Annotated in this window: 101 protein-coding genes, 1 tRNA gene and 1 riboswitch (2 of these 103 cut by a window edge); of the genes, 45 read left to right on the top strand and 57 right to left on the bottom strand. The window is 71.8% G+C overall.

The window, feature by feature from the left end:
- Positions 1-561: the beginning of a DUF885 domain-containing protein gene (locus UK12_RS02125; protein WP_045298760.1), read on the bottom strand. Its footprint begins 1152 nt before the window's first position; the window shows 561 of its 1713 coding nt (coding positions 1-561); it begins with the start codon at positions 559-561; its stop codon lies beyond the left edge, outside the window.
- A 30-nt stretch (positions 562-591) separates the two neighbouring features.
- Positions 592-969 (bottom strand): rhomboid-like protein, encoded by a 378-nt coding sequence (locus UK12_RS02120; RefSeq protein WP_197084472.1) that lies wholly within the window; start codon positions 967-969, stop codon positions 592-594.
- On the opposite strand from UK12_RS02120, the gene UK12_RS02115 reads away from it, so the two are divergent.
- Complete coding sequence (locus tag UK12_RS02115) at positions 968-1765, top strand: TetR/AcrR family transcriptional regulator (RefSeq protein WP_082119227.1); 798 nt, start codon at positions 968-970, stop codon at positions 1763-1765. The genes UK12_RS02120 and UK12_RS02115 overlap by 2 nt on opposite strands.
- 93 nt (positions 1766-1858) lie before the next feature.
- Here UK12_RS02115 and UK12_RS02110 read toward each other — a convergent pair whose 3' ends face one another.
- The 6 genes from UK12_RS02110 to UK12_RS02085 form a co-directional block, all read right to left on the bottom strand.
- The gene (locus UK12_RS02110) at positions 1859-2710 is read right to left on the bottom strand and encodes a fumarylacetoacetate hydrolase family protein (protein WP_045298756.1); all 852 of its coding nucleotides are present in this window, start codon (positions 2708-2710) and stop codon (positions 1859-1861) included.
- Between the two features lie 232 nt (positions 2711-2942).
- Entirely contained in the window at positions 2943-3185 is a 243-nt protein-coding gene (locus UK12_RS02105) for a DUF6745 domain-containing protein (protein ID WP_331386629.1), read from the bottom strand.
- A 26-nt stretch (positions 3186-3211) separates the two neighbouring features.
- Entirely contained in the window at positions 3212-3361 is a 150-nt protein-coding gene (locus tag UK12_RS39315; protein ID WP_156178487.1) for a hypothetical protein, read from the bottom strand.
- Positions 3362-3925: 564 nt separating this feature from the next.
- Positions 3926-5050, bottom strand: a complete 1125-nt coding sequence (locus tag UK12_RS02095; RefSeq protein WP_082119226.1) for a serine/threonine-protein kinase — start codon at positions 5048-5050, stop codon at positions 3926-3928.
- A gap of 151 nt (positions 5051-5201) precedes the next feature.
- Positions 5202-5630: an SRPBCC family protein gene (locus UK12_RS02090; protein WP_045298750.1), complete on the bottom strand. Its 429-nt coding sequence runs from the start codon at positions 5628-5630 to the stop codon at positions 5202-5204.
- A gap of 123 nt (positions 5631-5753) precedes the next feature.
- Entirely contained in the window at positions 5754-5936 is a 183-nt protein-coding gene (locus UK12_RS02085; protein WP_045298748.1) for a hypothetical protein, read from the bottom strand.
- A gap of 314 nt (positions 5937-6250) precedes the next feature.
- Here UK12_RS02085 and UK12_RS40835 point away from each other — a divergent pair, with 314 nt between their 5' ends.
- The 3 genes from UK12_RS40835 (at position 6251) to UK12_RS02070 (ending at position 10852) form a co-directional block, all read left to right on the top strand.
- Positions 6251-6871: a hypothetical protein gene (locus UK12_RS40835; RefSeq protein ID WP_197084471.1), complete on the top strand. Its 621-nt coding sequence runs from the start codon at positions 6251-6253 to the stop codon at positions 6869-6871.
- 221 nt (positions 6872-7092) lie between these two features.
- A complete protein-coding gene (locus UK12_RS02075; protein WP_045298746.1) occupies positions 7093-9390 on the top strand; it encodes an FdhF/YdeP family oxidoreductase in 2298 nt (765 codons plus the stop codon).
- Between the two features lie 85 nt (positions 9391-9475).
- A complete protein-coding gene (locus UK12_RS02070) occupies positions 9476-10852 on the top strand; it encodes an ion channel protein (protein ID WP_197084470.1) in 1377 nt (458 codons plus the stop codon).
- Between the two features lie 7 nt (positions 10853-10859).
- On the opposite strand, the gene UK12_RS02065 is transcribed toward UK12_RS02070, so the two are convergent.
- Positions 10860-12293 carry a C40 family peptidase gene (locus UK12_RS02065; RefSeq protein WP_052681360.1) on the bottom strand — a complete coding sequence of 478 codons (1434 nt, stop codon included), beginning with the start codon at positions 12291-12293 and terminating at the stop codon, positions 10860-10862.
- Between the two features lie 344 nt (positions 12294-12637).
- Here UK12_RS02065 and UK12_RS02060 point away from each other — a divergent pair, with 344 nt between their 5' ends.
- Positions 12638-13846 (top strand): inorganic phosphate transporter, encoded by a 1209-nt coding sequence (locus UK12_RS02060; protein WP_045298744.1) that lies wholly within the window; start codon positions 12638-12640, stop codon positions 13844-13846.
- A 19-nt stretch (positions 13847-13865) separates the two neighbouring features.
- Entirely contained in the window at positions 13866-14114 is a 249-nt protein-coding gene (locus UK12_RS02055) for a hypothetical protein (RefSeq protein WP_197084469.1), read from the top strand.
- Between the two features lie 140 nt (positions 14115-14254).
- Here UK12_RS02055 and UK12_RS02050 read toward each other — a convergent pair whose 3' ends face one another.
- Positions 14255-15820, bottom strand: a complete 1566-nt coding sequence (locus UK12_RS02050) for an MDR family MFS transporter (protein ID WP_045298742.1) — start codon at positions 15818-15820, stop codon at positions 14255-14257.
- Between the two features lie 138 nt (positions 15821-15958).
- Positions 15959-16420: a MarR family winged helix-turn-helix transcriptional regulator gene (locus UK12_RS02045; RefSeq protein ID WP_045298740.1), complete on the bottom strand. Its 462-nt coding sequence runs from the start codon at positions 16418-16420 to the stop codon at positions 15959-15961.
- Positions 16421-16525: 105 nt separating this feature from the next.
- On the opposite strand from UK12_RS02045, the gene UK12_RS02040 reads away from it, so the two are divergent.
- Complete coding sequence (locus tag UK12_RS02040) at positions 16526-17554, top strand: ABC transporter permease (RefSeq protein ID WP_045298737.1); 1029 nt, start codon at positions 16526-16528, stop codon at positions 17552-17554.
- 100 nt (positions 17555-17654) lie between these two features.
- On the opposite strand, the gene UK12_RS02035 is transcribed toward UK12_RS02040, so the two are convergent.
- From UK12_RS02035 to UK12_RS02015, 5 genes are all read right to left on the bottom strand, one after another.
- Positions 17655-18905, bottom strand: a complete 1251-nt coding sequence (locus UK12_RS02035) for an ROK family transcriptional regulator (protein WP_045298734.1) — start codon at positions 18903-18905, stop codon at positions 17655-17657.
- A gap of 140 nt (positions 18906-19045) precedes the next feature.
- The gene (locus tag UK12_RS02030; RefSeq protein ID WP_045298732.1) at positions 19046-19570 is read right to left on the bottom strand and encodes a GtrA family protein; all 525 of its coding nucleotides are present in this window, start codon (positions 19568-19570) and stop codon (positions 19046-19048) included.
- 97 nt (positions 19571-19667) lie between these two features.
- Positions 19668-21113: a hypothetical protein gene (locus tag UK12_RS02025; RefSeq protein WP_045298730.1), complete on the bottom strand. Its 1446-nt coding sequence runs from the start codon at positions 21111-21113 to the stop codon at positions 19668-19670.
- A gap of 410 nt (positions 21114-21523) precedes the next feature.
- Positions 21524-23920, bottom strand: coding sequence for an endopeptidase La (gene lon, locus UK12_RS02020; RefSeq protein WP_045298728.1), 2397 nt, complete (start codon positions 23918-23920; stop codon positions 21524-21526).
- A gap of 311 nt (positions 23921-24231) precedes the next feature.
- Complete coding sequence (locus UK12_RS02015) at positions 24232-24969, bottom strand: rhomboid-like protein (protein ID WP_052681359.1); 738 nt, start codon at positions 24967-24969, stop codon at positions 24232-24234.
- Between the two features lie 580 nt (positions 24970-25549).
- Here UK12_RS02015 and UK12_RS02010 point away from each other — a divergent pair.
- The 6 genes from UK12_RS02010 to UK12_RS01985 all read left to right on the top strand — a co-directional run bounded on the left by UK12_RS02010 (position 25550) and on the right by UK12_RS01985 (position 34028).
- Complete coding sequence (locus UK12_RS02010; RefSeq protein ID WP_197084468.1) at positions 25550-26227, top strand: response regulator transcription factor; 678 nt, start codon at positions 25550-25552, stop codon at positions 26225-26227.
- 67 nt (positions 26228-26294) lie between these two features.
- Complete coding sequence (locus UK12_RS02005) at positions 26295-27497, top strand: sensor histidine kinase (protein WP_082119225.1); 1203 nt, start codon at positions 26295-26297, stop codon at positions 27495-27497.
- Positions 27498-27850: 353 nt separating this feature from the next.
- Positions 27851-31594, top strand: a complete 3744-nt coding sequence (locus tag UK12_RS02000) for a multifunctional oxoglutarate decarboxylase/oxoglutarate dehydrogenase thiamine pyrophosphate-binding subunit/dihydrolipoyllysine-residue succinyltransferase subunit (RefSeq protein ID WP_045298726.1) — start codon at positions 27851-27853, stop codon at positions 31592-31594.
- A gap of 108 nt (positions 31595-31702) precedes the next feature.
- Positions 31703-31882 (top strand): DUF6104 family protein, encoded by a 180-nt coding sequence (locus tag UK12_RS01995; RefSeq protein WP_030267971.1) that lies wholly within the window; start codon positions 31703-31705, stop codon positions 31880-31882.
- Positions 31883-32086: 204 nt separating this feature from the next.
- Positions 32087-32977, top strand: coding sequence for a DUF4097 family beta strand repeat-containing protein (locus UK12_RS01990; protein ID WP_045298720.1), 891 nt, complete (start codon positions 32087-32089; stop codon positions 32975-32977).
- Between the two features lies 1 nt (position 32978).
- Positions 32979-34028 (top strand): PadR family transcriptional regulator, encoded by a 1050-nt coding sequence (locus UK12_RS01985; protein ID WP_045298719.1) that lies wholly within the window; start codon positions 32979-32981, stop codon positions 34026-34028.
- Between the two features lie 72 nt (positions 34029-34100).
- Here the strand turns inward: UK12_RS01985 and UK12_RS01980 are convergent, their stop codons facing one another.
- The gene (locus UK12_RS01980) at positions 34101-35063 is read right to left on the bottom strand and encodes a zinc-binding dehydrogenase (protein WP_045298718.1); all 963 of its coding nucleotides are present in this window, start codon (positions 35061-35063) and stop codon (positions 34101-34103) included.
- A gap of 273 nt (positions 35064-35336) precedes the next feature.
- Entirely contained in the window at positions 35337-36449 is a 1113-nt protein-coding gene (locus UK12_RS01975; protein ID WP_197084487.1) for an NAD(P)-dependent malic enzyme, read from the bottom strand.
- A gap of 765 nt (positions 36450-37214) precedes the next feature.
- Here UK12_RS01975 and UK12_RS01970 point away from each other — a divergent pair.
- The 5 genes from UK12_RS01970 (at position 37215) to UK12_RS42915 (ending at position 41932) form a co-directional block, all read left to right on the top strand.
- Positions 37215-38135, top strand: coding sequence for an ABC transporter substrate-binding protein (locus tag UK12_RS01970; RefSeq protein ID WP_045298715.1), 921 nt, complete (start codon positions 37215-37217; stop codon positions 38133-38135).
- A gap of 358 nt (positions 38136-38493) precedes the next feature.
- Positions 38494-39426 (top strand): ABC transporter substrate-binding protein, encoded by a 933-nt coding sequence (locus tag UK12_RS01965; RefSeq protein WP_045298713.1) that lies wholly within the window; start codon positions 38494-38496, stop codon positions 39424-39426.
- 35 nt (positions 39427-39461) lie between these two features.
- Positions 39462-40436 carry an amino acid ABC transporter permease gene (locus UK12_RS01960; protein ID WP_045298711.1) on the top strand — a complete coding sequence of 325 codons (975 nt, stop codon included), beginning with the start codon at positions 39462-39464 and terminating at the stop codon, positions 40434-40436.
- A complete protein-coding gene (locus tag UK12_RS01955) occupies positions 40433-41224 on the top strand; it encodes an amino acid ABC transporter ATP-binding protein (protein ID WP_269431983.1) in 792 nt (263 codons plus the stop codon). The genes UK12_RS01960 and UK12_RS01955 overlap by 4 nt, the downstream gene beginning before the upstream one ends.
- Before the next feature lie 111 nt (positions 41225-41335).
- Positions 41336-41932, top strand: coding sequence for a CGNR zinc finger domain-containing protein (locus tag UK12_RS42915; RefSeq protein WP_045298709.1), 597 nt, complete (start codon positions 41336-41338; stop codon positions 41930-41932).
- On the opposite strand, the gene sodX is transcribed toward UK12_RS42915, so the two are convergent.
- Positions 41916-42374, bottom strand: a complete 459-nt coding sequence (gene sodX / locus UK12_RS01945; RefSeq protein ID WP_063838197.1) for a nickel-type superoxide dismutase maturation protease — start codon at positions 42372-42374, stop codon at positions 41916-41918. The genes UK12_RS42915 and sodX overlap by 17 nt on opposite strands.
- A gap of 193 nt (positions 42375-42567) precedes the next feature.
- Between sodX and sodN the strand changes: the two genes are divergently transcribed.
- The 4 genes from sodN (at position 42568) to UK12_RS01925 (ending at position 45407) form a co-directional block, all read left to right on the top strand.
- On the top strand, positions 42568-42966 hold the full coding sequence (sodN, locus tag UK12_RS01940) for a superoxide dismutase, Ni (RefSeq protein ID WP_045298706.1): 399 nt from the start codon (positions 42568-42570) through the stop codon (positions 42964-42966).
- A gap of 135 nt (positions 42967-43101) precedes the next feature.
- Positions 43102-43575, top strand: a complete 474-nt coding sequence (locus UK12_RS01935; RefSeq protein ID WP_045298704.1) for a GNAT family N-acetyltransferase — start codon at positions 43102-43104, stop codon at positions 43573-43575.
- Between the two features lie 230 nt (positions 43576-43805).
- Positions 43806-44219 carry an anti-sigma regulatory factor gene (locus UK12_RS01930; protein WP_045298702.1) on the top strand — a complete coding sequence of 138 codons (414 nt, stop codon included), beginning with the start codon at positions 43806-43808 and terminating at the stop codon, positions 44217-44219.
- 108 nt (positions 44220-44327) lie between these two features.
- Positions 44328-45407: an RNA polymerase sigma factor SigF gene (locus UK12_RS01925; RefSeq protein ID WP_231590996.1), complete on the top strand. Its 1080-nt coding sequence runs from the start codon at positions 44328-44330 to the stop codon at positions 45405-45407.
- Positions 45408-45467: 60 nt separating this feature from the next.
- On the opposite strand, the gene UK12_RS01920 is transcribed toward UK12_RS01925, so the two are convergent.
- Positions 45468-45899 carry a hypothetical protein gene (locus UK12_RS01920; protein WP_045298700.1) on the bottom strand — a complete coding sequence of 144 codons (432 nt, stop codon included), beginning with the start codon at positions 45897-45899 and terminating at the stop codon, positions 45468-45470.
- Between the two features lie 51 nt (positions 45900-45950).
- Here UK12_RS01920 and UK12_RS01915 point away from each other — a divergent pair, with 51 nt between their 5' ends.
- Complete coding sequence (locus UK12_RS01915) at positions 45951-46922, top strand: diacylglycerol/lipid kinase family protein (protein ID WP_045298698.1); 972 nt, start codon at positions 45951-45953, stop codon at positions 46920-46922.
- 362 nt (positions 46923-47284) lie between these two features.
- On the top strand, positions 47285-47536 hold the full coding sequence (locus UK12_RS01910; protein ID WP_014138019.1) for a WhiB family transcriptional regulator: 252 nt from the start codon (positions 47285-47287) through the stop codon (positions 47534-47536).
- 368 nt (positions 47537-47904) lie between these two features.
- Here the strand turns inward: UK12_RS01910 and UK12_RS01905 are convergent, their stop codons facing one another.
- From UK12_RS01905 to UK12_RS01875, 7 genes are all read right to left on the bottom strand, one after another.
- Positions 47905-49422: a PAS domain-containing sensor histidine kinase gene (locus UK12_RS01905; RefSeq protein ID WP_045298695.1), complete on the bottom strand. Its 1518-nt coding sequence runs from the start codon at positions 49420-49422 to the stop codon at positions 47905-47907.
- A 445-nt stretch (positions 49423-49867) separates the two neighbouring features.
- The gene (locus UK12_RS01900) at positions 49868-50926 is read right to left on the bottom strand and encodes an SIS domain-containing protein (RefSeq protein ID WP_045298693.1); all 1059 of its coding nucleotides are present in this window, start codon (positions 50924-50926) and stop codon (positions 49868-49870) included.
- 181 nt (positions 50927-51107) lie between these two features.
- Entirely contained in the window at positions 51108-52412 is a 1305-nt protein-coding gene (locus UK12_RS01895; RefSeq protein WP_045298691.1) for an extracellular solute-binding protein, read from the bottom strand.
- 279 nt (positions 52413-52691) lie between these two features.
- Entirely contained in the window at positions 52692-54224 is a 1533-nt protein-coding gene (locus UK12_RS01890) for a glycoside hydrolase family 3 protein (protein ID WP_231590995.1), read from the bottom strand.
- A 2-nt stretch (positions 54225-54226) separates the two neighbouring features.
- On the bottom strand, positions 54227-55066 hold the full coding sequence (locus UK12_RS01885; RefSeq protein ID WP_045298689.1) for a carbohydrate ABC transporter permease: 840 nt from the start codon (positions 55064-55066) through the stop codon (positions 54227-54229).
- The gene (locus UK12_RS01880) at positions 55063-56082 is read right to left on the bottom strand and encodes a carbohydrate ABC transporter permease (RefSeq protein ID WP_045298687.1); all 1020 of its coding nucleotides are present in this window, start codon (positions 56080-56082) and stop codon (positions 55063-55065) included. Before UK12_RS01880 ends, UK12_RS01885 begins: the two co-directional genes overlap by 4 nt.
- An 89-nt stretch (positions 56083-56171) precedes the next feature.
- A complete protein-coding gene (locus UK12_RS01875) occupies positions 56172-57446 on the bottom strand; it encodes an extracellular solute-binding protein (RefSeq protein ID WP_045298685.1) in 1275 nt (424 codons plus the stop codon).
- Between the two features lie 337 nt (positions 57447-57783).
- Between UK12_RS01875 and UK12_RS01870 the strand changes: the two genes are divergently transcribed.
- The 4 genes from UK12_RS01870 to UK12_RS01855 all read left to right on the top strand — a co-directional run bounded on the left by UK12_RS01870 (position 57784) and on the right by UK12_RS01855 (position 61720).
- A complete protein-coding gene (locus UK12_RS01870) occupies positions 57784-58575 on the top strand; it encodes a GntR family transcriptional regulator (protein WP_063838196.1) in 792 nt (263 codons plus the stop codon).
- Positions 58576-58876: 301 nt separating this feature from the next.
- Positions 58877-59170 carry a DUF3311 domain-containing protein gene (locus UK12_RS01865; RefSeq protein ID WP_045298684.1) on the top strand — a complete coding sequence of 98 codons (294 nt, stop codon included), beginning with the start codon at positions 58877-58879 and terminating at the stop codon, positions 59168-59170.
- The gene (gene mctP / locus UK12_RS01860; protein WP_197084467.1) at positions 59167-60798 is read left to right on the top strand and encodes a monocarboxylate uptake permease MctP; all 1632 of its coding nucleotides are present in this window, start codon (positions 59167-59169) and stop codon (positions 60796-60798) included. Before UK12_RS01865 ends, mctP begins: the two co-directional genes overlap by 4 nt.
- A 178-nt stretch (positions 60799-60976) precedes the next feature.
- Positions 60977-61720, top strand: a complete 744-nt coding sequence (locus UK12_RS01855) for a histidine phosphatase family protein (RefSeq protein ID WP_045298682.1) — start codon at positions 60977-60979, stop codon at positions 61718-61720.
- A gap of 60 nt (positions 61721-61780) precedes the next feature.
- On the opposite strand, the gene UK12_RS01850 is transcribed toward UK12_RS01855, so the two are convergent.
- Entirely contained in the window at positions 61781-62758 is a 978-nt protein-coding gene (locus UK12_RS01850) for a helix-turn-helix domain-containing protein (RefSeq protein WP_045298680.1), read from the bottom strand.
- A 351-nt stretch (positions 62759-63109) separates the two neighbouring features.
- On the opposite strand from UK12_RS01850, the gene UK12_RS01845 reads away from it, so the two are divergent.
- The 3 genes from UK12_RS01845 to UK12_RS01835 all read left to right on the top strand — a co-directional run bounded on the left by UK12_RS01845 (position 63110) and on the right by UK12_RS01835 (position 67436).
- Positions 63110-63604 (top strand): GNAT family N-acetyltransferase, encoded by a 495-nt coding sequence (locus UK12_RS01845; RefSeq protein ID WP_045298678.1) that lies wholly within the window; start codon positions 63110-63112, stop codon positions 63602-63604.
- 82 nt (positions 63605-63686) lie between these two features.
- Positions 63687-63816: riboswitch (cobalamin riboswitch) on the top strand.
- Positions 63817-64002: 186 nt separating this feature from the next.
- Positions 64003-66411 (top strand): ribonucleoside-diphosphate reductase subunit alpha, encoded by a 2409-nt coding sequence (locus UK12_RS01840; protein WP_045298676.1) that lies wholly within the window; start codon positions 64003-64005, stop codon positions 66409-66411.
- A complete protein-coding gene (locus UK12_RS01835; RefSeq protein ID WP_231590994.1) occupies positions 66408-67436 on the top strand; it encodes a ribonucleotide-diphosphate reductase subunit beta in 1029 nt (342 codons plus the stop codon). The genes UK12_RS01840 and UK12_RS01835 overlap by 4 nt, the downstream gene beginning before the upstream one ends.
- A gap of 115 nt (positions 67437-67551) precedes the next feature.
- Here UK12_RS01835 and def read toward each other — a convergent pair whose 3' ends face one another.
- The 8 genes from def to UK12_RS01795 all read right to left on the bottom strand — a co-directional run bounded on the left by def (position 67552) and on the right by UK12_RS01795 (position 75678).
- Positions 67552-68193, bottom strand: coding sequence for a peptide deformylase (def, locus tag UK12_RS01830; RefSeq protein ID WP_045298674.1), 642 nt, complete (start codon positions 68191-68193; stop codon positions 67552-67554).
- 122 nt (positions 68194-68315) lie between these two features.
- On the bottom strand, positions 68316-69296 hold the full coding sequence (locus tag UK12_RS01825; protein WP_045298672.1) for a tetratricopeptide repeat protein: 981 nt from the start codon (positions 69294-69296) through the stop codon (positions 68316-68318).
- Positions 69297-69622: 326 nt separating this feature from the next.
- Entirely contained in the window at positions 69623-71020 is a 1398-nt protein-coding gene (locus UK12_RS01820) for an HD-GYP domain-containing protein (RefSeq protein ID WP_197084466.1), read from the bottom strand.
- Positions 71021-71078: 58 nt separating this feature from the next.
- Complete coding sequence (locus UK12_RS01815; protein ID WP_197084465.1) at positions 71079-72671, bottom strand: HD-GYP domain-containing protein; 1593 nt, start codon at positions 72669-72671, stop codon at positions 71079-71081.
- 211 nt (positions 72672-72882) lie between these two features.
- Positions 72883-73230, bottom strand: coding sequence for a mycothiol system anti-sigma-R factor (rsrA, locus tag UK12_RS01810; protein WP_045298670.1), 348 nt, complete (start codon positions 73228-73230; stop codon positions 72883-72885).
- Entirely contained in the window at positions 73227-73877 is a 651-nt protein-coding gene (locus UK12_RS01805; protein ID WP_197084482.1) for a sigma-70 family RNA polymerase sigma factor, read from the bottom strand. The genes rsrA and UK12_RS01805 overlap by 4 nt, the downstream gene beginning before the upstream one ends.
- Positions 73878-74197: 320 nt before the next feature.
- The gene (locus UK12_RS01800; protein WP_045298669.1) at positions 74198-74833 is read right to left on the bottom strand and encodes an alpha/beta hydrolase family protein; all 636 of its coding nucleotides are present in this window, start codon (positions 74831-74833) and stop codon (positions 74198-74200) included.
- 89 nt (positions 74834-74922) lie between these two features.
- On the bottom strand, positions 74923-75678 hold the full coding sequence (locus UK12_RS01795; RefSeq protein WP_045298667.1) for an SOS response-associated peptidase: 756 nt from the start codon (positions 75676-75678) through the stop codon (positions 74923-74925).
- A 145-nt stretch (positions 75679-75823) separates the two neighbouring features.
- On the opposite strand from UK12_RS01795, the gene UK12_RS01790 reads away from it, so the two are divergent.
- The 5 genes from UK12_RS01790 to hisN all read left to right on the top strand — a co-directional run bounded on the left by UK12_RS01790 (position 75824) and on the right by hisN (position 80383).
- A complete protein-coding gene (locus UK12_RS01790; protein WP_045298666.1) occupies positions 75824-76528 on the top strand; it encodes a M50 family metallopeptidase in 705 nt (234 codons plus the stop codon).
- A 138-nt stretch (positions 76529-76666) separates the two neighbouring features.
- Positions 76667-77986: a 3-phosphoshikimate 1-carboxyvinyltransferase gene (gene aroA / locus UK12_RS01785; protein WP_045298664.1), complete on the top strand. Its 1320-nt coding sequence runs from the start codon at positions 76667-76669 to the stop codon at positions 77984-77986.
- A gap of 14 nt (positions 77987-78000) precedes the next feature.
- Positions 78001-79056: a ribosome small subunit-dependent GTPase A gene (rsgA, locus tag UK12_RS01780; RefSeq protein ID WP_045298662.1), complete on the top strand. Its 1056-nt coding sequence runs from the start codon at positions 78001-78003 to the stop codon at positions 79054-79056.
- A 148-nt stretch (positions 79057-79204) separates the two neighbouring features.
- Positions 79205-79528, top strand: coding sequence for a DMT family transporter (locus UK12_RS01775; protein ID WP_045298660.1), 324 nt, complete (start codon positions 79205-79207; stop codon positions 79526-79528).
- 57 nt (positions 79529-79585) lie between these two features.
- Positions 79586-80383, top strand: coding sequence for a histidinol-phosphatase (gene hisN, locus UK12_RS01770; RefSeq protein WP_045298658.1), 798 nt, complete (start codon positions 79586-79588; stop codon positions 80381-80383).
- Positions 80384-80463: 80 nt separating this feature from the next.
- Here hisN and UK12_RS01765 read toward each other — a convergent pair whose 3' ends face one another.
- Positions 80464-81942: a catalase gene (locus tag UK12_RS01765; protein WP_045298656.1), complete on the bottom strand. Its 1479-nt coding sequence runs from the start codon at positions 81940-81942 to the stop codon at positions 80464-80466.
- A gap of 104 nt (positions 81943-82046) precedes the next feature.
- Between UK12_RS01765 and UK12_RS01760 the strand changes: the two genes are divergently transcribed.
- The gene (locus UK12_RS01760) at positions 82047-82463 is read left to right on the top strand and encodes a Fur family transcriptional regulator (RefSeq protein WP_045298654.1); all 417 of its coding nucleotides are present in this window, start codon (positions 82047-82049) and stop codon (positions 82461-82463) included.
- A 203-nt stretch (positions 82464-82666) separates the two neighbouring features.
- Here UK12_RS01760 and UK12_RS01755 read toward each other — a convergent pair whose 3' ends face one another.
- From UK12_RS01755 to UK12_RS01745, 3 genes are all read right to left on the bottom strand, one after another.
- Positions 82667-84667: a tetratricopeptide repeat protein gene (locus UK12_RS01755; protein ID WP_197084464.1), complete on the bottom strand. Its 2001-nt coding sequence runs from the start codon at positions 84665-84667 to the stop codon at positions 82667-82669.
- 336 nt (positions 84668-85003) lie between these two features.
- Positions 85004-85077: transfer RNA gene (locus UK12_RS01750), tRNA-Met, on the bottom strand.
- A 58-nt stretch (positions 85078-85135) separates the two neighbouring features.
- Positions 85136-88075, bottom strand: a complete 2940-nt coding sequence (locus UK12_RS01745) for a UPF0182 family membrane protein (RefSeq protein WP_045298889.1) — start codon at positions 88073-88075, stop codon at positions 85136-85138.
- Between the two features lie 162 nt (positions 88076-88237).
- On the opposite strand from UK12_RS01745, the gene UK12_RS01740 reads away from it, so the two are divergent.
- Positions 88238-88801 carry a PPA1309 family protein gene (locus tag UK12_RS01740; protein WP_045298652.1) on the top strand — a complete coding sequence of 188 codons (564 nt, stop codon included), beginning with the start codon at positions 88238-88240 and terminating at the stop codon, positions 88799-88801.
- Between the two features lie 24 nt (positions 88802-88825).
- Here UK12_RS01740 and UK12_RS01735 read toward each other — a convergent pair whose 3' ends face one another.
- The 4 genes from UK12_RS01735 to UK12_RS01720 form a co-directional block, all read right to left on the bottom strand.
- The gene (locus UK12_RS01735) at positions 88826-89908 is read right to left on the bottom strand and encodes a YlbL family protein (RefSeq protein ID WP_045298650.1); all 1083 of its coding nucleotides are present in this window, start codon (positions 89906-89908) and stop codon (positions 88826-88828) included.
- A gap of 42 nt (positions 89909-89950) precedes the next feature.
- Positions 89951-90133 (bottom strand): hypothetical protein, encoded by a 183-nt coding sequence (locus UK12_RS01730; RefSeq protein ID WP_045298648.1) that lies wholly within the window; start codon positions 90131-90133, stop codon positions 89951-89953.
- A gap of 169 nt (positions 90134-90302) precedes the next feature.
- Positions 90303-90743, bottom strand: coding sequence for a molybdenum cofactor biosynthesis protein MoaE (locus UK12_RS01725; protein WP_045298887.1), 441 nt, complete (start codon positions 90741-90743; stop codon positions 90303-90305).
- Between the two features lie 154 nt (positions 90744-90897).
- Positions 90898-91941 (bottom strand): NAD-dependent epimerase/dehydratase family protein, encoded by a 1044-nt coding sequence (locus UK12_RS01720; RefSeq protein WP_231590993.1) that lies wholly within the window; start codon positions 91939-91941, stop codon positions 90898-90900.
- 297 nt (positions 91942-92238) lie between these two features.
- Here UK12_RS01720 and UK12_RS01715 point away from each other — a divergent pair, with 297 nt between their 5' ends.
- Both UK12_RS01715 and UK12_RS01710 read left to right on the top strand, forming a co-directional pair.
- Positions 92239-93828 (top strand): zinc-dependent metalloprotease, encoded by a 1590-nt coding sequence (locus UK12_RS01715; protein ID WP_045298646.1) that lies wholly within the window; start codon positions 92239-92241, stop codon positions 93826-93828.
- On the top strand, positions 93825-94412 hold the full coding sequence (locus UK12_RS01710) for an NUDIX hydrolase (protein ID WP_045298644.1): 588 nt from the start codon (positions 93825-93827) through the stop codon (positions 94410-94412). Before UK12_RS01715 ends, UK12_RS01710 begins: the two co-directional genes overlap by 4 nt.
- Positions 94413-94470: 58 nt before the next feature.
- Here UK12_RS01710 and UK12_RS01705 read toward each other — a convergent pair whose 3' ends face one another.
- Positions 94471-95235 (bottom strand): M48 metallopeptidase family protein, encoded by a 765-nt coding sequence (locus UK12_RS01705; RefSeq protein WP_231590992.1) that lies wholly within the window; start codon positions 95233-95235, stop codon positions 94471-94473.
- A gap of 308 nt (positions 95236-95543) precedes the next feature.
- Here UK12_RS01705 and UK12_RS01700 point away from each other — a divergent pair, with 308 nt between their 5' ends.
- Together UK12_RS01700 and UK12_RS01695 are read left to right on the top strand one after the other, a co-directional pair.
- Entirely contained in the window at positions 95544-96677 is a 1134-nt protein-coding gene (locus UK12_RS01700) for a ThiF family adenylyltransferase (protein ID WP_197084462.1), read from the top strand.
- Positions 96678-96942: 265 nt separating this feature from the next.
- Positions 96943-98328, top strand: coding sequence for an ABC1 kinase family protein (locus UK12_RS01695; protein ID WP_045298640.1), 1386 nt, complete (start codon positions 96943-96945; stop codon positions 98326-98328).
- A 125-nt stretch (positions 98329-98453) separates the two neighbouring features.
- On the opposite strand, the gene UK12_RS40825 is transcribed toward UK12_RS01695, so the two are convergent.
- The 4 genes from UK12_RS40825 to UK12_RS01675 all read right to left on the bottom strand — a co-directional run bounded on the left by UK12_RS40825 (position 98454) and on the right by UK12_RS01675 (position 102349).
- Entirely contained in the window at positions 98454-98852 is a 399-nt protein-coding gene (locus tag UK12_RS40825) for a hypothetical protein (RefSeq protein WP_197084461.1), read from the bottom strand.
- Entirely contained in the window at positions 98849-99124 is a 276-nt protein-coding gene (locus tag UK12_RS01685; RefSeq protein WP_082119234.1) for a WhiB family transcriptional regulator, read from the bottom strand. The genes UK12_RS40825 and UK12_RS01685 overlap by 4 nt, the downstream gene beginning before the upstream one ends.
- A 256-nt stretch (positions 99125-99380) precedes the next feature.
- Positions 99381-99833: a hypothetical protein gene (locus UK12_RS01680; protein WP_045298638.1), complete on the bottom strand. Its 453-nt coding sequence runs from the start codon at positions 99831-99833 to the stop codon at positions 99381-99383.
- Between the two features lie 251 nt (positions 99834-100084).
- Complete coding sequence (locus UK12_RS01675; RefSeq protein WP_197084460.1) at positions 100085-102349, bottom strand: ATP-dependent DNA helicase UvrD2; 2265 nt, start codon at positions 102347-102349, stop codon at positions 100085-100087.
- A gap of 192 nt (positions 102350-102541) precedes the next feature.
- Between UK12_RS01675 and UK12_RS01670 the strand changes: the two genes are divergently transcribed.
- Positions 102542-102799, top strand: coding sequence for a mycoredoxin (locus UK12_RS01670; RefSeq protein ID WP_045298637.1), 258 nt, complete (start codon positions 102542-102544; stop codon positions 102797-102799).
- On the opposite strand, the gene UK12_RS01665 is transcribed toward UK12_RS01670, so the two are convergent.
- The gene (locus tag UK12_RS01665) at positions 102772-103653 is read right to left on the bottom strand and encodes a GntR family transcriptional regulator (RefSeq protein WP_045298635.1); all 882 of its coding nucleotides are present in this window, start codon (positions 103651-103653) and stop codon (positions 102772-102774) included. The two genes, UK12_RS01670 and UK12_RS01665, sit on opposite strands and share 28 nt — an antisense overlap.
- Positions 103654-103819: 166 nt before the next feature.
- On the opposite strand from UK12_RS01665, the gene UK12_RS01660 reads away from it, so the two are divergent.
- Positions 103820-104308 carry an ATP-binding protein gene (locus UK12_RS01660; RefSeq protein ID WP_052681346.1) on the top strand — a complete coding sequence of 163 codons (489 nt, stop codon included), beginning with the start codon at positions 103820-103822 and terminating at the stop codon, positions 104306-104308.
- Between the two features lie 138 nt (positions 104309-104446).
- Here the strand turns inward: UK12_RS01660 and nudC are convergent, their stop codons facing one another.
- From nudC to UK12_RS01640, 4 genes are all read right to left on the bottom strand, one after another.
- Positions 104447-105370: an NAD(+) diphosphatase gene (gene nudC, locus UK12_RS01655; protein ID WP_231591003.1), complete on the bottom strand. Its 924-nt coding sequence runs from the start codon at positions 105368-105370 to the stop codon at positions 104447-104449.
- A gap of 66 nt (positions 105371-105436) precedes the next feature.
- Positions 105437-106837, bottom strand: coding sequence for a dipeptidase (locus UK12_RS01650; RefSeq protein WP_045298632.1), 1401 nt, complete (start codon positions 106835-106837; stop codon positions 105437-105439).
- A 154-nt stretch (positions 106838-106991) separates the two neighbouring features.
- Positions 106992-107771 carry an ABC transporter ATP-binding protein gene (locus UK12_RS01645; protein WP_231590991.1) on the bottom strand — a complete coding sequence of 260 codons (780 nt, stop codon included), beginning with the start codon at positions 107769-107771 and terminating at the stop codon, positions 106992-106994.
- A gap of 32 nt (positions 107772-107803) precedes the next feature.
- On the bottom strand, positions 107804-108409 hold the full coding sequence (locus UK12_RS01640) for a PadR family transcriptional regulator (RefSeq protein ID WP_045298630.1): 606 nt from the start codon (positions 108407-108409) through the stop codon (positions 107804-107806).
- A gap of 61 nt (positions 108410-108470) precedes the next feature.
- Between UK12_RS01640 and UK12_RS01635 the strand changes: the two genes are divergently transcribed.
- Positions 108471-109493 carry an endonuclease/exonuclease/phosphatase family protein gene (locus UK12_RS01635; RefSeq protein ID WP_045298628.1) on the top strand — a complete coding sequence of 341 codons (1023 nt, stop codon included), beginning with the start codon at positions 108471-108473 and terminating at the stop codon, positions 109491-109493.
- 140 nt (positions 109494-109633) lie between these two features.
- On the opposite strand, the gene UK12_RS01630 is transcribed toward UK12_RS01635, so the two are convergent.
- The 3 genes from UK12_RS01630 to UK12_RS01620 all read right to left on the bottom strand — a co-directional run.
- Positions 109634-110827: a PP2C family protein-serine/threonine phosphatase gene (locus UK12_RS01630; protein WP_052681345.1), complete on the bottom strand. Its 1194-nt coding sequence runs from the start codon at positions 110825-110827 to the stop codon at positions 109634-109636.
- A gap of 190 nt (positions 110828-111017) precedes the next feature.
- Positions 111018-114218 carry an ATP-dependent DNA helicase gene (locus UK12_RS01625; protein ID WP_045298626.1) on the bottom strand — a complete coding sequence of 1067 codons (3201 nt, stop codon included), beginning with the start codon at positions 114216-114218 and terminating at the stop codon, positions 111018-111020.
- A gap of 258 nt (positions 114219-114476) precedes the next feature.
- Positions 114477-115343 carry the end of an ATP-dependent helicase gene (locus UK12_RS01620; RefSeq protein WP_197084459.1) on the bottom strand. The gene runs 2619 nt beyond the window's last position, so the window shows 867 of its 3486 coding nt (coding positions 2620-3486); its start codon lies off the right edge, out of view; it ends in the stop codon at positions 114477-114479.

Below are 115343 nucleotides of genomic sequence, written 5' to 3'. Positions count from 1 at the left end.
GCCGGGGACCTCGCCCTCCAGCCACTCGGCGATCTGGCCGATCACGGTGGTGACCTGGCGCGGGCCCGCCAGCAGGCCGCGCTCGATGCCCTCCGCGAGCAGGTCGCGGTACTGCCGGAGCGCGGCCGGGACCCGGGCCAGGCGACGGCCGATGACCGCCCACTGCTCGTCGGTGTCGGTGCTCATCAGGGTGAAGACCTCGCGCACGTTGTGCAGCGGCGAGCCGAGGTTGCGGACCGCGCGGAAGTTCTCGCCCGCGTCGTGGACGGCCAGTTCGGCCGTGAGCCGCTCGCGCAGCAGCCGGGCGCAGCGGCGCTCGGCCTCGTCCGGGTCGGTGTCCGCCGCCTCGACGGCGTCCAGCTGTGCGAGGGTGCGGCGGGCGAGGTCGGCCAGCTCCTGGTGGCCGGCCGGGGAGAGGTCGGGGAGCCGGTCGTCCTCGGGGTTGATCCCGAGGTACACCGCGGTCAGCGGGTCGAGCTCGGCGAGCGCGTGGACATAGGCGTCGGCGATGCGGCGGGGGGTGGTGCCGTCTGCGTGCGCGTTGATCAGTTCTTCAACCATTCGGCCATCTTTTCGCAGCAGAGCCGGTTTTCAAGAGCCTTTTGAACGATCGTTGGCCAGCGGACTCCGGGCCCTGTGCCACCGGGTCCGCCAGAGGTCGGCGGGATCCCAGGTCGGCCGGCCGTCCGCGAAGCCGTAGAAGCCGAGACCGATCAGGACCGCACAGAAGTGGCCGAGATCGGTGAAGGTGTGCGAACGGATCAGTGGTAGCAGGTAGAAGAGGAGCAGTCCGCCCGCGTACGCCCAGCGCCAGCGCCCCGCGAACCGGTAGGTGAGCACGCCCTCCACCCCCGCCAGCGCGTACGACACACCGACGTCCGAGCGGTCCCTGCCGCACCACCACCGCCGGAAGACGGGGCGTTCCGGCCAGGAGTCGAATGGCAGGACGGCCATTACGCTGACGCGCATGGCTACCAGCTCAGCGATCACCCCCGGGGCCGGGGCTCCGCGCTCCGCACACCCGGCGAGCGGCACAGCGACTCCCCCGGCGGGTGAGCCCCGGGCCCGGCGCTCCGGGTACCGGAGGCTGACGGTGCAGCAGCGGCGGGAGCAACTGATCGCCGTGGCCCTGGAGTTGTTCAGCACCCGGGCGCCCGAGGAGGTGAGCCTGGACGACGTGGCCGAGGCCGCCGAGGCGTCCCGTCCGCTGGTCTACCGGTACTTCGCGGGCGGCAAGCAGCAGTTGTACGAGGCCGCGCTGCGCAGTGCGGCCGAGGAGCTGACCGGCCGGCTCTCGGTGCCGGTCGCCGGCACGCCCACCGAACAGCTCTCCGCCGTGCTGAACCGGTACTTCGGCTTCGTGGCCGAGCACCACGCCGGCTACGCCGCGCTGCTGCGCGGCGGTTCGGTGGCGGAGACGGCGCGGACCTCGGCGATCGTGGACGAGGTCCGGCGGGCGGCGCTCCGGCGGACCCTGCGCTACCTCGGTCTGCGGGAGGCGGGGCCGAGGCTGACGCTGCTGGTGCGCGCGTGGATCTCGGTGGTGGAGGCGTCCGCGCTGAGCTGGCTGGACGAGGGGCGGCAGATCCCGCAGGACTCGCTCTGCGCCTGGCTGGTGGACGAGTTCGTGGCGATGAGCGCGGCGACGGCCCGGCACGACCGGCAGACCGCCCAGGTGCTGGCGGGGCTGCTGGCGCTGGAGGCGGCGGACGGTCCCGCGGCGGTGCTGGTGGCGCAGTTGCGCGGACTGCGAGTGGGCCGGTAGCGGCCCGGATACCGGCGGGGCTCCCGACCCCCGTGCCAAGGGTCGGGCGTGCCGCCTGAGTTGCGCGCCGGGTCGTGGGCGCGCGCCGAGCGACTACGCCTTGCCGAGTACCTGGCGCTGTCGGCCCAGGCCCTCGACTTCGAGCTCGACCACGTCGGCCGGGCGCAGGAAGGGCGTGCCCGGGTGGCCGAGGGTGACGCCCGCCGGAGTACCGGTGATGATCACGTCACCGGGCTCCAGCACCATGAACTGGCTGACGTAGTGGACGATCTCCAGCACCGGGAAGATCATCTCCGCGGTGCTGCCGTCCTGCCGCAGCTGCCCGTTGACCCAGAGTCTGAGGCCGAGCTTCTGCGGGTCGTCGACCTCGTCGGCGGTGACCAGCCACGGCCCGAGCGGGGTGAAGGTCTCGGCCGACTTGCCCTTGTCCCACTGGCCGCCGCGCTCGTTCTGGAACGAGCGCTCGGTGACGTCGTTGACCGTCGCGTACCCCGCGATCACGGCCGCCGCCTCCGACCGGCTCTCCAGGTAGCGGGCGGTACGGCCGATCACGATCGCGAGCTCGACCTCGTAGTCGGTCTTCTCGCTGCCGCGCGGCACCAGGACCTCGTCGTTCGGGCCGACGACGGTGCAGCTCGGCTTGAGGAAGATCACCGGCTCGGCCGGTTCCTGCGCGCCCGCCTCGGCAGCGTGGCAGGAGTAGTTGAGCCCGATCCCGACCACCTTGCCGGGCCGGACGACCGGGGCGCCGACCCGCAGGCCGTCGATCCGCGCCACCGGCAGCTCGCCGGCCGAGACGGCCCGGTCCAGCTCGGCCGGGTCCAGCGCGGCGAGGAACGCCCCGTCGATGTCGGAGGTCCGTCCCGCGAGGTCGTACGCGGCGCCGTCACGGCCCAGTACCACCGGGCGCTCGGCGCCCGGCGGGCCCACACGGAGGAGCTTCATTGCCCATCACCACCTGGTTCGTCGCATGCCAGCGGGGAGGTCGCAGACCTCTCCCGTCATATGCATCCGAGGTATATCAACGGCAGTCGGCTGCGAACCAGGGGTGGCAGGTCGGCGAATTCCTATCAATCCGCCCAAGCCGCCGAGCTGACGAATCAGGTGCCCATACGCTTGACAGGGCGGCCGGACCGTGTACCGGCCGGTGGGTGGCCGGGTACCGGGCGGCCTCGGCTCAGGTCTCCCGCTGCGGGTGGTAGTCGGCCTCGTTGACGCCGAAGGTCCAGGCGACACCGGCACGGGCCGTCCGGGTGCCCGGCGGGACGCGCAGCCAGTACGTACGGAAGGTGCCGTCCGGCTCGGCGGTCGAGTTCACCACCTCGACCATGACCACCGGCTCGTCGTCCGGCACCGGGCTGACGCCCACCGCACCACCCCGTCCCCGCCAAGGTCTCCGGGCGGTCCGGCAAGTCTTCAGTCGGCTCCGCTCAGAGCAGCGGGGAATCAGGCTGCCGCCTTCTCGGCCGGGCGCACGCGCACCGAGTGCGAGCGACCCGCCATGCTGAAGCTCGGCTCCGACCGCCCGTCCCGTTCCAGGAAATCGATCACGAGAATCGCCGAGGAGCCGCCCTCAGCTGGCTTGACGTCGCCCACGGCTGGGCCCTCGACGCCGGATCGGCCGACATGGCGTCATGGCTGACTCGCGTGCGCTCCTACTACGCGCTCAACCACGGCGACCCGGTACGAGCCTTGCGAACCGCCGAGGCAGCCCAACGAGCCCCTGGCGACCTGACACCAGGAGCAGCCTCCATTGCCGCACACGCCGCCGCGATGGCCGCCGCAGCCGTTGGGGAGCGGGGCCGGGCCCGCAGGCTCGGAGAACAGTCGTACGAACTAGCCCTGCAAGCCCCAGAGCCGGACGACCGCCCCGGTTGGCTCTACTGGCTCGACCCTGTGCGCGCCAAGCTGATCTTGGTGAAGTCGCCTACGCTGCGCGGGATTGGCCAACAGCGGTCGATGCCCTCCAGCAGGGGCGGGCTCAGCTCCAAGGCTTCCCGCGTGATCAGGCGTTCCATCTCTCGCGGCTACAGGACGCCCAGCGCCGCATGTGATCGGCATCGGCAGGTGGAGACCCTGCCGCTCTACGACGTGTTCGCCGGCGGAATCCTCGAACGCATCCCCCGCCACTGGCCCTGAACGCTGTCCGGCCGGGCCCGGTCAGCCGCGCTCGAAGCGGGCGAGGTCGCGGGCGGCCGCCTCCGCCAGGGGGCCGTCGGGGGCGGCGGCCCGGATCTCCGTGAGCAGTCCGACGGCCTCGGCCGTTTGGCCGTCCCGGGCCAGCCAGAGCGCCAGGTCGTGGCCGGTGCGCAGGGTACGCGGGTCACTCGGACCGCACTCACGGGTGAACTCGACGACCAGCGGCCGCAGTTCACGGACCGCCGCGGCCGGGTCGCCGTCCGCGCCGAGTGCCCAGGCCGCGTCGGCGCGGGCCTTGAGCTCCCGCCACCGGCCGGGCCGGATCCCGTCGAGCCGGCGCCGTACCTCGGCGGCGTCCGCCGGGCGGTCCCCGGGGTCCTTGGCCAGCAGGTCGAGGATCAGCCGCTCCAGGTCGACCGGCAGCAGCGGTGCCAGGCCGCGCGGCGCGTCGGGCTCCCGTTCGAGGTGGCAGTACATCATCCCGTACGCGTCCTCGGCCTGGAACGGCGTCCTGCCGGTGCAGAGTTCGTAGAGCACGCAGCCGACGGCGTACAGGTCGGAGCGGCCCCCGCTGTCCTCGCCGCGCCAGCGTTCGGGGGCCAGGTAGTGCGGGCTGCCGATGACCGTGCCGGTACTGGTCAGGCCGGTGCTCCGGCTCTCCAGCCGGGCGATGCCGAAGTCCAGGACGCGGACCTCCCCGGCATCGGTGATCATGATGTTCTCGGGCTTGATGTCCCGGTGGACCACTCCGGCCCGGTGGGCGGCGTCGAGTGCGTCGCAGAGCTGGCCGACCCAGCCCAGGGCGGTGTCCGGCTCGGGCCGGCCGGCTTTGAGTACGGCGGCGAGCGAGCGGCCGGTGATCAGCTCCATCACCATGTAGGGCTCGGGCGGCGCCTTGGGGAAGTCGTACAGGGCCACGATGTTGCGGTGGTTGAGCTTGGCCGCCGCGATCGCCTCACCCCGGAAGCGCGCCAGATCGCGCGGCTCGGCCGCGTACTGGTCCGCCAGCAGCTTGACCGCGACCTCGCGTTCCAGCTGCTGGTCCAGCGCGCGGAAGACCACCCCGAAGCCTCCCCGGCCCAGCTCTCCGATCAGCTGGTACCGCCCGTCCAGCACGTCCCCGGCCCGCATTGCGCCCCCGCCCATGCCCGTGTCCCAAGTGCCGCCGAATCGAACAGAGTTCAGACTATCGGCGGCACCCGGGACCACAAGGCCGGATGCCGGTCCGTGACCGGACGCACCGGGCCCGGCCGGGCGCGGGAGCGGACCTCGGGGGCCGGAAGACGGCCTCCGGGGGCTACTGCCGCTTCTCCAGCAGATCCTTGAACTTCTCCAGGTCGGCCCGGACCGTCTCCTCGATCGCGTGGACCTGGGCGAACCCCTTCGGGCCGCCGAAGGCCGCACGCACCGCCTCCGGGTCGTACTCCAGCCGGACCTGCAGCTGGGTGTGCTCGTCGTCCAGCGGGTTGACGGCGAAGGCGCACTTCAGCTCAGGGCTGTCCACCGTCCAGTCCATCACCTGGCCGTTGCCGCGATCGGCGAGCCGGGTCTCGAACGCCTGCTCGCCGTCGCCGATCCTGATATCGAGATGCGCTCGGCTGCTGCCGTGCGCGGCGGCAGCCCTCACCCCGTCCACGAACATGGGGTACTCGTCGATGCGGTGCAGCTGCGCCCAGACCTCCTGCGCGGGGACATCGACGTTGATCTGTTCTTCGAGCCTGCTCATCGGAAGCCTCGCCTCCCGGCCCGGCCGCCCGGGCCATCGGTACTTCCAGCCTGCTCTGCCGCCCGCCACCCGGCAACCACCCGGCTCCTGGGGCTCGCCCGGTCACCCGGTGTTCGGCCCCGGTCACCCGGTCCCGGGCAGTCCGGGCGGGTTGGTCCCGGAGCTCCGGACGGCTTCGCCGTCCAGCCCCCAGCGCTTCAGCACCCGGCCGTACGTGCCGTCCTTGATCACCGCGTCGACGGCCGCGGCGAGCGCCCTGACCAGCCCGTTGTCCTTCCTGGTGGTGGCCGCGATCTTGCCGAGCACTCCCCTGGACGGACTTCCTCGCCCGCTACGACCGGCACGGCTGGTACGACCCCGAACTCGCCGACCTGATCGCCGAATCCGTCCCCGACCCGGCCGACCGGCTCGACTTCGAAGCCCTCGACCGCCCGCTGGCCCAACTCCGCTTCACCGACCCCGAGGAGCTCCAGCAGCACCTGCGCGACCACCTCACCGCCGACACCGGGCGCCGCGCCGACCCAGGCCACAGCGCCGACCTCGGCGCCTTCCTCGCCCTGCTCTCGCTCTTCGGCCAACTCCCCAGGCTGATGGCCTCCGGGCGGCTCACGGCCCGCTCGGTGGCCGACGAACTGGACGGCTGGTGGTCCGGGCTCTTCAACTTCCTCGCCTCGGGACCGCCCGGCTTCCGGCTGCGCCAGCTGCTCGCCCTCTCCGAGGCCGGCGTCCTGCGGCTCCTCGGCGCGGACCTCCGGGTCGAACTTGACGAGCCCACCGGCACCTTCCTCGCCACCAGCGCGACCGTCCCCGGCCACACCGTCCGGGCCACCGCCCTGATCGAGGGCTACCTGCCCAGACACGCGCTGGCCAGGACCGGCGACCCGATCCTGCGGGCCCTGCACCGCACCGGGCAGCTCCAGGAGGAGGTGGTGGCCCACGGCACCCACACCCACCGCTCCGGACTGCTCACCACCGCCCCCGGCGACGGCCGCATCCTCGACCCCGCCCTCGACGGCGCTCCCCACCCCCGCCGCACCGCCCTCGGCCCGCACACCAACGGCCGCGCCTACGCCGCCTTCGCCCGCCCCCATACCGACGCCCCCGCCTTCCGGCAGAACGACACGGCCGCCCGCGCCCTCCTGCGCTCCCTCTCTCGCGAGGAGCGGGCTGCGACCTCCCGGGGGCGCGAGGACCCGCGCGAAACGGAGGGCACCAACGCCGTACTGGCCCCCGGCCGCTGAGGCGCACCACCTCAGCGGGGATCTCGGGGTGCAGCTCGCCCCTGGATCCCGGCCGAACGCAGTCGCCTTCCGCCACGCGCAGTTCCCCGCGTCCCTGGGGTCACCCCCTACCTCACCGCGCTGCCCGCCGACCCGTCTCCCGGCCGGGCGCCGCAGATGCAAGGATTGCCGCCGGGCCCGGCAAGGGTGCGCGAGCCCTGGTGAGCAGGAGGTGGGCAGTCATGGCCAAGCAGGCCCCGCAGAGTGACCCGGTGCAGGACGCGCCACAGGTGACACCGCCGCAGCGCGCCGCCGCCGGCCTCCCCGCGATCGCCCACACCCTGCGGATGGCCGGACAGCAGATGAGCCCCGGCCGCACCCTCGCCACCCTGCGCAAGGTGAACCAGCCGGACGGCTTCGACTGCCCGGGCTGCGCCTGGCCCGAGCCGGGCAAGACGCACACCGCCGAGTTCTGCGAGAACGGTGCCAAGGCGGTCGCCGAGGAGGCCACCGAGCGCCGGATCACCGCCGACTTCTTCGCCGCGCACTCGATCACCGACCTGGCCGGGCGCTCCGGCTACTGGCTCGGCCAGCAGGGCCGCCTCACCCAGCCGATGCTGCTGGACGAGGGCGCCTCGCACTACGTCCCGGTCTCCTGGGACCGCGCCTTCGAGATCGTCGCCGACGAACTGAGGAGCCTGGACACTCCGGACGGGGCCGCCTTCTACACCTCCGGCCGGACCAGCAACGAGGCCGCCTTCGCGTACCAGCTGTTCGCCCGCCGGCTCGGCACCAACAACCTGCCCGACTGCTCCAACATGTGTCACGAGTCCTCCGGCTCGGCCCTCACCGAGACCCTGGGCGTGGGCAAGGGCAGCGTCAGCCTCAAGGACCTCTACCAGGCCGACCTGATCATCGTGGCCGGCCAGAACCCGGGCACCAACCACCCCCGGATGCTCTCCGCCCTGGAGCGCGCCAAGCGCGCGGGCGCGCGGATCGTCAGCGTCAACCCGCTGCCCGAGGCCGGTCTGGAGCGGTTCAAGAACCCGCAGAACGCCCGTGGCCTGGTCGGCCAGGGCACCAAGCTGACCGACCTCTTCCTGCAGATCCGGCTCGGCGGCGACCTCGCCCTGTTCCGCGCCCTGAACCAGATCCTGCTCGGTACCGAAGGCGCCGTCGACGAGGCGTTCATCGCCGAACACACCCTCGGCTTCGAGGAGTTCGCCGCCGAGGCCAAGACCACCGACCGCGCGGAGGTGGAGGCCGCGACCGGCCTGCCGTACGGGCAGATCGAGGAGCTGGCCCGGCTGGTGCTGGCCTCCGAGAAGATCATCGTCTGCTGGGCGATGGGCCTGACCCAGCACAAGCACTCCGTCCCGACCATCCGCGAGGTGGTCAACTTCCTGCTGCTGCGCGGCAACGTCGGCCGGCCGGGCGCCGGGGTCTGCCCGGTGCGCGGGCACAGCAACGTGCAGGGCGACCGGACCATGGGCATCTTCGAGCGGCCCAGCGCGGCCTTCCTGGACGCCCTCGGCAAGGAGTTCGCCTTCGAGCCTCCGCGCCACCACGGCTACGACGCGGTGGACACCATCAGGGCGATGCGCGACGGCCGGGTGCAGGTCTTCTTCGCGATGGGCGGCAACTTCGTCGCCGCCACGCCCGACACCGAGGTGACCGAGGCCGCGATGCGCCGCTGCCGGCTGACGGTGCACGTCTCCACCAAGCTCAACCGCTCGCACGTGGTGACCGGCGCCCGCGCGCTGATCCTGCCCACCCTCGGCCGGACCGACCGGGACCGCACGGCCAAGGGCGACCAGTTCGTCACCGTCGAGGACTCGATGGGCATGGTGCACTCCTCGCGTGGCGGACTCCGCCCGCCGGGCCCGGAGCTGCTCTCCGAGCCGGCCATCGTCTGCCGACTGGCCCGTGCCGCCCTCGGGCCCGAGGACCAGCTCCCCTGGGAGGACTTCGCGGTCGACTACGACACCATCCGGGACCGGATCGCCCGGGTCGTGCCGGGCTTCGAGGACTTCAACACCAGGGTCCGCCGCCCCGGCGGCTTCGCCCTCCCGCACGGGCCGCGCGACAGCCGCACCTTCCCGACCACCACCGGGAAGGCCAACTTCACCGTCAACGCGCTGACCGCCCCCGAGGTCCCGGCGGGCCGGCTGCTGCTCCAGACGCTGCGCTCGCACGACCAGTACAACACCACCGTCTACGGCCTCGACGACCGCTACCGGGGCATCACCGGCGGCCGCCGGGTGGTCCTGGTGAACCCCGCCGACGCCGACGCGCTCGGGCTGGTCGAGGGCTCGTACGTGGACCTGGTGAGCGAGTGGCAGGACGGCGTCGAACGCCGGGCGCCGCACTTCAAGGTGGTGCACTACCCGGTGGCCCGGGGCGGCGCGGCGGCGTACTACCCGGAGACCAACGTGCTGGTCCCGCTGGACTCGACCGCGGACATCAGCAACACGCCCACCTCCAAGGCCGTGGTGATCCGCTTCGAGGCCGACACCGCCCCCGACGGCGAGCACGGGTGACACTCCGTCGGACCTTTCGGATGAAATGTCGGATTCGCCACTAATCTGACACCCATCCGCATGGGACGACCCCGGAGGTACCGCCATGGCCGACGCAGTCCCGCACGACAGCGCCGGCCATGGCAACCCCGAAGCCCCCGACACTCCCAGCAGCCCCAGCGGCCCCGACCACCCCGACACCCCGACCGCCCCCGACGCGCCGGAGGGCCCCGACCGCCCGATGCGCCGCCCGGCGACCCCGGCGGGCCGGCTGATCCCGCTGATCGTCCCGGCGATCGCGGTCGGCATCGGCTCCGGCCTGCTTCTGCTCGCCCTCAACCGGGTCTCCGACCGGGTGAGCCGACTGCTCTGGAGCTCGATCCCGGGCGGCCTCGGCATCGACGGCTTCGGCCCGTGGTGGATCATCCTGGTCCTGACCGCCACCGGCGCCGCCGTCGGCCTGACGGTCTGGAAGGCGCCCGGCCACGCGGGCCCGGACCCGGCCACCACCGGCCTGGTCGACCCGCCGCAGCCGCCGTACGTCACCCCGGGCCTGGCCGTGGCCGCCGTGCTGGCACTGGCGGGCGGCGTCAGCCTCGGCCCGGAGAACCCGATCACGATGATCAACGTGGCGCTGGCCTACTGGCTCGGCCGCCGCTGGTGGCCCACCACCGGGCCCGATCTGTGGGCCGCCCTGGCGGTGGCCGGGACGGTCGGCGCGCTCTTCGGCTCACCGGTCGCCGCGGCGCTGATCCTCTCCGAACTGCCCGGCCCCGGCGCGCTCTGGGACCGGCTCTTCGCCCCGCTGATCGCCGCCGTCTCCGGCTCGCTCACCACCGACCTGATCGCCGGGAACGAGTTCCTGGTCAAGGTCCCCGGCTACCCCGGCGCCCGGCCGCTCGACCTGCTCTGGGCCCTGCTGATCGGTGCCCTCGGCGCGCTGCTCGGCCTGGCCGCCGTCCAGGCGTTCCCCGCCATCCACCGGGCGTTCCGGCAGATCGGGCACCCGGTGGCGATGCTGACGGCGGGCGGCCTGGTACTCGGCGTCCTCGGCGCGCTCGGCGGGGAGCTGACCCTCTTCAAGGGGCTGGCCCAGGCCAGGGAACTCGCCGCCGACTACACCGGCCACGGCTTCTGGGGCCTGCTGGGGCTCACGGCGGTCAGACTGGTCGCGCTGCTGATCGCGTCCGGCTCCGGCTTCCGGGGCGGCCGGATCTTCCCCGCGGTGTTCGTCGGAGTGGCGTTCGGCCTCGCGCTCAGCACACTCCTCCCCTCGGTACCGCCCGCGCTGGCGGTGGTCTGCGCGATCCTCGGCCTGCTGATGGCGACCACCCGGCAGGGCTGGCTCAGCCTGTTCACGGCAGCGGCGATCGTGCCCGACCTGGCCCTGCTGCCGATCCTCTGCGTGGCCGCGCTGCCCGCCTGGCTGCTGGTCACCGGCCGCCCCGAGCTGCAACTGGCACCCGAGGCGGCAGGCGACTGAGACCGCGTCAGCCCCGGTCCGAGGGGGACGGGGAGCCCGAGGACGAGAGGGAACCGGACGGCGAGGGCGACCCCGAACCGGACGGCGTGGCCGACGGCGTACCCGGCCCACCGGTCGACGGAGAGCCCGACGGCGTCGACGACGGGGTGCCGGACGGGCTGGTGGACGGGCTGGTGGACGGCGTGGCGGTCGGGCTCGGCGTGCCGGTCGGCGCCGGCTTCGGCAGGGTCGACGGCTTCGACGGCTTGATCGGGGTGACGTCGTTCGCCGACTGGGCGACGTCCGGCACCTTCCACGCCCCGCCCTGGTCGTCCGCCCCGGCCCCCGGGTCGGGCCGGACCGCGCCGAGGATCGGCATCATCCCGACCGGAGAGATCTTCACCACGGCACCGGTGTGCGGGGCCTGCACGACCAGCCCGCCGCCGATGTACATCGCGACATGGGTCGCCTCGGCGTGGTAGATCACCAGGTCGCCGGGCCGCAGCTGGTTCAGCGGCACGTGCTGGAGCTCCGCCCACTGCTCCTGGCTGGTCCGCGGGATCGGACGCCCCGCGTGCAGCCATGCCTGCGAGGTGAGCCCGGAGCAGTCGAACATCTCCGACCCCTCACCGCCCCACAGATAGTCCTTGCCGAGCTGCGCCAGCGCGTACGCGACCGCCTTGCGCCCGGCCGCCGAGGGAGTGCGCTCCCCCTTGCCGAGCGCCCCGGAGGCGAGGAACGCCAGCTGCGCCTCGTCGGCCTGCTGCTTCTCCAGCTGCTCCAGCTCGCTTCGCTGGGCGCCGGTGAGCGAGCCGACCATGTCCTCGACGGCCTGGAGCCGCTTGGCCGCCTCGTTCTTGGACTGCTCCTGCTGGGTGGCGAGCGCCTGGGCCTGCGCCTGGGCGGCCTGGGCCTGCTGCTGAAGCCCGGTCAGCTCGGCCCGGTCGGCCTTCAGCTTGTCCAGGAAGACCGACTGCGAGCGCCCGGCCGCCTGGAGCAGCTCGGCGATCACGACCGCCTCGTACGGGTCCTTGGCGAGCAGCAGGTCGGCGAACTCGGAGGCGTTGCCGTTGCGGTACTGGGCACCGGCGAGCTGGGCCGCGACATCCGTGCCGGCGTCGACGGCGGCCTGCTGGCGGGCCAGCCGGACACCCAGGTCCGCGAGGGCGGTTTGCTGCTGCTTGAGCCTGTCCACGCTGGTGTTGTAGGTCTCGGTGGCGGCCTCGGCCTCCGTGTAGAGCTGGTGCAGGCGCTGCAGCAGCGGGCCGAGGGTGGCCTTGGCGCTGGCGAGCGGGTCGGCACCGGGCGCGACGGTGATGGTGGGCTGGGGTTCCGGGGCCGCGTACGCCGTTCCGGCCAGGGGGAGCGCGAGAGCGGCCACCGCCAGCATCGCCCCGCACCGCAGCGCTGCACGTACCCACGGCTTGCCGCCGGTCGCCTCGACCCGCTGTGCAGCCCACATCGGCCGGCCCTCCCCCGTCCGGCCTCGCCGGACCTCTGTTACCCACGAGTTACCGGCTGATCCTGCCATGTCCGCGCCGTCACAGACAGAGGCGGCCCGTACGGGGCTGATGAATTTTCAGATCCGCTGTGAGCCCCGTCTCATGGGAAATCCGCCAAATCATCTGATCGTCGACAAATGACCACGTCAGCGGCGTGCGAGACACCCTCCGGTCGTCTACGCGCCACCCCCACGCCACCGTCCGAACCACGATTCCCGTCGTAGTTCACCTTCCGTTCATCAACCGTCCCTACCGTCCCCGGAGACAGCACTGTCAGGTCGACAACTACGACGATTGTTTGGGTATGGAACACATCACGTTCCTGGTGGCCGTTGTGATCATCACCGCGCTCGCCTTCGACTTCACCAACGGGTTCCACGACACCGCCAACGCGATGGCCACCTCCATCGCCACGGGAGCCCTCAAGCCCAAGGTCGCGGTCACCATCGCGGCAGTCCTCAACTTCGCGGGCGCGTTCCTGTCCGTGAAGGTCGCCTCCACCATCTCGGGCGGCATCGTCAACGAGAAGGCGGGCATCCAGCCGTCGATCATCTTCGCGGCGCTGGTGGGCGCCATCCTCTGGAACCTGCTGACCTGGCTGCGGGGCCTGCCCTCCAGCTCCTCGCACGCGCTGTACGGCGGTCTGATCGGCGCCACCGTCGTCGGTGTCGGCATGAACGGCGTGAACTTCGCGACCGTCCTGTCGAAGATCGTGATCCCGGCCGTCGCCTCCCCGATCGTCGCCGGCCTGGCCGCCTGGGGTGCCACCAAGCTGGCCTACCGGCTGACCCGCAACACCGACGAGAAGACCAGCGACAAGGGCTTCCGCAAGGGCCAGATGTTCTCGGCCTCGCTGATCTCGCTCGCGCACGGCACCAACGACGCCCAGAAGACCATGGGCATCATCACCCTGACCCTGGTCTCGGCCGGCGCCCTGCACAAGGGCGCGACTCCCCCCGTCTGGGTGATCGCCAGCGCCGGTGCGGCCATCGCGCTCGGCACCTACATGGGCGGCTGGCGGATCATCCGCAGCATGGGCTCGGGCCTGGCCGACATCCGGCCGCCGCAGGGGCTCTCCTCCGAGACCGCCGCTGCCACCGTCATCCTGACCTCCTCCTCGATGGGCTACGGCCTCTCCACCACCCAGGTCTGCTCCGGCGGCATCATGGGTGCCGGCCTCGGCGGCCGCAACCCCCGGCTGAACTGGGGCATGGCCCGTCGCATGGTCTACACCTGGGGCCTGACCCTGCCGGCCGCCGCGGTCGTCTCCGGTCTCGCCGCCCTGGTCGTGGACCAGGGCACCTGGGGTGTCGTGCTGGTCGGCGCGGCCCTGGTGGTCGGCTCGGGCGCGATGTACCTGGTCTCCCGCCGCCAGCCGGTGCACGCGGGCAACGTCAACGAGGTGACCCCCGTCGACGCCACGGTGGCCGCCGAGACCGTCGAGACCGTCGAGGTCACCCCGGCCGGCACCACCACCACCCCGACCGCCGCCTCGACCACCGTCGCAGCCTGAGCCCGGAAGGCAGTCACCCATGAGCATGAGCATCAAGTGGGCCGCCCTGGCCCAGACCGCAGGTGTCAGCTTCGCCGTCACCGTCGCCGTGGTCACGGTCTTCTCCGTCGGCGTCCTCGCCCTGTCCCGCCGCGAGGCGGCCCTGGAGGCCGGCCAGGACGGCGCCCCGGGCGCCGGCGCGGGCAAGGGCGGCCTGGCACTGGCCTCCGTCTGCTTCGCGGTCTGCGCGGCCGTGGTCCTGTACGGCCTGTCCCTGATCGCCGGTTGACCCCACCGCGCGACCGGCCACCGGTCGCGCACGCCGAAGGGCCCGGGCCGCTCACGCAGCGGCCCGGGCCCTTCGGTCGTATCCGGTTCCGGTTCTCAGCAGTCCTCGACCGTCGGCCCTCGTCCCCCGGGCCCTGACCCTCAGTCCTTGACGAGCTGAAGATCGGGCTGCTTGGCCGGGGCCTCCTCGTGGCCGCTCCGCAGCGGCACCTCGCGGATCAGCAGCACCACCAGGAACGCCAGCAGCGCGAACGGCGCGGCCACCAGGAAGACCTCGCCCACGCCGTGCCCGAAGGCGTCGGTGACCAGCGGCACCAGCGGCCTGGGCAGCTTGTGCAGGTCGGGGATCTCACCGCCGCCGGCCGCCGCTGCGGCCGCCGGGTCGATGTGCGCGGCGAGCAGGTTCCCGGTCAGGTAGTGGGTGACCCGGTTGGAGAGCAGCGCGCCGAGCGCGGTGACGCCCATCGCGCCGCCCATGGTACGGAAGAAGGTGACCGCCGAGCTGGCCGCGCCGAGCTCCTTGCGCGGGACCGTGTTCTGCACCGCCAGGACCAGGTTCTGCATGGTCAGACCGAGGCCGATGCCGGTCAGCGCCATGTAGAGCGCGAGCATCGGGTACGCGGTGTCGTCCCGGACGGTGCCGAGCAGTCCGAAGCCGACCGCGAGCAGGAAGGTGCCCGCGACCAGGAACGCCTTCCACTTGCCGTACTTGGTGATCAGCCGTCCGGCCACGGTGGAGGAGACCGCCAGGCCGAGGATCATCGGCAGGGTCATGATTCCGGCCATGGTCGGCGACTTCTCCCGGGCCAGCTGGAAGTACTGGCTCAGGAAGGTGGTGGCGCCGTACATCCCGATGCCGACCAGGGCGCTGGCGATGGCCGCGAGCGAGACGGTCCGGTAGCGGAACAGGCTCAGCGGGATGATCGGCTCGGCGGCCCGGCTCTCGACCAGGACGAAGAGCGCGGCCAGCAGCAGGCCGCCGGGGACCATGAGAGCGGTCTGCCAGGAGATCCAGGCGTAGTTCTGGCCGGCCAGGCTGATCCAGATCATCAGCATGCTGACGGCGGCGGCGATCAGCAGCGAGCCCAGGTAGTCGATCTTCACCTTGCGCCTGGTGACCGGCAGCTTCAGGGTCCGCTGCAGCACCAGGATGGCGACCAGCGAGAACGGGATGCCGACGTAGAAGCACCAGCGCCAGCCGAGCCAGCCGGTGTCCACGATGACGCCGCCGATCAGCGGGCCGCCGATGGTGGCCAGCGCGAAGACCGCGCCGAAGTAGCCGCTGTACCGGCCGCGCTCGCGCGGCGGGACCATCGAGGCCAGGCAGATTTGGGCGAGCGCCGTGACACCGCCCGCGCCGATGCCTTGGAGCACGCGGCAGGCGATCAGCTCGCTGGTGTTCTGCGAGAGCCCGGCCAGGGCGGAGGAGACGATGTAGATCACCAGGGCGACCTGCACCAGCAGCTTCTTGCTGACCAGGTCGGAGAGCTTGCCCCAGATCGGGGTCGAGGCGGTGAGCGAGAGCAGCGCCGCGGTGATCACCCAGGTGTACGCCGCCTGGCCGCCGTGCAGGTCGTTGAGGATCCGGGGCAGGGCGTTCGAGACCACGGTCGAGGAGAGCACCGCGACGAACAGACCGAGGAGCAGGCCGGACAGGGCTTCCAGTACTTGGCGATGGTTCATGGATTCGGTCGGTTCGGCGCTCATTCACGGCCCTTCGCTGAGATTTCGTTGCCTAAGGCAACCATAATCCCGGATGGTTGAATAAGGCAACCTTCTTCGGGGCAAAGTAAAGCCCGCCGGTCAGGGCGGGCAGGGTGCGAAGGGCGTCCAGCGTCCGGGGAGTCAGGCGTCGAGCGGCTCGCCGGTCAGGTCATTGAAGCGCCGGAGCAGCTCGCCGAACTGCTCCACGTCGGCCGTCTCCCAAGTCCCCAGCAGCGCCCTGAAGTTCGCCATCCGCTCATTCCTGGCCCGAAGGAACCGCCGCGCGCCGTCCTCGGTGAGCGAGACCAGCGAGGAGCGCCGGTCCAGCGGATCGACCTCGCGTGCCACCAGGCCGAGCCCCTCCAGCACCTTGATCTGACGACTGATCGTGGCCTTCCCCACACCGAAGTGCTGCCCGATGTCGGTCATCCGTACCCGGCCGGCGTTCTCGATGAAGCCCATCATGCTGTAGGCGACACCCTCCAGCCGCGGATGCACCCGCCGGGACATCTCCGCCACCCGGGCCCGGCCCCGCCGGAACAGCAGTGCGACCTCGCGCTCGACCGCCAGGAACGCCTCTTCGGCAGCCGCCTCGTCACTCATGGCGACCAGTATCCCGCAGGCCGGGCCGTCTCCCGCCCGGCAACTGTTTCATGATATGAAGTATCCGTTTTGCCCGTGTTTTCGATAATCAAGGGGAGAGAGTCGATGGCCGGCCCGGACCAAGGGTTCCTCGCAGAACTGAAGGACGCGGTGAAACCCCGCGCAGCGCTTCTGGTGATCGCCGTACTGCTGCTCCAGCTCGGCTTCATCACCTCGTACGTCGGCGCCCTGCACCACCCCGCACCGCACCGCCTGTCGATCGCCGTGGTCGCCCCGCCCCAGGTGAGCCCGAAACTGGTGGCCGGCCTCGAATCCGTCCCCAAGGACGCGGTCAAGGCCGTCCCGGCGGCGAGCCCGGAGGCGGCGACGGCGCAGCTCAAGGACCAGAGGATCTACGCGGCCCTGGTCTTCGACCCGAGCGGCACCGAGGACACCCTGCTGGTCGCCGGGGCCCGCGGCGCAGCGGCCGCCACCGCCGCCGAGCAGATCGTCACCGGTCTGGAGAAGACCCAGCACCGCACCCTGAAGGTCACCGACGTGGCACCGCTCGCGGCGGGCGACGCCAAGGGGCTCTCCTCCTTCTACCTGGTCATCGGCTGGTGTGTCGGCGGCTACCTGGTCGCCTCGATCCTCGGCATCAGCGCGGGCGCCCGGCCCGCCAACCGCCACCGGGCGCTGATCCGCCTCGGCGCCCTCGCGCTCTACTCGGTCGCGGCCGGGATCGGCGGCACGGTCATCGTCGGAGCGGCCCTGGACGCCCTGCCGGGATCCAGCTGGGGGCTGATCGGCCTCGGCAGCCTGGTGGTCTTCGCCGTCGGAGCGATCACCATGGCGCTGCAGTCGCTGTTCGACATCATCGGGATCGGGCTGGCGGTGCTGCTCTTCGTGGTGCTCGGCAACCCGAGTGCGGGCGGGGTCTACCCGCCGCCGCTGCTGCCCCCGTTCTGGCGGGCCATCGGCTCCTGGATCCCCAACGGCGCGGGCACGGACGCGGCCCGCTCGATCGCCTACTTCGGCGGCACCAACATCGGCACCCCGCTGCTGATCCTGGCCGCCTGGGCAGTGCTCGGCGTCGCGGTCACCTTCCTCGCGGTCATCCGCAAGCCCCGCTACGGCCGCGAGCTGGTGAACTGACCCGACCGCAGACCGCCGCCCCCTCCCCGCGCCCCACGGCGACCGCCTCAGCGCCGGGAGGGGGCGGCACCAGGTCGCCTTCCGTTCGAAGAGCTCCGCGCTACAGCCCCGGGGCGCCGATGGCCTGCCAGGCCGACTCGGTGGCGAAGCGGCCCGGGTCGGCGATGATGGCGCGGACGACTCCGGCGGCGGCGCCGAGCAGGGGCCCCCGGCGGCCGAGGCCGGAGGCGGCCAGCCAGTCGTCGGACCACGGGCGGACGGTCAGGCGGTTCGCCAGTTCGGCCCGCATGGGCGGGAGCAGCCACCGGGCCAGCTCCGCGTAGCCGCCGCCGAGCACGAGCTCCGCCGGGTCCAGCAGGTTGACCGCCCCGGCCGCCGCGATCCCGAGGGCCGAACCGACCACGGTCAGCGCCGTGAGCACGGCCGGATCCCCGGCCGCCGCCCGTTCGGCCAGCAGCGCGACCCAGTCGCCGCGGACGCCGTCCAGTCCGGCGGCCCGCAGCACCGCCGCCTGGCCCGCGTACTGCTCCAGACAGCCGCGCGCCCCGCACGCGCACTTCGGCCCGTCCGGCCGGACGGGTACGTGTCCCAGCTCGCCCGCGAAGCCCCGGGCGCCGCTCAGCAGCCGCCCGCCCAGCACGATGGCCGCGCCGATGCCCGCCTCGGCGGAGAGGTGGACGAAGTCGCCGCAGCGGCCGCCGAACCAGAGTTCGGCCAGCCCGCCGAGGTTGGCCTCGTTGTCGGCCTCGATCGGCAGTCCGGCCAGCTCGCCCGCCCCGGCGGCGCGCAGCGCGAGCCGGAGCTCGGCCACCGCGGGGACGCCGGTCCAGCCGAGGTTGGCGGCCCGCTCGACGATGCCGTCCGCGCCGCCGACCAGCCCGGGGACGGCGAGCCTGAGCCCGGCGGGGCGCAGCGCGGTGCCGTCGGCGGTGGCCCGCAGCAGTTCAGCGAGGTCGGCGAGGACGGCGGCGGACTCCCGGTCCCGGTTGCAGATCTCCATCCGCTGCCCGCCGCGGACCTCGCCGCGCAGGTCGACCAGGCAGACCGCGAGGTGTTCGACGCCGATCTCGGCCCCGAGGCCGCAGGGCCCTTCGGGGTTGAGGGCCAGTGCGGTGCCCGGGCGGCCGACCCGGCCGCTGGGCACGGCGGGGCCGGATTCGGTGAGGAGCCCGGCGGTGAGCAGCTCGTCGACCAGGGAGGAGACGGCGGTCCGGGTCAGGCCGGTGGCGGCGGCGACCTCGGCGCGGGAGCGCGGTCCGGACGCGATCTCGCCGAGGACGAGGCCCAGGTTGGCCCAGCGCATTCCCTGCTGACCGGCGGGTCCACCGCGCCGGCTGTCAGTCTCCCGCATGCCGCTGCCTTACTTCGTTACCGGCCGTAGCCATCCGACCGTCGAACATACGGTCGGACCTACGCAGCGTAACGGCGCTCACCGGCCGGATGCCCCGGACCCCCTCCCGGAGCGTAAAACGGCGGGTCGGCCGGCGGGTCTCAGACCCGCTCGGGCCGCGGCTCGGGCCGCCCCCCGGCGGCCGGCGGGCGCTCGGAGAGGAACACCCAGCGCTTCATCGCCCAGTACCGGAAGACCATCGCGAGTAGGGTTCCGACGATCATGCCGCTGAGGAAGTCGGCCACCTCCTGGGTGAAGGCGCTGACGTCCGGCTCGCGCAGGTCCAGCAGATAGCGGGAGACGGCCAGCGGGGCGTCGTTCACCAGGATCGCCAGTCCGCTGACCACGAAGAAGAGCACGGCCTCGCGGTGCGTGCCGTTGGTCCGGAAGGACCACTGCCGGTTGAGCACATAGGACACCAGGGTCGCGACCACGGTCGCGACGGTGAGCGAGGCCACCGGTTTGGCGTGCAGCACCGTGAGTTTCAGCCCGAAGTTGACGGCCATGGTGAGCACGAAGCAGGTGCCGCCCACCAGCAGGAACTTCACCAGCTTGCGGTGCTGCACCAGGAACGGGCGCAGTCGGGCCGGTACCAGGGCCAGGGCCCGCTGAGTAGGTGACGGCATTGCGGCAGTGTCGCACGCCGAGGTTTCCTGCCGGTACCGGGAAGACCCGCCCGGGGCATTACTCCCGGGTTCCCCTTGCGTGCCCCGGGCGGTCCCGCTACCGGCGCTGTCCGGCGGTGATCCGGAGCACGCCGGTGGTCGTCCCCTGGAGCACCACCCCGCCGGGCGCGATGCTGCCGACCATCTGCAGGGTGTCGGAGACGAAGCCCGCTCCGACGTACTTCGTGCGCACTGCGGCGCCGGTCTCCGGGTCCACCTCGGCGTAGTAGTACGGGTCCAGGATCGAGGTGGCGTCGGTGCCGGGGATCACGGGGTTGCGCAGGAAGGTGTGGATCAGGCCGTCTGCGGTGGAGAGCCGGGGGACCGCGGCCGAGCGGACCTTGGTGTCCCACTTCAGGTCGCAGCCGGAGCCGTCGGCCCGGACGTCCACCCGGCTCAGGCCGCCCTTGAAGTCGGCGGAGGCCGGCACGCTGTCGCCCGCGCCGTCCGGCAGCCTGGGGTACGGGTAGCCGTAGGTACTGGCGACGAACACCGAGTTCCCGGCGGCGATCGGAGAGTTCTCGCTGCCGCTGCCACCCGCCTTGAGCACCGGCACCGAGCAGACCTGCTCGCCGGTGGCGGCCCGGTAGACCAGCAGGTGCACGGTGGGTGCGGCGTTGTCCACCACCGTCAGGTAGTCGCTGCCGGTCCGCGGACCGAAGAAGGTCGGGGTGGAGCCGGTGCCCCAGCTGAGCTGCCCCGGCTTGCGACCCGGCCCGCGGTCGTACGCCTGGCGCCAGGCGATCTCGGGGGTGCCGTCGGCTCCTGCGGTGAGCAGGTAGGTGGCGTGGGTGGTGGAGACGGCGGTGCCGAGCGGGGCGGTGGAGATGCTGTTCGCGACCTTCTCCCCGGCCGGGAGGGCCAGGGTGCGGACGGCGCCGGTGCGGTCGTCGGCGGTGCCGACCACCCCGCCCGCGGTGGCGAACCAGACCCGGCCCTGCCAGTCCGGCGAGACCCCGGTGACCGAGTCACCGGCCTGGACGGCCCCGGCGAGCGGGAGCGAGCTGTCCAGGTACAGCTGCCAGCCGCCGGAGGCGGTGCGGCGGTGGGCGATCCGCAGCAGGGTGCGGTTGCCGTCCACTGCGACCAGGCGGTCCCGGTTGTCGAGGTAGGCGTAGACCCCGCCGAGCAACGAGCCCTTGGTGACCTGCAGTTCGGCCAGCGAGTCGCCGGTCGCCGGGTCGAGCAGGTGCACGGTCGGGGTCTGGCCGAAGATCGTGGTGCACAGGGCGACCGGGTAGCCGTCCGCACCGACCAGCACGGTCGGGCAGGCCGAGGCGAGTGCCGTCCGGCGCGAGTTGAGCGGACCGGCCGGAGGCCCCGGCAGCGGGGTGGCGTCGGAGGACCCGGTGTCGCCGTGCATGGTGGCGGTGCCGTCCGGGCCCGCGTACGGGCTGTGCGGCGGCAGCGGGCCGTACACGGTGGCGGCCTGCGCCGATGGGGTGCAGGTGATCAGGGCGGCTGCGGCGAGTACGGCAGCGCGGGAGGGCAGCGCGAAGCGCATGGAGGGTTCCCGTCGGTCGGAGGAGTGGAGGGCGCGTGGGACCGCACAGCGGTGCACTCCGCCCGGCGACGGGACTAGAAGGGGCCCGGCCGACGGCCGGGCGGGCGCACCGCGCTTCTCAGCGGGTGCGGTGACAGATCGCGGAACACGCGTACGCCAGGTCGACGTCCAGTCGACGGCTCAGGTACGCGTGACGATGCATGCCTGCCATCCTGACGGGCTGACAGCTTGTCTCACAAGGCCGTCTCACCCTGCGGGCACCAGGGTCTGACGCTCCGGCACAGTCTGCCGAATGCCACGTCAGAACCGGGCCGCCCGGGGGCGCGGGAACCGGGCGAGTCAGCCTCCCGTTCCCGCGCCCCGGACACCGCACGGGCGGCGTGCGTTCTCCGACTCGCGCCCCAGGGCGCCTACGCGGCGACGGCCAGGACCTCCGCCGGCTCCAGGGCCAGCCTCAGCACCTCGCGGACATCGGCCACCGGGTGGACGGTGAGCCGCTCCAGCACCTCGGCGGGGACGTCGTCCAAGTCGGGCTCGTTCCGCTTGGGGATGATCACGGCGGTGATCCCGGCGCGGTCGGCGGCGAGCAGCTTCTGCTTCACCCCGCCGATCGGCAGCACCCGGCCGGTCAGCGAGACCTCGCCCGTCATCGCCACGTCGGTGCGGACCTTGCGGCCGGAGAGCAGCGAGGCCAGTGCCGTGGTCATGGTGATACCGGCGCTCGGCCCGTCCTTGGGGACGGCGCCGGCCGGAACGTGCAGGTGCACGCCCCGGTCGCGCAGGTCGGTGACCGGCAGCTCCAGCTCGGCGCCGCGCGAGCGCAGGAAGGAGAGCGCGATGTGCGCGGACTCCTTCATCACGTCGCCCAGCTGACCGGTCAGGGTGAGACCGGTGCCGCCGGTCTCGGCGTCCGCCAGCGAGGCCTCGATGTAGAGGACGTCACCGCCGGCGCCCGTCACCGCGAGGCCGGTGGCCACCCCGGGGACGCCGGTGCGCCGCTCGGCGGGCTCCTGGGCGGACTCGGGGGTGTGGTGCGGCCGCCCGATCAGTGCCCGCAGGTCGTCGGCGCCGATCGCGACGGGCAGCTCGCGCTCCCCCAGTTCGCTCTGCGCGGCGACCTTCCGCAGGATGCGGGCGATCGAGCGCTCCAGGTTCCGTACGCCGGCCTCGCGGGTGTACTCGCCCGCCAGGCGGCGCAGCGCGGCCTCGTCGACCGAGACCTCCTCGCCCGTCAGGCCGGCCTTCTCGCGCTGCCTGGGCAGCAGGTGGTCGCGGGCGATGACGACCTTCTCGTCCTCGGTGTAGCCGTCCAGGCGGACCAGCTCCATCCGGTCGAGCAGCGGCTCGGGGATGGCCTCCAGCACGTTGGCGGTGGCGAGGAAGACCACGTCGGAGAGGTCCAGCTCGACCTCCAGGTAGTGGTCGCGGAAGGTGTGGTTCTGCGCCGGGTCGAGGACTTCGAGCAGCGCGGCCGCCGGGTCGCCCCGGTAGTCGGAGCCGACCTTGTCGATCTCGTCCAGCAGGACCACCGGGTTCATCGAACCGGCCTCCTTGATGGCGCGCACCACACGGCCGGGGAGCGCGCCGACGTACGTGCGCCGGTGGCCGCGGATCTCCGCCTCGTCCCGGACGCCGCCGAGCGCCACCCGGACGAACTTCCGGCCCATCGCACGGGCGACCGACTCACCGAGTGAGGTCTTTCCCACACCGGGCGGCCCGACCAGCGCGAGCACCGCTCCCCCGCGCCTGCCGCCGATCAGGCCGAGCCCCTGGTCGGCCCGGCGCTTGCGGACCGCCAGGTACTCGACGATCCGGTCCTTCACGTCGGCCAGGCCCGCGTGGTCGGCGTCCAGCACCGCGCGGGCGCCGGCGATGTCGTAGGCGTCCTCGCTGCGCTCGTTCCAGGGCAGTTCGAGGACGGTGTCCAGCCAGGTGCGGATCCAGGAGCCCTCGGGCGACTGGTCGCTCGCCCGCTCCAGCTTGTCGACCTCCTTGAGGGCGGCCTCGCGGACCTTGTCCGGCAGCTCGGCGGCCTCGACCCGGGCCCGGTAGTCGCCCTCCTCGTCGGCCGGGTCGCCGTTCAGCTCGGCGAGCTCCTTGCGGACCGCCTCCAGCTGGCGGCGGAGCAGGAACTCCTTCTGCTGCTTGGCCACGCCCTCCTCGACGTCCTTGCGGATGGTGTCGTTGACCTCCTCCTCCGCGAGGTGGTCGCGCAGCAGGGTCAGCGCGTACTCCAGCCGGGCCGCCTGGTCGGCCTCCAGCAGCACCTTCAGCTTCTGCTCGGCGGTGGCGAAGGGCGCGTACCCGATGTTGTCGGCGAGCTCGCCGACGCCCTCGATCTGGGCCACCCGGTCGACGATCTGCCAGGCGCCGCGCTTGCGCAGCCACTGGGTGGAGAGTGCCTTGTACTCCTTGACCAGCTCGGCGGCGCGACCGGCCACCGGCAGGCCCGGGTCGGACTCGCGGAACGGGCTGGTCTCCACCCAGAGCGCTGCGCCGGGCCCCGTCGTACCGGCGCCGATCCGCACCCGGCGGACGGCGCGGACCAGGGCCGCCGGGTCTCCGTCGGCCAGCCGGCCGACCTGTTCGACGGTGGCCAGGGTGCCCACCGCCGCGTACGAGCCGTCCAACCGGGGCACCAGCAGGACCTGCGGCTTCGCCCCACCGGCGGAAGCTGCCCGAGCCGCCTCGACGGCGGCGCGCACCTCGGTGTCGGACAGGTCCAGCGGGACCACCATGCCCGGGAGCACTACTTCGTCGTCGAGTGGCAGTACGGGCAGGGTGAGCGAAGCGGACGTCGATGCCATGATCTCTCCCCAGTCAGTGAAGTTGAGTTGACCTGACTAAGGCTTGGCGAAGACCGGTTGTTCCCACCCCGATGTTCGCCCTGAGCGATCACGCCCCGGCAGCCCGTGATCCCGCACCCGCGATCCCCGGGAGCCCGAGATCCCGAGCCCCGCGAACGCGAGGCGCACGGACCTGCACAGACATGAGGTACGGCACATCGGGCACGGCGCCCGAGGCGCGGCCCACGGGAGCCGTTCAACAGCCGGGCGGGCGCCCGAAATCCCGCTGCGGCGGATTCACGCCGCCGAGGGGGTGGTCCGGCTCGGCGGGCTCACGCCTCCGAGGCGGCGATCCGGCCCGGCAGGAGGCGGCGGAGCCGGAGCGGGCGGCCGCGACCGCGGCGGAGCCAGCGCCAGAGCGAGATGCCGACCAGCAGGGCCACCGGGTGTCCGACACCGGTGACCAGGTCCTGGTCGGTGAGGATCTGATGCCCGATCATGCCACCCGCGCCGGCCAGCGCGAGGATCCGGCCGGTCGGCCGCAGCAGCCCGGCGAGCGCGCCGAGACTGGCCAGCACGCCGTAGCTGACACCGATGTCGAGGCTGTCCAGTGCGTCGGGGCCGAGTCGCCCGGCGGCCACGCTGAGCGCGACGACCAGCTGCGAGAGCAGGGTGGCCAGCACGTGGCCGGCCCCGAAGGCCACCGCTGCCCGCAGCCCGCCGACCCGCCGCTCCAGCGGCGCCACGGTGAAGGCGAAGGCCCACAGGTACGGCATCCAGACCGGCCCGGCCACCCAGAGGCCGCTGAGCAGCAGGGCGAGGACCGGCCGGTGCAGCAGGTTGTGGCCGTCGGTGCTGGAGACCTCCTGGAGCCTGCGCACCAGCGCGGGGTCGCCGAAGCGGGAGAACAGGGTGGTGCCGAGCAGCACCAGCAGATAGCTGAGCGCGAAGGGGTTGCGGCGCGGGGTGGGCACCAGTCGCCGCACCTTGTCCAGCAGTCCGGTCAACGCCAGCAGGCCGGATCCCCGCCCGTGGGCGGCACCGGTCGCGCCGTGTCCCAGCTCCGGCATTCCGCCTCCGCTCCAGGTCGTGGGTGGCGTGGGTGGCGTTGTCGTGCCCACGTTACGTCGAGCTCCTGAGAGCTCGCTGAGAGGGACCTGTGAAGATCGCGCCAAAACCGGGCCCGACCCCCTCCCCACCTTGGTCCGTACCAGCCCTTTGTTTACGGACGAGTAGTCACTTCGCAGGGAAGTCTGCCATCCGTTCGAGGGCATACGCACCGTTACGGGCGATATTTTTGCCGGGTAAGGTATCGCCCCGTACCCCGTCCCGGGCAGGTCTCCGGCCCCGGCCAACAGGCCGGTTGTATCCGGTTCACCTGCCGGGATGCTCGCAGTGTCCGTACGCTGCGATGAGAGCGGAGGGCACGCAGACCACACCTGCGGGCCTTTCCTTCCGATGCCGACGGCGGACGGCACTTCGGGCGGACCGCGGGCCGGACACGGCCCATGACGGAACAAGACGACTACGAGCGGAGCCCGCTGTCCCCACAGGCAGTCGGCCCGCAGCCCTGGGGGCGGTGGCGTGACCGTGACAGAAATTCAGCAGGAGAGCACCGGCACTGGCAGTCCGGTGACCACACAGCGACGCGTGCTCGTCGTCGAGGACGAGCCGACGATCGCCGAGTCGATCGCGGCCCGGCTCGGCGCCGAGGGCTTCAAGGTCGCCGTGGCCCACGACGGCCCCGGCGCGGTGGACGGTTTCCACACCTGGCAGCCGGACCTGGTGGTCCTCGACGTGATGCTGCCCGGCTTCGACGGGCTCGAGGTGTGCCGCCGGATCCAGGCGCAGCGCCCGGTTCCGGTCCTGATGCTGACCGCCCGCGACGACGAGACGGACCTGCTGGTCGGCCTCGGGGTCGGCGCGGACGACTACATGACAAAGCCGTTCTCGATGCGTGAGCTGGCGGCCCGGGTCAACGTGCTGCTGCGCCGCGTGGAGCGGGCCCAGCAGGCGGCCAGGACGCCCGCGCTCGGGTCCCTGCGCTTCGGCGAGCTGGAGATCGACCACGTCCAGCGCCGGGTCCGGCTCGGCGCCGGCGACGTCCACCTGACGCCGACCGAGTTCGACCTGCTGGCCTGCCTCGCCGCCCAGCCGCGCGCCGTGCTCACCCGCGAGCAGCTGCTGGCCGAGGTCTGGGACTGGACGGACGCCTCCGGCACCCGCACCGTCGACAGCCACGTCAAGGCACTGCGCCGCAAGATCGGCGCCAGTTGGATCCGTACGGTGCACGGAGTCGGATATGCCCTGGAGGCACCGCTCTCCTGAGCCGTACCGGTGCTTGGGCCACCGGGGGGCCCAGGTCCGGCAGGCAGGGGGACGACGCAGGGACGACATGACCTTTCCACAGCAACGCAACGGGGCGAACCCGCAGCGGCCCGCCGAGGCGAGCGCCGCCGCACAGGAGCGCCGCGGCCTGGCCGCGCGCGTCGCGAGCCGCATCTGGGCCGACATCCGGCCCCTGGACCCGGTCCGCTCGATCAAGGGCAAGCTGGCCCTGCTGGTGAGCGTGTCGGTGTTCCTGGCCACCGGCATGGCGGTGGTCGCGATCCGGTCCGAGACCCAGATCCGGATCATCATGATCTTCTCGATGATCGCCTCGCTGCTCTTCATGCAGTTCCTGGCGCACGGGCTGACCGCGCCGCTGCGCGCCATGACCGCCGCCGCCCGCGCCATGGCGAGCGGCGACTACAGCGCCCGGGTGGAGGTCTCCTCCCGGGACGAGGTCGGTGAGCTGGCCGACACCTTCAACCGGATGGCCGCCGATCTGGAGGCCGCCGACCGGCACCGCCGCGAGCTGGTCGCCAATGTCTCGCACGAGCTGCGCACACCGATCGCCGCCCTGCGCGCCGTCCTGGAGAACGTGGTGGACGGTGTCGTCCAGCCCAATCCGAAGACGCTGGGCGCCGCACTGGAGCAGACCGAGCGGCTCGGCCGCCTGGTCACCCACCTGCTGGACCTCTCCAAGCTGGACGACGGCGTGGTCCCGCTGGACGCCCGCCCGTTCGAGGTCCGCCCCTTCCTGGACGGAGTGCTGCGCGGCGTCACGGTGGACGGCGCCACGGCCGGCGGCGCCTACGCCAGACGCGACGACGTGAAGCTGCGCCTGGACGTCAGCCCGGCCGCGCTGACCGGCGTCGCCGACACCGAGCGGCTGCACCAGGTGGTCGCCAACCTGGTGGACAACGCCTGCAAGCACTCCCCCACCGGGGGCACCGTGACGGTCCGGGCGAGAGTGGGGGACCACCCCGGCGCACTGCTGCTGGAGGTCGAGGACCAGGGTCCCGGCATCCCGGTGCAGGACCGCAGCCATGTGTTCGAGCGCTTCGGCCGCAGCGGTACGGCGACCGCCCAGGGGCCCGGCAGCGACGGCGGAACCGGCCTCGGGCTGGCCATCGCCCGCTGGGCGGTCGACCTGCACGGTGGCCGGATCAGGGTGGCCGAGGCAGCCGAGGGCTGCCGGATCGAGGTCGCCCTGCCGGGGACGGGAGCGGCCGAGGAAGACGCCCCCGGCGCGGAGGCCGCCGACCGGCGCTGACGCGCGGCGACGGGTCGGGGGCCGGATCCGGCGGGCGGCGCTCCGCCCGGTCCCGGTTGCCCCGATCTGTCACAGAACTGGAACACAAGACATCCGATCATGTGTCAGGTCACTCTTCATGGGGCAGCGACCTGCAGTATTGTCCAAGTTTGTAGGGATTTCGACCGAACGAGCGGGCGCCTGTCTACCCGTTGGTCGACTGTTCTAACGCACGTTTCCAGCCAAATTGCAGGTCAGTACTGTGATCTGGACGACGCCTACCGGCTGGGGACTGCGCGATCACTGTTCGGAGGCGTAGCCTTAATCCCCGCTGTCCACCATCCCAAAAGGAAGCGGAAGAGGGCGGTTGCCCCGTGTCGCCACACCCTGAAACCCCCGTCAGCTCGGCAAGCTCCACTGGCTTCGGCCCCAACGAGTGGCTCGTCGACGAGATCTACCAGCAGTACCTCCAGGATCCCAACTCGGTCGACCGAGCCTGGTGGGACTTTTTCGCCGACTACAAGCCCGGTACCGAGGTGACTCCAGTGACCCAGGCCGCAACCCAGGCCGGCCCCACGCCGACCACCGTTGCTGCTCCTGCCGCCCCCGCTGCTGCTCCGGCGGCGCCCGCCCCCGCTGCACCGGCCGCTCCGGCCCCGGTCCAGCCGGCGCCCGCGCCGCTCGCCGCAGCCCCTGCCGCGCCGCCCGCGCCGAAGGCCGCTGTCCCGGCCGCGCCCGCGCCGGCCGCGGAGGGCCCCGAGCTGGTCGTGCTGCGTGGCCCGGCCAAGGCGGTCGCCACCAACATGGACGCCTCGCTGGAGGTGCCGACCGCAACGTCGGTCCGCGCCGTGCCGGCCAAGCTGCTGATCGACAACCGCATTGTCATCAACAACCACCTGCAGCGCGCCCGTGGTGGCAAGGTCTCCTTCACCCACCTGATCGGCTACGCCCTCGTCCAGGCCATCAAGGCCAGCCCGGGGATGAACCACAGCTACCAGGTCAAGGACGGCAAGTCCTACCTGGTGAAGCCCGAGCACGTGAACCTCGGCCTGGCCATCGACCTGGTCAAGCCGAACGGCGACCGCCAGCTCGTGGTCGCGGCCATCAAGAAGGCCGAGACCCTCGACTTCTTCGGCTTCTGGCAGGCCTACGAGGACATCGTCCGCCGCGCCCGCGCCAACAAGCTGACGATGGACGACTTCACCGGCGTCACCGTCTCGCTGACCAACCCCGGCGGCATCGGCACCGTGCACTCCGTGCCGCGCCTGATGCAGAACCAGGGCACCATCGTCGGCGTCGGCGCCATGGAGTACCCGGCCGAGTTCCAGGGCTCCTCCCAGGACACCCTGGCCAAGCTGGGCATCTCCAAGATCATGACGCTCACCTCGACCTACGACCACCGGGTCATCCAGGGTGCGGCGTCCGGCGAGTTCCTGCGCACCATCCACCAGCTGCTGCTGGGCGAGCACGGGTTCTACGACGAGGTCTTCGAGTCGCTGCGGATCCCGTACGAGCCGGTCCGCTGGGCGACCGACGTCGCCACCACCCACGACGACGAGGTCAACAAGACCGCCCGCGTCATGGAGCTGATCCACTCCTACCGGGTCCGCGGCCACCTGATGGCGGACACCGACCCGCTGGAGTACAAGCAGCGCAAGCACCCCGACCTGGACGTGGTCTCGCACGGCCTCACCCTGTGGGACCTGGAGCGCGAGTTCGCGGTCGGCGGCTTCGGCGGCCAGAAGATGATGAAGCTCCGCGACATCCTCGGCCTGCTGCGCAACACCTACTGCCGCACCGTCGGCGTCGAGTACATGCACATCCAGGACCCGAAGCAGCGCAAGTGGCTGCAGGAGCGCCTGGAGAAGCCGTACACCAAGCCCGAGCGCGAGGAGCAGCTGCGCATCCTGCGCCGGCTGAACTCCGCCGAGGCCTTCGAGACCTTCCTGCAGACCAAGTACGTCGGGCAGAAGCGTTTCTCGCTGGAGGGCGGCGAGTCGCTCATCCCGCTGCTGGACGCGACCATCGACGCCGCGGCCGAGCACCGCCTCGACGAGGCCGTCATCGGCATGGCCCACCGCGGCCGCCTGAACGTGCTGGCCAACATCGTCGGCAAGCCGTACGGCAAGATCTTCGGCGAGTTCGAGGGCAACCTCGACCCGAAGTCGATGCACGGCTCCGGCGACGTCAAGTACCACCTGGGCTCCGAGGGCACCTTCACCGGCCTGGACGGCGAGACCATCAAGGTCTCGCTCGCCGCGAACCCCTCCCACCTGGAGGCCGTGGACCCGGTCGTCGAGGGCATCGCCCGCGCCAAGCAGGACATCCTGGACCAGGGCGGCACGTCCTTCCCGGTGCTGCCGATCCAGATCCACGGTGACGCGGCCTTCGCCGGCCAGGGCGTCGTCGCGGAGACCCTGAACATGTCGCAGCTGCGCGGCTACCGCACCGGCGGCACCGTGCACGTCGTGGTGAACAACCAGGTCGGCTTCACCGCCGCCCCGGCCAGCAGCCGTTCCTCGATGTACTGCACCGACGTGGCCCGCATGATCGAGGCCCCGATCTTCCACGTGAACGGCGACGACCCGGAGGCCGTGGTCCGCGTCGCGCGGCTCGCCTTCGAGTTCCGCCAGACGTTCCACAAGGACGTCGTGATCGACCTCATCTGCTACCGCCGCCGCGGTCACAACGAGGCCGACAACCCGTCGTTCACCCAGCCGCTGATGTACGACCTGATCGACAAGAAGCGCTCGGTGCGCAAGCTGTACACCGAGGGCCTGATCGGTCGCGGCGACATCACCATGGAAGAGGCGGAGCAGGCGCTCCAGGACTTCCAGGGCCAGCTGGAGAAGGTCTTCTCCGAGGTCCGCGCGGCCGCCACCGCCCCGGCGCCCACCGCCAACGGCAAGCCGGTCGCCGACTTCCCGGTCAGCATCCAGACCGGCATCTCCGAGGAGATGGTGAAGCGGATCGCCGCCTCGCAGGTCAACCTGCCGGACTGGCTGACCGTCCACCCGCGTCTGCTGCCGCAGCTGCAGCGCCGCGCCGCCTCGGTCGAGGACAACACCATCGACTGGGCGATGGGCGAGACCCTGGCCATCGGCTCGCTGCTGATGGAGGGCCACCCGGTCCGCCTGGCCGGCCAGGACAGCCGTCGCGGCACCTTCGGCCAGCGCCACGCGGTCCTGATCGACCGGGTCAGCGGCGAGGACTACACCCCGCTGCTGTACCTGACGGAGGACCAGGCCCGCTACACCGTCTACGACAGCCTGCTGTCGGAGTATGCGGCGATGGGCTTCGAGTACGGCTACTCGCTGACCCGCCCGAACGCGCTGGTCATGTGGGAGGCGCAGTTCGGCGACTTCGTCAACGGCGCGCAGACCGTGGTGGACGAGTACATCGCCTCCGCCGAGCAGAAGTGGGGCCAGCACTCCGGCGTCACCCTGCTGCTGCCGCACGGCTACGAGGGCCAGGGCCCGGACCACTCGTCCTCCCGCCCGGAGCGCTTCCTGCAGCTGTGCGCGCAGAACAACATGACGGTGGCCATGCCGACCCTGCCGTCGAACTACTTCCACCTGCTGCGCTGGCAGGCGCACAACCCGCACCACAAGCCGCTGGTCGTCTTCACCCCGAAGTCGATGCTGCGTCTGAAGGCTGCGGCGTCGGCCGCCTCGGAGTTCCTCTCCGGCTCGTTCCGCCCGGTCATCGGCGACTCCACGGTGGACCCGGCGAACGTGCGCAAGGTCGTCATCACGGCCGGCAAGTTCTACTACGACCTGGAGGCCGCCCGCGCCGAGCGTGGTGTCACCGACACCGCGATCGTCCGGGTCGAGCGGCTCTACCCGCTGCCGGTGGCCGAGCTCCAGGAGGAGCTGAGCCGCTACGGCGAGAACGTCCAGTTCATCTGGGCGCAGGAGGAGCCGGCCAACCAGGGTGCCTGGCCGTTCATCGCGATGAACCTGGTCGACCACCTGCAGGTCGTCATCGGCCGCAGCGCCAACGGTGGTGCGCGCCTGCGCCGCGTCGCCCGCACGGCCTCCTCGGCCCCCGCGGTCGGCTCGGCCAAGCGTCACGCCGCCGAGCAGCAGGCCCTGCTCGACGAGGTCTTCAGCCTCTGAGGCAGCTGAAGGTCCCGAAGCACTGACGGCCCGGTCCCCGCTCCGGCGGGGGCCGGGCCCGCGGCTATTCTGACCAGGTCAATTCCCATCGGAGCGGAGCGCAGAACCGTGTACTTCACCGACCGAGGCATCGAGGAACTGGAGAGCCGCCGCGGCGACGAGGAGGTCACTTTCGAGTGGCTGGCCGAGCGGCTGCGGGAGTTCGTCGACCTCAACCCCGACTTCGAGATCCCGGTCGAGCGGCTGGCCACCTGGCTGGCCCGGCTGGACGACGAGGACGAGGACTGACCCGCGCGCCGAGGGCCCGGGAGGCTGCTGCCTCCCGGGCCCTCGGCATGTCCGCCGCCTGGGGGCCGGGGAAGCGGCCGGGTACGGGAGCACCCCTACGGGAGAGACCAGGGTCGAGGCGTCCTTGACTTGCCCGGTACGCGATATATCGTGTTACTCAGGTAGACGCGATACATCGCGACCATAACGGGAGGCGACAGCACCATGAGCCAGTGGACGGTCAGTGAGCCGCAGCGGATCGGCTTCGACGGACAGCAGGTCGACACCCTGCACGTGCGCACCATCGGCGGCGCGGTCAACGTCGTCGCCACCGAGGGCCCGGCCCGCCTGGAGGTCACCGAGCTGGAGGGCGAGCCGCTGCTCGTCACCCTGGAGGACGGCATCCTCACCGTGACGTACAAGGACCTCAGCTGGGGCGAGTTCGGCGAGGCCGTGAAGTCGGTGCAGTCGGTCAAGTACTTCTTCGCCTCGCTGCGCCGCAAGCGCCGGGCCGTGGTCTCGCTGGCCGTCCCGGCCGGCGCCGAGGCGAAGGTCGGCACGGTCTCGGCCGACGCCACGGTCTCCGGGCTCACCGGCAGGGTCTCGGTGAACGGCGCCAGCGGGGAGACCACCCTGGTCGGCCTCACCGGCCGGACCGATGCCAACACCGTCTCGGGCAACGTGGACGCCCAGTCGGTGGCCGGCGAGCTGCGGGTCAACACCGTCTCCGGCCAGGTCACGCTGGTCGCCGGGGCGGCCGAGAAGGTCCAGGCCAACTCCGTCAGCGGCGACGTCACCCTGGACCTGGACGTCGAGACCGCCGCCGACATCCGCGTCACCACGGTGAGCGGCGCGGTCGGCGTCCGGCTGCCCTCGCTCGCCGACACCAAGGTCGAGGCCGGCACCACCAGCGGCGACCTCACCAGCACCTTCGACGAACTCAAGGTCGGCGGCACCTGGGGCGCCAAGAAGCTCTCCGGCCAGCTCGGCAGCGGCAACGGCAGGCTCCAGGTCACCACCGTCTCCGGCGCGGTGACGGTGCTCCGCCGCCCGGACGCCGAGGACCGCCCCAACCTGGTGAAGGAACTCCCCTCCGCCGGCACTCAGGAGGCATGACATGACCCCCGTCTTCGGCCACGGCCGGCTCCGGCTCTACCTGCTCAAGCTCCTGGACGAGGCCCCCCGCCACGGCTACGAGGTGATCCGGCTCCTGGAGGAGCGGTTCCAGGGCCTGTACGCGCCCTCGGCCGGCACCGTGTACCCGCGGCTGGCGAAGCTGGAGAAGGAGGGCCTGGTCAGCCACACCACCGAGGGCGGCCGCAAGGTCTTCCGCCTCACCGACGCCGGGCGCACCGAGCTGACCCTGCGCCAGGACGAACTGGCCGAGCTGGAGGTGGAGATCCGCGAGTCGGTGGCCCAGCTGGCCGGGGCGATCCGCGAGGACGTCCGGGACAGCGCCAAGGACCTGCGCGAGGAACTCTGGGGCGCGGCCAGGAAGGCGCCCAGGCCGCAGGCCGAGGACGGGGCCGGCGCCGGGGCCGGGACCCCCTGGGACGGCCCGTGGGGCGACAAGGAGTCCTGGCAGCGGGCCAAGGAGGAGTTCGCCCAGTTCAAGGCCCAGGCCAAGGAGCAGGCGAGGCGGGCCAAGGAGCAGGAGCGGGCCGCCAAGGCGAAGGCCAAGGCCGCCGAGGAGGAGGCCCGCAGGCTGCGCGAGCAGTCCAGGGCCGCCAGGTCCGCCGCACAGCAGGAGGCGCTGCGGATCAAGCACCGGGTGGAGCAGCAGGTCCGCGATGCGGCGGCCCGCGGGGACTGGTCCTCCGGGCTGGCCGAGGGGCTCTCCGAGCTGACCAGGAGCCTGGCCGGGCTGGCCGACGCCGCCAAGTGGGGCTACCCCGCAGCGCCCGAGGAGGAGGTCCGGGTCACCCGGATCGACCTGGACAAGGAGGACCGGGACCGCAGGGCCGAGCAGCCCCCGGCGGACCTCCCGCCGTGGACGGAGACCGACCCTTCGGCCGACCCCGCCCGGGAGTTGGAGCGCCTGCTGGACCGCTTCCGCGACCAGGTCAGGGACACCGCCCGGGACACCGGGGTGACGGCCGCCCAACTCGCCGAATCGCGTGGCGCGCTGGCCGCAGCGGCGGCGCGGCTGCGGCAACTCCTGGGCTGACGGGCGGGCCACCGGCCGCGCGGGGAACCGCGCGCCCGGTGGAGAGTCAACCGCCGCCCCGGGAGGACGGGTTCACGGGGTCAGGACGAGCTTGCCGAAGACGTCGCCCTTGGCGAGGCGGGCGAAGGCGTCGCGGGCCTCGGTGAGCGGCAGCACGCTGTCGATCACCGGCCGGATCCCGGTGTTGACGCAGAGCGAGAGCAGACCGGCGAGCTCCTCCTTGGTGCCCATCGTCGAACCGGCGACGTTGAGTTCGAGGAAGAAGATCCGGTGCAGCTCGGTCGCGGGCGGGTGGTAGCCGGAGGTGGCACCCGAGATGACGATGGTGCCGCCGGGCCTGAGGGCCTTGACCGAGTGCGCCCAGGTGGCGGCGCCGACGGTCTCCATCACCGCGTCCACCCGCTCGGGCAGCCGGGCGCCGCTCTCGAAGGCGGCGTCCGCCCCGAGTTCGACCGCACGGGCCCGCTTGGCCTCGTCCCGTCCGGTCACCCAGACCCGCAGTCCCGCCGCCTTGGCCAGCACCACCAGCGCGGTGGAGACCCCGCCCCCAGCACCCTGGACCAGGACGGTGTCGCCGGGCTTGACGCCCGCCTTGGTGAAGAGCATCCGGTAGGCCGTCAGCCAGGCGGTGGGCAGGCAGGCGGCCTGCTCGAAGGAGAGTTCGGCGGGCTTGGGCAGCAGGTTCCAGGTCGGTACCGCGACGCGCGCGGCGAAGGTGCCCTGGTAGCGCTCGGTCAGCAGGGAGCGCGGTTCGTCGGGGCCGACCCCGTGGCCGCTCTGGCCGATCACCGAGTGGATGACGACCTCGTTGCCGTGCTCGTCCACCCCTGCGGCGTCGCAGCCCAGGATCATCGGCAGCCGCTCGGCGGGCAGTCCCACCCCGCGCAGTGACCAGAGGTCGTGGTGGTTGAGGGTGGCGGCCCTGACCGTCACCACACTCCAGCCCGGACGGGCCTGCGGTTCGGGGAGTTCCCCCAACTCCAGCGCGCTCAGCGGGTCGTCGGCGTCGATACGTGCGGCGTAGGCAGCGAACATGCCCCGGACGATAGCGGCGACGGCGGTGGCCCGGAACCACGCGGCGGTGTGACCTCCACCGCGTGTCCCGGCTTCGCCGGGTTGAATGCCGTCGGGGCGCGGGGAACTGTGCGAAGCGGAAGGCACCGGGCCGCGGGTACCTCCGGTGGACAGGTTGCAGCACCCCGCCGGGAGGCCACCACGTGCAACTCGCCCACCATCTCCGGCTGAACCCAGTCGTCTTCCGCCTCGCGCGGTTCCCCGCGCCCCTGACGGCCTTCGGCCGTTCGGCCGTTACCGCCGTGCGACGCCCTCCGCGCGGGCGGCCTCGGCCACGGCCCTGGTGACCGCCGGGGCGACCCGCTCGTCGAACGGCGAGGGGATGACCTTCTGCGGCGTCAGCTCGTCGGCGACGACGGCGGCCAGCGCCTTGGCGGCGGCCAGCTTCATGCCCTCGGTGATCCGGCCGGCCCGGACCTGGAGGGCACCGGCGAAGATGCCGGGGAAGGCCAGCACGTTGTTGATCTGGTTCGGGAAGTCGCTGCGCCCGGTGGCCACCACGGCCGCGTACCGGTGCGCGACCTCGGGGTGGATCTCCGGGTCGGGGTTGGCCATCGCGAAGATGAAGCAGCCCTCGGCCATGGTGGCGACGACGTCCTCCGGCACGGTGCCGCCGGAGACGCCGATGAAGACGTCCGCACCTGCCAGCGCCTCGGCCAGCGAGCCCTTGAGCCCGGCCTTGTTGGTCCGCGCGGCGATCTCGGCCTTGACGTCCGTCAGGTCGTCCCGGCCCTCGTACACCACGCCGCGCCGGTCGCAGACCGCCACGTCGCCGATCCCGGCCGCGAGCAGCATCTTGGCGATGGCGATCCCGGCCGCGCCGGCGCCGGAGATGACCGCCCGCAGGTCGCCGACCTCGCGGCTGGTCACCTTGGCGGCGTTCCACAGGGCGGCGGTGGTGACGATCGCGGTGCCGTGCTGGTCGTCGTGGAAGATCGGGATGTCCAGGGCGTCCTGGAGCCGTCGTTCGATCTCGAAGCAGCGCGGGGCGGAGATGTCCTCCAGGTTGACGCCGCCGAAGGACGGGGCGAGCCGGACCACGGTCTCGACGATTTCGTCAACTTCGGTGCAGGCCAGCGCGATCGGGACCGCGTCCACGCCGCCGAACTGCTTGAAGAGGATCGCCTTGCCCTCCATCACCGGCAGCGACGCCTCGGGACCGATGTCGCCGAGGCCCAGCACGGCGGTGCCGTCGGTGACGACCGCGACCACGTTGGACTTCCAGGTGTAGTCGTTGACCAGCTCGGGCTGCTCGGCGATGGCCGTGCAGACCCGGGCCACACCCGGTGTGTAGGCGAGGGACAGGTCGTCCGCGTCGCGCACCGGCACCGTGGCGCGCACCTCCATCTTGCCGCCGCGGTGCAGCGCGAAGACCGCGTCGACCGGGTCCTCGGTGTCCTGGGTGTTCGGGTGGATGATCTCCGCTGCCACGATGACCTCTTCGTCATGATCAGCGAGAGCGCGCGGCCGACGGTCAGTCGACCCGGCACACCTCCCGGAAGGGGAAGCGGAAACCGGGTACGCCTGGGCGTACCCGGAGCCGGGTCGGGGGCGCAGCCGTCGGGCGCGCCCTCGGGTGAGGGTATGGGTTTTCTGCGCTGTGCTTCCGCTCTGCCAGAGCGTCATCCGGCCATGGCCGGACGTCGAGCGTAGGTCGGACCGAGGCACCGCACCTATGCCTTTTTGTCCTCTTCACGCACTGGTCATCGCTGAATCACCTCTTGACGACCGGCGGTTTCGGAAGAACCGGCCGGCCGGTGGCGACAACGGCGACCGGGCACGCGCACTCGCAGGGGTGAACTCCAGACACGGAGGGGAGTCGGCGCTGCGGATCCAGAGTCGGAGTCTTCGACTTCCGGTCCTGCGCGCCCCGGGTCCTCCCCCGCCCTATCGACAGAGGGGGCCCGGCGGTCTGAGTCCTGTTCGGGGGTCACCCGATACCAGATTCTGACACACCCGCCGATCGGCCCGGCAGAGCGGGATGGGAGGATCCCACTTTCGGCCACCGGTCATCCCAGGGCCGTGGCCCGGCGGGGCACGGCACCCGGTCCATCCGCACACCCGCGCAAGCCTGGTGGCACAGCACCCCTCGCCCAACCGGAGGAGCTCACCATGCACCCCACGACGCCACTGACCACGAGCCGCGCCGGGCGGGCCACGGTGGCCCTGGCCGTCGGGACGCTGCTGCTCACGGCCTGCAGCAGCGGTTCGGCGCCCGCCAACCCCGACTCCGATGACCTGCACGGCAAGCTGCCCGCGGCCGTCAGGTCCGCCGGTGTACTGAAGATAGGTTCGGACCTCAACTACGCGCCGGTGGAGTTCAAGGGCCAGAACGGCGAGGCGACCGGGCTCGACCCGGACATCGCGGAGGCGATCGGCAAGGAGCTCGGCCTGAAGGTCCAGTTCGTGGACACCTCGTTCGACAAGCTGATCCCCGCGCTGCAGGCCAAGGACATCGATGTGGCGATGTCCGCGCTGAGCGACAACCGCCAGCGCCGGGACGGCACCGACGAGGGCGGCAAGCAGGTCGATCCCGGCGTGGACTTCGTCGACTACTTCGTCGCCGGGACCTCGATCCTCGTCCAGAAGGACAACCCGAAGAACATCAGGAACCTGGACGATCTGTGCGGCCACACCGTCGCACTCCAGCGCGGCACCACCCAGGCCGAGATCGCCGACCGGCAGACCGGCTCCTGCGCCAAGCTGAAGAAGCCGCTGACCGTGCACCTGCTGGACACCGACGAGCAGGCCCTGGCCGAGCTCGCCTCGGGCAAGGCGATCGCCGACCTGAACGACTTCCCGGTCGCCGCGTACGTCGCCAAGACCGACCCGGACAAGTACCAGGTCTCCAGCGCGCAGCTCCAGCCCGGCCCGTACGGCATCGCGCTGCGGAAGTCCGACACCGCTCTGCGGGACCTGGTGGCCAAGGCGCTGGACCGGGTGATCCGCAGCGGTGCGTACGACAGGATTCTCACCAAGTGGAACGTCTCGGCGGGGGCGGCCCAGAATGCGGTGATCAACGGCGGGTTCTGACGTCTGGTCAGGGAGAGGCCGGGGCGCCGCACTTGGCGCCGCCGAGGTCCGTACGCCCGCATGCAGGGTGACAGGACCGTGGAATTCGTCCGAATAGCGGACATGTCGAGTCCCCGTTATCCGATTTTGATCTGAATAAGAGCCCGCCCATCGACACCGAGTGGCAGGATTCCCACCAACTCGGATCGAAACTGCCCCTTCGGCTCCCCGGCCGTGCGCGGGCACTCCGGCCGGCAGCCGGGGGTGTGCACTCGTTCGAGCCCGTTCGATCACATCGTCCATCTCGGCGGAGGGTGGCGACCAAAGGATTCCGGCAGGACCTCCACCCGACCTCTCCCACAGGAGGAGATTCCCCCTCATGATCGTCCGCACCTCGCGCTCCCGCCTCCTCGCGGCCGGCGCCGTCCTCGCCACCGCCACCCTCGCGCTCACCGCCTGCGGCAGCAGCGGCTCCTCCTCCGGCGGTTCGACCGGCGCCAACCCGAGCGCCTCGGTCAAGGCCGTCACCGCCGACCCGGCCCTGGCCGCGCTCGTCCCCGCCGACGTCAAGGCGAGCGGCAAGCTGGTGGTCGGCGCCGACGCCAGTTACGCACCGGACGAGTTCAAGGACGACAAGGGCAACGTCGTCGGCATGGACGTCGACCTGGCCAACGCCATCGCGCAGAAGCTGGGTCTGACCGCCGAGGTCCAGAACTCCGGCTTCACCGCGATCATCCCCGGTATCGACGCGAAGAAGTTCCAGCTCGGAATGAGCTCCTTCACCGACACGAAGGAGCGTGAGCAGACCGTCGACATGGTCACCTACTTCAACTCGGGCATCGCGTTCGCGGTCAAGAAGGGCAACCCGGACAAGATCTCCGCCGACGACCTCTGCGGCAAGAAGATCGCCGTCCAGACCGGCACCACCGAGGTCGACGACATCAAGGGCAACATCAACCCGGCCTGCACCAAGGCCGGAAAGCCGACCGTGCCGAACGACGGCGACAAGTTCGACCTGCAGACCGACGTCACCACCGCCCTGGTGTCCGGCCGCGACCAGGTCATGAGCGCCGACTCGCAGGTCATCGACTACGCCGTCAAGCAGACCAACGGCCAGCTGGAGAAGCTGGGCGAGACCCGGGACAGCGCCCCGTACGGCATCGCGCTGGCCAAGGGCTCCCCGCTGACCAAGGCGGTCCAGGGCGCCGTCCAGTCGCTGATGGACGACGGCACCTACCAGCAGATCCTGCAGAAGTGGGGCGTCGAGGCCGGGGCGATCACCAAGTCCGAGATCAACGCCGCCAAGAGCTGACCCCCCGCCGGAACGCACCCCCCGAGGCCACCAACGTGAACTCTCCCGACCAGGGGGAGGTGACACCGGGACCGCCGGCCACCATCAAGGCCGTCCCGGTTCGCCACCCCGGACGCTGGGCCGGAGCCGTCGTCATCACCGTGCTGGCGGCGATGCTGCTCCACGCCCTGATCTTCAACCCCGCCTTCGAGTGGAACGTCGTAGGCACGTACCTGTTCGACTCGAGCATCCTGCGCGGCCTCGGGGTCACCCTGGAGCTGACCGCGCTGTCCATGGTCATGGGCGTGCTCGGCGGGATCATCCTCGCGGTGATGCGGCTGTCCCCGAACCCGCTGCTGTCGGCCACCGCCTGGTTCTACATCTGGGTCTTCCGCGGCACCCCCGTGCTGGTCCAGCTGGTCTTCTGGAACTTCCTCGGCGCACTGTGGCCGAAACTGTCGCTCGGCATCCCGTTCGGGCCCTCGTTCTGGTCGGAGTCGACCAACTCGCTGATCCCGGTGTTCACTGCGGCCCTGCTGGGCCTGGGCCTCAACGAGGCCGCCTACATGGCGGAGATCGTCCGCGGCGGCATCCAGTCGGTGGACGAGGGCCAGGGCGAGGCCGCGCACGCGCTCGGCATGAGCCGGTTCCAGACCATGCGCCGGATCGTCCTCCCGCAGGCCATGCGGGTGATCATCCCGCCGACCGGCAACGAGACCATCTCGATGCTCAAGACCACCTCGCTGGTCAGCGTGATCGCCCTGGAGGAGCTCTTCCGGGCCGGTCAGAACATCTACTCGCGCAACTTCCAGACCATCCCGCTGCTGATCACCGTCAGCCTCTGGTACCTCTTCCTGACCTCGGTGCTGACCATCGGGCAGTACTACATCGAGCGGTACTACGGACGTGGGACGACCCGGACCCTGCCGCCCACACCGCTGGCGCGGCTGCGCGGCCTGTTCGCCGGGAAGCCGGTGCCGAGCGGCAGGTCCGACGTCGTCCCCGGCCTTGAGGGAGGTGGTCACGTATGACCGACCTGGCAAAACCCCGGACCTCCGGTGAGCCGATGGTCAAGGCCGAGGGCGTGCGCAAGTCCTACGGGCTGGTCGAGGTGCTCAAGGGCATCGACCTGGAGGTCGAGCAGGGCGAGGTGTTCTGCCTGATCGGGCCCTCCGGCTCCGGCAAGTCGACCTTCCTGCGGTGCATCAACCACCTGGAGAAGATCAACGGCGGCCTGCTGTCCGTGGACGGCGAGCTGGTCGGCTACGCGATGAGGGGCGGCAAGCTCCACGAGCTCAGGGACCGCGAGGTCGCCCTCAAGCGCCGCGACATCGGCATGGTCTTCCAGCGGTTCAACCTCTTCCCGCACATGACCGCCCTGGAGAACGTCATCGAGGCGCCGGTGCAGGTCAAGAAGGAGAGCCGGGCCGCCGCCAAGGAGCGCGCGATGGCCCTGCTGGAGCGCGTCGGCCTGGCCGACAAGGCCGGGAACTACCCGACCCAGCTCTCCGGCGGCCAGCAGCAGCGGGTGGCGATCGCCCGTGCGCTGGCCATGAAGCCCAAGCTGATGCTCTTCGACGAGCCCACCTCCGCGCTCGACCCCGAGCTGGTCGGCGACGTCCTGGACGTCATGCGCGGCCTCGCCGAGGAGGGCATGACGATGATCGTCGTCACCCACGAGATGGGCTTCGCCCGCGAGGTCGGCGACGCGCTGGTCTTCATGGACGGCGGCGTCGTGGTCGAGTCGGGCCACCCCCGCGACGTCCTCACCGACCCCCAGCACGAACGCACCAGGGCCTTCCTCTCCAAGGTGCTCTGACCCCAGCGCCCGGCGCCCGGCAGGACCATTCCTGCCGGGCGCCGACGCGTTCCCCCGGCAGGTAATACCCTGGACCCAGCTCGCCCGTTACCGGCCCTTGGAAGGACCACCGTGGAGCTCGCCTCGTACGCCGACTACGCCGTCCGGCTGGTGAACAGCGAGGAGCCCGACCGCGGCACCGACACGCTGACCTCCGTGGACGCCGTCCGGGCCCTGTTCGGCGCGCCCTCGCGGGCCGCCTCGCTCGCGGACGAGAGCGACCTGCCCCGGCTGCGGGGCGTGCGGGTCCGGCTGCGCGGGGTTTTCGAGTCGGCGGCCGAGGGCGACCAGGTCAGGGCGGTGGACCTGCTGAACAGCCTGATGGTGGAGTACCCGGTCAGCCCGCTGGTCTCCGGGCACGACGACCTGAACGAGGCCGGGCAGCCGCGCTGGCACCTGCACCTCGCCGACAACGCGCCGACCGCCGCCGCCAACTTCACCGCCGTCGCCTGCATGGGCCTGGCCATCCACCTCACCGAGCTGGGTGTCGACCGGCTCGGCATCTGCCAGGCCACGCCCTGCCGCAACGCCTATCTGGACACCTCGACCAACCGCTCGCGCCGCTACTGCTCGGACCGCTGCGCCACCCGCGCCAACGTCGCCGCGTACCGGGCCCGCAAGCGCGAGGAGGCCCAGCGGGCCGCGCAGGCGCTCACGGTTCGGGGCTGACCGGACGGCAGACCCCCAGACGGGCCGCCAGCCGGCCGCAGCGGGCCAGCGGACCGTACGTCAGCGCCCGCTCCAGCGCGGCCGCCGGGGCCAGCCAGGCCGGGCGCGGACGCACCCTCAGCAGCACCCGCCCGAGCACCAGGTCGTCCGGCACCGCGCCGTACTCCCGGCTGTCCGTCAGCACCAGCGGATTGTCCGACAGCAGCCACCAGCCGCCGGGGCGCCGCCCGGCCGCGCGCTTCACCACCAGCAGGTCCTGCCGCAGCGGGTGCCGGAACAGCACCACCGCGCCGGGCCGGATCCGCGCGCCGTACCTGACCACCACCTGATCGCCCGCCAGCAGGGTGGGGCGCATCGACGGCCCGGCCACGTCGACCACCCCGAACGGCAGCAGCCCGCCGCCCGTCGGACGCTCCCCGCCGTCCATCCGACCGCCCGTCATCCGTGTTCCCCCAGCTCCGTCGTGTCCCGGTGTGCCGGGTTCAGCATCCCCCAGCCCGGCCGGGTTCCGAAGGCCGCCCGAAATCAACCGGTTGAACCTCCTTCTTTTGCCCTAGGCCCCCGGCCCAACCACGTAACCGGGCGGGCGGAGAGGTAATCTCAGGCGCGGGAAGACGATCTAAGGAAGGACTCCCATGTTCTCTCGTCTGTTTGCTCCGCGAGCCACCGCGCACGCCCACTGCGACCTCCCCTGCGGCGTCTACGACCCGGCCCAGGCCCGCATCGAGGCCGAGTCCGTGAAGGCGACTCAGGAGAAGTACCAGGCCAACGAGGACGCGCAGTTCCGGACGCGCGCCATCGTCATCAAGGAGGAGCGCGCCGAGCTGGTCAAGCACCACCTCTCCGTGCTGTACACCGACTACTTCAAGGCTCCGCACTTCGAGAAGTACCCGGAGCTGCACGACCTGTTCAACCGGGCCGGCAAGGCCGCCTCGGCCGCCAAGGCGTCCACCGACCCGGCCACCGGCCAGGCGCTGCTCGACCTGATCGCCGAGATCGACACGATCTTCTGGGAGACCAAGAAGGCCGCCTGATCACCATCGGCACCTCCGAGGGCCCGGCCGCTGCACACGCAGCGACCGGGCCCTCGGGCGTTCCGGGCGCCCCCGGCGTCCCGGACTGCGAAAACGCCCTCCCGGCAGCGGTGGGTCCGCGAGTACGCTCGCCGTATGATCCGCACCGCCGCAGTCACCGACGTCCCCGTCATCCACGCCATGATCCGCGAGCTGGCCGAGTACGAGAAGGCCCTGGACGAGGCCCGGGCCACCGAGGAGCAGCTGCGCGACGCGCTGTTCGGCGAGCACCCGGCCGTCTTCGGCCTGATCGCCGAGGACGACGCCAGCGGCGAGCCGGTCGGCTTCGCGCTGTGGTTCCGCAACTTCTCCACCTGGCGCGGCACCCACGGCATCTACCTGGAGGACCTGTACGTCCGCCCGACCGAGCGCGGCGGCGGCCACGGCAAGGCGCTGCTGACCGAGCTGGCGCGGATCTGCGTCGAGCGCGGCTACTCCCGGTTGGAGTGGTCCGTCCTGGACTGGAACGAGCCCTCGATCGGGTTCTACAAGTCGCTGGGCGCCGTTCCGATGGACGAGTGGACGGTGTTCCGGCTGACCGATGACGCCCTCCGGGAACTGGGCGGCTGATCCGTGTCCGTCGCTCGTTCCCGTGACGGCTGGCCCGGATCGCGACATCGGGCCTCCTCTCGCGGTAACGTCTCGGGCGGATGCGCGGCGTTCCGGCCTCTCCCGGGTGGGTATGACCGGTACGTACCGCACCACCCCTCTGGACAGTTGGGGCGAAGCAGTTGAGCCAAGCAACAGGAAGTGCCGCGGCCGCAGGGCCGCAAGCACCGCGCGTCACCCAGGAGGTGAGGGTGTCCCAGATCGACGGCGAGCCCGGAGTGAAGGACTTCGTGGAGGTCCGGCTGCCCGCAGCCGGGGCCTACCTCTCGGTGCTGCGAACGGCCACCGCCGGCCTCGCGGCCCGGCTGGACTTCACCCTGGACGAGATCGAGGATCTCCGGATCGCGGTGGACGAGGCCTGCGCCATCCTGCTTCAGCAGGCGGTGCCGGGCTCGATCCTCAGCTGCGAGTTCCGGTTGGTCGGGGACTCGCTCAGGGTCACCGTCGCCGCACCGACCACGGACGGCAAGGCCCCCGAGCGGGACACCTTCGCCTGGACGGTGCTCTCGGCGCTGGCCGGCGAGGTGGACTCCTCGGTCGGCCCGGACAACACGGTGTCGATCAGCCTGCACAAGAAGCGCGGCGGTGCGACCACCGCGGGGTGAGAGCCGGCCGTGAAGCCGTACGCGCGATCTGCCGCGCGTACGGCTCCCCCGTACCGCAGTGCGGTACAACCAATGTGAAGTGCTCCCGGAACGGAACGGGTGATCGCCGTGAGTGATCTGGACCGCACAGGTGTTGCCGGCAGGCCGGCCGCCACCGCCGACGTGGCCGTGCCGCCCCAGGCGAGCACCGCCGCCCCGTACCACTCCCGAAACGCCGCAGACGACGTGCACCCGAAGGACACCCATCGGATGAGCCAGCCGACCGACCCGACGCCGGACCAGCAGCCGGACGCCCAGCAGCCGGGCCGTGCCCAGGACGAAGGTCCTGCGGCCGACGACGACCTCGTCGACGCGCTGACGGCCGAGGAGCTGAAGGCCGCCGCCGAGGCGGTCCGCAGCGCGGTGCCCACGCAGGACCGGCACCGGTCCGGCGCGCCGGACCGGGAGGCCGCCCGAGCACTCTTCGTCCGGCTGGCGGCGCTGCCCGAAGGGTCCCTGGACCGGGTCGAGCTGCGCAACCAGCTCGTCCGGATGCACATCCCGCTGGTCGAGCACCTGGCCCGGCGCTTCCGCAACCGCGGCGAGCCACTGGACGACCTCACCCAGGTCGCCACCATCGGACTGATCAAGTCAGTGGACCGCTTCGACCACGAGCGCGGGGTGGAGTTCTCCACCTACGCCACTCCGACCATCGTCGGAGAGATCAAGCGGCACTTCCGCGACAAGGGCTGGGCGGTGAGAGTGCCGCGCCGGCTCCAGGAGCTCCGGCTCTCGCTCACCACCGCGACCAGCGAGCTCTCCCAGCGGCACGGCCGCTCCCCCACGGTGCACGAGCTGGCGGAGCACCTCGGCATCTCCGAGGAGGACGTGCTGGAGGGCCTGGAGTCCGCCAACGCGTACTCCACGCTCTCGCTGGACGTCCCGGACAGCGACGACGAGTCGCCGGCCGTGGCGGACACCCTGGGGGCCACCGACGAGGCACTGGAGGGCGTCGAGTACCGCGAGTCGCTGAAGCCGCTGCTCGCCCAACTCCCGCCGCGCGAACAGAAGATCCTGGTCCTGCGGTTCTTCCGGAACATGACGCAGTCCCAGATCGCGGCCGAGGTGGGCATCTCGCAGATGCACGTGTCCCGGCTGCTGGCCCGCACGCTCGCGCAGCTGCGCGAGAAGCTGCTCGTCGAGGAGTGACGCGTACGGCCGGAGAGCCCAGCTCTCCGGCCGTACGCGTGCGGTCCTGCCCGGCCGGCCTCAGTCGGCCTGCCGACCGTAAAGGGCCTCGGTGGCACGGGGGTTGAGCAGGCTGACGATGCCGGCCAGGCCGAGGGCGACGACCACGACCGCCAGTGCGGGCATCACGCCGTCGCCCTGCCACATGTAGTACGCGACCGGCAGGCAGATGGTGTTGGTCAGCACGGCCGGGCTGCGGCCCCAGCGCTGCAGCCTGAGCAGGGCCCACGCGGCCGCCAGCGGCAGCAGGCCCATCAGCAGCAGCACCACGCCGCCGAACTCGCTGCGACCGAGTGCCGCCGAGTCGCCGAGCAGCCCCGAGACCATGTCGTAGATGCCCCAGCCGGCCAGGACGGCCCCTTCGAGCGCGGTGATGACGGCGCCCCTGAGCAATGGGCCCGGCCTGCTCGGGGCCGGGCTGCTCGGAGTCTGCGCGGTAGTTTCTGCGGTCACTCCAGCAGGGTAACCGCCGCCTTCTCCGGATGGCCCCGTAGGCTGATCGACATGCGCGCTCTCCTGGTCGTGAACCCCAAGGCCACCACCACCAGTGGACGCACCCGCGATGTGCTCATCCACGCGCTGCGCAGCGATCTGAAGCTGGATGTCGCGGAGACCCGGTACCGGGGCCATGCCCGCGACCTGGCCCGCCAGGCGGCCGTCGAGGACGGTGTGGACCTGGTGGTGGCACTCGGCGGCGACGGCACCGTCAACGAGGTGGTGAACGGGCTGCTCTCGCACGGCCCGGCGGAGCGGCTGCCCCGGCTCGCGGTGGTTCCCGGGGGCAGCACCAACGTCTTCGCCCGCGCGCTGGGCCTGCCGAACGACCCGGTGGAGGCGACCAGCATCCTGCTGGACGCGGTGGAGCAGGGGCGGGAGCGGGCGATCGGCCTGGGCAAGGCGATGACCGAGGGCCTGCCGGACCGCTGGTTCACCTTCACCGCGGGCCTCGGCTTCGACGCCGGCGTGGTGGGCCGGGTCGAGGAGCAGCGCAGGTCGGGCCGCCGGTCCACGCACGCGCTGTACGTCAATCAGGCGGTCAGGCACTACATCACGGAGCGTGAGCATCGCCGGAAAGGCCCGATTCACCTGGAGATCAATGGCGAGGAGTCGGTGCCGGGATTGGTGATGGCGATAGTCTCCAACACCTCGCCATGGACCTTTCTGGGTAATCGCCCGGTGGTCCCCTCGCCCTCCGCCTCCTTCGACACCGATCTTGATGTCTTCGGTATCACTCGAATGACGGCGTTCGGTACGGCTCGAACGGTCCGTCAGATTCTGCGTTCGCACAGTCCTGCCAATGGCCCCACGGGGCCGGTTGGCCCACGGGGAAAGCACGTCGTCTCCTATCACGACGTCAGACACTTCACCTTGGTTTCACAGGAACCGGCCCCGTTTCAGGTCGACGGGGACCACCTTGGAGACAGGAGTCGCGTCAGTTTCACAGGCGTTCGGCGGGCACTGCGTGTGATTGTGTGACCAGAAGGGGGTTTCCCCCTTCTTCTCGAACGCACAAGCCCCCTTCACCCCATAGAAGTACGGGCTGTGAGCTAGGCGACACCGAAGAATCAAAAATTCCTACCCGAAGGGGGTTGTATCCCGGCCCGAGGTTTGCGAACCTCTACATGGCGATCGGGACACGTCCCAGCAACCCCGCAGGACGGGCGTGGCAGGCGACGGCTCCCTTGATCCGCCCGAACCCCACCCCAGTACAGACCACCCAGGCCCGGGCGGGCCTTGGTCTCTTTTGCTGTTGCGGGATTCGTGAAAGCGTTCACATTCACAAGCCGCCATCGAGTGAGTCGGCCGGGCCACCCGCCCACCGACCGGAGGAGTTGGACATGGACTGGCGCCACCGCGCTGTCTGCCGCGAAGAGGACCCGGAGCTCTTCTTCCCGATCGGGAACACCGGTCCCGCTCTGCTGCAGATCGAGGAAGCCAAGGCCGTGTGCCGCCGCTGTCCCGTCATGGAGCAGTGCCTGCAGTGGGCGCTGGAGACCGGCCAGGACGCCGGCGTCTGGGGCGGAATGAGCGAGGACGAGCGCCGCGCGATGAAGCGCCGTGCCGCCCGCAACCGCGCCCGCACCGCCTGATACACACTCAGCTCGACCTGATCAACCCATGATCAAGGGCTCCGCCCCCGCGACCACGGTCGCGACAGCGGCCGAGCCTTCCGCAGGACGGGCCGCGCCTCGGCGAGGTCCGGACCACGCCGAGCGGCCAGGCCACTTGATACTGTTCACTTAGAGCAATACTGTGGACCTGTGACGCTCACCGTGTGCAACACACGGGCCCGGCGTCGCACCACCAAAAGAGCCCCCGTTCCGGCCGACTCCCCCCGACGGCCGGAACGGGTTGAGAGGCCCTGTCGACCCACCCCCCCGGTCGACAGGGCCTCGTTTCTGTATCCGGCTCCGCCGGTCCCACCCGCCGACTCCGCCCGCCGGTCCCGGGGTCCGGCTCAGCGGATCGGGATCTCCAGGACCACCTTGGTACCGCCGCCCGGTGCGGCGACCATGTCGAAGGTGCCGCCCAGCTCGTTGGTGCAGAGCGTGCGGACGATCTGCAGGCCGAGGTTGCCCGCCTGCTGCGGATCGAAGCCCTCGGGCATGCCCGTGCCGTCGTCCTGCACGGTGATCAGCAGGTACTCGGCCGGCCTGGCGCCGCTGTTCCAGCTGTCCGACCAGCCCTTGCCGCTCGCGGGAGCCCGGCCGCGCAACGCGCCGACCTCCAGGTTTCCTTCGGACTTCGTACCGAAGGCGTGCTCCAGGGCGTTCTGCAGCAGTTCGGTGAGCACCATCGCCAGCGGCGTGGCGATCTCGGCGGGGAGGATGCCGAAGCTGCCGGTGCGCCTGGTCACCACGCGGCCGTCCTGGGACAGCTCCTTGACCATCGCCAGCACCCGGTCGGCGATCTCGTCGAAGGCCACCTTCTCGTCCAGCGCCTGGGAGAGCGTCTCGTGCACGATGGCGATCGACCCCACCCGGCGGACGGCCTCGTCCAGCGCGGCCCGCCCGGCCTCGGAGTCCATCCGGCGGGCCTGCAGGCGCAGCAGTGCGGCCACCGTCTGCAGGTTGTTCTTCACCCGGTGGTGGATCTCCCGGATGGTGGCGTCCTTGGTCATCAGCTCCCGGTCGCGGCGGCGCAGCTCGGTGACGTCCCGGCAGAGCACCAGCGAACCGGTGAGCGTGCCCTTCGGCTTGAGCGGGATGGCCCGCAGGGTGACCACTCCGCCCTGCACCTCGACCTCGGTCTGCCGCGGTGCCCAGCCGCTGGCCAGCTTGACCAGTGCCTCGTGCACCGCGCTGCGCGACGGCGGGACCAACTCGGCGGTGGCGCTTCCGAGATGACTCCCCACCAGGTCGGTGGTGAGGCCGAGCCGGTGGTAGGCGGAGAGCGCGTTGGGGCTGGCGTAGGTGACGATGCCCTCGGCGTCCAGCCGGATCAGGCCGTCGCCGACCCGGGGGGCGGCGTCCATGTCGGTCTGCTCGGCGGGGTAGGGAAACGTTCCTGCGGCGATCATCTGAGCCAGGTCGGAGGCGCTCTGCAGGTAGGTGAGCTCCAGCCGGCTGGGGGTGCGCACGGTCAGCAGGTTGGTGTTGCGGGCGATCACCCCGAGTACCCGGCCCTCACGTCGGACCGGGATCGACTCGACGCGGACCGGGACCTCCTCGCGCCACTCCGGGTCGCCCTCGCGGACGATCCGCCCCTCGTCGAAGGCCGCGTCCAGCAGCGGACGGCGGCCGCGCGGGACCAGGTGGCCGACCATGTCGTCCTGGTACGAGGTCGGCCCGGTGTTGGGGCGCATCTGGGCGACCGAGACGTATCGGATGCCGTCCCAGGTGGGGATCCAGAGCACCAGGTCGGCGAAGGAGAGGTCGGAGAGCAGCTGCCACTCCGAGACCAGCATGTGGAGCCACTCCACATCGGCACCGGTCAGCGTGGTGTGGCGGCGGACGAGTTCGTTCAGCGAGGGCACATGGCGAGCGTAACCGGAGGGGGGCCCGCCGGGCCCGGCGGCCGTCCGTCGAGCCGGCCGGTGCCGGGGCCTCCGGGGAAGTTGTCCAGACCAATTTGCGGACCTCCCTGGACAACCGAATTGGTCTAGTCCACAATGAAAGAGCACCAAGGAGCCGCCCCCGCGCAACTGCCCTGACCGCGCGAGGCAGCTCCTCGGTCGGTCGCCGATCGCCCGAAGGCCCCGCACAGCCATCGGTCGGTGGAGGCGCCCGACGACAGCTCCGGGCTGCGGTGCCGCACGGGTTGAGGGTCCTGTGTCGGCGCCGTGGCCCGTAGTGCTTTCTGCTCCCCCGCGGTCGGACAGCGCGCCTCGCCCCGGGGCACCCTGCACGCGCACCCCGTGAGCGACGAACGACGAAGCCCCCGACCTCGCCGGCGAGGTCGGGGGCTGCCGTCTGCGCGCGTCAGTGGGTCTCGGTGACCTTGGCGAGGGCGCGGGGGGCGTCCGGGTCCTGGCCGCGGGCGATGGTGACCTCGTAGGCCAGCTGCTGGAGCGGGAGGATCTCCAGGATCGGCTGGATCTCCTCGGGGACCCCGGCGGGCAGCACGAAGCCTGCGGAGGCGGCGTCCACCTGGTCCTGCTGGCCGAAGACGACCAGGTCGGCGCCCCGGCCGCGCAGGCGGTCCAGCACCGGCTGCAGGGCCTCGCCGCCCTTGCCGTCCGGGACGACCGCTATCACCGGGGAGACGTTGTCCACCATGGCCAGCGGGCCGTGCAGCAGGTCGGCGCCGGAGAACGGGGAGGCCGGGATGTAGGTGGTCTCCATCAGCTTCAGCGCCGCCTCGCGGGCGGTCGGGTAGCCGTAGCCGCGCGAGGTGATGACCAGGCGCTGGGCGAAGCGGTAGCGCTCGGCCAGCGTCCTGACCTCGCCGTGGCGGGCCAGGATCCGGGCCGCCAGCTCGGGCAGCACCTTGGCGGCCGCGCCGTCGCCCCCGCGCAGGCCCTCCACCAGCAGGTACAGCGCGAGCAGCTCGGCGGTGTAGGTCTTGGTGGCCGGCAGCGCCTTCTCCGGGCCCGCCAGCACGTCGATGTGGAACTCGGAGACCTCGGCCAGCGGAGAGCCGGCGTTGTTGGTGACCGCCAGGGTGATGGCACCGGCCTCGCGGGCGGCCTTGGTGGAGGCCACCAGGTCCGGCGAGCCGCCGGACTGGCTGACGGTGATGACCAGCACGTCGGCGAGGTCCGGCTTGGCGCCGTACGCCGTCGTGGTGGACATCGAGGTGAGGCCGGCCGGCTTGCCCAGCAGCACCTCGATCAGGTACTTCGCGTACAGCGCCGCGTTGTCGGACGTGCCGCGTGCGGTCAGCAGGACGAAGCGCGGGGCGCGGGCGGCGATCTGGGCCGCGATCTCGCGGATCTTGGGGGCGCCTTCGTCGAGGATGCGCTGCAGGACGGCCGGCTGCTCGGCCATCTCCGCCGCCATGATCCGGCCGGGGACGGAAGTGGTCTGCGGGTCGGACATCTGGATGTGCCTCCGATGAGATGGTTGAACCCCCGTCGGACGGATGCCTGACGGGGACCTCTTACGGCGGCGAGTCCGCACACTCGCTGCGAATGATTCCTCCGACGATCCTACGGGGGTCGGAGGGCCCGAGCACACCAGGTGCACCGTCCGGAATCGGGGACGGCGCACCGGGAGCGGCTCAGGAGGGGGTGTTGATCAGCTTGTCGATCGCCGCGTCCGCGTCCTTGGTCGCGGCGTCCACCGACGTGCCTCCCAGGATGTCGTCGAGCATGCCGACCAGCACGTTCTGCTTCTCGACCGCGCTCCAGCCGGGGGCCAGCGGGGTGAACCAGGCGTCCGGCACCGCGTTGGCGGCGGCGGCCGTGGCGGCCTTGGTCTTCAGCTGCTCCAACTGCGTCAGGTTGTTCGGCAGGGTGTCCTTGTCCGCGAGCACCTGCTCGGACTTGCCGCTGGTGAACATCCGGATCCAGTCCTTGGCCAGCTCGGCCGAGGGCGACTTGGCGGTCACCGCGAGGTCCGAACCGCCGATGAAGGAGGGCAGCGGCTTTCCGTTCGGGCCGGGCATGACGGCCTGCCTGAGGCTGTCGGCGAGCTTCGGGTCTCCGGTGAGCGGGGCGGTGGCGCCGGCCACCTCCCAGCCGTTGCCGTAGAGCACGGCCGCCTTCTGCTTGGCCAGGACACCGCTCTGGTCGGCCTCGTTGACGGTGAGGTCGCCGTGGTTGTACGTCTTCACCAGGTCGACGAAGTGCTGGATGCCCTGCTGCGACCTGGCGTCGTGCAGCGTGCCGTGCCAGCTGCCGGAGCTGTCGAAGCGGGCGATGGCGCCGCCGTACGCCGCGACGTAGGACATCGCCGCGTACCAGTACGGGCCCGGCAGGTAGAGCGCGGAGAAGGTCCGGTCGCCCCGGTGCCTCGCCTGGACCTTGTCGAGCGCGGTGCGCAGGTCGTCCTCGGTCTTCGGGAACTCGGCGCTGCCGGTGGCGTCCTGGAACATCGCCGAGTTGTAGATGCCGACCCGGGCGCCCGCGTAGTACGGGACGCAGAACAGCTTGTCCTGGTAGGTGCAGGTGTTGACGAGCCCGCGGATCCAGCTGTCGGAGTTCTCGAAGGTCGACTTGTCCACCGGGGCGAGCGAGCCGCTGAGGATGTACTTCATGGTCTCGGTGTTGCCGAGCTCGACCACGTCGGGGGCGCTGCCGTCCTTGAGCGCCGCGTCGAGATTGCCGACCTTGTCCTTCCAGGTCTGGTATCTCAGCTTCAGCTGGACCTTCGGGTACTTGGCGGCGAACTGGCCGTTGACGCTACGGACCAGTTCGGGCCAGTTGTTCTGGGCCTCCGGCATGAGCCAGACGGAGACCGTGCCGGTGGCGTCCTTGGGATCGGCGGCGGCCGGACCGGCCTTCGCCGGCCCGCCGGAGCCGCAGCCCGCGACCGAGGCCAGCAGAGCCGTGACACCGACCGCAGCCAGCAGCTGACGTTTCACGCAATCCTCCCGAGGAGCAGGTAGGTCTGCGCAGTGGTACAGACCAGCTGGCTGGATATTGGCCTAGACCACATCGGGCGTCAACGCATTCATGGACGTGAAGTGGCTTATGTTGCAGACCTGTTGTGAGTTGTGCGCAGGCTGTGCCCATCGCGTCACCTAGGGTTCCGTTAAGGCCCCCTTAAGGCTCCCTTGAGGGAACACGGTCATCGCCGGACCGGAAAAGCCCGGGGCCCGCCGGAAGGAAGTCTCCAGCGGGCCCCGGGCCGTGACAGCTGGTCAGACCGACTGTCCGGTCAGCACCTCGACGGCGGCCAGCCCGCAGACCCGGGCCGCGCCGTGGGTGGCGACGTGCAGCGCACCGACCGGCACGGCCTGCGGCACGCCCATCTCGACCACCAGCGCGTCCGGACGGGCGGCCACCAGCCGGTCCAGCGCGGCGGACATCCACGGGTGCCGGTGCGCGTCGCGGACCACCAGGACGAGGCGGCGGTCGGCTGCCCCGGCGAGCACCCTGGCCGCCACCTCGTCCAGCTCTACGTCCGGGCCGAACCTGGCCGTCCGGGTCCCCGGGAAGCGGGCCGCCAGCATGCCGGCCACGCCCCAGGGGGTCTCGTCGCCGACCGCGATGTTCGCCTGCGGGGAGAACGAGGCCACATACGGGCGCTCGGTCACCGCGGCGGCGGCCGCACCCGGCGCCCGGACCACCCGCAGGGCCCGGCGGGCGGCCCGCAGGCCGACCGCCAGGTCGGGCTCGGCCAGCTCGCCCTGGGCCTCGATCCTGGCCCAGCTACCCAGGCCGCGGACCCGCCGGGCCGCGTCGGCCAGGCGCTCCTCGGTGAGGCGGCCGGCGCGGACCGCCTCCACGATGGCGTCGCGCAGGTGCAGCACCGTCCCCTCGTCGGCCAGCCCGCCGCCGACGCAGATCGCGTCGGCGCCGGCGATCAGGGCCAGGACGGTTCCCTCGCCGGTGCCGTAGGTGTCGGCGATGGCACCCATCTCGATGCCGTCGGTGACGATCAGGCCCTCGTAACCGAGACCGCCGTCGGCGGGCCGCGCCCGCAGCAGGTCGCTGAGCACGGCCCGGCTGAGGGTGGCGGGCAGCGTCGCGTCCAGCGCCGGGATCATGATGTGAGCGGTCATCACGGCCTTGGCGCCGGCCGCGATCGCGGCCTTGAACGGAACCAGGTCGCGCGAGCGCAGCAGGTCCACGTCCACGTCCACCACCGGCAGGCCGAGGTGGGAGTCGACGGCGGTGTCGCCGTGACCGGGGAAGTGCTTGGCACAGGCGGCCACGCCGACCGACTGCAGGCCCCCCACCCAGGCGGCGGTGTGCCGGGCGCACAGCCCGGGGTCGGCGCCGAAGGAGCGGACCCCGATCACCGGGTTGCGCGGGTTGGAGTTGACGTCGGCCGACGGCGCCCAGTTGTAGTTGACGCCGCAGGCGGCCAGCGCCCGGCCCAGCTCGCGGGCGACGTCCCGGGTCAGCGCCGGGTCGTCGATCGCGCCGAGGGCCAGGTTCCCTGGCCAGGAGGATCCGGAACCGGCCTCCAGCCGGGTGACGTCGCCGCCCTCCTCGTCGATGGCGACCAGGACGTCCGGGTTCTCGGTGCGCAGCGCGGAGGTCAGCGCGGCCAGCTGCCCGGGGTCGGTGACGTTCCGGCCGAACAGCGCGACCGAGCCGAGGCCGGCCGCCAGGTGGCGGCGCAGCCAGGTGGGCGGGGCGGTCCCGACGAAACCCGGCTGAAGGACCGTCAGGGCGTCGCGGTGCAGCTGGTCGCTGTCGGCGACAGCGGGGACGAGAATGCTCACGGTCACCCCTTCACGGCGCCGGCGGTCATCCCGCCCACGGCCTTGCGCTGCAGGAACAGGAAGACGATCAGGACCGGTACGGCGAACAGCGTCGACGCGGCCATCGTGGCACCCCAGTCGTTCCCGAAGGTGCTCTGGAAGGAGGTCAGCCACAGCGGCAGGGTCTGCGCGGTGCCCTCACCGGTCTGTTTGTTCAGGATCAGCACCAGCGGGTACTCGTTCCACGCGGTGATGAACCCGAACAGCGAGGTGGACATCAGGCCCGGCGCGAGCAGCGGGAAGACCACCCTGACGAAGGCCTGGGTACGGGTGCAGCCGTCCACCATCGCCGACTCCTCCAGCTCCTTGGGCACGGCGGCGATGAAACCGCGCAGCGTCCAGATCGTGAAGGGCAGCACCATCATCATGTAGAAGATGGTGAGCGGGACGAGGCTGTTCAGCATCCCGCTGTCGCGGGTGATCATGTAGATCGAGATCGTCATGACCTCCCAGGGCGCCATCTGGGCCGCCATGACGATCAGGACGAAGGCCTTGCGCCCGCGGAACTTCATCCGGGCGATGGCGAACGAGGCCAGGGTGGCGATCGCCAGCGAGGCGAGCACCGCGCAGACGGTGACGGTGAAGCTGTTGCCGACCATCGTCCAGAACTGGTCCGCGTGCACCGCCCGGTCGAAGTGGTCGAGGGTGCCGTCCAGCGGCAGGAAGACCGGCGTTCTGCTGATGATGTCCCGGTCCGGCTTGAACGCCGTCGAGACCATCCAGTAGACCGGGAAGAGGAAGAAGAGGGCCAGGACGACGGCGATGACGTTGGGCCAGGTGCGTCCGATGAGCGAGCGCCTCACAGCTCGTCCTCCTGCTTCAGAATGATCCGGAAGTAGTACGCCATCAGCGCGCCCAGCATCACGATGGTGAGCACGGCGATGGCGGCACCCGTCCCGTAGTGCTGGTTGCCGAAGCCCTCGACGAAGGCGTAGACGGGGAGTGTCTCGGTCAGCCGCTGGGGGCCGCCGAAGTTCATCGCGTAGACCTGGGTGAAGCACTTGAAGACCCAGATGACCTCAAGGAAGGTCGTGGCGAGGAAGAACGGGCGCAGGCTGGGGAAGACCACGGCGGTGAAGATCTTGAACGCTCCGGCGCCGTCCATCCGGGCGGCCTCGTAGAGCTCGGCCGGGATGGTGGTCAGGCCCGCGTACATGTTGAAGGCGACGAACGGGATCGAGCCCCAGACGATCAGCAGGACGATCACGAAGAAGGTCGAGAGCTGGCTGCCGAACCAGTTGTAGTCGGCCATGCCGTGCCAGCCCAGCTTGTCCAGGAACCAGTTGACCACGCCGTACTGCTGGTCGAAGAGCCAGGTGTAGACCGTGGTGCTGGCCACGATGGGCATCGCCCAGGCCATGATCAGGCCGAAGGACAGGAAGAGCCGCATGCCCTTGCCGAGCCGGTTCAGCAGCAGGCCGACCAGGGTGCCGCCCGCCATGATCAGGAAGACGTTGAGCAGGGTGAAGGCGACCGATCGTCCCGCAGTGTGCCAGAACTCCGAACTGCTCAGCTGCGCCGTGTAGTTGTCGAACCCGTTCCACTCGGTCAGGTGCTGGATCAGCTGGCGCCGGTTCAGGTTCTGGAAGGAGATCAGCCCCGTCTTCACCAGCGGCCAGCCCAGCAGCGCCGCGGTCGCCAGAGTGGCGGGCAGGATCAGGAGGTAGGGCGTGCTCCGGGAGAGCAGGCTCGCACCGCCGGCGGGTCTCGCGTTCTTCGGGGTGCCGTCCGCGGTCGCGGCGGCCGGCTCGGTGGCGGCCCCGGCGGTCTTCGCTTCCTTCGGGGACCGTGTCTGCACCCGCTCGGAATGCACAGCCATCGTTCTCTCTTCCTCACACCTGGCCAAGACAGGACGGCGGCGCCGCCCACCGGCCCCTGGGGGAGACCGGAGTGCGGCGCCGTCCGGTACTACTGCTTCTGCGCGAGACGCTTGCCGATCTCGTCGTCGTACTTCTTGGCCAGGCTGTCGTAGTCGCCGCCCTGCAGGGCCGCAGCCAGGAAGTCCTTGATCGGGTTCGGGTTGTTCTCGACGTTGGCCCAGGACGCCACGTTCGGGGTGACGGCGCCGTTGGCGGAGGCCGGCAGCGCGGCCTTGGCGAAGTCACCGGTGACCTGGCTGTTCAGCGAGGTCTTGTTCGGGATCAGGCCGGAGGCGGCGAGCTGGCCCTCGAACTTGTCCGACAGGGCGATCTTCAGGAAGCCCTTGGCCAGGTCCTGGTTCTTGCTGGCCTCCGCGACGGCGAGGTTCGAGCCGCCGAGGAAGACGCTGGACGGCTTGTCGGCGGTCTTGCCCGGGAGCGGGAAGAAGCCCACCTTGTCGGCCGGCATGTCCTTGGGGGCCGGAGCCTCCCAGCCGAGGCCGATCATCGCGCCGATGTCGCCCTTGGGGAACAGCGTCGACTGCTGCGGGGTGGCCTCGTCCTTGTCCTTCGGGGCGTTGGAGTAGCTCTGCAGCTTCTGGTACGTCGCGAAGGCGGCCTTGGCCTCGGGGGACGACAGGTTGCCGACCCACTTGCCGCCGTCCTGCTTGGCGATCTTGCCACCCGCGTCGGTGACCAGGCCGAAGTAGGTGTACCACTCCTGACCGGGCAGGTAGAGCGCGTTGTTGACGCCCGGGGTGCCCTTCAGCTTCTCCAGGTCGGCGTAGAACTCGTCCAGGGTCTTCGGCGGGGCGGCGATGCCGGCCTTGGTCCAGAGCTCCTTGTTGTAGATCACCACGCGGTTGGTGAAGTACCACGGCGCGGCGTACTGCTTGCCGTCCAGGACCGCGGACTCGTTCAGGTTGGGGGCCCAGTCGCTGCCGCCCAGGTCCGCCTTGGCGCCGGTGAGGTCGGCCAGGCCGCCGGTGGCCGCGTAGCCCGCGGTCTGGGTGTTGCCGATCTCCAGGACGTCGACCGAACCCTCGGAGAGCGCGGTGGTGACCTTCTGGCCGATGCCGTCCCACTTCTGGATCTGGATGTTCAGCTTCGCGCCCGGGAACTGCTTCTCGAACTCGGCCTTGACGCCGTCCTGCCATGCCTGCGGGGCCGAGCCGTCCATGAACCAGGCGTTGAGGGTCTTGCCGTTGTAGTCCTTCGCGCCGCCCGACGACGCACCGTCGTCCTTCTTGGCGTCCGAACCACATGCCGCGAGACCGACGACCATAGCTGCGACGCCGACCGCCGCGATGAGCTGACGCTTCATTACGCCATCCTCCTGAGGGATGCCCGGGGTGCCCCCACGGGGAGGGCGACATACCGGCACGGAACGGCAGGAACTGGTGTCGCAAACCCATGGGAAGGGGTGGGGAATTCTCTGAGCGGTCTGCAGTGGTGTAGACCAGCTGCCTGGAGCTTGGCCTAGACCAATAGGCGTGTCAACGGTGGCCGGAGCAATTCGGACCACCCGTTATCAAGCCGACACCGCAGATCGTTCATCGTGTGATGAGCTCCCCGTCGACAGGACATACGTGCAACGATGTGTGCCGTTAACGAGGCAGCAGGGTCAAGGACGACCCCGCAACTAGCAGGAGATACGGCCCATGACCAGCGACGGGGGCAGCACTGCCCAGGTGAACAACCCCCAGGCGAAGAGCCTGCCGACGCAGGCAGCGGCCGACCCGACCGCCCGCGTCCCCAAGTACTACGGCCTGAAGCGCCATCTGCTGCAGCTGACCGAGACCCAGCCGGCCGGCACCCCGGTGCCGCCCGAGCGGGCGCTCGCCGCCCAGTTCGACACCTCCCGCACCACCGTGCGCCAGGCCCTCCAGGAACTGGTGGTCGAAGGCCGCCTGGAGCGCATCCAGGGCAAGGGCACCTTCGTCGCCAAGCCCAAGGTCGCCCAGGCGCTCCAGCTCACCTCCTACACCGAGGACATGCGGGCCCAGGGCCTGGAGCCGACCTCCCGGCTGATCGAGCTCGGCTACATCAGCGCGGACGAGCACCTCGCGCCGCTGCTCGACATCAAGCCCGGCAGCCGGGTGCTGCGGATCGAGCGCCTGCGGCTGGCCAACGGCGACCCGATGGCGATCGAGGTCGCCCATCTCTCCGCCAAGCGCTTCCCCGCCCTGCGGCGCAACCTGGCCAAGCACAACTCCCTCTACACCGCGCTGCGCGAGGTCTACGGGGTCACGGTGGCCGAGGCCGAGGAGACCATCGAGACCACCCTCGCCAACCCGCGCGAGGCCGGACTGCTCGGCTCCGACCTCGGCCTGCCGATGCTCCAGCTCTCCCGGCACTCCTTCGACGCCGAGGGCGCCCCGGTCGAGTGGGTCCGCTCCATCTACCGCGGCGACCGCTACAAGTTCATCACCCGCCTCAAGCGCCCGGAGTAACGCGGGGCGAGGCACGCTCCTCGGGGGCGCGAGGAACCGCGCGACCGGCGCTCCACGGAGCCGCACGGTTGCCCGCGCGGCTGCTCGCGCCCCCGAGCGGTTCGGCGGCCGGACCTGACGAGGTGGGACGCGGGCCCGTCCGGTATCCGGAATCTTCGGTCCGGGGTAGTGACACAGGTCACCCCAGGCCCTAGATTTCGCAGCCGTACTGACTGCCGATCACCGCAGGTGCTGCTCGGCGGGCGCACGACACCGTGCGCTGCGGCGCCGACGAGGTGAGCCCTCATCAGCCGGAGCACACATGTCGTCGTCCGAAGTCCCGAAGCCCGATACCGGCGCGCCGCCCGGCGCGATCCCGGCCGTGACCCCGGAGCGGGTGCTGGCCGGCATCTGCCTGCTCGTCCCGATCGTCGCGATGCTCTGGGTGTCCTCGTACACCAAGGTGACCCCGGGGATCGGCGGGATGCCGTTCTTCTACTGGTACCAGCTGCTCTGGGTGCCGGCCTCGGCGGTCTTCACGGTCGGCGCCTACCTGCTGCTCCAGCGCGACGAGAAGGCCCGCAGGGCGGCCGCCGAGGGCGGTGGGCCGGCATGAACCACGGCGTGAACGTCACCGCACTGACGATCTTCCTGCTGTTCTTCGCCCTGGTCACCGCGATGGGCTTCCTGGCCTCGCGCTGGCGCCGGGCGGACAACGCCCAGCACCTGGACGAGTGGGGCCTGGGCGGCCGCAGCTTCGGCACCTGGGTGACCTGGTTCCTGCTCGGCGGCGACCTCTACACCGCGTACACCTTCGTCGCCGTGCCCGCGCTGATCTACGGCGTCGGCGCGGCGGGCTTCTTCGCGGTGCCGTACACGATCATCGCGTACCCGCTGGTCTTCCTCTTCCTGCCCCGGCTCTGGTCGGTCTCCCGGGTGCACGGCTATGTCACCCCGGCGGACTTCGTCCGCGGCCGGTACGGCTCCAAGGGGCTATCGCTCGCGGTCGCGCTGACCGGCATCCTGGCCACCATGCCGTACATCGCGCTCCAGCTGGTCGGCATCCAGGCGGTGCTGGACGTGCTGGGCGTGGGCGGCGGGGCGAACAGCAACTGGTTCGTCAAGGACCTGCCGCTCTTCCTGGCCTTCGCGGTGCTCGCCGCGTACACCTACTCCTCGGGGCTGCGGGCCCCGGCCCTGATCGCGTTCGTCAAGGACACGCTCGTCTACATCGTGATCATCGTCGCGGTGATCTACATCCCGATGCGGCTCGGCGGCTACGGGCACATCTTCGACTCGGCCGCGCAGAAGTTCTCCACCGTCAGTCCGGCCACCGGCAAGCCGGTCGGCTCGCTGGTGACCGGCGAGAGCGCGCAGTGGACGTACGCCACGCTGGCGCTCGGCTCGGCGATGGCGCTGTTCATGTACCCGCACTCGGTGACGGGCGTGCTGGCGTCCAAGTCCCGCAACACCGTGCGCCGCAACATGGCGATCATGCCGGCGTACTCGCTGATGCTCGGCCTGCTGGCGCTGCTCGGCTTCATGGCCATCGCGGCGGGCGTCGGCAAGGGCGTCAAGGGCTACAACGCGCAGCTGGCGGTGCCGCAGCTGTTCGCGGACATGTTCCCGGACTGGTTCACCGGTATCGCCTTCGCGGCGATCGGCATCGGCGCGCTGGTCCCGGCGGCGATCATGTCGATCGCGGCGGCCAACCTGTTCACCCGCAACGTCTACAAGGAGTTCCTCAAGCCGGACGCCACGGCCGCCCAGGAGACCCAGGTCGCCAAGATCGCCTCGCTGCTGGTGAAGGTCGGCGCGCTGGCCTTCGTGCTGCTGATGGACAAGCAGTTCGCGATCAACCTCCAGCTGCTCGGCGGCCTGTGGATCCTGCAGACCTTCGTGTCGATCGTCGGCGGGCTCTTCACCCGCTGGTTCCACCGCTGGGCGCTGCTGGCCGGCTGGGCGGTCGGCATGGTGTACGGCACCTGGAAGGCGTACGGGGTCTCCTCCCCGGCCACCAAGCACTTCGGCGGCAGCTCGGCGGTGATCCCCGGGGTCGGCGAGATCGGGTACATCGGCTTCACCGCCTTCGTGCTCAACCTGCTGGTGTCGGTCGTGCTGACCCTCCTCCTGCGGGCCTTCAACGCCCCTGACGGCGTCGACCAGACCAGCCGGGCGGACTACAGCGCCGAGGCCGGGGACAAGGCTCTGAAGGACGCCCCGGTGCCCGTGGCGGCGCACTGACCCCGACAGGCGCACTCGTCGCCGACTCGTGCGCCCTGTGATCGCGCCGTCACCTCCGTCAACACTGGGGTGGCGGCGCGATCACTCGGCGGCGCAATCGTCCCGGGGGCGCGACCATGGAGTGCGCGTGGCTCGCGCGTCCCCACCGAGTCACGGACACCAACGGGGAGAACCGGTCATGGCAGAACTCACCAGCGTTTTGAACGGACACCGCCTCGCAGCCCCCCAGCGTGCGCTGCCCTCCGTCCTGATCGCCACCCGGCACGGCGAGAGCACCGCCAACGTCGAGTTCCAGCTCGCCGCCGAGACCGGGGCACTGACCGTCCCGATCACCAGCCGGGACGCCGACATACCGCTCTCCCTGCACGGCCAGCGCCAGGCCCACCACCTCGGCCGCTGGTGGGCCTCACTGCCCGCCGCCGACCGGCCCCGCGCCGTCTGGTGCTCCCCCTACCTGCGCACCACCGAGACCGCCAGGATCGCGCTCGCCCAGGCCTGCGGCCTCGGCGCGGTGCCGGTCGGGCTCCCGGTCAGGTACGACGAACGCCTGCGGGACAGAGAGCTCGGCATCCTGGAGATGCTGACCGCCGCCGCGATCGAGAAGGAGCACCCCGCCGAGGCCGCCCGCCGCCGCAAGATGGGCGAGCTCTACTACCGACCCCCCGGTGGAGAATCGTTCCTCGACGTCGCGCTGCGGATGCGCAGCTTCCTGCGCGACCTCTGCGAGGAGGAGGACGGCAGAGCGGTGCTGGTGGTCTCGCACGACTGCCCCGTCCTGATGCTCCGCTACATCCTGGACCGCCTCACCGAGCCCCAGCTGCTGGAGCTGCACGCGGTACGCAACTGCTCGACCAGCCTCTGGCGCTCCCTGGACGGCCGACTGCGCCCCGAACACTGGAACTCGGTGTCCCACCTCGACTGACACCGGCCTTTCAGGCCCTCGGCGCGGCACCGGACGGGCGGGCCCGGCTCAGCGCCCGGATCAGCGGCTGGACCGGTCGGCCAGCTTGGGCCAGCAGCCTGCGAAGGCGCGCCGGTAGGCCAGCGGTGTCGTGCCGAGCCAGCGGCCGAAGTGGTGGCGGAGGGTGGCCGCGTTGCCGAAGCCGCAGCGGGCGGCGACCACGTCGACGGGCTCGGTGGTGCTCTCCAGCAGGCGCTGGGCGAGGAGGAGGCGCTGGTTGGTGAGCCAGCGGTGCGGGGTGGTGCCGGTCTCCTCCTGGAAGCGGCGGGCGAAGGTGCGGGGGGACATGTGGGCGCGGGCGGCCAGCTGGTCCACCGTCAGGTCCTGGTCGACGTGGCGGCGCAGCCAGTCGAGCAGCCCGCCGAGCGAGTCCGCGTCGCACACCGGCAGCGGCTGGGCGACGAACTGCGCCTGGCCGCCCTCCCGGTGCGGGGCGACCACCATCCGCCGGGCGATCGCCCGGGCCACCTCGGCGCCCTGCAGCTTGCGGACCAGGTGCAGGCAGGCGTCGATCCCGGCGGCCGTCCCGGCCGAGGTGATCACCGGGTCGTCGTCCACGTAGAGCACGTCGGGGTCGATGGTGCTGAGCGGGAAGCGCCGGGCCATCTCGTCGGTGTGCTTCCAGTGCGTGGTGGCCCGGCGCCCGTCCAGCAGCCCGGCGGCGCCGAGCAGGAAGCTGCCGCTGCAGATCGACAGTGCGCGCGCCCCGCGCTCGACGGCGGCGCGCAGTGCTTCGGTGAGCGCCGGTGGGTACTCCGCGCGCCGTCCGACCGCCGTCACCACGACCAGGTCCGCCTCGGCCAGCCGTTCCGGCCCGTACGGGACGTCGAGACCGAAGCCGGCGTGGGTGGCGAGCCGGCCGGAGCGGTCGGCGGCGAGGGCGAAGTCGTACACCGGCAGACCGTCGTCACTGCGGTCGAGCCCGAAGACCTCACTGGCAACGCCGAGTTCGAACGGGTGGACCGGCTCCAGCACCACGGCGACGACGTTCTTCAGCATCCCCCCAGAATGCCGTTGGCAGGATTTCGATGCAACCGGTCATTTCTGCCACTCGCGGCTGCGACCTGCGCGGACGAGGGTTGAGGGCATGACCTCGGAGACACTCGCAACCTCGCTCGGCCTGCTCGGCACCATCGGCGGCTTCGGCCTGCTCGGCTTTCTGATCGGCCGTGAACTGCCCGGCCGCGGCCTGCCGGGGCACCCCGGCGGGCCCGGCTCGGGCGGCGGTCACGGCGAAGGTCCGGGCGGCGGTCACGAGGGCCCCAACCACCCCGCGGCGCCGGTTCTTCCCGACCGCCTGTACGGCACCCTGCCCGCCGCCTCCGCCTTCCCGTCCGGCACACTGTCCGGATGGACATCCTCATCCGCCGGGCGCTCGAAGAGGACCTCGAAGCCGCTGGTGACGTCACGGTCGAGGCGTTCGTGGGCGACGGTCACACCTCGCCGGACAGCGGCTACGTCGAGCTCCTGCGGGACGCCGGCCGCCGCAACCAGGAGGCCGAACTCCTCGTCGCGGTCGACCCGCACAGCCGGCAGGTCCTCGGCTGTGTGACCCTCGCGGTCGGCGGCACCGAGTGGGCCGACATCGCCGCCCCGCACGAGGGCGAGATCCGTATGCTGGCGGTCGGCGCGGCGGCCCGCGGGCGCGGCGCGGGCGAGGCACTGGTCCGTGCCGCGATGACCCGCTGCCGGGAGCTCGGGCTGGCCGGAATGGCCTTCTCGACCCGCCCGGGGATGAAGGCGGCGCACCGGATCTACGAGCGCCTGGGCTTTGCCAGGACCCCCGGACGGGACTGGGCACCGGCCCCCGGAATCGACCTCATGGTGTACTCCATCACCTTCTGACGGCCTCTGCCGCGTAACCACGCGGGTAGCTCGGCCACGACACACGCCACTACATCTGGTGCCGCATCGTCGCACCGCCACAACATGTATGCTCGCTCTCGCTGTCGAAGCAGGGGAACCCGGTGCGAATCCGGGACTGCCCCGCAGCGGTGAGCGGGCGGCTCCCCCAAGCGCCCGTAAGTCCGATGACCTGCCGACGGTGTGCCACACGGCTTCCCCGCAGATGCCTTGCAGCACCGCAGTACGTCCGGGCCTCGCGGGTGGGCCAGGGGGGCGAGAGCGCGCCGATACCGGGCGTGCTGTCCTTTCCTGCGCTCGTGTCGGTCCGGACCTCCCACCCCCAGCCTCCGGCTGGGAGGGGCTCCCCAGTCGTCCGCCGCCGCCAGGAGAGAAGCGCCTTGACCATCGCTGCCTCAGTTGCCCTGCCCTCCCAGGGTTCCGCCGCCACCCCCCAGACCGACCCCGGTGCGGCACTGCTTCGGCTCCTCACCGACCGCAGCGTGGACCTCCCCCAGGTGGACCCCGGCCACGTCGCCGCCGCCGCGCTGCGCGGCCGCCACGCCGGCTCGGACTTCGCCGAGCTGCGCGGGCTGGCCGTGGAGGCCGCCGCGTCGATGATCGCCGAGGACCCCCAGTACTCGAAGCTGGCCGCCCGCCTGCTCGCCATGGAGATCGCCGACGAGGCGATCGGCCAGGGCGCCGTCTCGTTCTCCGCCTCGATCGCCGTCGGCCACGCCGAGGGCCTGATCGGCGACGTCACCGCCGCCCTGGTCGCCAAGCACGCCGAGGTCTTCGACGCCCTGATCGACCTTCAGGGCGACGACCGCTTCGAGTACTTCGGCCTGCGCACCGTGCAGTCCCGCTACCTGCTGCGCCACCCGATCACCCGCAAGGTGATCGAGACCCCGCAGCACTTCCTGCTCCGCGTCGCGGCCGGCCTGGCGGTCGGCGACAGCGAGCAGTCCGTGGCCGAGGTGGCCGAGCTCTACACGCTGATGAGCCGCCTGGAGTACCTGACCAGTTCGCCGACGCTCTTCAACTCCGGCACCAAGCACCCGCAGATGTCCAGCTGCTACCTGCTGGACTCGCCGCTGGACAACCTGGACTCGATCTACTCGCGCTACGCCCAGATCGCCCGGCTGTCCAAGCACGCCGGCGGCATCGGCCTGTCCTACAGCCGGATCCGTTCGCGCGGCAGCCTGATCCGGGGCACCAACGGCAAGTCCAACGGCATCGTCCCGTTCCTGCGCACCCTGGACTCCTCGGTCGCCGCCGTCAACCAGGGCGGCCGCCGCAAGGGCGCGGCCTGCGTCTACCTGGAGACCTGGCACGCCGACATCGAGGAGTTCCTGGAGCTCCGCGACAACACCGGCGAGGAGGCCCGCCGGACCCACAACCTCAACCTGGCGCACTGGATCCCGGACGAGTTCATGCGCCGGGTGAACGCCAACGCCGACTGGTCGCTGTTCTCCCCCGCCGACGTCCCCGAGCTGGTCGACCTGTGGGGCGCCGAGTTCGACGCCGCCTACGTCCAGGCCGAGGCCGCGGGCAAGGCCGTCCGCACCATCCCGGCGCAGACCCTGTACGCCCGGATGATGCGCACCCTGGCGCAGACCGGCAACGGCTGGATGACCTTCAAGGACGCCTCCAACCGCGCCGCCAACCAGACCGCGCTGCCCGGCCGGACCGTGCACTCCTCCAACCTCTGCACCGAGATCCTGGAGGTCACCGACGACTCCGAGACCGCGGTCTGCAACCTCGGCTCGGTCAACCTCGGTGCCCACGTGGCCGCCGGTGCCACCGCCGCCGACCTGCTGAACGCGATGGACTGGGAGCGGCTGGACGCCACCGTGCGCACCGCCGTGACCTTCCTGGACCGGGTCATCGACATCAACTTCTACCCGACCCCCGAGGCCGGCGCGTCCAACTCGCGCTGGCGCCCGGTCGGCCTGGGTGTGATGGGCCTGCAGGACGTCTTCTTCAAGCTCCGCCTGGACTTCGACTCCGCCGAGGCCAAGCAGCTCTCCACGCTGATCTCCGAGCGCATCATGCTCACCGCGTACGAGCGCTCCAGCGAGCTGGCCGAGCAGTTCGGCCGCCACGAGGCGTACCAGGAGACCCGCGCCGCCCGGGGCGAGCTGCACATCGACCACTTCGGTGCGGCCACCCCGCAGTGGACCGAGCGCTGGGACGCCCTGCGCGCCACCATCGCCCGCACCGGTCTGCGCAACTCGCTGCTGCTGGCCATCGCGCCGACCGCGACCATCGCGTCCATCGCCGGTGTGTACGAGTGCATCGAGCCGCAGGTCTCCAACCTGTTCAAGCGCGAGACCCTCTCCGGCGAGTTCCTCCAGGTCAACCCGTACCTGGTCCGGGAGTTGAAGGAGCTCGGCGTCTGGGACCAGCAGACCCGGGACGCCCTGCGCGACTCCAACGGCTCGGTCCAGGACCTCAACTGGCTGCCCGCCGGGGTCCGTTCGCTCTACCGCACCGCGTGGGAGCTGCCGCAGCGCGCGCTGATCGACCTGGCTGCCGCCCGCATGCCGTACATCGACCAGAGCCAGTCGCTGAACCTCTTCATGGCCGCGCCCACCATCGGCAAGCTCAGCTCGATGTACGCGTACGCCTGGAAGGTCGGTCTGAAGACCACCTACTACCTGCGCTCGCGCCCGGCCACCCGGATCGCCCAGGCCGCGACCCGCAGCAACGCCGTGAGCGTGCCGGCGCCCACCATGACCGCTGAGGAGCAGGCCACCGCCATCGCCTGCTCCCTGGAGAACCCCGAGTCCTGCGAGGCCTGCCAGTGAGCACCCCTCAGTCCGAAGACCGCAAGAAGATGCTGCTCGACCCCGGCTTCGAGCTGACGCTGCGTCCGATGCGCTACCCGTCGTTCTACGACCGGTACCGGGACGCCATCAAGAACACCTGGACCGTCGAGGAGGTGGACCTGCACTCCGACGTCGCCGACCTCGCCAAGCTCAGCGAGGGCGAGCGGCACATGATCGGCCGCCTGGTCGCCTTCTTCGCGACCGGTGACTCGATCGTCGCCAACAACGTGGTGCTGAGCCTCTACAAGCACATCAACTCCCCCGAGGCCCGGCTCTACCTGTCCCGGCAGCTGTTCGAGGAGGCCGTGCACGTCCAGTTCTATCTGACGCTGCTCGACACCTACCTGCCCGACCCGGACGACCGCGCGGCGGCCTTCGCGGCGGTGGAGAACATCCCCTCCATCCACCAGAAGGCGCAGTTCTGCTTCAAGTACATGAACGCGGTCGACCACATCGACTCGCTGCAGACCAAGGAGGACCGCAGGGCCTTCCTGCTCAACCTGATCTGCTTCGCGGCCTGCGTCGAGGGCCTGTTCTTCTACGGCGCCTTCGCCTACGTGTACTGGTTCCGCTCGCGCGGTCTGCTGCACGGCCTGGCCACCGGCACCAACTGGGTGTTCCGGGACGAGTCCATGCACATGGACTTCGCCTTCTCCGTCGTGGACACCGTCCGCGAGGAGGAGCCGGACCTGTTCGACGACGAGATGGCCAAGCAGGTCACCGAGATGCTGGAGGAGGCCGTCGAGGCCGAGCTCCAGTTCGCCCGCGACCTCTGCGGTGAGGGCCTGCCCGGCATGAACACCGAGTCCATGCGCGAGTACCTGCAGGCCGTCGCCGACCAGCGGCTGGCCCGCCTCGGCATGCCGATCCGCTACGGATCCAGCAACCCGTTCGGGTTCATGGAGCTGCAGAACGTCCAGGAGCTGACCAACTTCTTCGAGCGCCGGGTCTCCGCGTACCAGGTCGCCGTCGAGGGCTCGGTCTCCTTCGACGACGACTTCTAGGCCACAACCACGAAGGCCGGTACGGGACTTCCCGTACCGGCCTTCGCCGTACCTCCGGCCGCCGCAGCTCCGGCTGTCGTACCTCCGGCCGCCGTACCGCCGGCTGTCCGTCCCGTCAGTCGTTCGGGACGGTCGCGTACCGGGGGGTGCCCTCGGCCATCTGCTTCAGGGCGGCCTTGCGGTCGCGCTTGGAGAGCTTGTCGATGTACAGGAAGCCGTACAGGTGGTCGGTCTCGTGCTGGAGGCAGCGGGCGAAGAAGCCGGTGCCCTCCACCCGGATCGGGTTGCCGTCCTTGTCCTGGCCGGTCACCGCGGCGTAGTCGGGGCGCGGCAGTTCGGCGTACGCGGTGGGGACGGAGAGGCAGCCCTCCTGGCCGTCGTCCAGGACGCGGCGGCGGCCGACCGGCGGCTCCTCCAGCACCGGGTTGACGACGTGGCCGATGTGGCGCACACCCTCGTCGTCCGGGCAGTCGTAGACGAAGACCTTGAGGTCGACGCCGACCTGGTTGGCCGCGAGGCCCACGCCCTCGGCCGCGTACATCGAGGAGAACATGTCGTCGATCAGCGCGGAGAGTTCGGCGTCGAAAGCGGTGACGTCCTGGCACTCACGGTGCAGAACGGGGTTGCCCACCACGGTGATCGGGCGAGCGGTGGCGTTGGCGAGGTCCGGCACCTCACCGATCACCTCGGTCGGCTGAGGCTCCTCGTGCTCATGCTCGTGGTCGTGGTCGTGCTCGTGGTTGTGCTGGTCCGCCATCGTCGCTTCCGCTTCCGTGGATCACTGGGGGTTTACCGCTCAAGAGTACGGCCCCGAGATACTGCCGGGTCCTTACTTCCCTTGCCCGGCGGACCTCTTCGGCCTCTTCGCCCCGACTTCTGCTAGCAGACCTCTTCGAGGTCGCGGTAGGCCCTGGTCCCCGGCGAGGCGGCGGCCCAGCGGTCGAGCAGCCGGCGGACCAGCCCGGCGGGGGCGGCGATCCCGCACTCCCGCTCGGCCAGCCAGGACATCCCGCCGCTGCCGCTGAGGTGGCTGAGGTGACCGGGGTGGTCGAGGTCGCCGTCGTCGTGCGGGTCGTGGTGGTGGGTGTGCCCGTCGTCGGCGGCCATCCGGCTCTCCGAACAGGTGCGGCAGAGCAGCCGCACCGAGGAGGTCCAGTCCTCGGCCGCGTAACCCGCGTCGGCGACCAGCCGCTCCAGCGCGTCGCGGTCCGCGGCGGTGGCCGCCTGGAGCAGCACGACGAAGGTCGGCACCGGGGACGGCGCCCAGAGCTCGATCTCGTCGAAGACCGGGTACGCCACCCCGTCGGTGACCCGCTCGCCGTGCGGGGCGCCGTCGTGCAGCACCACCTCGCCCCAGCGGCGGCCCGAGGAGGGCAGCGGGATGGAGAGCACCTCGATCCTCGCCGGGTCGAGGCGTCTGCCCCAGACCACCTCGGACTCGCCCTCCGGGGAGAGCCGCACCGGCGTGGTGCCGAGGTCCAGCTCCACCGGGCTGTCCAGCGCGGCACCACCGGGCAGCCGCAGGCCGTACGCCTGCCAGGCGCGCCGGGCGAGCGGCCAGTCCTGCAGGGCGGTCGCGGTGATGCCGAGGTTCCACCAGTCGGGGGCGCCGTGTTCGCGGTCGAGCAGGGCGACGGCGCGCAGGCCGGCGCTGCGCGCCTGGTCCCAGTCGCGGCGGAACTTGTGCAGCAGTGCGAGGTTGAACCAGGAGTCGGAGAGCCACGGCTCCAGGTCCGCCGCCATCACCAGCAGCGCCCCCGCGTCCTCGTAGCGGCCGTCACCGATCAGGGTGAAGGCCCGATCGGTCGTCTGCCGCCAGGTGGCCGACGGCCGGTGCCGTGCGCGGTGGAAGATCCTCACGTTCCGTCCCTGCCGTTGTCGTCCGCCAGTACCGCGGTGCCTTCCCGGAGGCCGGGCCACCCCGGGTGGGGCCTGCGCGGAGTCCGGTGTCCGCCACCGGACCGGTTCACCGGACCGGTGGCCGCAGCCGGAGCACCCCGGGAGCCGGGCGGCCCCGGTTCCGGTGTTCCACGCTACGACCGCATCCAACCACGGCAGCCTTCGACTGCGCTCCCCGCACGTCCATTCAGTCAGCTTCGCCGCTCCGGTACGTCATAATCGCGGGCCCGCCACAGCGGGTTCACCGTCCGGTCACCGGCGGTACGGCACACCTGCGCGCCCCGGTTTCACCTGCCCCGTCCCTCCCGGCGGCCCAGCCCGGCCAGCGCCTCGACCACCCTCTGGTCGTACCCGTCGCCGCGCTCCAGCCGCAGCAGTTCCAGGGCCTCCAGCTGCCCGGCCGCCTCCGGCAGGCCCCGGTTGCGGGCGAGCGTGAGCAGCTCGTCGTGGGCGTTGGCGACCCGGATGATCCGGGCGGCCAGCGGCAGGGTCGGATCGTTCGATCCGTCGGGGCGGCGGCACGGGTCGGCCAGCCGGGCGACCTGCTGCGCGACCTGCCGCGGGACCCCGGTCTGCCGGATCACCTCGCTGCCCAGCCTGGCGATCCGCTGCTGCTCGTGCTGCGGCAGCCGGGCGGTGGCACCACAGGGCACCGGTTCGAGCAGCGAGAGCTGGCCGATGTCGTGCATCAGCGCGGCGTACTCCAGCAGGGCCAGGTCCCGGGTGCCGAAGCCGAGCGCCCGGCCGAGCGCGCAGGAGGTGTCGGCGACCCGGCGGGCATGGCCCGGCGGGGTGTAGCCGGCCACCTCGGTGGCGCGGGCGAGGGTCTCGATGGTCTGTCCGGTGGTGGCCCGCACCGCCGCCGCCCGGCGGAAGGACGCCTGCGCCAGCAGCAGCGGGGTGCAGAACAGCGGCAGCGCCCAGAGCCCCGTCTCGGCCGCCAGCAGGCTGATCAGCATGCCGGTCGCGACGATCGCGGAGCCGATGCCGAGCAGCGACCGCAGCTCGTCCTCCAGTGCGGCGGCGAACCGCAGGCCGGTCCTGGCCCGGTGCAGCCCGGCGGCCAGGGTCGCGTCGCAGAGCGCGGTGAGGGCCGCGACCCCGCTCACGAACAGCCCGTACGCCGGTCCGGTGCAGTCCGCCCGGTCGAGGGTGCCGCTGTCGTAGAGCGGCTGGAAGAGGGTGGCCGCGAAGGCGACGGTGAGCAGCCGGCGGGCGATCGCGTCCACCCTGGCCGGGCCCGGGGCCCGGAGCGGCGGTACGGCTCCACTGAGCATCCCGACCCCGGCGACCGCGATCACCTGCAACACCCCGTGGGTGGTGGGAAGTCCGCGCAGTGGGCCGAGCAGGGCGTACGCCAGTGCGACGGCGGAGCCGATCGGCGCCTGCTCGCGGTCTCCCGGCAGCGTGACCCGGACCCGCTCGCCGACCGCGATCACGGCGGCGAAGGCGAGGGCGGCCCCCGGTTCGGCGGGCCCGTCACGCAGCATCACACCGAGCCCGGCCACCAGCAGCACGGCGGCGGCCAGATGGACCGCCCGCACCCAGACCACCTCGGCGCTCACCACCCCGACCACCCGGCCCACCCCGACCGCCCCGGCCGTCCAGTCCCCGGCCCGCCGACGCTCCGGGCCGCCCCACCCGCCGGGGAGTGTGCTGCCCTGCCCCGGCGTGCAAGCGCCCACGCGGGGCGCCCGGCCCCACAGCGCGCGCACCCCGCGCACCGGCACCCCGCGCACCGGCTCACCGCGCACCTCCGCCGCGCCGCGCGCCGCCCGCGCGCACGGTCCGCGCCGCGCGCCCCTGCGAGGCGAGCGTCCTGGCGGGCTCAGGTACGCCGAGCGGGATGTCCGGCACCTCACCGGCCCAGCCGCCGGGCGGCGGCAGGACGGGCTCCCACCCGTGCTCCGCGACGGCCGCGACCAGCGCCCGCACCATCGCCGGGTCGAACTGGCTCCCCGCGCACCGCTCCAGCTCGGCGACCGCCTCGGCGACCGGCCGTCCGCGCCGGTAGGAGCGGGTGGAGGTCATCGAGTCGAAGGCGTCCGCGACCGAGATGATCCGGGCGAACTCGGGGATCCGGTCGCCGGCCAGGCCGTCGGGGTAGCCGAGCCCGTCCAGCCGCTCGTGGTGGTGCAGGATTCCGGCCCGGCCCTCCTCGCCGAGGAAGGCGATGTCCCGGACCAGCTCGTGGCCGAAGACCGGGTGCACTTCGACGGCCCGCCGCTCCGCCTCGCTCAGCGGACCGTTTCTGCGCAGCAGTTCGGTCGCCACTCCCAGCTTGCCCACGTCGTGCAGGGTCCCGGCGAAGTGCAGGGTGCGCAGCCGCTCCTCGACCATGCCGAGCTGGCCGGCAATCAGCACCGCTGCCCGGCCGACCCGTTCGCTGTGGCCCCTGGTGTACGCGTCCTTGATCTCCACGGCCTGCACCAGCGCCTGGACCGAGGTCTGCTGGGCCGTCCGCTCCCGGTGCCCCTGGGCGAAGACCCAGGCGGAGATGGTGAACGGCAGCAGGGCGAGCACCGCCGCGAAGGCTCCGTACGGTCCCCGCCAGAGGATCGCGACCATCAGCCCGCCGGCCCCGTGCACCAGCGCGGGCAGCACCACCGCGAGCGGACCGCGCAGCGCTGCGCCCGGTCGCGGCCGGCCCACCGTACGAGGCCCGGCGAGCCGTCGCATTCCCGCCACCAGGGCGCTGTTGACCAGGCAGAACGTCGCCACCGAAGCAAGTGCGGGGAGCAGTGCCGCTGGGAACTCGGACCCGGGCAACAGCCGTGGGCCGTCCGTCAGATGGAACACCACCCCGGCCGTGTAGGCCGAGACGGCGAGCTGTGCGGCGTTCCAACTGCGGCGCAGCGTACGGCGCTGGTCGGCGTACCGGGCGAACGCGGCGGGCAGGGCGACCAGCGCGGCGGCGGCCGGAGGCAGTATCAGGACCCCGGCGAACAGCACGGGGAAGAAGGCCGGACCGGCGGAGAAGCCCGCCCGGCCGGGCCGCCCCGGCCGGCGGAGCAGCGCACTCCGGCCTCGGCGGCAGGGGGCGGGAAGCCCCTGGGCCAGGCCGTCCCAGCAGCAGTGCAGGAAGGCCAGCAGGGCGACCCCGGACCAGTCCACCGGTCCGCCCAGCCAGCCGGCCGGGCCGGTGGCGGGCAGCGCCAGGGTCAGCAGGCAGCCGACTGCGGCGGCCAGCACCGCCAGCAGATAGCCGACCGTGCGCCGGTCCGCGCACCGGGTGCTTCGAGGTCCGGGCGCCGCCCCGCCCGCCGGAGCGGCGTCTCGGTGCTCACCAGCGATCTCCGCCTCCCCGCCATGGCCGCAGTTCCCCTCGGACCGCACCGGCTTGAGGGGCCGTCAGAGGAGGATAGGGCTACACCGGGGAGTGCGGAGGCGCGAAAACGCATTGCCCGGGTCGACGCACTGTCAGCTCACCCGAACGAGTGAGTCGAGCAATCCCGCCGTGCCGACCACCGATCCCGCCCTACGGCGCGGGGAGCGGCGCACGACCCACTGCGGCCCGAACCGGGCCGCCGGTCGCGGCGGCCGAGGTCTACTCGGACGCCGCGAGCGTGCTCTGCGCGCCGTGGCCCGCGGCCTCGTCCGCCGCGACCTCGGCGATCGGCCGCGACTCGCCGGAGCGCTGCCCGGCACGGATGCTGTCGATCCGGGCGAGCACCTTGCTGCGCAGGTCGGCAGGCGTATCGTCGCAGCCGCAGGAACGCTTGATCAACGCCTTGATGGCCTGTTCGAGCCCGTACTTCTCCAAGCAGGGCGAGCACTCCTCGAAGTGCACCCGCAACTTGGCGCAGTCGCCCTCGGCCATTTCGTTGTCGAGGAATTCATAGAGGTGGTCGAGCACCTCTCCACACTCGGTGTCGTGCGGATCGCCGCAGCTCATGAGCCCGCGCCCTTCGCTTCCTGCCCTGCTCCGCTACCTGCCGGAACGAGCCCGCGCTCGCGGGCGTAGTCCTCCAGCATGCCGCGCAACTGTCGGCGGCCCCGGTGCAGTCGGGACATCACCGTACCGATGGGTGTACCCATGATGTCCGCGATCTCCTTGTACGCAAACCCCTCGACGTCCGCGAGGTAGACCGCGATTCGGAACTCCTCCGGGATGGCCTGGAGGGCATCCTTCACATCGCTGTCCGGCAGGTGGTCGAGTGCCTGGGCCTCGGCCGAGCGGAGACCGGTCGACATGTGCGACTCGGCCCGGGCCAGCTGCCAGTCCTCGATCTCCTCGGCGGCGGTGCGCTGGGGCTCGCGCTGCTTCTTGCGGTACGAGTTGATGAACGTGTTGGTGAGGATCCGGTACAGCCACGCCTTGAGGTTGGTGCCCTCGCGGAACTGGTGGAAGGACGCGTACGCCTTGGCGAACGCCTCCTGCAGCAGATCCTCGGCGTCGGCCGGGTTCCGGGTCATCCGCAGCGCGGCGGAGTACATCGGATCGAGGTAACCCAGGGCGTCGCGCTCGAAGCGCTCCCGCCGAGCACTCTCGGTCTCGTTCTCCGACACCCGGAAGGTGTCCTCGCCGATCGCCTCGGCCAGCTCGTCACCCGTGAGAACCTCGCTCACCGGCAGCACCTCGCCCGGCTCGGCCTCGTCCTCGGTCCCGACGACCGGACCCACCTCCTCGGCATCCCGGGCACGACCCACTGCGGGTCCACCCGACAGCGAGGATATCGGGCTCACGGGCTTCTCGCTCGTGGCAAGCCAGTCCGGCCAGACCGGCAGCGCGGCATCCATCGCCGCCCGCTCGTTCGGCCGCTCGGGGCACGCGATCGAACCCATGTGTGCTGCCTTTCCACGGGGCTCACCTGCTGACGGTGGTGTTAACCAGAGCGCCCCGCCGGGCATTCCCAGCAGCCTCAGCAGAGTCCGAGGATCCAGTCGCCGACCGATGCGGTGATCAGTTGCAGTGCCTCGTCCTGGCCGTACGGCGCCCGCTTGGGGACGGCGAAGCCGTGGCTCCCGTACGGAACGGCGACCAGGCGGTGGCCCTCCGGCAGCCCGGGGAACTCCTCGGGGGTGCCGAAGGTGTCCTTCTCCCCCTGGAGCACCAGGGTCGGCCGGCCGGAGCCGAGCAGTTCCTCGGCCCGGCTGCGCTCCGGCCGGCCCGGCGGGTGCAGCGGGAACGCCAGCGCCAGTACCGCGACGGCGCCGGCGGCCACCGCCGTACGGCACGCCACCCGGGCGCCGGCGCTGCGGCCGCCGGCCACCAACGGCAGCCCGTCACCGGCGAGTTCGGCCATCACCGGGAGCCAGCCCGCGTCCAGGGTCTTCGGCGCGGGGGCGACCTTCTTCCCCGCGACCCGCCAGGGCTGCTCGACCAGCGCGACCGCGATCCCGCGCCCGGGCAGTGCGGCAGCCAGGGCCTGCAGGTCGATCGCCTCGACGCCGCCGCCCGCACCGTGCCCGAGTGCGAGCAGCGCCTTCGGACGCCCGGCGGCCGGGTACCGGGTGATCCTGGCCTCGCCGGCCGGGGTGGTCACGAGGGTCTGCACGGCGGCTCCTGGGGATTTCCGAAGATCGGCTTCGACTGCGTCAGGTGTCGGGCGAGGGGGCCGGCAGCAAGGCCGGGGCCCAGCGGGGCTCAGAAGAGCATGGTGCCGTCGTTCCCGGTCTCGTCGAGCGGCTTGAGCAGGTCGGGCCCGTTGTTGCGGATGTTGCCGACCGCCGCCGAGACCGGGACGGCCTGGAGTACGCCGGGCGCGGGCGGGACGAGCAGCGGCCGCACTTCCTCGGCGCTGTCGAGGGACGGGTCCAGCCAGGCGTCGAAGGTGCCCGGGTCGAGGAAGAGCGGCATCCGCTCGTGGATCGGGGCGAGCGCCGGTTCGGCGTCGGTGGTGACGATGGTGCAGGTCACCAGCCAGGCCGCCGGATCGTCGGCCTGGACGGTGCGGTCGCGCCAGAACTCGTACAGCCCGGCCAGGGCCAGCGGCCGGCCGTCGATGCGGCTGACGAAGAAGGGCTGCTTGCGCGGCTTGCCCTTCTCGCCGGGTATGGTCTGCCACTCGTAGTAGCCGTCGACCGGCAGCAGACAGCGCCGGGAGGCGAAGGCCTGGCGGTAGGCGGGCTTCTCGTGCACGGTGTCGGAGCGGGCGTTGATCATCTTCACCGCCGTCTCGGCCGACCGCGACCAGGACGGCACCAGGCCCCAGCGCAGCACCCGTAGCTGGCGCACCGGCTCGCGCTCCCCCTTGGGTGCGCGGTCCAGCACCGCGTACGCCGAGTCGGTGGGCGCCACGTTCCAGCTCGGTGCGATGGTCTCGGTCGGTTCCCACTGCTGGACACCGAAGATCTCGACCAGGTCCTCGGGCTTGGTGGTGGAGGCGAAACGTCCGCACATGCGGCCAGCTTGCCATGCGACGGCGGCGCACTGTGCCCGATCTCACCCACCAGAACCGGGAAGTACCGTCGGGCCGTCCTGCCATGGGAGGCTGCCCACTCGGATCCGACGCGGCAGCGCTCGGTGCGACCACGGAAGGCAGGGCATGGACAGCGAATACGTATGGCACCTGGTGGTCGGTTCCCAGCCGGGACCGCCGAGCTGGGTGGCCCCGGCCACGGCGGCGGTCGCCCTGCTCGCCGTCCTGCTGCGTCCCGTGTGGAAGTTCAGCCGCAACGTGGTGACCATCGCGCACGAGGGCGGACACGGCCTGGCCGCCGTCCTCACCCGCCGCCGGCTGGCCGGCATCCGGCTGCACTCGGACACCTCCGGCCTGACCATCTCCTCCGGGCCGCCCACCGGCCCCGGCATGATCCTCACCGCCGCCGCCGGGTACACCGCCCCGCCGCTGCTCGGCCTCGGCGGCGCCGCCCTGCTCGCCGGGCAGCACATCGCCCAGCTGCTGTGGATCGGGATCGTCCTGCTGGCGGCCGTCCTGATCATGGTGCGGAACGCGTTCGGGCTGCTCTCCGTGGTGGTCACCGGCGCGGCCTTCGTCCTGATCTCCTGGTACGGCGGCGGCGAACTCCAGGCGGTCTTCGCCTACCTGGGCGTGTGGTTCCTGCTCTTCGCCGGGGTGCGCCCGGTGGTGGAGCTCCAGACCAAGCGGCGGCGCGGCGAGGCCCCGGAGTCCGACGCCGACCAACTCGCCCGCCTCACCGGGGTGGCCGGAGTCCTCTGGGTGACCCTCTTCCTGGTCATCGCCCTGTCCTGCCTGCTGGCCGGCGGCAGCTGGCTGATGTCCGCCTGACCCCCGGGCCCGGGCGGTGACCCTCCGGGGGCGGGGCACCACCTGCTGCACCGCACGCTCCGCATGTCTTCGCAGAACGCACGTCCGCCATTCGAATAGGAACGAAGCCCTGATTTCCCGGGCCCCTAGACTTGGCACATGACCGAAGCCCTGTGGCCCGCCCCCGTTGCGACCACCGCCGTCGACGCGACCGTCACCATCCCCGGCTCCAAGTCGGCGACCAACCGAGCCCTGGTGCTGGCCGCCCTCGCGGACGGCCCAGGCTGGGTGCGCCGCCCGCTGCGCAGCCGTGACTCCCAGCTGATGGCGGACGGCCTGCGCGCACTCGGCGTGACCATCGAGGAGACGGTCAACACCGCCAGCGGCGGCACCGGCGGCGGCGAGGCGTGGCGGGTCATCCCGGCCGGCCAGCTGCACGGCCCGGCCCAGGTGGACGTCGGCAACGCGGGCACCGTCATGCGCTTCCTGCCCCCGCTCGCGGTGCTGGCCGACGGCCCGGTGCACTTCGACGGCGACCCGCGCTCGTACGAGCGTCCGCAGCACGGCGTGATCAACGCCCTGCGCGCGCTCGGCGCCCGGATCGACGACGGCGGGCGCGGCGGCTTCCCGCTCACCGTGCACGGCTCCGGCGCGCTGGACGGCGGCCCGGTGGAGCTGGACGCCTCGTCCTCCTCCCAGTTCATCAGCGCGCTGCTGCTCTCCGGCGCCCGTTACAACAACGGCGTGGAGATCAGGAACATCGGCGGCACCGTCCCCTCCCTCCCGCACATCCGGATGACGGTGGACATGGTCCGCAAGGCCGGTGCCCAGGTGGACGCGCCCGAGGACGGCGGCGAGAAGGACATCTGGCGGGTCACCCCGGGCGCCCTGATCGGCCGCGACCTGGTGGTCGAGCCGGACCTCTCCAACGCCGCGCCGTTCTTCGCCGCCGCGCTGGTCACCGGCGGCCGGGTGACCGTCCGCGACTGGCCGAGGCACACCTACCAGCCCGGCGACCAGCTGCGCGAGATCTACACCCGGATGGGCGGCAGCTGCCGCTTCACCGACGACGGCCTGGAGTTCTCCGGCACCGGCCGGATCCACGGCATCGAGGTCGACCTGCACGACGTCGGCGAGCTCACCCCGGTGATCGCCGCCGTCGCCGCGCTGGCCGACTCCGAGTCCCACCTGTACGGCATCGCCCACCTGCGGATGCACGAGACCGACCGGCTGGCCGCGCTGGCCAAGGAGATCAACGACCTCGGCGGCGACGTCACCGAGACGGAGGACGGCCTGCGGATCCGTCCGCGCCCGCTGCACGGCGGCGTCTTCCACACCTACGAGGACCACCGCCTGGCCACCGCCGCAGCGGTGCTGGGCCTCGCGGTCGAAGGCGTCCAGGTGGAGAACGTGGCGACCACGGCCAAGACCCTGCCCGACTTCCCGCAGATGTGGGCCGATCTACTGGGCCAGGGCTAAGGGAGTACTGCACCATGCGCCGCTACGGCAAGGACGCCGACGAGGACGACATCCGCAACCGCCCGGCCCGCCGGGGCTCCCGGCCGCGGACCCGGATCCGGCCCAAGCACGAGGACGCCGCCGAGGCGATGATCCTCACGGTGGACCGGGGCCGGCTCACCTGCCTGGTGGACGCCGGGACCAAGCAGGAGCGCGAGGTCGTCGCCATGAAGGCCCGCGAACTGGGCCGCAAGGGCGTCGTCGTCGGCGACGTGGTCAACGTGGTCGGCGATCTCTCCGGTGAACCCGACACGCTCGCCCGCATCGTCCGGGTCGAGGAGCGCACCTCGGTCCTGCGGCGCACCGCGGACGACGACGACCCGTACGAGCGGATCGTCGTCGCCAACGCCGAGCAGCTGGCCATCGTCACCGCCCTGGCCGACCCGGAGCCCAGGCCCCGGCTGATCGACCGCTGCCTGGTCGCCGCGTACGACGCGGGGATGGAACCGCTGCTGGTCCTCACCAAGTCCGACCTGGCCTCGGCCGAACCGCTGCTGGAGTCGTACGCGCCGCTGGGCATCCGCTACGTCGTCACCCGGCGGGACGAGCTGTCCACCGAGGACGCGGAGGCCGTCCGGGAGCACCTGCGCGGGCGCTCCACGGTGTTCATCGGGCACTCGGGCGTCGGCAAGACCACTCTGGTCAACGCGCTGGTCCCGGCGCACCAGCGGATCACGGGGCACGTCAACGCGGTGACCGGGCGCGGGCGGCACACCACCGTCTCGGCGCTGGCCCTGCGGCTTCCGCCGCCGCCCGGCGTCAAGCCCGGCTCCAGGAAGGCGCTCGACCCGGGCTGGGTGATCGACACCCCGGGCTTCCGCTCCTTCGGCCTCTCGCACATCGACCCGTCCCGGGTCATCCACGCCTTCCCCGACCTGGAGTCCGGCACCGCCGACTGCCCGCGCGCCTGCAGCCACGACGAACCCGACTGCGCGCTGGACGCCTGGGTCACCGACGGCCACGCCGACCCCGCCCGCCTCTACTCGCTGCGCCGCCTGCTGGCCACCCGCGAGGCCCGCGAGGGCGACTAGCCACCCGGGGGCACGGGGGAACCGCCTGCATCAGGCGGTTCCCCCGTGCCCCCGATGCCGTGCCCGATTGCCCATCGGAAGGTGTCGGACGGCCCGCGCGTGGCGATCATAGGAAGGTCAGTCCTCGACGCGGCAGGGAGTCAGCTCGATGGCATGGGCCTTGGTGATCATCGCCGGTCTGCTGGAGACCGGGTTCGCGATCAACCTCAAGCTGAGCGACGGCTTCACCAAGCTCTGGCCCACCATCGGCTTCGCCTGCTTCGCGCTCGGCAGCTTCGGCCTGCTGACCCTCTCGCTCAAGTCCCTGCCGGTGGGCAGCGCCTACGCGGTCTGGACCGGCATCGGCGCGGCCGGTACCGCGGTCTACGGGATGATCTGGATGGACGAGTCGACCTCGGTGCTCAAACTGGTCTCGATCACTCTGGTGATCGCCGGCGTGGTCGGTCTCCAGCTCAGCGGCAGCGGCCACTGACGTCCCGCCCTGCGAGCCGCTCTGACGCGGCTCCCGATGCCTCGATAGTGTTCGAGCATGGCCGACTACCACGATGACCTCCGCCTTGCCCACGTCCTCGCCGACTCGGCCGACTCCGTCACCATGGACCGTTTCAAGGCGCTGGACCTGCAGATCGAGACCAAGCCCGACCTGACGCCGGTGAGCGACGCCGACAAGGCCACCGAGGAGCTACTGCGCGGCGTGCTGCAGCGGGCCCGCCCGCGCGACGCGGTGCTGGGCGAGGAGTTCGGCCTGCAGGGCTCGGGCCCGCGCCGCTGGGTGATCGACCCGATCGACGGGACCAAGAACTTCGTCCGGGGCGTACCGGTCTGGGCCACCCTGATCGCGCTGCTGGAGGACGGGCCGGACGGCGAGCAGCAGCCGGTGGTCGGCATGGTCTCCGCCCCGGCGCTGGGCCGCCGCTGGTGGGCGGCGAAGGGCCTGGGCGCCTACGCCGGCCGCAGCCTGGCCAAGGCGAGCCGGATCGAGGTGTCCAAGGTCTCCCGGATCGAGGACTCCTCGCTCTCGTACTCCTCGCTCACCGGTTGGGAGGAGCGCGGCCGGCTGGACGCCTTCCTCGACCTCTCCCGCTCCTGCTGGCGGACCCGGGCGTTCGGTGACTTCTGGTCGTACATGATGGTCGCCGAGGGCGCGGTGGACATGGCAGCCGAGCCGGAGCTGAGCCTGTGGGACATGGCGGCGCCGTGCGTGATCGTCCAGGAGGCGGGCGGCCGCTTCACCGGGCTCGACGGGATCGACGGGCCGAACGGCGCGGACGCGGTGGCCTCCAACGGGCTGCTGCACGACGAGACGCTGCGCCGGCTGAGCGTCTGATCCGGTGCCCTCGTGGGTGCGGGCCCTGGAACCAGGCGAAAGCTGGTTCCAGGGCCCGCGGTCTTGGCGGCGGCCGGCGGTTACTTCTGCTTGCGCAGCTCGCGGACCGCGTTCTCCAGCCGCCGGCCGTAGTCGGCGTCGGCCTGGCGGAAGTTGTTGATCGCCCGCTCGACGATGTCGTCGCGGTCGGCCGAGACCTTGGCGATGAAGCCGGCCAGGTTGGCGATCAGGCGCTGCTTCTCGTCCTCGGAGAAGAGCCGGTAGAGGTTGCCCGCCTGGACGAAGTCGTTGTCCTCGGCGTGCGAGGGCGCCTCGTGGTTGCCGGTGGTGCCGGTGACCGGAACGGCGGACCAGAGCGGACGGCCGGTCTCGACCGGGCCGCCGAAGCTGTTCGGCTCGTAGTTCTTCTGGCGGCCGTGGCGGCCGTCGTACAGGTAGCCGTCACGGCTGTTGGTGCGCGCCTCGGCGGCGTGCGGGCGGTTCACCGGCAGGTGGTCGGCGTTGATGCCGACGCGGTAGCGGTGGGCGTCCGCGTAGGCGAACAGACGGCCCTGGAGCATCTTGTCCGGGGACGGGCCGATGCCGGGGACGAAGTGCGCCGGGGAGAAGATCGACTGCTCGACCTCGGCGAAGACGTTCTCCGGGTTGCGGTTGAGCTCCAGCTTGCCGATCTCGATCGGCGGGTAGTCCTCGTGCGGCCAGACCTTGGTCAGGTCGAACGGGTTGAAGCGGTACTGCGCGGCGTCGGCGGCGGGCATGATCTGCACCTGGACGGTCCAGCTCGGGAACTCGCCGCGCTCGATCGCCTCGCGCAGGTCGCGCTGGTGGCTGTCCGGGTCCTCACCGGCGAGCCTGTTGGCCTCGTCCTGGGTGAGGTTCTTGATGCCCTGGTCGGTCTTGAAGTGGTACTTCACCCAGAAGTACTCGCCGGCCTCGTTCTGCCACTGGTAGGTGTGCGAGCCGTAGCCGTTCAGGTTGCGGTAGGTGGCCGGGATGCCGCGGTCACCGAAGAGCCAGGTCACCTGGTGGGTCGACTCGGGCGACAGGCCCCAGAAGTCCCAGACGTTGTCCGCCTCCTGCGAGCCGGTGTACGGGTCGCGCTTCTGGGTGTGGATGAAGTCCGGGAACTTGATGGCGTCCTTGATGAAGAACACCGGGGTGTTGTTGCCGACGAGGTCGTAGTTGCCGTCCTCGGTGTAGAACTTCAGCGCGAACCCGCGCGGGTCACGGACGGCGTCGGCCGAGCCGAGGTTGCCGGCCACGGTGGAGAAGCGCAGGAAGGTCTCGGTCTGCTTGCCGATCTCCGAGAGGAACGCCGCCCGGGTGTAGGCGGAGACGTCGGCGGTCACGGTGAAGGTGCCGTACGCGGCGGCGCCGCGGGCGTGCACCACGCGCTCCGGGATGCGCTCGCGGTTGAAGTGCGCGAGCTTCTCGAACAGCAGCTGGTCCTGGATCAGCGCCGGGCCGCCTATGCCGGCGGTCTCGGTGTTCTGGTTGTCCGCGACGGGGGCACCGGCCTCCGTGGTGAGGGTGGGCCGCAGCTCGTCCTGGGTCGTCATGGCAGTGCCTCCGCGTTATCCGGTCGTGACAGACTCGATCCTAGCTTGGACTTTGTCTAAGTCAACACTGGAACCAACTTCGGAATGTGGCCTACCCTGTCCCCATGAGTGACCTGCTGGAACGACTTCGCGGACGTGGGTGGCGGCTGACCTCGCAGCGGCGTGTCGTGGCGGAGGTCCTCGACGGCGACCATGTGCACCTGACCGCCGACGAGGTGCACGCGCGCGCGGTGGAACGACTGCCCGAGATCAGCCGCGCCACCGTCTACAACACCCTCGGCGAACTGGTGAGCCTCGGCGAGGTGCTGGAGGTCAGTACCGACGGCCGCGCCAAGCGGTACGACCCCAACGCGCACCACGCCCACCAGCACCTGATCTGCTCCGGTTGCGGCGCGATCCGCGACGTCCACCCCCAGGGTGATCCAATTGCCGCCCTGCCCGCCACCGAGCGCTTCGGCTTTGTCATCTCGGGCGCCGAGGTCACCTACCGCGGCCTCTGTCCCAACTGCGCGAGACCCTGACCGCTCAGGGAACGCACACCAGGGGCGCGGGGAACTGCGCGAAGCGGAAGATCCCCCTGCCGCACCCGCCCTCCGGCCGATAGGCTGCACCACCCCACCAGAGATCCTGCAACCGGCTCACCCCGCCGGAACCGACTCCAGTCGCCTTCCGCTGCGCGTAGTTCCCCGCGCCCCCGTTCTGCTCGTCCTTGCCCTTGAAAGGCTCAGGCGCTGAGCTCCGAGTGCAGCGCCCCCAGCAGCCGGGCCGCCCGCTCCGCGACCTCCGCGGGGCCGTACTCCGTTGCCCGCCGGCAGTAGCTCTCCGCCTGCAGCGGCTCGCCCCGGCGCAGCGCCAGCAGCGCGAGCCGCAGCGCCGCTCGCCCGTGCCCCGCGTCCGCGGCCCGGGTGTACCAGAGCATCGCCTCGGCCTCGCTGTCCTGCCGCGCCAGCAGCAGGCCCAGGTTGAACGCCGCGCTGCGGCTGCCCGCCTCCGCGGCCCGCCGGTACCAGCTCTCGGCGATCTGCAGCGCGCCCCGCTCCGCGGCCCGTACGCCCATCCGCACCTGCGCCCGCCGGTGCCCGGCGTCGGCGGCCACCGCGTACCAGTGCTCGGCCTCCGCGTCCGCGTCACCGCGCCGGTCCAGCAGCGAGGCCAGCCGGAACGCGCCCTCGGCCGAACCGCCCGAGCCCGCCTGCCGGTAGCGCTCCAGCGCACCGGTCAGATTGCCGCGCTGCTCCTGGGCCACCGCCAGCTGGAGCGCCGCCTCGCCGTGCCCCTCGGCAGCGGCGCGCGCGTACCACTCGTGCGCCTGCTGCTGCTCCCCGCGCCCGGCGTGCAGGACGCCGAGGTTGAAGGCGCCGTCGACGCTCCCGGCCTCGGCGGCCTTGGAGAACCAGGGCTCGGCGCCGGACTCGTCGCCGCGCTGGAGCAGCACCACGGCCAGCGCGTTGCACGCCTCCCGATGCCCGGCGTACGCGGCCCGCCGGTACCACTGCTCGGCCTGCGCCTCCCGGCCCGCGCCCGCGCAGAGCAGCCCGAGGTTGAAGGCGCCGTTGTGGTCGCCCGCGTCCATCGCGACGCGGTACCAGCGCTCGGCCTCGGCGGCCTCGCCCCGACTCGCGTGCAACGCTCCGAGCGCGTTCGCGGCCATGCCGTCGCCCGCCTCCGCGGCCTCCTGCCACCACTCGGCGGCGGCGGTGGGATCCCCGGCGTCGCGCAGCAGGAAGCCCAGCGCACAGGCCGCCCTGGCCTCGCCGTTCTGCGCCGCCTGGCGGTACCAGCGGGCGGCCTCGTCCGCGCAGGTCTGGTCCTGGTGGGCCCGCTCCTCCAGCAGTACGCCGAGCCGCAGCGCGGCGCGGGCGTGGCTGCGCGCGGCGGCGGTGCGGTACCAGGTCTCGGCGGTCTCCTTGTCCCCGGCCGCCTCGCGCATCCGGGCCAGCCGGTACGCGGCCTCGCGGTGGCCGGCGTCGGCGGCGGCCCGGAACCAGCGCTCGGCCCGGACGTCCCGCCGATGCTCCATCAGGTCGCCCAGGGCGTACGCGCCGAGCGGGTGCCCCTGCTCGGCGGCGAAGTGCAGCCAGTACTCGGCGGCCTCCTCCTCGCCCTGGTCGCGCAGCTGGAGGCCGAGCGCGTGCGCGGCCGGCGCACTGCCCGCGACGGCGGCCTGCCGCCACCACTGGGCCGCCTCGGCCCGGTGGCCGCGCTGGTGCAGCAGCACCCCGAGGTTGTTGGCGGCGGCGCGCAGCCCGGCGGCGGCGGCGCTGCGCAGGTAGGGCTCGGCGTCCTCCAAGTCCCCCCGGCGCAGCAGCAGCGCGCCGAGCTGGCTGGCCGCGTTGGCGTCGCCGCCGTCGGCCGCGTGGCGGTGCCTGGACTCCAGTGCGGCCTGCTCGCGGGCGGCCAGCGCGGACTCGAAGCTGGTCTCCTCCTCGCCGTCGGGTTCGACGGAGACCGATGCGGTTCCGTACGGACCGATGGCATCGAGGAGTTGCCGCGCCGAGACGTGCACCAGCCGCTCCGGACCCGAACCGGCCGCCGGGTCGGGACCGCCCGTCAGGCTGCTGGTGCGCTGGGTGGGCAGGGCCCGCTGAGTGTCCTCGGGGCCGATCGCCCAGGCCTCGGTGTCGGCGTCGCGGAGCGGCTCGCCCGCTCCGTCGGCCTGGGCCGTGCTGGTGCCCTTGACCGGGGTGGGCCTCGCTCCCGTATCGTTCCTGCCGATCAACTTCATGCCGACTCCCGCTCCCCCAGAGTGCTGCGGCATCCTCCCCCAGCCTTCGGCCGGGGGGACCCCCAAGGGGTGCGCCGGATCGGACGGCTCGTCAGCCGTCGTCCTGCATCCCCCGTGTGGCCCATCGTCGCATCACCCGCAACCCGCGTACACCTGCTCCGGCCGTTTTTGGCGGAGCGGGCCGAAGCCCGGCGAGATTGCTTCAGCGCTTTGTCGATTTCCCGACACTTGAGCCCCACAAACCCCAGTCACGCATAGTACCGGAGCAGGCCGACACGCCGTGCGGACATGCAGAAGGCCCGGCAGATGAATCTGCCGGGCCTTCTGACTATCGAGTAGCGGGGACAGGATTTGAACCTGCGACCTCTGGGTTATGAGCCCAGCGAGCTACCGAGCTGCTCCACCCCGCGTCGTTGTGTCTCAACCGTAGCACGGTCGCGGGGTGGAACAGAAATCGGTTGTCGCAGCTCAGGGGCTGGCAGTGGGCGAGGAGGACGGTGCCGGGGCACCGCCGCCGCCCTTCTGCTGCGCCGCGGCCGCGGCAGCGAGCGCGTCCTGAAGGGTCTTCTGGTCCTGGCCGTACCTGGTCCAGTCCCCGTTCTTCAGTGCGTCCTGGCCATCGGTGAACGCCTTCTGGGCGTCCTGCAGCGCCTTGTCCAGCGCCGGGTTGGCGCCGGTCCCCGGTCCGGTGGCCGGCGGGGTGGTGGTGCCAGGCGCGGTGGTGCCGGGGCTGGTGGTGCCGGGTGCGTTCGGCGTGGCCGGGGCTCCGCTGGTGGCGGCGCCGAAGACCTTCTTCAGCGCGTCCTCCAGGGTGTTCTCGAAGGCCACGTTGTCCTTGCCGTACACCGCGAGCACCTTCTGCAGCACCGGGTACTTGGCGCTGTTCCCGCGGACGTACACCGGTTCGACGTTGAGCAGACCGCCGCCGACCGGGAGGGTCAGCAGGTTGCCGTACTCGACGTCGGAGCCGCTGCCGTTCTTCAGGATGTTGAGCTGGCGGGCGACTTCGGGATCGGAGTTGAACTTGGCCTGCGCCAGGTTCGGGCCGAGCGTGCCGGTGTCCCCGGGCACCTTGAGGACCCGGATCTTGCCGTAGTCCGGGCCCGGGTCCGCGCCGACCGCCATGAAGGCGGCCAGGTTGTCGCGCTTGCTGGGCACGAAGGAGGTGGTCAGCGAGAAGCTGGCGGCGGCCGCGTCGGGCATCCGGACCGTCAGGTAGTACGGCGGCTGCACGTCGCCGGTGCCGGTGGTCGGGTCCTGCGGGACCTGCCAGATGTCGGTGCCGTTGAAGAAGGCGTTGGCGTCCGTCATGTGGTACATCGCCAGCAGGTCGCGCTGGACCTTGAACATGTCCTGCGGGTACCGCAGGTGCGGCAGCAGCGTGCTCGGGATGGCGCTCCGGGGCTCGATCGTGCCGGGGAACGCCTTCATCCAGGTCTTCAGCACCGGGTCCGCGTCGTCCCACTGGTAGAGCGTCACCTCGCCGGTGTACGCGTCCACGGTGGCCTTCACCGAGTTGCGGATGTAGTTGACCTCGTTGGCGGAGGTCAGCGTCCGGCCGCGCTGGTCGGTCAGCGAGTCCTTGGTGGCGTCGCCGAGGGTGGTCTTGGACGAGAACGGGTAGCCGTCGGAGGTGGTGTAGCCGTCCAGGACCCAGACCAGCCGGCCGTTCTCCACCACCGGGTACGGGTCGGCGTCGATGGAGAGCCAGGGCGCGACCTTCTCCACCCGCTCCTTGGGCGTCCGGTCGTAGATCACCTTGGCACCGTCGGTGATCGCACCCGAGTAGAGGATCTTCGGCTCGGCGAACTTCACCGCGTACGCGGCCCGGGTCAGCGGGTTGTCCAGCGAGACGCCGCTGTCACCGGTGTACTTGTACGTCTGGTCGGCACCGGTGTCGGTGGTGTAGTCGATCTCGCTGTTGGAGCCGCCGACGATCGAGTACTGGGTGCTCTTCTCGCCGTAGTAGACCCGCTGCTGGTAGTCCCCGAGGGCGCCGGTGGCCGGCAGGCCCGACTCGGTGAAGACCGGCTGCCCCTGGGAGTTGACCTGGTTCCCCTTGGCCGCGACGACGCCGTAGCCGTGGGTGTACTTGAAGTGGTCGTTGATCCAGTTCCGCTGCTGGACGCCGTTCAGGTCGAGCTCGCGCACGCCGATCACGGTGTCCTGGGCGGCGGTGCCGATGCCGTACCGGTCGACGTTCAGGGTCTTCGGGAAGGCGTAGTACGAGCGCTGCTGCTCAAGCTGCTGGAAGGCCGGCGAGACCACGTTCGGGTCCAGCAGGCGGATGTCCGAGATGGTCTGGGCGTCCTGCTTGAGCGCGTCGGCGGTGGTCGAGTCCTTGGGCGTGTACTGCTGGGTCTGGCTGTCCGCGATGCCGTACGCCTGCCGGGTGGCGTCGATGTTCTTCTGGATGTACGGCGTCTCCTTGGCCTGCTCGTTCGGCTTGACCTGGAACTGCTGCACGATCGCCGGGTAGAGCCCGCCGATCAGCACCGCCGAGAGCGCCATCAGGCCGAAGCCGATCAGGGCCGGAGCCCAGGTGCGGCGGATCGGCGTCAGGAAGAACAGCAGCGCACAGATGATCGCGACGAAGAACAGGATGGTCTTGGCCGGCAGGTACGCGTTGGCGTCCACGTAGCGCAGCCCGGTCCAGCCCTCCACGCCCTTGTAGGCGCCGGACTTCACCGCCAGCGCGTACCGGTCCAGCCAGTACGCGACCGCCTTGAGCAGCACGAACACACCCAGCAGCACGGCCAGGTGGCCCTGCGCGCCGGCACTCGCCCGCCGCCCGGGACCCTGCAGGCGCAGGCCCCCGTACAGGTAGTGCACCAGCACCGCGGCCAGCAGCGAGACGATCACCGCGCTGAACGCGAAGCCGAGCAGGAACTCGTACCAGGGCAGCGAGAAGGCGTAGAAGGCGACGTCCAGGTGGAACTGGCTGTCCTTCTCGCCGAACGGCGTCTGGTTGGTCCACAGCAGCCAGGTGCGCCACTGGCCGGTCGCCGCCGCACCGGCGACCAGACCGATCAGCAGCGAGATCGCCACCAGCAGCCGGCGCTTGTACGGGGCCACACCCATCCGGTAGCGGTCCAGGCTCTGCTGCTCGACCGACATCGCCGAGAGCGGCGGCCGCAGCCGGTACGCCAGCCAGAGGTTGACGCCGACGACGACGGCCATGACCAGGCCGAAGACCGCGAACAGGCCGATCTTCGCCGACAGCTGGGTGCCGAAGACCGAGGAGTAGCCGACCGACTTGAACCAGAGCCAGTCCGTCCACAGCCCGGCGAACAGGACGAACAGCACGATCAGCGCCGCGAGCACCGCGGCGGTCAGCAGCAGGACGCGCGCCCGGCGTGAGGGTGGGCCGACTCTGGGCCGGAAGCCCGGTCCTGGTCGGTCCGGCATCTGGAACACCAAGGTGGCACCTCTGCTGTGTCGTGGGTGAACGGGTCGGGGCGAGCGGGTCGGTCCTTTATGCAACTTAGTCGGTGATTACCTGAGTTCCCACGGTCCGTACACCGGTTCCGCACGGGGACGACGGACGGCTGCGCATGTGAGGATTGGGACATGTCCGATGCAAGCCACACCCTGTCCGGCGACGGCCGTCCGCCGGCCGCCAGCCCGCTCACCCGCGCCGCCCTGGAGATCGACGAGTACGCCTCTTCGCTCGGCTGGGACCTCCCGGCCCGGCTGTTCGCCCTGATCGACGGCGCGAAGCTGAAGAAGACCGACCCCGCGCTGGCCAGGCAGCTCGGCCTGGCCGAGCAGGAGGACCCCGGCCTGACCCCGGTCGAGCAGGACGAGCTGCCGACCGGGATGGAACTGGACAAGTTCCTCGGCACCATCGCCTGGCCCGACATGGTGACCGGCTGCGCGCTGGTGGTCGAGCGGCTGATGCTGCCGCCGGGCGCCGAGCAGTCCCGCCCCAAGAACGCCACCGAGGCCCAGCTGGCCGACTGGGTGACCAACCACCCGGACCGCCAGGAGGTGCGGATCACCGCCGCCGTGCTGCGCGACGGGAAGAAGGAGATCGCCCTGCGGCTGCGTTCCAAGGACGTCGCCCGCGAGGTGCTCACCGGCCCCGACCTGGTGCCGGGCCTCACCGAAGCGCTGCTGGCGACCTTCTCCTGAGCGGGCGGGGGCCGGGCCGGCCGGCTACTTGCTGCAGGACGGCAGCGCCGCGGTCTGGCCGGACCTGACCCCGTCGAGCGCCTTCAGCGCGTCGGCCAGCGTGTTCACCTTGATCAGCCGCAGGCCGCTGGGCGTGTTCCCGGCGGCCTCGGCGCAGTTGTCGGCCGGGGTGAAGAAGTACTCGGCGCCCTTGTCCCGGGCGGCGATCAGCTTCATCGAGATGCCGCCGATCGGGCCGACCTTGCCGTCGTCGCTGATCGTGCCCGTCCCGGCGACGAACTTGCCGCCGGTCAGGTCGGTGGGGGTGAGCTTGTCGATGATGCCGAGCGAGAACATCAGACCGGCGCTCGGGCCCCCGACGTCCTGCAGCCCGATGTCGATCTTGAACGGGTAGGTGTGGGTCACCCCGGGGCCGATCCCGACGATCGCCCGGCCGGTGTCGTCCGCCGCCTTGGCGGTGGTGACGGCGACCTTCTTCTCGTCCGCCGGGTTCGGCGTGACGCTGTCCTTGCCGTGCGGGAGAACGGTGAACTCGACCGTCTCACCGGGCTTGTGCTTGGTCACCTGCTGGGCCACCTGCGCCTGCGAGGTGATCGGCGTGCCGTTCACCGCCACGATCTGGTCGCCCGCGTGCAGCTTCCCCTCGGAGGGGCCGCCGGCCACCACCGAGGAGACGACCACCTCGGTGCCGACCGGGATCCCCAGCTGGGTCAGTGCGGCGGTCTTGGCGCTGTCCTCGGAGGAGGCGAACTCCTCGGCGTTCTGCTGCTGGGCCTGCTGGTCGGTCTGCCCCTCGGGGTAGACGTTCTCGTGCGGCACCACCAGGACGTCGTCACGCAGCCAGCCGACCACCACCGAGACCAGGCTGGGCTGGTACTTCGCCCCCGTCACCTGGACCGTGGTCATGTTGAGATGCCCGCTGACCGGATAGGTCTGGTGCCCGGTGATGTCGATCACCGGCTGGCCACCGCCGTCCTGCACCCCGAGCGTGTTGTACGTCGGCCCCGGACTCATCTCGGTGTACGGCACCTTCATCAGCACCGAGGCACACAGCAGTGCTATCAGCATCAGGGTCGCGGCGAGCATCGTCGCAGAGCGGCGTGGCATGGCTCGACAGTACGGGACGAGGGTGACGGAGCGCGCTCCGGGCTACTGCCCGTTGCCGTCCGGAACGGTGACCGTGCTGCGCTCCATCGCCGCGCGGAAGCGCTGGTGCTCGGCCAGTGAGGCCGGGTCACCGGTCGCCCGGGGCGTTCGGGCTGCCCAGCCGGCCCAGATCATGGCGGCGATCGCCGCGACAACGGGGATGATCAACCAGGCGAGCGCAGCCATGTCAGTACTCCCAGCTCGTCGTGTCTATGAGCAGATTAACCAACCTGGCGGACAACGGCCGCAGCGCCGTCCGGGTTACGGGCTGACGCCTCCTGTCATCACCCGGAGGGACGCCCCGGGCCCCGGCTGCCCGATCGGGTGAACCCGCCCGGCGGCGCGGCCGGAGCGGCTAGCAGGAGCCCGCGCCCACCCACTCCTCCTCACCGTCGGTGAAGACCTGGTGCTTCCAGATCGGCACCTCGTGCTTGAGATCGTCGATCAGCCGGCGGGCCGCGGCGAAGGCCTCGCCCCGGTGCGGGCAGGACACCGCGACGATGACCGCCTTGTCGGTGATCTCCAGCCGGCCGACCCGGTGCACCGCCGCCAGCGCGCGCACCGGGAACTCGGCGACGATCTTCTCGGCGATCCGGCGCATCTCCCGCTCGGCGGTCGGGTGGGCGCTGTACTCCAGTGCGGCGACCGACTTGCCGCCGTCGTGGTCCCGGACCGTCCCCACGAAGACCGTGGTGCCGCCGGCCGCGTCGTCGCCGACGGCCTCGTAGACCTCGTCCAGCGAGAGCGGGGTCTCGCGGACGGCGAGCAGACGGATGGGGTCGTGGTTCTCGGTCATGGTCACCATGATTCCTCATCCGGGGTGGGATCCAGCAAGAGGCTTCCGCATCACGATTGGGAAATTTCGCAATGCGGTAATCCTGTGGGTTCGATGCCGGCGGCACCGGCCCTCGCGACCGGACCGGCTTCCCGCCGGCCCGGTCCGCCGGGCCTCAGATCCGGCGGCGCTTGCGGGCCCGGCGGACCAGCGCAGCCGTACCGACCAGGGCCACCGTCGCACCGGCCGCGCCCAGGCTGGTCGCCGCCTCCTTGCCGCCCAGCCGCCGCCCCGCCACCGCGTGCTTGCCCGAGACCTGCGCCAGCAGCTCGGCCAGCACCTCCTCGTTGCCGTACGCCGGCCGCCAGCCCGCCTCGTGCAGCCTGCTGCCGGAGACCACCCACGGGTACATGGTGTACGCGAGATCGCCCGCCGGAGCCGGGGTCAGCCCCAGCCGGTGCAGCCGGGCCGCCGTACCGAGCGCCAGCGAAGCCGGAAGCTCCATCCGCCGGATACCCGACAGCTCCTCGACGTCCTCCTGCTCCAGCCAGCCGTCGCAGCCGACCGTCACCTCGCCCTCGACCAGACCCAGCGCCGCGTACTCCAGCGCCGAGGCCAGGTCGTCCACGTGGCAGAACTGCCAGCAGGGCCGCGAGCCGGCCACCACCAGCAGCCTGGGCGCCTCGAAGTGCCTGGTCAGCACGGTGTCCACGCCGGGGCCCACGACCACCGCGGGGCGCAGGACGGTCACCTGGAGGCCCGGGTGGGCGCGCGGCGCGCGACGGGCCAGGCGCTCGATCTCCAGCAGGTCGCCGACCAGCGAGGCCTCCTCGGTGGCCCGCAGCTCGGAGTCCTCGGCCAGCGGCACCTCGTTGTCCGGCAGCGCGCCGTAGACCATCGCCGAGGTGCAGAGCACCACCCGGCCGACCCCGGCCGCCGCCGCGGCGGTCACCACGGTCTGGGCGCCGCGCACGTTGTACGCGCTGCGCGCCCGGGCGTCGGACTCCATCCCGAGGTCCATCGCCAGGTGGACCACCACGTCCACCCCGGCCAGCCGCTCGGCCACCGCCGGGTCCCGGACGTCCAGCACCCGCCAGTGCACACCGGGCACCTCACCGCGCCGGTCGTCCAGCGCCAGCACCCTGCGGACGTGCGGCGAGGCCACCAGCCGCGCTGCGACGCGCTCGCCGAGCACCCCGGCAGCGCCGGTGACGGCCACGGTCAGTGGACGCCCGCCGTAGGCTGGAGACGGCGAACCCGCGGCAGCTGGGGCGTCCTCACCTCCGGTCAGCCCAGAGCGAACGTCCGAAGGCGGGGAACTCACCGGCCATCCTCCACGGTTAGCTTATGTGCGTACGTACGAGTGTCACGTACCGACCATCCTGCCCGAGGCGCGGGCCAGGCAGTGCACCCGGCACGGCCCGGGTCGCCGAGCCGCTGCTCCGCACCCCCCGCCTTGGGCCCGCACCTCCCCGCCACACCACCCGCGTGACGGCCGACCAGATCGAGGACCCCCGTGAGCGACCTCCCCTTCGGATTCGGCGTTCCGCCCGAGGAGCCCGAGGACGGCAAGGCCACGCCCGGCAAGGGCGAGCACGGTCAGGACAAGCCCGGTCAGGGCGATTCGGACGCGGCCAAGGGCTCCGAGCCGGGCTCCGGCCCGACGCCGCAGCAGCCCTTCGGCTTCGGCGGCGCCAACCCGCTGGGTGCCCTCTTCGGCATGGGCGGCATGGGCATGCCCGGCGCCCCCGGTGGCCCCGGTGGCCCCGGCGGGGGCGACAACCCCTTCGGCGCGATGTTCGGCGGGCTCAACCCCAACGACCTGGGCGCCGCCTTCCAGCAGCTCGGCCAGATGCTCTCCTTCGACGGCGGCCCGGTGAACTGGGAGCTGGCCAAGGACATCGCCCGGCAGACCGTGGTCGCCGAGCCGGCCGAGGGCAAGAGCAAGGACCGTTCGGTCGGCGCCGCCGAGCGCTCGGCCGTCGAGGAGGCCGTCCGCCTCGCCGACCTCTGGCTCGACTCCGCCACCGAGTTCCCCTCCGGTGCGAACACCGCCGTGGCGTGGAGCCGGGCCGAGTGGATCGAGGCCACCCTGCCGGTCTGGAAGGACCTGGTCGACCCGGTCGCCGAGCGGGTCGCGGGCGCCATGGGCGGCGTGCTGCCCGAGGAGATGCAGGCCATGGCCGGGCCGCTGATGGGCATGATGCGCTCGATGGGCGGCGCGATGTTCGGCACCCAGATCGGCCAGGCGCTCGGCGCACTGGCCGCCGAGGTGGTCGGCTCCACCGATGTCGGCCTGCCGCTCGCCCCGGCCGGCAAGGCGGCGCTGCTGCCGCAGAACGTCGCCGAGTTCGGCGAGGGCCTGAGCGTCCCCGCCGAGGAGGTCCGGCTCTACCTGGCCCTGCGCGAGGCGGCCCACCAGCGGCTCTTCGCCCACGTCCCGTGGCTGCGGGCCCACCTGTTCGGCGCCGTCGAGGCCTACGCGCGCGGCATCAAGGTGGACAGCAGCCGGATGGAGGAGCTGGTCGGCCAGCTCGACCCGAGCAACCCCGAGGCGCTCCAGGAGGCCCTCGCGGGCGGCCTGCTCCAGCCCGAGGACACCCCGGCGCAGAAGGCCGCCCTGGCCCGCCTGGAGACCGCCCTCGCCCTGGTCGAGGGCTGGGTGGACGCGGTCGTGCACGCCGCCGCCGAGCCGCACCTGCCGCAGGCCGGCGCCCTGCGCGAGACCGTCCGCCGCCGCCGTGCCGCCGGTGGCCCCGCCGAGCAGACCTTCGCCACCCTGGTCGGCCTCGAACTCCGTCCGCGCCGGCTGCGCGACGCCTCCCGGCTGTGGGCCTCGCTGGCCGACGCGCGCGGCATCGAGGGCCGCGACTCCCTCTGGGAGCACCCCGACATGCTCCCCACCGCCGCCGACCTGGACGACCCGGACGGCTTCGTGCACCAGGGCACCGGTGACGCCGTCGAGGGCGGCATCGACTTCGACGCGCTCGACAAGCTGCTCGGCGAGGCCGCAGCGGGCGGGCACGGCAAGAACGCGCCGGGGTCCAGCGCGCCGGGCAAGGAGTCGGACGAGAACGGCAAGGGCGAGGGCGAGAGCAAGGCATGACGCTGATCGACACGGCCGGCACCGGCCTGCACTCCGACGCCGTCCGCACCCTGGCCGGCTGGTCGGTGGCCGACGCCGACCAGGAGCAGCTCCGCCGGGACTACCTCAACCACCTGGCGGACCAGCCGGAGGGCCTCTACCGCAGCTGCCTGCCCGCACACATCACCGCCAGCGCCGTGGTGGTCGACCCGGCCGCCGGGCGGGTGCTGCTGACCCTGCACCCCAAGGTCGGCATCTGGCTGCAGATGGGCGGCCACTGCGAGCCCGGCGACGCCACCCTGGCCGCCGCCGCGCTGCGCGAGGCCACCGAGGAGTCCGGGATCCAGGGGCTCCGGCTGCTCGACGTGGACGGCGTGCCGACGCCGGTCAAGCTCGACCGGCACCAGGTGCGCTGCACGGGCAAGGACCAGCCGGAGAACACCCATCTCGACGTGCAGTACGTCGCGCTGGCCCCGGCCGGCGCGGAGGCGCTGATCAGCGAGGAGTCGCTGGACCTGCGCTGGTTCGACTACGACCGCCTGCCGGAGCTGACCGACGCCTCCGTCCGCGAGCTGGTCGCCCTGGCGCGCCTGCGCACTGCCTGACCGGCCGGAACGCTCCTCGGGAGGGCTGCGCGGCCGTCCTCTGACGCCCTGACCGGCGTCAGTCGCAGGACTCGGGAGCTTCGTCCCCGTCCGGCGCCGGGGCGCGACCGCCGCGTGCACCGGGGATGTGCGGTAGCCGGGCGGCGGAGGCGACACCCTCCAGGTACCCGCGCGCCCGCTCGGTGCGCGGGTACGCCTCCAGCAGCGCCCAGAAGGCCGGGCCGTGGTCGGGTACCAACAGGTGCGCCAGCTCGTGCAGCAGCACGTAGTCCACGACGTAGCCGGGCATGCCCTGGAGCCGGTGGGAGAGCCTGATGGTGCGCTCGCTGGGGGTGCAGGAGCCCCAGCGAGAGTTCTGGTTGGTCACCCAGCGGACCTGCTCGGGCTCGGCCCTGCCGCCCAGGTAGGCCGCCGACAGCTCCCGGGCCCGCACCGCCAGGGCATCGTCCCCGAGCGTACGGCGGCTCTCCTGCGCGGCCAGCTTGTCGAGCATCTGCGCCACCCAGCGCTGCTCCTCCGCGTGCGACATCCGGGCGGGGATCAACACGATCGTCCGGTCGCCCTCGCGGTAGGCGGAGACCGTACGGCTGCGGCGGGCGCTGCGGCGGACCTCGACGCCGGACCGGGCGGGGAACGGAGGTGCGTCCCGGCCGTCCCGACCGGCCGGGGTCTCCCGGGCGGTTGACGAGGTCTCGCGGACCGAGGCGGTGTCGGGGTGCGGGGCGGCACCGGAGAGCGGGGAGGCGCCCGGTGCCGGGCGCGCACGGCTGCTCGGCGTCGCCACTCCCGGCCCGGAGGCTGCACGGGCACGCCGAGGCGACACCGAAGGATGGGAGTCCCTTTCGGCTGCCATGGCACCCGACGTTACCCGGTGTCACGGACAGAAGTCCGCTGCCATGGCCGAAATGTTTCCCGGCCCGATCGGTAACGAAAGGTGCCGCCGAGCCGACTGTGGAAGTTGTCCACAGGGTGTGCGAAACGCTGGTCCGATCATCGGCCCGGACCTGTGGACAACCTGGCCCGCTGCGACGGCGCCATCGGGCATCCTGCCGTCGGACGAACACCCCGCAACGTCTCAGCACCGCCCTCGCACCGCCCCTCGCACCGCGCCGGAGGACCGCCATGCACCCCGTGTCCAGGCCCATGCTCAAGCCCGCACTCTCCCGCGCCTGGCGGGACCGAGACACCCTGCAGTTCGGCACCGTCCGTCGGCACGCCCGGCTGGTCGAGGAGGTCGACCAGGCCGTCACCGCCTTCCTGGACCTGATCGACGGCACCCGCGAGCACAGCGCCCTGCTCGACGCCGGGGAACGGCTCGGCCTCGGCACCGCGGTGGCCGAGCAGCTGCTCGCCTCGCTGGCGCAGAGCGGTCTGCTGGATGACGCGGAGGCCACCGCCAAGGCCCTCGCCGGGTACCCGCGTCCGCGACAGGACCTGCTCGGCCCCGACCTCGCCTCGCTCTCCCTGGTCCACCCGGCGCCCGGCGAGGCCCCGGCGGTGCTCCGGGGGCGGTGCCGGGCCCGGGTCGAGGTGCGCGGCGCCGGGCGGGTGGGCGCGGCCGTCGCCGCCGCACTCGCCGCGGGCGGGGTCGGTACGGTCACCGTCCTGGACAAGGGCCGGGTCACGGCACGGGACTGCTCCCCCGCCGGGTACCCGCCCTCCGAGGTCGGCCGACTGCGCACCACCGCCGCCCGGGACGTGGTGCACCGGGCCGCCGGGGCCGCTGTCGGCGAGCGGTACCGCCCGTCCCGCAGGCCGGGCGCCGACACACCGCCCATGCTGGTCGTGCTGGCTCCCCGGGACGGCAGCGGCGCCTTCACCGGTACGGCGGCCGAGGCCCACCGGCTGATGCGCGCGGGCATCCCGCACCTGTACGTCGGTGTGCTGGAGCACCTGGGCGTCGTCGGGCCGCTGGTGGTGCCCGGCGCTTCGGCCTGCGGCAGCTGCGCCACCCTGGCCCGGCGGGACGAGGACGAGGCCTGGCCCAGGCTGCTCGCCCAGCTCGGCGACGAGGGCCCGGGGCGGCCCCGGGCGCCCGCCTGCGACAGCGCGCTCGCCACCGCGGTGGCCGGGCTCGCCGCGCTGCACGTCCAGCTGTACCTGGACGGCGGGAGTCCGCCGAGCATCGACGGCTGGTGCGAGGTGTCCGCCGCCGACGGCATGGCCCGGCGCCTGCGGCTGCCCAGCCACCCGGACTGCGGCTGCCTCTGGCAGTCGGTGCCCCGGCCCAGGCCCACCGCCGACGAGTCGATGCACCCGGCCTGACGCGCGCCCCCAGCGGGCGGCTCACGCCCCCGTGCGCGCCCGCCGGCCCCACCCGGACACCGGGGCACCCGGGTATCGGCCGCCCCTCCGGCCGGTACCGCGACCAGCGCTGTGGACAGCGGCGTGAACAGCGGTTTCGCTCAAGGCATTCGGTCGGACCTGACCGTACGACCGAGCAGATCGGGCGAACGGGCACAATGGCGTAGTGACCACCATCCTCCGGTCTGCTGTGACCGACGGGGACAACTGACTTGGAGGCCCCCGGGTGAGCGATCTTCCGCGCAAGGCAGTGACCCGCACGGCTCGGCTCGCCGCCCTACCCCTCGGGATAGCCGGACGCGCCACCCTGGGTTTCGGCAAGCGGATCGGCGGGCGTTCGGCGGAGGTGGTCACCGCCGAACTCCAGCAGGCCACCGCCGACCAACTCTTCAAGGTCCTCGGGGAGTTGAAAGGCGGCGCGATGAAGTTCGGGCAGGTGCTGTCCGTCTTCGAGGCCGCACTGCCCGAGGAGGTCGCCGGGCCCTACCGGGCCGCCCTGACCAAACTCCAGGACGCCGCGCCGCCGATGCCCGCCGCCTCCGTGCATGCCGCACTGTCCGAGCGGCTCGGCAAGGACTGGCGGTCGAAGTTCCGGCAGTTCGACGACCGTCCGGCCGCCGCCGCCTCGATCGGACAGGTGCACCGGGCCGTCTGGCACGACGGGCGCGAGGTCGCGGTCAAGGTCCAGTACCCGGGAGCCGGGGACGCACTGCTCTCCGACCTCACCCAACTCAGCCGGGTGGCCTGGCTGGTCGGTCCGCTGATCCCCGGGCTCGACATCAAGCCGCTGATCTCCGAGCTGCGTGAACGGGTCTCCGAGGAGCTCGACTACGAGCTGGAGGCGGACGCCCAGCGGCGGCACGCCGAGGAGTTCGCCGACGACCCGGACATCACGGTGCCCAAGGTGGTGGCCCAGACCGACCAGGTGCTGATCACCGAGTGGCTGGACGGCGTCCCGCTGGCCGAGGTGATCGCGAACGGCACCCAGCGCGAGCGGGACCGGGCCGGCCAGCTGCTGGCCCGCTTCCTGTTCGCCGGCCCGTCCCGCACCGGCCTGCTGCACGCCGACCCGCACCCCGGGAACTTCCGGCTCATCAAGGACGGCCGGGCCGCGTCCGATTGGCGCCTGGGCGTACTCGACTTCGGCACCGTGGACCGGCTGCCCGAGGGGCTGCCCACCCCGATCGGGGACTCACTGCGGATGGCCCTCGCCGGGGACGCCTCCGGAGTCCTGGACATGCTCCGCGAGGAGGGCTTCGTCAAGCCGTCGATCGAACTGGACCCGGACGCCGTCCTGGAGTACCTGCTGCCGATCATCGAACCGGCCAGCGTGGACACCTTCCACTTCACCCGCAGCTGGATGCGCTCCCAGGCGGCCCGGATCGCCGACCCCCGTTCCCCCGCCTACAACCTCGGCAAGCAGCTCAACCTGCCGCCCGCCTACCTGCTGATCCACCGGGTCACGCTCAGCACCATCGGGGTGCTCTGCCAGCTGGGCGCCAAAGCGCCGTTCCGGGGCGAGATGCTGGACTGGCTCCCCGGCTTCGCCGATGAAACCGCCACCGAGGCCATGCTGGAGGACGCCCTGGCAGAGGTCCTGGAAGAGGGCTGACGCTCAAGGGAGACCGTGATGCGGCGATGGCCGCTCCCCTGTTCGCAGGGGAGCGGCCATCGCCGTCACTGTGGTGCAGGCCGGAACCTGCCGGGCGCGCAAGGCGCTTGCCTCGCTTACATCGCCTACATCACGGCAACCGCGAGCGCCTTGCGGGCACGCAGCGAAGCGCGCTCGGCGCGGCGCTTCAGCTTCGCCGCCCGCGCGACGCGGAGGACCAGACGTTGGTGCTCGGCCTCTTGCAAGCGCTCTTGCATATGGGCCCGGGCCAGGGATTCCTGGAGAAGATGCATTTCGAGTGTCCTGTTCTGGATCTGAAGTTCAGTGGTCTGCTCGGCGCGGACGGTCGGATCGATGGCGGCGGGGGTCATGTGGTGGTCCTGCTCGTGGTGCGTGTTCGGGAAGGGACGGGAGAGTTCTGCATCCGCCTTGGCGGCGGCGATACGGATGGAGTGCCGCAGAGCGCTGTCCAGCGGGGGCTGCTCTCCCCGACCGACGGCTGCCGCGGACTTCGCGGGGTTCATGCCATGACCTCGTTCTTGCGCGGACGGCCCCGGGGCCGCTTGCGGGCGACGACCACGCCCTGAACGAAGAGCTCGCCACCCCAGACGCCCCACGGCTCACGCCGCTCCAGCGCACCGGCCAGGCACGCCTCCTTCACCGGGCAGGTGCCGCAGAGCGACTTGGCGTACTCCACGTCGGCCGGCGTCTCCGCGAAGAAGACCTCGGGGTCGAAGGCACGACACGGGATGGGCTGTCCGAGCGCCTCGGCGTCGTCGAGCGCGGTGAGCTGCATGAGGGAAACCTCCGGAGGGTCGGCCTGGTCGGCCTTGGTGTTGTCTGTCGGTACGGACGGGAGTGGCGGTGTGATGACCGTGGACACTGTGGGTGTTCCTCGTCTTCTCTCTGTGGTTCCGATCCCGGCCTGCTGGTGGGGCTGGATCGGAGGCCCCGAGGGGCCAGGGTGGGTCTGACGTACCGGACAAACAGAAGGGCCGCGGATCCCGGTGTTACGGGGTTCCGCGGCCCTGGAGTGCCGACCTGAGGGTGCCTCAGGTTCGCTCTCTCCAGGGTCCAGGCCCGCGGAAGGCCCGCATCCGGATGGCCATGGCGCCGGTAAAGGCGGCCTCGGCCAGGTTGATCTGCTGCTGATCCTGCTTCTGGGCTGCTCCGGCACCGATGACCCGCGCATAGTCGCCATGCTTGGCGGCGGCTACGACGGCCTTCGATGCCTGGAGCGGTCGCTCGCTACGGGACAGACCCGACTCGACGGACGTGGCATCAGTGTTGCCAAGACCACTGACAGTGGAGCCGCCGAGAACAGCGGCATTGGCAATGGAGACACCGGTGGCGTCGAGACCCAGACCGCCCTCGGCAGGGACGACCACGTCGCACAGCTGTGCGGCGAGGATCGAGGTGCCGGTGGCGTCGAACTGCGCGAGTGCACGCCAAGGCATGGCGATGACGGTCTGGCCAGTCAGTTTGGTGATCATCTTGGTTCCCACTGTCTTCGCCTCCTCTCGGCGTCTCGCGGTGCCCGGTCCCCCGGGCTCCGATGTTCGGATGTCTGTCAGGTCAAGCAGGTACAGCCAGGTCAAGCAGGGACAGCTGATGGTGCGCAGGGGGAAGCTGTTTCAGGAGTGACCCCGTCCAGCTCGCGGTCTTGTCCCCTTGACCGCTCCGGCAGGCTATTGCGCTCCCAGCACGGCGCGCAAACTATTTTTTCGGCGAGTTCCGAAGTGGTCTTCCGAGCGGCTCAGGCCGGCTCGTCCGACTCCCCCGAGTCTCCCCCCGGGGTCTCCCCCTGCTGGTCGCCCTCGGACTCGTCCTCGGGAACCTCCCCAGCGCACAACGACAGCACGGCGGCCCCGTACTTGTCCAGTTTCATGGCACCGACTCCCGAGATCAGCGCGAGTTCGCGGGCGCTGGCCGGGACGTCCTCGGCGATCGCCATCAGGGTGGCGTCGGTGAAGACGACGTAGGCCGGGGCACCCTGCTTCTTCGCCTGACCGGCCCGCCACTCGCGCAGCCGCTCGAACAGCGCCTCGTCCATCGAGGAGGGGCAGTCCTCGCAGCGGCGCAGCTTTCGCTCCACCGCCTCGGTCAGCGTGCGGTCGCAGACCCGGCACTTGACCGGCCCGCGCACCTTGCGGCCGGCCGAGCGCTCGACCCCGGACTCCACCCCGCCCCGGCCCCCGCGCGAGCGCCCGCCCGGGGCGCTGGAGCCCGGCCGCAGGCCGTCCAGGAAGCGGGTGGGCTTGCGGCTCGCCCGGCCGCCCGGGGAGCGCGAGAGCGCCCAGGACAGCGTCAGGTGCACCCTGGCCCGGGTGGCCCCGACGTAGAGCAGTCGGCGCTCCTCCTCGATCTGCTCGTCGGTCTTGGCGTAGATGATCGGCAGGGTGCCCTCGGAGAGGCCGACCAGGAAGACCGCGTCCCACTCCAGACCCTTGGCGGCGTGCAGCGATGCCAGCGTGACGCCCTCCACCGCGGGGGCGTGCTGGGCGGCGGCGCGGGCGTCGAGCTCGGTGACGTAGGCCGCGAGGTCCGCGGCGCCGCCCGCGGCCAGCCGGGCCGCCTCGAACTCCTCGGCGAGCCGGACCAGCGCGGCCAGCGACTCCCACCGCTCGCGGACGGTGCCCGAACCGGCCGGGGGCACCGGGGTGAAGCCCCGGCTGGCCAGCACCGCCCGGACCTGCCCGGCGAGGTCGGGCGCGTCGGCGGTCAGCGGGTCGGACCCGGCGCGGGCGGCGCCGCGCAGCAGCATTACCGAGTCCCGTACCTCCGGCCTCTCGAAGAACCGCTCGGCGCCCTTGAGCTGGTACGAGATGCCGAGGTCGGCCAGCGCCTGTTCGTAGACCTCGGACTGGCCGTTGGTACGGAACAGCACCGCGATCTCGCTCGCCCGCACGCCCTGGGCCAGCAGCTTCTCGATCGCGTGCGCGGTGCTCTCGGCCTCGGTCGGCTCGTCCGGGTACTCGACGTAGACCGGGTCCGGGCCGGCCTCGCGCTGGGAGATCAGCTCCAGGCGGTGCTGGGCCGCCTGGCCCCTGGCCTGGGCGAGCAGGCCATTGGCCAGGTGCACCACCTGCGGGGTGGAGCGGTAGTCGCGGACCAGCTTGACCACCGTGGCCTCGGGGTGCCGGTTGCGGAAGTTCAGCAGGTAGTCGGGGGTGGCGCCGGTGAAGGAGTAGATGGTCTGGCTGGCGTCGCCGACCACGCAGAGGCTGGCGCCGCCGGTCGTCCACTGGTCGAGCAGGCGCTGCTGGAGCGGGGAGACGTCCTGGTACTCGTCCACCGTGAAGTGGCGGTACTGGGCGCGGACCCGGTCGGCGATCTCCGGGCGGTCCTCCAGGATCGCGGCGGTCAGCAGCAGCACGTCCTCGAAGTCGATCACGCCCCGGTCGCGCTTGGTCTGCTCGTAGGTGGCGTAGACCCTGGCGATCTCGGCCGGGTCGCGCGGGGCGTCGCGGCCGGTCTTGAGCACGGCGGCCGGGTAGTCGTCCGGCACGATCTGGGTGACCTTGGCCCACTCGATCTCGCTGGTCAGGTCGCGCAGTTCGGTGCGCTGGACCCGCAGGCCGCTGCGGCCGGCGGCCTCGGCGACCAGCTGCACCTTGCGCTCCAGCAGCCTGGGCACCTCGCCGCCGATCGCGCGCGGCCAGAAGTACTGGAGCTGGCGGAGCGCGGCGGAGTGGAAGGTGCGGGCCTGCACGCCCTCGGCGCCGAGCTGGCGCAGCCGGCCGCGCATCTCGCCGGCCGCGCGGGCGGTGAAGGTGACGGCGAGCACCTGCTGCGGCTGGTAGACGCCGCTGCGCACGCCGTAGGCGATCCGGTGGGTGATCGCCCTGGTCTTGCCCGTCCCGGCGCCCGCGAGGACGCAGACGGGCCCGTGCAGGGCCGTGGCCACCGCCCGCTGCTCAGGGTCGAGGCCCGCCAGCACGGCGTCGGCGCCGACCGCCGCCCCACCGGCGGGGCCGAGGGTGTCGTACGGACCGGAGGTGCCCAGGAGCTCTTGCTGCATGCCGTCCATCCTCGCAGGGTCGACCGACGATCCGGTCCGGGTTGTCCACAGGCCCGGCAGGGTGAACGGATAATCACTCCGCGAACCGGCGCGCGTTCCACGTCACGCGCCGGGCGCACGAGGAATGTCGGAAGCACTCCGTACGTTCTGGTCACAGACCGCAAGCCCCCCTCGCCGAAGGAGCCCACCGCCATGTCCGGCAGCGTCACGATGTACAGCACGACCTGGTGCGGGTACTGCAACCGTCTGAAGAGCCAGCTGGACCGGGAGGGCATCGGCTACACCGAGATCAACATCGAGCAGGACCCGGACTCGGCGTCCTTCGTCGAGTCGGTGAACAACGGCAACCAGACCGTCCCGACCGTGCTGGTCCAGCCGGCCGGCGGCGGCGAGCGGGTCGTGATGACCAACCCGAGCCTGATTCAGGTCAAGAAGGCCTTGGCCGCCTGACCCGGGATCAACTCCGCGGCGGCCCCGGCCTGTTCGGACCCGGGGCCGTCCGCGTCCAGTTCGGGTGCCGGCCGGGCGCCCAGCTCGCCGAGTCCGTACACCAGCCGGCAGCGGTCCGCCGAGTAGCGCGACTCGACCACCCGGACCGGACCGCGCCGGTCGTACGTCACCCGGGTCTGCACCAGCAGCGGCACCCCGGGGCCGCCCTGGAACCAGGCCGACTCCTCGGGCCCGGGCATCCGCGACACCAGGTGGTCCACCGCGCCGATCTCGGTGCGGCCGAGCGCGGCCAGCACCGACTCGTCCCCGCCCGGCACCGGGTCGGGCTCCATCAGCGGCGTACCGGCGGCCAGCCCGGCCCGGTAGTGGCTCTCCTCGATCGAGTACGGCTCACGGTCCATCAGCCGCAGCTGGCGGCGGACCACCACCGCCTCGCCCGGCCGCATCCCGAGCCGCTCGGCGATGTCCACCCGGGCCCGGACGATCAGCATCTCGAAGTCCACCGTCAACCGGCGTCCCGCCGTCTGTGCCTCTTTCGGGTAGACCTCGGAGGGGGTGGTCAGGCAGTCCGGCAGGCCGGGAACGGGCGCGGGACCGTACACCCGGTGGTCCAGCACCGGGTGGTCCTTGAGGAAGGTCCCCTTGCCCTGGAGGCGGACCAGCCTGCCCTCGTTGACCAGCACGTCGACCGCGAGGCGGACGGTGTTGCGGGCCACGCCGTACTGCTGCTCCAGCTCCCCCTCGACCGGGAGCGGGACGTCGCCGGGCCACTCCCCGGCCGCGATGCGGCGGCGCAGATCGGCGGCCAGACGCTGGTACTTCGGTGATTGGGCACTGCCCCGTGGGATTGTCACCCGAGTGAATGTAGCGAGAGGGCTTGCGCCATTTCAGCGAAACCGGCCAATATTGGCCGGGATTGGGGATTCCGAGATTGATCCCAACCAGAACGATTGCGGTCGCCCGGCGACACCGTCGCCAAATCCGGCGCCGTATTCCAACCAGCACACCGGGGGCGGATCCATGCCCGTAACCAGTTCCGCGCACCTGTACAACGCGCGCCAGGCCGACCAGCAACGCGCCGCCCCGGGCGGCGCCCGGCAGCGGCCCGGCCGCACCCTCGAGGCTGCCGATCGCGGCGCGTGGTCGGTGACGGCCACCTTCCCGCCCCAGCCGCGGAATGTCGGCCGGGCCCGCCAGCTGACCTGCACCGCACTGGCCGCCTGGGGCGCCGCCGACCTGGTCGACAGCGCCCAGCTGGTGGTGTCCGAGCTGGTCACCAATGCGGTGCGGTACGGCCGGGGCGCCATCTCGATCACCCTGGCGCTGACCGACGCCGCCCTGCAGATCTCGGTCGCGGACTTCGGCCGCGAGCTGCCCCAGGCCCGGGAAGCCGGTGAGGAGGACTCCAGCGGGCGGGGCCTGGCCATCGTCACCATGCTCTGCGAGGAGTGGTCGGTGACCACCCGGCTGACCGGCAAGACCGTCAGCTGCTGGCTCGACCTGTCCTGACCCGTCCCGACATGCACGGTCGGAAATCATCGAAGCCGGTCAGGGATTCGATCAAATTAATCTGACAATAAAGACCGAAGGGGCGTGCAGAGAACATCCGCACGCCCCCATTTCGCGCCAATCGGCGGAAATCGGCGACTAACCGCGGGCCGTCGAAGGCAGCGGCTCGCCGTACCAGAGTTCGACCAGATGACGGGCGATCGAGATTCCGGACGGCGGCAGGATCTCCCCTGCGAGCATTCCGGCCCGCAGTTCCTCCCGGGAGAACCAGCGCGCCTCGGCCAGTTCCTCACCGTCGACGGTGATCGCGGTGCCCCCCGGTTCGGCCGTGCCCAGGAAGCCCAGCATCAGGCTGGCCGGGAACGGCCACGGCTGGCTGGCCACGTACTCGACCTCGGCGACCCGGACCCCGGCCTCCTCGAAGACCTCCCGGCCCACCGCCTGCTCGATCGACTCACCGGGCTCGACGAATCCCGCCAGCGTGGACCAGCGGCCCTCCGGCCAGATCGCCTGACGGCCGAGCAGGCAGCGGTCCTGCTCGTCGGTGATCAGCATGATCACCGCCGGGTCGGTGCGCGGGTAGTGCTCGGCGGCGCAGGAGGTGCAGCGGCGCACGTGTCCGGCCCCGGCCTTCTCGGTCGCATGGCCGCAGCGCGAGCAGAAGCTGTGCAGCCGGTGCCAGTGCTCCAGCGCGACCGCGTGCACCAGCAGCCCGGCGTCGCGGTCCGAGAGCATCGCCCCGACCTCGCGCAGCCCGGCCGGGCGGGCGTCGCCGTCCAGGCGGCCGGGCAGGCTCTCGCCGGCCAGGGCGAAGTACGAGGTCCCGTCGTCGTCGGTGCCGAGGAAGTACCGGTCGCCGGTCTGCGGCGCCTCGAAGGAGGGCAGCAGCACCAGCTCGGTACCAAGCTCGGTGTCGACCACGAAGGCCTCGCCGCCCGAGATCGGCAGCACCTTGGTGCTCGGGTGGCTCCAGGCCGCCGCCAGCCACGGCTCGTCGAACCGGTGCTGCGCGGCCCGGTCCACGCCGGCGCGGGCCAGGGCGAGAGGCTTGGTATCAGGCACGGTGCTCAACTCGGTCCATCCCCGTTCTGGTTGTCTTCAGCTCATCGCCGTGCGCATGCGCGGGCCTCACGCCCGACGCCAGTTCTCGGCCAGGTCGCCCCAGAGGTAGGCGGCCGTCTCGACACCCTTGGCCAGCAGGTCGAGCTCGACCTTCTCGTTGACCGAGTGCCAGCCGTCCGAGGGCACCGAGATGCCCAGGAAGAGCACCGGGGCACCGAGCACGTCCTGCAGGTCGGCGGCCGGGCCCGAGCCCCCCTCGCGGGTGAACAGGATCTTCTTCTCGAACGCGCGCCCCATCGCCCGGACGGTGGACTGCAGCGCCGGGTGGTCCAGCGGCGTCAGGCACGGCCGGGTGGCACCGGGGAAGACCAGCTCGTACCGGATGCCCTCGGGCACCTGCGCGGCCACCCAGGCGCGGACGGCCTCCCGGACCTTCTCCACCTCCTGGCCCGCCACCAGCCGGAAGGAGAGCTTGAGGTGCGCCTCGGCCGGCACGATGGTCTTGCCGCCGGGGCCGGTGTAGCCGCCCCAGATGCCGTTGACCTCGGCGGTCGGACGGGCCCAGACCCGCTCCAGGGTGGTGTAGCCGGCCTCGCCCTGGGTGCCGTACGACTTGGCGACCTTGAGCCACTGCGCCTCGTTGAAGGGCAGCTCGGCGAAGAGCTCGCGCTCCTGCTCGGTCAGCTCGACGATGCCGTCGTAGAAGCCCGGGATCGCCACCTTGCGGTCGGCGTCGTGCAGGGCCGCGGCGAGCGAGGCCGCGACATCGGCCGGGTTGGGGACGGCGCCGCCGAAGGAACCGGAGTGGATGTCGCTGTCCGGGCCGTACAGGTCGATCTGGGCGTCGGCCAGGCCGCGCATACCGGTGCAGACGGTCGGAGTGTCCTCGGCCCACATGCCGGTGTCCGAGATGATGACCACATCGGCGGCCAGGCGCTCGGCCTCGCGGCGGACCAGGTTCGCGAAGTTCGGCGAGCCGGACTCCTCCTCGCCCTCGATCAGCAGCTTGAGGTTGACGGCGGGGGCGGTGCGGCCGGTGGCCGCCAGGTGCGCCCGGACACCCAGCGTGTGGAAGAAGACCTGGCCCTTGTCGTCCGCCGCGCCCCGGGCGAACAGCTGCTTGCCGATGACGGTCGGGGTGAACGGCTCGGTCGCCCAGCCGTCCTCCTTGGCCGCGGGCTGCACGTCGTGGTGGCCGTAGACCAGCACGGTGGGGGCGGACGAATCCCCGGAGGGCCACTCGGCGAACACGGCCGGCAGTCCGTCGGTCTCCCAGACCTCCGCCACCGGGAACCCGGTGGCGGTCAGCTTCGCGGCCAGCCACTCCGCCGACCGGCGGACCTCGCCGGCCCGGTCCGGGTCGGCGGAGACGGACGGGATGCTCAGCCAGTCGGAGAGATCCTGCAGGAAGGAGGCCTGGTGCTGGTCGATGTAGGAGCGGACGACGCTGTCCGGGGTTTTCGTCATACGGACGACTTTAGTTCGCCCATGCGGGTGTGTGCCCACGACGTCCGCGCACCGAACCAGTAACCTCCGTCACCCCCCGGGACTCCTGGGACCCCTGGGACCCCTGGGACCCGACCCTCCACGATGTCGGGCATCCCGCGCCGGACCGGGTCGGTCAGGTCGGCCTCGGCCTGGTGGCGGAGGGGACCAGCAGGCTGGCGGCGTCCCGGCTGGTGGTCTGGTCGACCATCCGGCCGTCCCGCAGGAAGACCACGCGGTCCGCCCAGGCCGCGTGCCTGGCCTCGTGGGTCACCATCACCCCGGCCGCACCCGCGTCGCAACGCGCCCGCAGGACGGCGAGCACCGACTCCCCGGTGGTGGAGTCCAGCGCTCCGGTCGGCTCGTCGGCCAGGACCAGGCGGCGGTCGCCGATCAGGGCCCGGGCGATGGCGACCCGCTGCTGCTGGCCGCCCGACATGTCGTCGGGGAACCGGTCCGCCAGCTCGGCGATCCCCATCTCCGCCAGCGCCGCCAGCGCCTCCCTGCGGGCGGCGCGGCTGGAGGCACCGTCGAGTTCGCGGGGCAGCGCGATGTTCTCCGCGGCGGTCAGCGCCGGTATCAGGTTGTAGTCCTGGAAGACGTAGCCGATCGAGCGGCGGCGCACCTGGGCCAGCCGCTTGCGGGACAGCCCGCCGAGTGCGACGCCCTCGACCAGCACCTCACCTGTGCTCGGGGTGTCCAGGCCGCCCGCCAGGGTCAGCAGGGTGGACTTCCCGGAGCCCGACGGGCCCATCACGGCGACCAGCTCCCCCGGGTACACCCGCAGGTCGATCCCGCGCAGGGCCTGCACCTCGGCGGCACCCCGGCCGTGCACCCGGGTGACCTCCGCCAGGTGCAGGACCGGCACCGGCTCCGCACCGCCGGACTGCCCGCCGGTCAACTGAGTAGTACTCAACTCTCCCCCTGCGATGGCTTGTTCGCTCTGGATCAGATCCGGCTGCGGCGCTTCGGCCGGCCCGGCGCGGCCTCGGCGGCCTGCGGCGGCTCGGCGCTCTGCACCCCCGGGCGGCGCTGCGCCAGCCTGGTCTCGCAGTGGTCCAGCCAGCGGATCTCGGCCTCGGTCTGGAAGATCAGCTGCTCCAGCACCAGCAGCCAGGCCAGGTCCTCCTGGCGACCCTCATCGCCGTTGAGCGCCTGGCCCTTGAGCCGGGTGTAGTCCTGGAGCGCCTTCATGCTGTGGCGGCGCTGCGACTGGACCACGGCCGCGACATCGACCCCCGGCACGGTCACCGCCATCGCCAGCTTGATCGCCAGTTCGTCGCGCGGCGGGCTGTTCCTGGGCACCGGCGTCTCGAACCAGTTGCGCAGTTCGGCGCGCCCGGCTTCGGTGACGGCGTAGAACAGGTGCCCCTCCTCGTCCTCCCCGTGCGGCGCGACCAGCCCGTCCCGCTCCAGACGACCCAGGGTGGTGTAGACCTGGCCGACGTTCAGCGGCCAGGTGGCGCCCGTGCGGGACTCGAACTCGACGCGGAGCTGGTAGCCGTAGCGCGGGCCCTGGTCGAGCAGGGCGAGCAGGCCGTGACGGATCGACATACTCAGTATGTATACCCGGTATGCCCTGCCTACTCAAGCGCAGCCGGTACCGTCGTACGGTGTGAGCCAGCTGCGCATCGCCACCTTCAACCTGTTGCACGGTCAGCCCCTGGCCGCCGACGGCAGCCCGCTGCCCTTCCCTCCCCCCGCCGCAGGCCGGGAGTGCCCCCAGGCCGCCGACCCCCTGATCGAGGCCATCGCCGAGCTGGACGCGGACGTGCTCGCGCTCCAGGAGGTCGACCGCTACCAGCCGCGCTCCGGCCTGGTGGACCAGGCCGCCGCAGCCGCCAAGGCGATGGGCGCCACCGACTGGCGATTCGCCGCCGCACTGCACGGACGCCCGGCCCCGGTGGCCGGCTGGGTGCCCGACCCCGCCGTCCCCGGCCTCCAGGTCTACGGGCCCGGCGAGGTCGACGCCGCCACCGAACCGCCCTCGTACGGCACCGCGCTGCTGACCCGGCTGCCGGTGCGGCACTGGCGGGCCCGCAGGTTCGCCCCGGCGCCGTTCGGACTGCCGCTGCGGGTCGCCGGGCGGCGCGGGCTGACCCCCGTACCGGACGAGCCGCGCGCCGCGCTGGCCGCCGTCCTGGAAGGCGAGCGGGGGCCGTTCACGGTGGTCGCCACCCACCTCTCCTTCGTCCCCGGCTGGAACATGGCCCAACTCGCGGGCATCCGGCGGTGGATCGCCGACCTGCCGAAGCCGTACCTGGTGCTCGGCGACTTCAACCTGATCGGCGCGATGCCCCGGACGGTGCTCGGCAGTGCCACCGCGCTCGATCCGGAGACCGCGCGCGAGCGCCGGTCGGAGCGGCTGCGGCGGCGGGACCTGCGGGCGGCGCGGCGGATGCGGGCGGCCCAGGCCGCGCAGGCAGGGGTCCGGCGGCGGCGGGTCAGGGAGCCGCGGCCGCGCATGCAGGGCTGGTACGACCTGGCGAAGACCCCGACCTACCCCTCGCACCACCCGGCCGTCCAGTTCGACCACGTCCTGGCCATCGGCGTCCCCCGCACCGCGGTGGGGCCGGCCTCGGCCCCCCGCGCGGCGGTCTCCGACCACCGGCCGCTGGTCGTCGAGGTCACCCTCTAGGGGCGTTGTGAAGCTCTTGAAATTTCCCCTGACTCGCACCGGTTCGACCCGATGGGAATCTGCCGGCAATCCGGGGTGAACCGGTCGGCCGGAGCAAGATCTTCAAGAGCCGCGGCCCGCCGCCGGGGCGCGGCGCGGATTCACCCCTGCCCCTGGAGCTGCTCCGTCAGGCCCGGCTGGTGGGGCAGGCGGTGGGTGGTGGGCTCGTACTGGAGGAGGAGCATGGCCGCGTCGTCGCCGAGCTGGCGGCCGACGTGGCGTACGACGTCGTCGTGGATCCGGCCCAGCACCTCGACCGGGCTGCCGGTGGCGACCTGCGACAGGCGTTCGGCCAGCGGGTAGAAGGCGCCCCGGTGGTCCCTGGCCTCGATCACGCCGTCGGTGAAGAGCAGCACCCGGTCGCCGGGCTGGACCCGCACCCGGTGCACGGGCGGCCGCACGTCGGCCGGGTCGAGGACGCCGAGCGGCGGCACGGTCTCCGCCAGCTCCAGCGCCCGCACCGGCTCGCCGGACCGCATCAGCAGCGGCGCCGGGTGTCCGCAGTTGACGATCTCCGCGATGCCGTCCGCACCGACCCCGATCAGGACGAGGGTGACGAACTCCTCCTCCACCCCGGGGTGGTCGTTCTCGTGCAGGGCCCGGTCCAGGCTGACGGCCAGCCAGCCGGCCACCTTGGCTAGTTCGGGCTCCTGGTGGGCGGCCTCGCGGAACGCGCCGAGCACGGCGGCCGCCGTCTCCACGGCGTTGAGCCCCTTGCCCCGGACGTCGCCGACCACGGCCCGCACCCCGTGGCGGGTGTTGACCACCTCGTAGAGGTCACCGCCGATCCGCGCGTGCGCCGCCGCGGCCGCGTAGTGGACGGCGGCCCGCACACTGCCCACCCGGTCGGGGACCGAGCGCAGCAGGACACGTCTGGCGATCTCGGCCACCAACTGGGCGTCGGCGAGGGCCTTCTCCTGCCGCAGCCGCAGCGTCGCGCTGACCCAGCCGATGCCGGCGACCAGGGCGATGGCGAAGACGGTGGCGCTGTGCACGGACTGGCCGAGCACACTGTTGTAGATCGCCATCACGAAGGCCGCGAGCTCGGTGAACAGGCCGATCACCAGCGGGTACCAGGTGCGTCTGCTGACCACGGCCGCCAGCGCGGGCACGGCGGTGAGGGCCGGTTCGACCGTCACCGAGGAGTTGCTGAAGTAGTCGAGGGAGACCACCAGCACCATGCCGATGAACGGCAGTGCCAGGGCGGTCTTCGGCCAGGTGCCGGTGACGGCACCTGGTACGGCTCCCGGGACCGGCCCCGCAAGCCGCTCTCTGATCCATCCGGTCGCGCTCAACTTCGGTCTCTCCAGCAGAAGGTGGCCGGCGCCATGGGCACCTGCGGTGATGACAGAGGGTCAGGGACTTCGTCCTCGTCGGCGGCCGGAGTACTGCGGTTGACCGGTTACCGACCCCACAATAGGCGCGAAACGTGCACAGCGCACAGGTTTCACGCAATCCTGTGACGGCTTGGATGCTCTGCGTGACTCATTCTTCACTATTCCCGATCAGGAGCCTGGTCAACTCTTTTCGGTCAGGAAGTCCTGACGGTCTTACGACACGACCGCTGCGGACATAGAGGAACGAAGCCGTGACCTGCTCCAGATCGACACCTGCCTGTTCCGCCCAGGCCACCCGGTAGATGGCGAGTTGCAGCGGGTCGGCGGTCTCGTCCCGGTGGGTCTTCCAGTCCACCACCTCGTACCGTGACACGTACGGTGACCCTGAGCCACCGTCACGCTCCCGGTACACCGCGTCGATCCGGCCGCGCACCACCCGTCCCGCCAGCACCAGTTGGAACGGCGCCTCGACCCGGTACGGCGTCCGGTCCGCGTACGGGCTGCGCAGGAATGCCTCCTTGAGCCGCTCCAGGTCGCGCTCGTCCTCGATCCCGTCCTCGTCCGCGCCGGGCAGAGCGCCCGGTTCGATCAGCATCAGCGGCTCGATCCTGGACTGCACCCAGGCGTGGAACCGGGTGCCGCGCCGGGCGGCGGGCGCCGGCGGGCGCGGCATCGGACGGGCCAACTCGCGGGCGAAGCCGTCCGGATCCGCGGCCAGCCGCATCAGCTGGGAGGCCGACATCGAGGCCGGCAGCGGCACCTCCCGCACCGCCCGCCGGGAACGCTCCAACTCCCCCACCAGGGCGGTGAGATCACGGTCCCAGGAGGCCACCTGGCGCTCGGCCTCCGCCCCCAGCTGCTCGGGCTCGGGGGCCGGTTCGCCGGCCAGGCGGCGGTGCACCACCTCGGCGACCCGGCGGCGGGCGGCCTGCGCGGCCTGGTCCAGCGGCAGCGGCCAGGGGGTCTCCACGGAGGTGGTGAGCACCGGGTTCTCCGCCTCCGGCAGCGGCGGCTCGGCCCACCGCTCGACCTCGCCGCAGCCCGGCTGCTCGCTGTGGGCCCGCAGCTCCAGCAGGAAGTCGGACGGACCCCGCCGCCGCTTCTGGCTGGGCCCCCACCAGTGCCCCGAGGCCAGCAGCAGCGTCCGGGGGCGGGTGAACGCGACATACCCCAGCCGCAGTTCCTCCACCTTGGCGTGCTCGGCCATCGCCTTCTTGAAGATCCCGATCTCCTTCGGCGCCCACGCCCCGACCGGCGGCAGGGTGGCCGCGTCACCGCGCAGGGCGTGCGGGAGCACCCTCTTGGTGCTGGTCCAGCGCTCGCGCCCCTTGCTGCTCGGGAACGCGTCCTTCACCAGCCCGGGGACGGCGACCACGTCCCACTCCAGGCCCTTGGACTTGTGCGCGGTGAGCACCTTCACGGTGTCCTCGCCGCCGGGCAGGCTGCTGTCCAGACCGCGCTCGTACTCCTGGGAGGCCCGCAGGAAGGCCAGGAAGGCGGAGAGCCCCGGGTCGCCGTCCAGGTCCGCGAAGGAGGCGGCCACGTCCAGGAAGCCGTGCAGGGTCTCCCGGCGGCGGGCGGCCAAGGCGTGCGGGGAGGCGGCGAGCTCCACCTCGAGCCCGGTCACCGCGAGGACCCGGTGCAGCACGTCCATCAGCGGCTCGGCGAGCGACCGGCGCAGCTCCCTGACCTCCTGCGCGAGCCGGGCGAACCGCACCCTGGCCTCGGCGGAGAACGGCAGCGTGTCCGGCTGCTCGGCCTCCAGGAAGGTCTCCAGCGCGTCGGCGAGCGAGACCACCTCGGTCGGGTCGGTCTCGGCCACGGCCGCGGTCAGCGCGTCCACACCGTCCGGACGGGCGGTGCGGACCAGGTCCGCGGCCCGGCGGCCGAGCAGGGCCAGGTCGCGCGGGCCGATCCGCCACCGCGGGCCGATCAGCAGCCGCACCAGCGCCGCATTGGCCGTCGGGTCCTGCAGCACCTCGCAGACCGCGACCAGGTCGGCCACCTCGGGCAGCTGGAGCAGCCCGCCGAGCCCCACCACCTCGACCGGCACCTCACGGGCCACCAGCGCCGCGTGGATGTCCGCGAAGGACGCACCGCCCCGGCAGAGCACCGCGATCCGCCCGGGGGCGGTGCCCGTGCCGACCAGGTGGGCGATCGAGTCGGCCAGCCAGTCGATCTCCTCGGCGTGGGTCGGGAGCAGGGCGCAGCGCACGAACCCGCTCTGCTCCTCCCCCGGCGCCGGGCGCAGCGCCTCGACGCCCTGGTGCATGGCGCGCAGCGGCTCGGCCAGCCGGTTGGCGAAGGCGAGCAGGCGACCGCCGCTGCGGCGGTTCTCGCTGAGCGCGTACCGGGTGGCGGGGCTGCCGTCGCGGCGCGGGAAGTGCGTAGGGAAGTCGTCCAGGTTGGCGACCGAGGCGCCGCGCCAGCCGTAGATCGCCTGGCACGGGTCGCCGACGGCGGTGACCGGGTGGCCGGAGGCCGTACGGGACCTGCCGAACAGGCCGGAGAGCATCAGGCGCTGGGCGACCGAGGTGTCCTGGTACTCGTCCAGCAGCACCACCCTGTACTGGGCGCGGAGCAGCTCGCCGACCTCGGGGCGCTGCTGGGCGAGGCGGGCGGAGGCGGCGATCTGGTCGCCGAAGTCCATCAGCCCGGCGGCCCGCTTGCGGCGGCGGTACTCCTCGACCAGCTGCAGCAGTTCGAGCCGCGCCCTGGTCGTCACCGGGACGGCGCGCAGGTCGTCGTTGCTGAGCCGGACGGTGACCAGCTCGTCCAGCAGGTCCTGGTCGAACTCGCGCAGCTCGGCCGGCTCGACCAGGTGCTCTGCCAGCTCGCCGTCGAGCGCGATCAGGTCGGCGACCAGCCCGGAGAAGGCGCCGGTCAGCGCCGGGTACGGGCCGCGCGCGGAGCGCAGCACCTTGGCGGCCAGCTGGAAGCGGGTGGCGTCGGCGAGCAGCCGGACGTCCGGCTCGATGCCGATCCGCAGGCCGTGCTCCTTCAGCAGCCTGCCGGCGAAGGCGTGGTAGGTGGAGATCTCCGGTTCGCCGAGCGCGTCCTCGTCGGCGTCCAGCACCTGGGCCCGGCGCAGTGCGTCCCGGACGCGCTCGGCCAGTTCGCCGGCCGCCTTGTTGGTGAAGGTGAGCCCCAGCACCTCCTCCGGCCCGACCGCTCCGGAACCGACCAGCCACACCACGCGGGCGGCCATCACCGTGGTCTTCCCCGACCCGGCCCCGGCCACGATCACGGCAGGCTCCAGCGGCGCGCCGATCGCTGCCATCTGCTCCCGGTTGAAGGGGATGCCAAGCAGCTCCTTGAGCTGTTCGGGGTCACTGAGCACGGCGCGCACGCCGTCAAACCTAACCGGTGCCGCAGACAAAACCCGCACACTCCTTTCAGGAGCAAGGGCGAGCGGACAGGGGCGCGGGGAACTGCGCGAATCCGGAAGACACCGGCCCGCACCTGTCCCGCGGACTCCGAGCTGCACCGCCCAACCGGGACCCTCAGGGTGCAAGTGACCCGCCGGGCCCGACCCGGCCGCAGGAGCCTTCCGTTTCGCGCAGTTCCCCGCGCCCCTGAAGGCATGTCCGACTGCCCCTGAAACGCCTTACTCGATCAGTTGCCGCCCGTCGCGCTGGGCCGAGCAGCTGCTGCGGAAGGCGCAGCGGGCGCAGCTGTCGCTCGCCGTGGGTACGAAGCGCTCCGCGAGCACCCGTCCCGCCGCGTCCGCGAGCAGGTTCTCGATCCACGGTTCGCCGTCCGGCGGGCCCTGCTGCTGGACCTTGGGAGCGTCCGGGGCGCCCTTCGCCGGCTCCCGCAGGTGCACCAGTTCGGCCCCGCCCGAGGTGGCGCCGGACTCGAAGCCGGGCAGGCCGTCGAGCGCACCGCTGCGTACGGCGAGCTGGTAGACGGCCAGCTGCTTGTGTTCGGGCAGCGACTTCTCGGTGGGGATCTGCTTGCCGGTCTTGAAGTCCACCACGTACGCGCGGCCGACCGCGTCCCGCTCGACCCGGTCCATCGAGCCGCGGATCCGTACGTTGATCCCGCCGACCGGCAGGGTGAGGTCGAAGCCGTGCTCGGTGGCCACGGTGGTGCGGTCGCGTTCCAGTACGTGCCAGTGCAGGAAGCGTTCCAGCGCGGCCCTGGCCTGCTCCTTCTCCTGCCGGGACTTCCACGGCGCGTCGAAGGCCAGCGCGTCCCAGACCGTGTCCAGGCGCTCCATCAGCACCGCCAGGTCGGCCTGGGTGCGTCCGGAGCCGACCTCGTCGGCCAGGGCGTGCACCACGTTGCCGAAGCCCTGGGCGGCCGTGGTGGTCCCGGCGGCCTTGACGTCCTTGTCCAGGAACCACTGGAGCGTGCAGCTCTCCAGCTGTTCGAGCCCGCTGCCGGAGAGCCTGACCGGCTCCGTCGGGACCCGTAGCGGCTCGGCGGACTCGGTCCGGTCCACCAGGCCCCACCAGCGGTCCGGGTGGGC

Source organism: Saccharothrix sp. ST-888, assembly GCF_000955975.1.
In the GTDB taxonomy this organism is placed as follows: Bacteria; Actinomycetota; Actinomycetes; order Streptomycetales; family Streptomycetaceae; genus Kitasatospora.
The sequence above is the reverse complement of the archived record's forward strand: the minus strand, read 5'-3'. Positions and strand labels throughout refer to the sequence as shown.

Excerpts from the sequence above, each read along its gene's own strand:
- UK12_RS01755 (WP_197084464.1), bottom strand. The coding sequence starts at position 84,667 with ATGAAGTTGATCGGCAGGAACGATACGGGAGCGAGGCCCACCCCGGTC.
- UK12_RS02095 (WP_082119226.1), bottom strand. The coding sequence starts at position 5,050 with ATGGGCGGGGGCGCAATGCGGGCCGGGGACGTGCTGGACGGGCGGTAC.
- sodX (WP_063838197.1), bottom strand. The coding sequence starts at position 42,374 with ATGACGGGCGGTCGGATGGACGGCGGGGAGCGTCCGACGGGCGGCGGG.
- UK12_RS01740 (WP_045298652.1), top strand. The coding sequence starts at position 88,238 with ATGTCCGATGCAAGCCACACCCTGTCCGGCGACGGCCGTCCGCCGGCC.
- UK12_RS02090 (WP_045298750.1), bottom strand. The coding sequence starts at position 5,630 with ATGAGCAGGCTCGAAGAACAGATCAACGTCGATGTCCCCGCGCAGGAG.
- rsgA (WP_045298662.1), top strand. The coding sequence starts at position 78,001 with ATGCGCCGCTACGGCAAGGACGCCGACGAGGACGACATCCGCAACCGC.
- UK12_RS01975 (WP_197084487.1), bottom strand. The coding sequence starts at position 36,449 with ATGGAGGTGCGCGCCACGGTGCCGGTGCGCGACGCGGACGACCTGTCC.
- UK12_RS01900 (WP_045298693.1), bottom strand. The coding sequence starts at position 50,926 with ATGTCCGACCCGCAGACCACTTCCGTCCCCGGCCGGATCATGGCGGCG.
- UK12_RS01845 (WP_045298678.1), top strand. The coding sequence starts at position 63,110 with ATGGACATCCTCATCCGCCGGGCGCTCGAAGAGGACCTCGAAGCCGCT.
- UK12_RS02050 (WP_045298742.1), bottom strand. The coding sequence starts at position 15,820 with ATGAGCGCCGAACCGACCGAATCCATGAACCATCGCCAAGTACTGGAA.
- UK12_RS02120 (WP_197084472.1), bottom strand. The coding sequence starts at position 969 with ATGCGCGTCAGCGTAATGGCCGTCCTGCCATTCGACTCCTGGCCGGAA.
- UK12_RS01935 (WP_045298704.1), top strand. The coding sequence starts at position 43,102 with ATGATCCGCACCGCCGCAGTCACCGACGTCCCCGTCATCCACGCCATG.
- UK12_RS01795 (WP_045298667.1), bottom strand. The coding sequence starts at position 75,678 with ATGTGCGGACGTTTCGCCTCCACCACCAAGCCCGAGGACCTGGTCGAG.
- UK12_RS01765 (WP_045298656.1), bottom strand. The coding sequence starts at position 81,942 with ATGACGACCCAGGACGAGCTGCGGCCCACCCTCACCACGGAGGCCGGT.
- UK12_RS02115 (WP_082119227.1), top strand. The coding sequence starts at position 968 with ATGGCTACCAGCTCAGCGATCACCCCCGGGGCCGGGGCTCCGCGCTCC.
- UK12_RS01980 (WP_045298718.1), bottom strand. The coding sequence starts at position 35,063 with ATGTTCGCTGCCTACGCCGCACGTATCGACGCCGACGACCCGCTGAGC.
- sodN (WP_045298706.1), top strand. The coding sequence starts at position 42,568 with ATGTTCTCTCGTCTGTTTGCTCCGCGAGCCACCGCGCACGCCCACTGC.
- UK12_RS01790 (WP_045298666.1), top strand. The coding sequence starts at position 75,824 with ATGGACAGCGAATACGTATGGCACCTGGTGGTCGGTTCCCAGCCGGGA.
- UK12_RS02040 (WP_045298737.1), top strand. The coding sequence starts at position 16,526 with ATGGCCGGCCCGGACCAAGGGTTCCTCGCAGAACTGAAGGACGCGGTG.
- UK12_RS01965 (WP_045298713.1), top strand. The coding sequence starts at position 38,494 with ATGATCGTCCGCACCTCGCGCTCCCGCCTCCTCGCGGCCGGCGCCGTC.
- UK12_RS01650 (WP_045298632.1), bottom strand. The coding sequence starts at position 106,837 with ATGACGAAAACCCCGGACAGCGTCGTCCGCTCCTACATCGACCAGCAC.
- UK12_RS01745 (WP_045298889.1), bottom strand. The coding sequence starts at position 88,075 with ATGCCGGACCGACCAGGACCGGGCTTCCGGCCCAGAGTCGGCCCACCC.
- UK12_RS01970 (WP_045298715.1), top strand. The coding sequence starts at position 37,215 with ATGCACCCCACGACGCCACTGACCACGAGCCGCGCCGGGCGGGCCACG.
- UK12_RS01880 (WP_045298687.1), bottom strand. The coding sequence starts at position 56,082 with ATGGCTGTGCATTCCGAGCGGGTGCAGACACGGTCCCCGAAGGAAGCG.
- UK12_RS01985 (WP_045298719.1), top strand. The coding sequence starts at position 32,979 with ATGACCCCCGTCTTCGGCCACGGCCGGCTCCGGCTCTACCTGCTCAAG.
- UK12_RS40825 (WP_197084461.1), bottom strand. The coding sequence starts at position 98,852 with ATGAACCCCGCGAAGTCCGCGGCAGCCGTCGGTCGGGGAGAGCAGCCC.
- UK12_RS01735 (WP_045298650.1), bottom strand. The coding sequence starts at position 89,908 with ATGCCACGCCGCTCTGCGACGATGCTCGCCGCGACCCTGATGCTGATA.
- UK12_RS02025 (WP_045298730.1), bottom strand. The coding sequence starts at position 21,113 with ATGCGCTTCGCGCTGCCCTCCCGCGCTGCCGTACTCGCCGCAGCCGCC.
- UK12_RS02045 (WP_045298740.1), bottom strand. The coding sequence starts at position 16,420 with ATGAGTGACGAGGCGGCTGCCGAAGAGGCGTTCCTGGCGGTCGAGCGC.
- UK12_RS02065 (WP_052681360.1), bottom strand. The coding sequence starts at position 12,293 with ATGTGGGCTGCACAGCGGGTCGAGGCGACCGGCGGCAAGCCGTGGGTA.
- UK12_RS02075 (WP_045298746.1), top strand. The coding sequence starts at position 7,093 with ATGGCCAAGCAGGCCCCGCAGAGTGACCCGGTGCAGGACGCGCCACAG.
- UK12_RS01685 (WP_082119234.1), bottom strand. The coding sequence starts at position 99,124 with ATGCAGCTCACCGCGCTCGACGACGCCGAGGCGCTCGGACAGCCCATC.
- UK12_RS02035 (WP_045298734.1), bottom strand. The coding sequence starts at position 18,905 with ATGCGGGAGACTGACAGCCGGCGCGGTGGACCCGCCGGTCAGCAGGGA.
- rsrA (WP_045298670.1), bottom strand. The coding sequence starts at position 73,230 with ATGAGCTGCGGCGATCCGCACGACACCGAGTGTGGAGAGGTGCTCGAC.
- UK12_RS01875 (WP_045298685.1), bottom strand. The coding sequence starts at position 57,446 with ATGAAGCGTCAGCTCATCGCGGCGGTCGGCGTCGCAGCTATGGTCGTC.
- UK12_RS01730 (WP_045298648.1), bottom strand. The coding sequence starts at position 90,133 with ATGGCTGCGCTCGCCTGGTTGATCATCCCCGTTGTCGCGGCGATCGCC.
- UK12_RS01640 (WP_045298630.1), bottom strand. The coding sequence starts at position 108,409 with ATGTCGATCCGTCACGGCCTGCTCGCCCTGCTCGACCAGGGCCCGCGC.
- UK12_RS01660 (WP_052681346.1), top strand. The coding sequence starts at position 103,820 with ATGCCCGTAACCAGTTCCGCGCACCTGTACAACGCGCGCCAGGCCGAC.
- UK12_RS02055 (WP_197084469.1), top strand. The coding sequence starts at position 13,866 with ATGAGCATGAGCATCAAGTGGGCCGCCCTGGCCCAGACCGCAGGTGTC.
- UK12_RS02070 (WP_197084470.1), top strand. The coding sequence starts at position 9,476 with ATGGCCGACGCAGTCCCGCACGACAGCGCCGGCCATGGCAACCCCGAA.
- UK12_RS01760 (WP_045298654.1), top strand. The coding sequence starts at position 82,047 with ATGAGTGACCTGCTGGAACGACTTCGCGGACGTGGGTGGCGGCTGACC.
- UK12_RS02110 (WP_045298756.1), bottom strand. The coding sequence starts at position 2,710 with ATGAAGCTCCTCCGTGTGGGCCCGCCGGGCGCCGAGCGCCCGGTGGTA.
- def (WP_045298674.1), bottom strand. The coding sequence starts at position 68,193 with ATGGCGGACCAGCACAACCACGAGCACGACCACGACCACGAGCATGAG.
- UK12_RS01725 (WP_045298887.1), bottom strand. The coding sequence starts at position 90,743 with ATGACCGAGAACCACGACCCCATCCGTCTGCTCGCCGTCCGCGAGACC.
- UK12_RS01870 (WP_063838196.1), top strand. The coding sequence starts at position 57,784 with ATGACCAGCGACGGGGGCAGCACTGCCCAGGTGAACAACCCCCAGGCG.
- UK12_RS01670 (WP_045298637.1), top strand. The coding sequence starts at position 102,542 with ATGTCCGGCAGCGTCACGATGTACAGCACGACCTGGTGCGGGTACTGC.
- hisN (WP_045298658.1), top strand. The coding sequence starts at position 79,586 with ATGGCCGACTACCACGATGACCTCCGCCTTGCCCACGTCCTCGCCGAC.
- mctP (WP_197084467.1), top strand. The coding sequence starts at position 59,167 with ATGAACCACGGCGTGAACGTCACCGCACTGACGATCTTCCTGCTGTTC.
- UK12_RS02060 (WP_045298744.1), top strand. The coding sequence starts at position 12,638 with ATGGAACACATCACGTTCCTGGTGGCCGTTGTGATCATCACCGCGCTC.
- UK12_RS01850 (WP_045298680.1), bottom strand. The coding sequence starts at position 62,758 with ATGCTGAAGAACGTCGTCGCCGTGGTGCTGGAGCCGGTCCACCCGTTC.
- UK12_RS01675 (WP_197084460.1), bottom strand. The coding sequence starts at position 102,349 with ATGCAGCAAGAGCTCCTGGGCACCTCCGGTCCGTACGACACCCTCGGC.
- aroA (WP_045298664.1), top strand. The coding sequence starts at position 76,667 with ATGACCGAAGCCCTGTGGCCCGCCCCCGTTGCGACCACCGCCGTCGAC.
- UK12_RS02030 (WP_045298732.1), bottom strand. The coding sequence starts at position 19,570 with ATGCCGTCACCTACTCAGCGGGCCCTGGCCCTGGTACCGGCCCGACTG.
- UK12_RS01955 (WP_269431983.1), top strand. The coding sequence starts at position 40,433 with ATGACCGACCTGGCAAAACCCCGGACCTCCGGTGAGCCGATGGTCAAG.
- UK12_RS02005 (WP_082119225.1), top strand. The coding sequence starts at position 26,295 with ATGACCTTTCCACAGCAACGCAACGGGGCGAACCCGCAGCGGCCCGCC.
- UK12_RS01855 (WP_045298682.1), top strand. The coding sequence starts at position 60,977 with ATGGCAGAACTCACCAGCGTTTTGAACGGACACCGCCTCGCAGCCCCC.
- UK12_RS02015 (WP_052681359.1), bottom strand. The coding sequence starts at position 24,969 with ATGCCGGAGCTGGGACACGGCGCGACCGGTGCCGCCCACGGGCGGGGA.
- lon (WP_045298728.1), bottom strand. The coding sequence starts at position 23,920 with ATGGCATCGACGTCCGCTTCGCTCACCCTGCCCGTACTGCCACTCGAC.
- UK12_RS01710 (WP_045298644.1), top strand. The coding sequence starts at position 93,825 with ATGACGCTGATCGACACGGCCGGCACCGGCCTGCACTCCGACGCCGTC.
- UK12_RS01990 (WP_045298720.1), top strand. The coding sequence starts at position 32,087 with ATGAGCCAGTGGACGGTCAGTGAGCCGCAGCGGATCGGCTTCGACGGA.
- UK12_RS01915 (WP_045298698.1), top strand. The coding sequence starts at position 45,951 with ATGCGCGCTCTCCTGGTCGTGAACCCCAAGGCCACCACCACCAGTGGA.
- UK12_RS01910 (WP_014138019.1), top strand. The coding sequence starts at position 47,285 with ATGGACTGGCGCCACCGCGCTGTCTGCCGCGAAGAGGACCCGGAGCTC.
- UK12_RS01865 (WP_045298684.1), top strand. The coding sequence starts at position 58,877 with ATGTCGTCGTCCGAAGTCCCGAAGCCCGATACCGGCGCGCCGCCCGGC.
- UK12_RS01775 (WP_045298660.1), top strand. The coding sequence starts at position 79,205 with ATGGCATGGGCCTTGGTGATCATCGCCGGTCTGCTGGAGACCGGGTTC.